This is a genomic window from Pseudoalteromonas lipolytica, assembly GCF_003515105.1.
Lineage (GTDB): Bacteria > Pseudomonadota > Gammaproteobacteria > Enterobacterales > Alteromonadaceae > Pseudoalteromonas > Pseudoalteromonas lipolytica.
Map to the genome: position 1 here is coordinate 2,919,286 of NZ_CP032090.1, position 115,343 is coordinate 3,034,628.

Annotated in this window: 109 protein-coding genes and 2 pseudogenes (1 of these 111 running past the window's edge); 50 read left to right on the forward strand and 61 right to left on the reverse strand. The window is 40.9% G+C overall.

Features of this window, described 5'->3' with window-relative positions; all coding sequences use genetic code 11:
• Window positions 1-60: 60 nt before the first annotated feature.
• From tolC to D0907_RS13115, 3 genes are all read left to right on the forward strand, one after another.
• Entirely contained in the window at window positions 61-1,401 is a 1,341-nt protein-coding gene (gene tolC / locus D0907_RS13105; protein ID WP_036966116.1) for an outer membrane channel protein TolC, read from the forward strand.
• Between the two features lie 107 nt (window positions 1,402-1,508).
• On the forward strand, window positions 1,509-2,435 hold the full coding sequence (gene lpxL, locus D0907_RS13110; RefSeq protein WP_118844604.1) for an LpxL/LpxP family Kdo(2)-lipid IV(A) lauroyl/palmitoleoyl acyltransferase: 927 nt from the start codon (window positions 1,509-1,511) through the stop codon (window positions 2,433-2,435).
• 59 nt (window positions 2,436-2,494) lie between these two features.
• A complete protein-coding gene (locus D0907_RS13115) occupies window positions 2,495-3,070 on the forward strand; it encodes a TcpQ domain-containing protein (protein ID WP_118844605.1) in 576 nt (191 codons plus the stop codon).
• Here the strand turns inward: D0907_RS13115 and glnE are convergent.
• Complete coding sequence (gene glnE, locus D0907_RS13120; RefSeq protein ID WP_118844606.1) at window positions 3,059-5,851, reverse strand: bifunctional [glutamate--ammonia ligase]-adenylyl-L-tyrosine phosphorylase/[glutamate--ammonia-ligase] adenylyltransferase; 2,793 nt, start codon at window positions 5,849-5,851, stop codon at window positions 3,059-3,061. The two genes, D0907_RS13115 and glnE, sit on opposite strands and share 12 nt — an antisense overlap.
• A 73-nt stretch (window positions 5,852-5,924) precedes the next feature.
• On the opposite strand from glnE, the gene D0907_RS13125 reads away from it, so the two are divergent.
• From D0907_RS13125 to ruvX, 6 genes are all read left to right on the forward strand, one after another.
• The gene (locus D0907_RS13125; protein WP_036966104.1) at window positions 5,925-6,818 is read left to right on the forward strand and encodes a DUF350 domain-containing protein; all 894 of its coding nucleotides are present in this window, start codon (window positions 5,925-5,927) and stop codon (window positions 6,816-6,818) included.
• A gap of 28 nt (window positions 6,819-6,846) precedes the next feature.
• Window positions 6,847-7,311: a hypothetical protein gene (locus D0907_RS13130; protein ID WP_036966101.1), complete on the forward strand. Its 465-nt coding sequence runs from the start codon at window positions 6,847-6,849 to the stop codon at window positions 7,309-7,311.
• Window positions 7,312-7,370: 59 nt separating this feature from the next.
• Window positions 7,371-8,105, forward strand: coding sequence for a 16S rRNA (uracil(1498)-N(3))-methyltransferase (gene rsmE / locus D0907_RS13135; RefSeq protein ID WP_036966098.1), 735 nt, complete (start codon window positions 7,371-7,373; stop codon window positions 8,103-8,105).
• A 69-nt stretch (window positions 8,106-8,174) separates the two neighbouring features.
• A complete protein-coding gene (gene gshB, locus D0907_RS13140; RefSeq protein ID WP_075594030.1) occupies window positions 8,175-9,128 on the forward strand; it encodes a glutathione synthase in 954 nt (317 codons plus the stop codon).
• A gap of 25 nt (window positions 9,129-9,153) precedes the next feature.
• Entirely contained in the window at window positions 9,154-9,711 is a 558-nt protein-coding gene (locus D0907_RS13145; protein ID WP_036966093.1) for a YqgE/AlgH family protein, read from the forward strand.
• 27 nt (window positions 9,712-9,738) lie between these two features.
• Entirely contained in the window at window positions 9,739-10,188 is a 450-nt protein-coding gene (gene ruvX / locus D0907_RS13150) for a Holliday junction resolvase RuvX (protein ID WP_075594029.1), read from the forward strand.
• Here ruvX and D0907_RS13155 read toward each other — a convergent pair.
• Genes D0907_RS13155 through D0907_RS13165 form a run of 3 tightly spaced genes read right to left on the reverse strand, consistent with a single transcriptional unit; the run spans window position 10,185 to window position 13,245 of the window.
• The gene (locus D0907_RS13155) at window positions 10,185-11,057 is read right to left on the reverse strand and encodes a hypothetical protein (RefSeq protein WP_065979692.1); all 873 of its coding nucleotides are present in this window, start codon (window positions 11,055-11,057) and stop codon (window positions 10,185-10,187) included. The genes ruvX and D0907_RS13155 overlap by 4 nt on opposite strands.
• Entirely contained in the window at window positions 11,057-12,190 is a 1,134-nt protein-coding gene (locus tag D0907_RS13160; protein ID WP_036966084.1) for a PilT/PilU family type 4a pilus ATPase, read from the reverse strand. The genes D0907_RS13155 and D0907_RS13160 overlap by 1 nt, the downstream gene beginning before the upstream one ends.
• A gap of 14 nt (window positions 12,191-12,204) precedes the next feature.
• Window positions 12,205-13,245 (reverse strand): type IV pilus twitching motility protein PilT, encoded by a 1,041-nt coding sequence (locus D0907_RS13165; RefSeq protein WP_036966081.1) that lies wholly within the window; start codon window positions 13,243-13,245, stop codon window positions 12,205-12,207.
• Window positions 13,246-13,247: 2 nt separating this feature from the next.
• Here D0907_RS13165 and D0907_RS13170 point away from each other — a divergent pair, with 2 nt between their 5' ends.
• The 9 genes from D0907_RS13170 (at window position 13,248) to D0907_RS13210 (ending at window position 21,518) form a co-directional block, all read left to right on the forward strand.
• Complete coding sequence (locus D0907_RS13170) at window positions 13,248-13,961, forward strand: YggS family pyridoxal phosphate-dependent enzyme (RefSeq protein ID WP_065979691.1); 714 nt, start codon at window positions 13,248-13,250, stop codon at window positions 13,959-13,961.
• Between the two features lie 17 nt (window positions 13,962-13,978).
• Window positions 13,979-14,800, forward strand: coding sequence for a pyrroline-5-carboxylate reductase (gene proC / locus D0907_RS13175; protein ID WP_036966075.1), 822 nt, complete (start codon window positions 13,979-13,981; stop codon window positions 14,798-14,800).
• A 24-nt stretch (window positions 14,801-14,824) separates the two neighbouring features.
• Window positions 14,825-15,358, forward strand: a complete 534-nt coding sequence (locus D0907_RS13180; RefSeq protein WP_036966072.1) for a YggT family protein — start codon at window positions 14,825-14,827, stop codon at window positions 15,356-15,358.
• Window positions 15,359-15,414: 56 nt separating this feature from the next.
• A complete protein-coding gene (locus D0907_RS13185; RefSeq protein ID WP_065979690.1) occupies window positions 15,415-15,855 on the forward strand; it encodes a DUF4426 domain-containing protein in 441 nt (146 codons plus the stop codon).
• 7 nt (window positions 15,856-15,862) lie between these two features.
• Window positions 15,863-16,462 carry an XTP/dITP diphosphatase gene (locus D0907_RS13190; RefSeq protein ID WP_065979689.1) on the forward strand — a complete coding sequence of 200 codons (600 nt, stop codon included), beginning with the start codon at window positions 15,863-15,865 and terminating at the stop codon, window positions 16,460-16,462.
• Window positions 16,459-17,595 carry a radical SAM family heme chaperone HemW gene (hemW, locus tag D0907_RS13195; protein WP_036966064.1) on the forward strand — a complete coding sequence of 379 codons (1,137 nt, stop codon included), beginning with the start codon at window positions 16,459-16,461 and terminating at the stop codon, window positions 17,593-17,595. The genes D0907_RS13190 and hemW overlap by 4 nt, the downstream gene beginning before the upstream one ends.
• A 43-nt stretch (window positions 17,596-17,638) precedes the next feature.
• A complete protein-coding gene (locus D0907_RS13200; protein ID WP_036966060.1) occupies window positions 17,639-19,474 on the forward strand; it encodes a DUF885 domain-containing protein in 1,836 nt (611 codons plus the stop codon).
• 99 nt (window positions 19,475-19,573) lie between these two features.
• Window positions 19,574-20,260: a hypothetical protein gene (locus D0907_RS13205; protein WP_036966057.1), complete on the forward strand. Its 687-nt coding sequence runs from the start codon at window positions 19,574-19,576 to the stop codon at window positions 20,258-20,260.
• A 1-nt stretch (window position 20,261) separates the two neighbouring features.
• Entirely contained in the window at window positions 20,262-21,518 is a 1,257-nt protein-coding gene (locus D0907_RS13210) for a lipopolysaccharide biosynthesis protein (protein ID WP_036966054.1), read from the forward strand.
• On the opposite strand, the gene D0907_RS13215 is transcribed toward D0907_RS13210, so the two are convergent.
• A complete protein-coding gene (locus D0907_RS13215) occupies window positions 21,507-22,223 on the reverse strand; it encodes an SIMPL domain-containing protein (protein ID WP_036966051.1) in 717 nt (238 codons plus the stop codon). The genes D0907_RS13210 and D0907_RS13215 overlap by 12 nt on opposite strands.
• A gap of 146 nt (window positions 22,224-22,369) precedes the next feature.
• Here D0907_RS13215 and D0907_RS13220 point away from each other — a divergent pair, with 146 nt between their 5' ends.
• Both D0907_RS13220 and D0907_RS13225 read left to right on the forward strand, forming a co-directional pair.
• Entirely contained in the window at window positions 22,370-25,039 is a 2,670-nt protein-coding gene (locus tag D0907_RS13220) for a bifunctional acetate--CoA ligase family protein/GNAT family N-acetyltransferase (protein ID WP_036966048.1), read from the forward strand.
• A gap of 15 nt (window positions 25,040-25,054) precedes the next feature.
• Window positions 25,055-26,002: an ion transporter gene (locus tag D0907_RS13225; RefSeq protein WP_036966045.1), complete on the forward strand. Its 948-nt coding sequence runs from the start codon at window positions 25,055-25,057 to the stop codon at window positions 26,000-26,002.
• 35 nt (window positions 26,003-26,037) lie between these two features.
• Here D0907_RS13225 and D0907_RS13230 read toward each other — a convergent pair whose 3' ends face one another.
• From D0907_RS13230 to D0907_RS13240, 3 genes are read right to left on the reverse strand one after another with little or no spacing between them, the layout of a single operon-like run.
• Window positions 26,038-30,543, reverse strand: coding sequence for an EAL domain-containing protein (locus D0907_RS13230; protein ID WP_118844607.1), 4,506 nt, complete (start codon window positions 30,541-30,543; stop codon window positions 26,038-26,040).
• A gap of 15 nt (window positions 30,544-30,558) precedes the next feature.
• A complete protein-coding gene (locus tag D0907_RS13235; protein WP_118844608.1) occupies window positions 30,559-30,984 on the reverse strand; it encodes a GNAT family N-acetyltransferase in 426 nt (141 codons plus the stop codon).
• Window positions 30,985-30,986: 2 nt separating this feature from the next.
• Window positions 30,987-31,187, reverse strand: coding sequence for a DUF3283 family protein (locus D0907_RS13240; protein ID WP_036966037.1), 201 nt, complete (start codon window positions 31,185-31,187; stop codon window positions 30,987-30,989).
• Window positions 31,188-31,321: 134 nt separating this feature from the next.
• Between D0907_RS13240 and D0907_RS13245 the strand changes: the two genes are divergently transcribed.
• Window positions 31,322-32,023: a type 2 periplasmic-binding domain-containing protein gene (locus D0907_RS13245; protein WP_231387282.1), complete on the forward strand. Its 702-nt coding sequence runs from the start codon at window positions 31,322-31,324 to the stop codon at window positions 32,021-32,023.
• Here the strand turns inward: D0907_RS13245 and D0907_RS13250 are convergent.
• The 4 genes from D0907_RS13250 to zntR all read right to left on the reverse strand — a co-directional run bounded on the left by D0907_RS13250 (window position 32,020) and on the right by zntR (window position 35,440).
• Complete coding sequence (locus D0907_RS13250) at window positions 32,020-32,265, reverse strand: DUF1289 domain-containing protein (RefSeq protein WP_036966031.1); 246 nt, start codon at window positions 32,263-32,265, stop codon at window positions 32,020-32,022. The genes D0907_RS13245 and D0907_RS13250 overlap by 4 nt on opposite strands.
• 162 nt (window positions 32,266-32,427) lie before the next feature.
• Window positions 32,428-33,558: a 1-acyl-sn-glycerol-3-phosphate acyltransferase gene (locus D0907_RS13255; RefSeq protein ID WP_074988933.1), complete on the reverse strand. Its 1,131-nt coding sequence runs from the start codon at window positions 33,556-33,558 to the stop codon at window positions 32,428-32,430.
• Window positions 33,559-33,711: 153 nt separating this feature from the next.
• Entirely contained in the window at window positions 33,712-35,043 is a 1,332-nt protein-coding gene (locus tag D0907_RS13260; protein WP_118844609.1) for an SO_0444 family Cu/Zn efflux transporter, read from the reverse strand.
• The gene (gene zntR / locus D0907_RS13265; RefSeq protein ID WP_083202809.1) at window positions 35,027-35,440 is read right to left on the reverse strand and encodes a Zn(2+)-responsive transcriptional regulator; all 414 of its coding nucleotides are present in this window, start codon (window positions 35,438-35,440) and stop codon (window positions 35,027-35,029) included. Before zntR ends, D0907_RS13260 begins: the two co-directional genes overlap by 17 nt.
• Window positions 35,441-35,532: 92 nt before the next feature.
• Here zntR and D0907_RS13270 point away from each other — a divergent pair, with 92 nt between their 5' ends.
• Both D0907_RS13270 and D0907_RS13275 read left to right on the forward strand, forming a co-directional pair.
• Window positions 35,533-36,477, forward strand: coding sequence for a D-2-hydroxyacid dehydrogenase (locus D0907_RS13270; protein WP_065979680.1), 945 nt, complete (start codon window positions 35,533-35,535; stop codon window positions 36,475-36,477).
• 160 nt (window positions 36,478-36,637) lie between these two features.
• Window positions 36,638-37,021, forward strand: a complete 384-nt coding sequence (locus tag D0907_RS13275) for a DUF3192 domain-containing protein (protein ID WP_036966020.1) — start codon at window positions 36,638-36,640, stop codon at window positions 37,019-37,021.
• Window positions 37,022-37,057: 36 nt separating this feature from the next.
• Here the strand turns inward: D0907_RS13275 and D0907_RS13280 are convergent, their stop codons facing one another.
• The 3 genes and pseudogenes from D0907_RS13280 to D0907_RS13290 all read right to left on the reverse strand — a co-directional run.
• Window positions 37,058-37,975 (reverse strand): GGDEF domain-containing response regulator, encoded by a 918-nt coding sequence (locus D0907_RS13280; RefSeq protein WP_036966017.1) that lies wholly within the window; start codon window positions 37,973-37,975, stop codon window positions 37,058-37,060.
• Complete coding sequence (locus D0907_RS13285) at window positions 37,944-41,384, reverse strand: PAS domain-containing hybrid sensor histidine kinase/response regulator (RefSeq protein ID WP_065979679.1); 3,441 nt, start codon at window positions 41,382-41,384, stop codon at window positions 37,944-37,946. Before D0907_RS13285 ends, D0907_RS13280 begins: the two co-directional genes overlap by 32 nt.
• A 62-nt stretch (window positions 41,385-41,446) precedes the next feature.
• A pseudogene (locus D0907_RS13290) lies at window positions 41,447-41,704 on the reverse strand (PhoH family protein); the annotation flags it as partial.
• Between the two features lie 85 nt (window positions 41,705-41,789).
• Here D0907_RS13290 and D0907_RS13295 point away from each other — a divergent pair.
• The 7 genes from D0907_RS13295 (at window position 41,790) to D0907_RS21165 (ending at window position 49,833) form a co-directional block, all read left to right on the forward strand.
• A complete protein-coding gene (locus tag D0907_RS13295; RefSeq protein ID WP_045979589.1) occupies window positions 41,790-43,280 on the forward strand; it encodes a site-specific integrase in 1,491 nt (496 codons plus the stop codon).
• Window positions 43,264-46,035: a hypothetical protein gene (locus tag D0907_RS13300; protein ID WP_062566146.1), complete on the forward strand. Its 2,772-nt coding sequence runs from the start codon at window positions 43,264-43,266 to the stop codon at window positions 46,033-46,035. Before D0907_RS13295 ends, D0907_RS13300 begins: the two co-directional genes overlap by 17 nt.
• On the forward strand, window positions 46,032-48,116 hold the full coding sequence (locus tag D0907_RS13305) for a site-specific integrase (protein ID WP_045979590.1): 2,085 nt from the start codon (window positions 46,032-46,034) through the stop codon (window positions 48,114-48,116). The genes D0907_RS13300 and D0907_RS13305 overlap by 4 nt, the downstream gene beginning before the upstream one ends.
• On the forward strand, window positions 48,113-48,577 hold the full coding sequence (locus tag D0907_RS13310) for a hypothetical protein (RefSeq protein WP_016708220.1): 465 nt from the start codon (window positions 48,113-48,115) through the stop codon (window positions 48,575-48,577). The genes D0907_RS13305 and D0907_RS13310 overlap by 4 nt, the downstream gene beginning before the upstream one ends.
• A gap of 222 nt (window positions 48,578-48,799) precedes the next feature.
• Window positions 48,800-49,177 (forward strand): MerR family transcriptional regulator, encoded by a 378-nt coding sequence (locus D0907_RS13315; protein ID WP_016708221.1) that lies wholly within the window; start codon window positions 48,800-48,802, stop codon window positions 49,175-49,177.
• Window positions 49,178-49,237: 60 nt separating this feature from the next.
• Window positions 49,238-49,627 carry an organomercurial transporter MerC gene (gene merC, locus D0907_RS13320; protein WP_016708222.1) on the forward strand — a complete coding sequence of 130 codons (390 nt, stop codon included), beginning with the start codon at window positions 49,238-49,240 and terminating at the stop codon, window positions 49,625-49,627.
• 53 nt (window positions 49,628-49,680) lie between these two features.
• A complete protein-coding gene (locus D0907_RS21165; RefSeq protein ID WP_478212422.1) occupies window positions 49,681-49,833 on the forward strand; it encodes a GDCCVxC domain-containing (seleno)protein in 153 nt (50 codons plus the stop codon).
• Window position 49,834: 1 nt separating this feature from the next.
• Here D0907_RS21165 and D0907_RS13330 read toward each other — a convergent pair.
• The 7 genes and pseudogenes from D0907_RS13330 to cadR form a co-directional block, all read right to left on the reverse strand.
• A pseudogene (locus tag D0907_RS13330) lies at window positions 49,835-50,396 on the reverse strand (manganese efflux pump MntP).
• A gap of 51 nt (window positions 50,397-50,447) precedes the next feature.
• On the reverse strand, window positions 50,448-51,179 hold the full coding sequence (gene qatD / locus D0907_RS13335; protein ID WP_062566148.1) for a Qat anti-phage system TatD family nuclease QatD: 732 nt from the start codon (window positions 51,177-51,179) through the stop codon (window positions 50,448-50,450).
• Window positions 51,176-52,510 (reverse strand): Qat anti-phage system QueC-like protein QatC, encoded by a 1,335-nt coding sequence (gene qatC, locus D0907_RS13340; RefSeq protein ID WP_063702034.1) that lies wholly within the window; start codon window positions 52,508-52,510, stop codon window positions 51,176-51,178. Before qatC ends, qatD begins: the two co-directional genes overlap by 4 nt.
• A complete protein-coding gene (locus D0907_RS13345) occupies window positions 52,503-53,390 on the reverse strand; it encodes a hypothetical protein (protein ID WP_016708226.1) in 888 nt (295 codons plus the stop codon). Before D0907_RS13345 ends, qatC begins: the two co-directional genes overlap by 8 nt.
• Before the next feature lies 1 nt (window position 53,391).
• Window positions 53,392-55,152: a KAP family P-loop NTPase fold protein gene (locus tag D0907_RS13350; protein WP_082079326.1), complete on the reverse strand. Its 1,761-nt coding sequence runs from the start codon at window positions 55,150-55,152 to the stop codon at window positions 53,392-53,394.
• Window positions 55,153-55,163: 11 nt separating this feature from the next.
• Window positions 55,164-55,739 carry a recombinase family protein gene (locus D0907_RS13355; protein ID WP_062566150.1) on the reverse strand — a complete coding sequence of 192 codons (576 nt, stop codon included), beginning with the start codon at window positions 55,737-55,739 and terminating at the stop codon, window positions 55,164-55,166.
• Window positions 55,740-55,870: 131 nt separating this feature from the next.
• Window positions 55,871-56,260: a Cd(II)/Pb(II)-responsive transcriptional regulator gene (gene cadR, locus D0907_RS13360; RefSeq protein WP_016708229.1), complete on the reverse strand. Its 390-nt coding sequence runs from the start codon at window positions 56,258-56,260 to the stop codon at window positions 55,871-55,873.
• Between the two features lie 82 nt (window positions 56,261-56,342).
• Here cadR and D0907_RS13365 point away from each other — a divergent pair, with 82 nt between their 5' ends.
• The 7 genes from D0907_RS13365 to D0907_RS13395 all read left to right on the forward strand — a co-directional run bounded on the left by D0907_RS13365 (window position 56,343) and on the right by D0907_RS13395 (window position 64,517).
• Window positions 56,343-56,996 (forward strand): cation efflux transmembrane domain-containing protein, encoded by a 654-nt coding sequence (locus D0907_RS13365; RefSeq protein ID WP_016708230.1) that lies wholly within the window; start codon window positions 56,343-56,345, stop codon window positions 56,994-56,996.
• Window positions 56,997-57,008: 12 nt separating this feature from the next.
• The gene (locus D0907_RS13370; protein WP_016708231.1) at window positions 57,009-57,737 is read left to right on the forward strand and encodes a transglutaminase-like domain-containing protein; all 729 of its coding nucleotides are present in this window, start codon (window positions 57,009-57,011) and stop codon (window positions 57,735-57,737) included.
• Window positions 57,730-58,629 (forward strand): cation diffusion facilitator family transporter, encoded by a 900-nt coding sequence (locus tag D0907_RS13375; RefSeq protein ID WP_016708232.1) that lies wholly within the window; start codon window positions 57,730-57,732, stop codon window positions 58,627-58,629. The genes D0907_RS13370 and D0907_RS13375 overlap by 8 nt, the downstream gene beginning before the upstream one ends.
• A gap of 75 nt (window positions 58,630-58,704) precedes the next feature.
• A complete protein-coding gene (locus D0907_RS13380) occupies window positions 58,705-59,037 on the forward strand; it encodes a hypothetical protein (protein ID WP_227006811.1) in 333 nt (110 codons plus the stop codon).
• Window positions 59,038-59,112: 75 nt separating this feature from the next.
• On the forward strand, window positions 59,113-60,435 hold the full coding sequence (locus D0907_RS13385; RefSeq protein ID WP_231387283.1) for a TolC family protein: 1,323 nt from the start codon (window positions 59,113-59,115) through the stop codon (window positions 60,433-60,435).
• Window positions 60,436-60,437: 2 nt separating this feature from the next.
• Complete coding sequence (locus D0907_RS13390) at window positions 60,438-61,352, forward strand: efflux RND transporter periplasmic adaptor subunit (protein ID WP_016708235.1); 915 nt, start codon at window positions 60,438-60,440, stop codon at window positions 61,350-61,352.
• Window positions 61,353-61,406: 54 nt separating this feature from the next.
• On the forward strand, window positions 61,407-64,517 hold the full coding sequence (locus D0907_RS13395; protein WP_016708236.1) for an efflux RND transporter permease subunit: 3,111 nt from the start codon (window positions 61,407-61,409) through the stop codon (window positions 64,515-64,517).
• A 91-nt stretch (window positions 64,518-64,608) separates the two neighbouring features.
• On the opposite strand, the gene D0907_RS13400 is transcribed toward D0907_RS13395, so the two are convergent.
• Both D0907_RS13400 and D0907_RS21270 read right to left on the reverse strand, forming a co-directional pair.
• Entirely contained in the window at window positions 64,609-64,800 is a 192-nt protein-coding gene (locus D0907_RS13400) for a cupredoxin domain-containing protein (protein ID WP_227006812.1), read from the reverse strand.
• Window positions 64,801-64,805: 5 nt separating this feature from the next.
• Entirely contained in the window at window positions 64,806-64,967 is a 162-nt protein-coding gene (locus D0907_RS21270; RefSeq protein ID WP_353956868.1) for a recombinase family protein, read from the reverse strand.
• 656 nt (window positions 64,968-65,623) lie between these two features.
• Here D0907_RS21270 and D0907_RS13405 point away from each other — a divergent pair.
• Both D0907_RS13405 and D0907_RS13410 read left to right on the forward strand, forming a co-directional pair.
• On the forward strand, window positions 65,624-66,145 hold the full coding sequence (locus D0907_RS13405; protein ID WP_008109672.1) for a DUF305 domain-containing protein: 522 nt from the start codon (window positions 65,624-65,626) through the stop codon (window positions 66,143-66,145).
• Between the two features lies 1 nt (window position 66,146).
• Window positions 66,147-66,878 carry a MauE/DoxX family redox-associated membrane protein gene (locus D0907_RS13410; RefSeq protein ID WP_016708238.1) on the forward strand — a complete coding sequence of 244 codons (732 nt, stop codon included), beginning with the start codon at window positions 66,147-66,149 and terminating at the stop codon, window positions 66,876-66,878.
• A gap of 216 nt (window positions 66,879-67,094) precedes the next feature.
• Here the strand turns inward: D0907_RS13410 and D0907_RS13415 are convergent, their stop codons facing one another.
• The 27 genes from D0907_RS13415 to D0907_RS13550 form a co-directional block, all read right to left on the reverse strand.
• Window positions 67,095-67,445 (reverse strand): hypothetical protein, encoded by a 351-nt coding sequence (locus D0907_RS13415; RefSeq protein WP_062566151.1) that lies wholly within the window; start codon window positions 67,443-67,445, stop codon window positions 67,095-67,097.
• A gap of 50 nt (window positions 67,446-67,495) precedes the next feature.
• Window positions 67,496-67,867, reverse strand: coding sequence for a hypothetical protein (locus D0907_RS13420; RefSeq protein WP_019677951.1), 372 nt, complete (start codon window positions 67,865-67,867; stop codon window positions 67,496-67,498).
• Between the two features lie 10 nt (window positions 67,868-67,877).
• Entirely contained in the window at window positions 67,878-68,300 is a 423-nt protein-coding gene (locus tag D0907_RS13425) for a hypothetical protein (RefSeq protein WP_062566152.1), read from the reverse strand.
• Entirely contained in the window at window positions 68,284-68,949 is a 666-nt protein-coding gene (locus tag D0907_RS13430) for a methyltransferase family protein (protein WP_016708241.1), read from the reverse strand. Before D0907_RS13430 ends, D0907_RS13425 begins: the two co-directional genes overlap by 17 nt.
• Window positions 68,942-69,277 (reverse strand): DUF2933 domain-containing protein, encoded by a 336-nt coding sequence (locus D0907_RS13435; RefSeq protein WP_016708242.1) that lies wholly within the window; start codon window positions 69,275-69,277, stop codon window positions 68,942-68,944. The genes D0907_RS13430 and D0907_RS13435 overlap by 8 nt, the downstream gene beginning before the upstream one ends.
• A gap of 9 nt (window positions 69,278-69,286) precedes the next feature.
• Window positions 69,287-69,640 carry a cupredoxin domain-containing protein gene (locus tag D0907_RS13440; protein ID WP_045979597.1) on the reverse strand — a complete coding sequence of 118 codons (354 nt, stop codon included), beginning with the start codon at window positions 69,638-69,640 and terminating at the stop codon, window positions 69,287-69,289.
• An 11-nt stretch (window positions 69,641-69,651) separates the two neighbouring features.
• On the reverse strand, window positions 69,652-71,895 hold the full coding sequence (locus D0907_RS13445) for a heavy metal translocating P-type ATPase (protein ID WP_045979598.1): 2,244 nt from the start codon (window positions 71,893-71,895) through the stop codon (window positions 69,652-69,654).
• Window positions 71,896-71,996: 101 nt separating this feature from the next.
• Window positions 71,997-72,410 carry a MerR family transcriptional regulator gene (locus D0907_RS13450; protein ID WP_045979599.1) on the reverse strand — a complete coding sequence of 138 codons (414 nt, stop codon included), beginning with the start codon at window positions 72,408-72,410 and terminating at the stop codon, window positions 71,997-71,999.
• A 297-nt stretch (window positions 72,411-72,707) separates the two neighbouring features.
• Window positions 72,708-73,130, reverse strand: a complete 423-nt coding sequence (locus D0907_RS13455) for a hypothetical protein (protein ID WP_045979600.1) — start codon at window positions 73,128-73,130, stop codon at window positions 72,708-72,710.
• Between the two features lie 609 nt (window positions 73,131-73,739).
• Entirely contained in the window at window positions 73,740-74,600 is an 861-nt protein-coding gene (locus D0907_RS13465) for a copper resistance protein B (RefSeq protein ID WP_045979601.1), read from the reverse strand.
• A complete protein-coding gene (locus tag D0907_RS13470; RefSeq protein ID WP_045979602.1) occupies window positions 74,597-76,420 on the reverse strand; it encodes a copper resistance system multicopper oxidase in 1,824 nt (607 codons plus the stop codon). The genes D0907_RS13465 and D0907_RS13470 overlap by 4 nt, the downstream gene beginning before the upstream one ends.
• Before the next feature lie 27 nt (window positions 76,421-76,447).
• Complete coding sequence (locus D0907_RS13475) at window positions 76,448-76,918, reverse strand: YybH family protein (protein WP_008467847.1); 471 nt, start codon at window positions 76,916-76,918, stop codon at window positions 76,448-76,450.
• 15 nt (window positions 76,919-76,933) lie between these two features.
• Window positions 76,934-77,821 (reverse strand): copper resistance D family protein, encoded by an 888-nt coding sequence (locus tag D0907_RS13480; RefSeq protein WP_045979603.1) that lies wholly within the window; start codon window positions 77,819-77,821, stop codon window positions 76,934-76,936.
• An 18-nt stretch (window positions 77,822-77,839) separates the two neighbouring features.
• Window positions 77,840-78,187, reverse strand: coding sequence for a copper resistance CopC family protein (locus D0907_RS13485; RefSeq protein ID WP_016708251.1), 348 nt, complete (start codon window positions 78,185-78,187; stop codon window positions 77,840-77,842).
• A gap of 24 nt (window positions 78,188-78,211) precedes the next feature.
• Complete coding sequence (locus D0907_RS13490) at window positions 78,212-80,044, reverse strand: 2Fe-2S iron-sulfur cluster-binding protein (RefSeq protein WP_045979604.1); 1,833 nt, start codon at window positions 80,042-80,044, stop codon at window positions 78,212-78,214.
• Complete coding sequence (locus D0907_RS13495; protein WP_235419340.1) at window positions 80,044-80,664, reverse strand: PepSY domain-containing protein; 621 nt, start codon at window positions 80,662-80,664, stop codon at window positions 80,044-80,046. Before D0907_RS13495 ends, D0907_RS13490 begins: the two co-directional genes overlap by 1 nt.
• Before the next feature lie 79 nt (window positions 80,665-80,743).
• Window positions 80,744-83,908, reverse strand: coding sequence for an efflux RND transporter permease subunit (locus D0907_RS13500; RefSeq protein WP_055022009.1), 3,165 nt, complete (start codon window positions 83,906-83,908; stop codon window positions 80,744-80,746).
• Between the two features lie 14 nt (window positions 83,909-83,922).
• The gene (locus D0907_RS13505) at window positions 83,923-85,680 is read right to left on the reverse strand and encodes an efflux RND transporter periplasmic adaptor subunit (RefSeq protein WP_055022008.1); all 1,758 of its coding nucleotides are present in this window, start codon (window positions 85,678-85,680) and stop codon (window positions 83,923-83,925) included.
• The gene (locus D0907_RS13510; RefSeq protein WP_062566153.1) at window positions 85,680-87,107 is read right to left on the reverse strand and encodes a TolC family protein; all 1,428 of its coding nucleotides are present in this window, start codon (window positions 87,105-87,107) and stop codon (window positions 85,680-85,682) included. Before D0907_RS13510 ends, D0907_RS13505 begins: the two co-directional genes overlap by 1 nt.
• Window positions 87,107-87,604 carry a DUF411 domain-containing protein gene (locus D0907_RS13515; RefSeq protein ID WP_016708256.1) on the reverse strand — a complete coding sequence of 166 codons (498 nt, stop codon included), beginning with the start codon at window positions 87,602-87,604 and terminating at the stop codon, window positions 87,107-87,109. Before D0907_RS13515 ends, D0907_RS13510 begins: the two co-directional genes overlap by 1 nt.
• 107 nt (window positions 87,605-87,711) lie before the next feature.
• On the reverse strand, window positions 87,712-88,071 hold the full coding sequence (locus D0907_RS13520) for a hypothetical protein (protein WP_062566154.1): 360 nt from the start codon (window positions 88,069-88,071) through the stop codon (window positions 87,712-87,714).
• A gap of 156 nt (window positions 88,072-88,227) precedes the next feature.
• Complete coding sequence (locus D0907_RS13525; protein WP_045979609.1) at window positions 88,228-88,575, reverse strand: hypothetical protein; 348 nt, start codon at window positions 88,573-88,575, stop codon at window positions 88,228-88,230.
• Between the two features lie 13 nt (window positions 88,576-88,588).
• Complete coding sequence (locus tag D0907_RS13530; RefSeq protein WP_045979610.1) at window positions 88,589-88,906, reverse strand: hypothetical protein; 318 nt, start codon at window positions 88,904-88,906, stop codon at window positions 88,589-88,591.
• On the reverse strand, window positions 88,903-89,940 hold the full coding sequence (locus tag D0907_RS13535) for a hypothetical protein (RefSeq protein WP_062566155.1): 1,038 nt from the start codon (window positions 89,938-89,940) through the stop codon (window positions 88,903-88,905). The genes D0907_RS13530 and D0907_RS13535 overlap by 4 nt, the downstream gene beginning before the upstream one ends.
• A 208-nt stretch (window positions 89,941-90,148) precedes the next feature.
• Complete coding sequence (locus D0907_RS13540; protein ID WP_062566156.1) at window positions 90,149-90,511, reverse strand: hypothetical protein; 363 nt, start codon at window positions 90,509-90,511, stop codon at window positions 90,149-90,151.
• Window positions 90,512-90,705: 194 nt separating this feature from the next.
• Window positions 90,706-92,088 (reverse strand): PhoH family protein, encoded by a 1,383-nt coding sequence (locus D0907_RS13545; protein ID WP_062566157.1) that lies wholly within the window; start codon window positions 92,086-92,088, stop codon window positions 90,706-90,708.
• Entirely contained in the window at window positions 92,088-93,452 is a 1,365-nt protein-coding gene (locus tag D0907_RS13550; protein ID WP_118844610.1) for a PhoH family protein, read from the reverse strand. Before D0907_RS13550 ends, D0907_RS13545 begins: the two co-directional genes overlap by 1 nt.
• Before the next feature lie 298 nt (window positions 93,453-93,750).
• Between D0907_RS13550 and rapA the strand changes: the two genes are divergently transcribed.
• Window positions 93,751-96,645, forward strand: a complete 2,895-nt coding sequence (gene rapA, locus D0907_RS13555; RefSeq protein ID WP_074988942.1) for an RNA polymerase-associated protein RapA — start codon at window positions 93,751-93,753, stop codon at window positions 96,643-96,645.
• A gap of 57 nt (window positions 96,646-96,702) precedes the next feature.
• On the opposite strand, the gene D0907_RS13560 is transcribed toward rapA, so the two are convergent.
• Window positions 96,703-96,933 (reverse strand): hypothetical protein, encoded by a 231-nt coding sequence (locus tag D0907_RS13560; protein WP_036966004.1) that lies wholly within the window; start codon window positions 96,931-96,933, stop codon window positions 96,703-96,705.
• A 133-nt stretch (window positions 96,934-97,066) separates the two neighbouring features.
• Here D0907_RS13560 and rluA point away from each other — a divergent pair, with 133 nt between their 5' ends.
• Window positions 97,067-97,720, forward strand: a complete 654-nt coding sequence (gene rluA / locus D0907_RS13565) for a bifunctional tRNA pseudouridine(32) synthase/23S rRNA pseudouridine(746) synthase RluA (RefSeq protein ID WP_074988943.1) — start codon at window positions 97,067-97,069, stop codon at window positions 97,718-97,720.
• A 59-nt stretch (window positions 97,721-97,779) separates the two neighbouring features.
• Window positions 97,780-98,703 carry a DUF3530 family protein gene (locus D0907_RS13570; RefSeq protein ID WP_118844611.1) on the forward strand — a complete coding sequence of 308 codons (924 nt, stop codon included), beginning with the start codon at window positions 97,780-97,782 and terminating at the stop codon, window positions 98,701-98,703.
• On the opposite strand, the gene djlA is transcribed toward D0907_RS13570, so the two are convergent.
• From djlA to D0907_RS13585, 3 genes are read right to left on the reverse strand one after another with little or no spacing between them, the layout of a single operon-like run.
• Window positions 98,686-99,546, reverse strand: a complete 861-nt coding sequence (gene djlA / locus D0907_RS13575; protein ID WP_118844612.1) for a co-chaperone DjlA — start codon at window positions 99,544-99,546, stop codon at window positions 98,686-98,688. The genes D0907_RS13570 and djlA overlap by 18 nt on opposite strands.
• A gap of 18 nt (window positions 99,547-99,564) precedes the next feature.
• Complete coding sequence (gene murU, locus D0907_RS13580; RefSeq protein WP_118844613.1) at window positions 99,565-100,224, reverse strand: N-acetylmuramate alpha-1-phosphate uridylyltransferase MurU; 660 nt, start codon at window positions 100,222-100,224, stop codon at window positions 99,565-99,567.
• Complete coding sequence (locus D0907_RS13585; RefSeq protein WP_036965989.1) at window positions 100,221-101,222, reverse strand: aminoglycoside phosphotransferase family protein; 1,002 nt, start codon at window positions 101,220-101,222, stop codon at window positions 100,221-100,223. Before D0907_RS13585 ends, murU begins: the two co-directional genes overlap by 4 nt.
• A gap of 103 nt (window positions 101,223-101,325) precedes the next feature.
• Between D0907_RS13585 and lptD the strand changes: the two genes are divergently transcribed.
• The 7 genes from lptD to D0907_RS13620 all read left to right on the forward strand — a co-directional run bounded on the left by lptD (window position 101,326) and on the right by D0907_RS13620 (window position 110,053).
• Window positions 101,326-103,572, forward strand: coding sequence for an LPS assembly protein LptD (gene lptD / locus D0907_RS13590; RefSeq protein ID WP_065979656.1), 2,247 nt, complete (start codon window positions 101,326-101,328; stop codon window positions 103,570-103,572).
• Window positions 103,573-103,608: 36 nt separating this feature from the next.
• Window positions 103,609-104,901: a peptidylprolyl isomerase SurA gene (gene surA, locus D0907_RS13595; protein ID WP_118844614.1), complete on the forward strand. Its 1,293-nt coding sequence runs from the start codon at window positions 103,609-103,611 to the stop codon at window positions 104,899-104,901.
• A gap of 5 nt (window positions 104,902-104,906) precedes the next feature.
• Complete coding sequence (pdxA, locus tag D0907_RS13600; protein WP_065979655.1) at window positions 104,907-105,896, forward strand: 4-hydroxythreonine-4-phosphate dehydrogenase PdxA; 990 nt, start codon at window positions 104,907-104,909, stop codon at window positions 105,894-105,896.
• Window positions 105,896-106,702, forward strand: coding sequence for a 16S rRNA (adenine(1518)-N(6)/adenine(1519)-N(6))-dimethyltransferase RsmA (gene rsmA, locus D0907_RS13605; protein WP_065979654.1), 807 nt, complete (start codon window positions 105,896-105,898; stop codon window positions 106,700-106,702). Before pdxA ends, rsmA begins: the two co-directional genes overlap by 1 nt.
• Window positions 106,686-107,075 carry a Co2+/Mg2+ efflux protein ApaG gene (gene apaG / locus D0907_RS13610; protein ID WP_036965974.1) on the forward strand — a complete coding sequence of 130 codons (390 nt, stop codon included), beginning with the start codon at window positions 106,686-106,688 and terminating at the stop codon, window positions 107,073-107,075. Before rsmA ends, apaG begins: the two co-directional genes overlap by 17 nt.
• Window positions 107,076-107,081: 6 nt before the next feature.
• Window positions 107,082-107,897 carry a symmetrical bis(5'-nucleosyl)-tetraphosphatase gene (locus D0907_RS13615; protein ID WP_036965970.1) on the forward strand — a complete coding sequence of 272 codons (816 nt, stop codon included), beginning with the start codon at window positions 107,082-107,084 and terminating at the stop codon, window positions 107,895-107,897.
• A 140-nt stretch (window positions 107,898-108,037) separates the two neighbouring features.
• Window positions 108,038-110,053, forward strand: coding sequence for a methyl-accepting chemotaxis protein (locus D0907_RS13620; RefSeq protein ID WP_036965967.1), 2,016 nt, complete (start codon window positions 108,038-108,040; stop codon window positions 110,051-110,053).
• Window positions 110,054-110,440: 387 nt separating this feature from the next.
• Here the strand turns inward: D0907_RS13620 and D0907_RS13625 are convergent, their stop codons facing one another.
• The 5 genes from D0907_RS13625 to rplU all read right to left on the reverse strand — a co-directional run bounded on the left by D0907_RS13625 (window position 110,441) and on the right by rplU (window position 113,358).
• The gene (locus D0907_RS13625) at window positions 110,441-110,821 is read right to left on the reverse strand and encodes a DUF3718 domain-containing protein (protein WP_036965965.1); all 381 of its coding nucleotides are present in this window, start codon (window positions 110,819-110,821) and stop codon (window positions 110,441-110,443) included.
• A 79-nt stretch (window positions 110,822-110,900) separates the two neighbouring features.
• Window positions 110,901-111,380, reverse strand: coding sequence for a type 3 dihydrofolate reductase (gene folA, locus D0907_RS13630; protein WP_036969051.1), 480 nt, complete (start codon window positions 111,378-111,380; stop codon window positions 110,901-110,903).
• Window positions 111,381-111,460: 80 nt separating this feature from the next.
• Window positions 111,461-112,615, reverse strand: a complete 1,155-nt coding sequence (gene cgtA, locus D0907_RS13635) for an Obg family GTPase CgtA (protein ID WP_036965963.1) — start codon at window positions 112,613-112,615, stop codon at window positions 111,461-111,463.
• 157 nt (window positions 112,616-112,772) lie between these two features.
• Window positions 112,773-113,030 carry a 50S ribosomal protein L27 gene (gene rpmA, locus D0907_RS13640; protein ID WP_036965960.1) on the reverse strand — a complete coding sequence of 86 codons (258 nt, stop codon included), beginning with the start codon at window positions 113,028-113,030 and terminating at the stop codon, window positions 112,773-112,775.
• A gap of 16 nt (window positions 113,031-113,046) precedes the next feature.
• Window positions 113,047-113,358: a 50S ribosomal protein L21 gene (rplU, locus tag D0907_RS13645; RefSeq protein ID WP_036965957.1), complete on the reverse strand. Its 312-nt coding sequence runs from the start codon at window positions 113,356-113,358 to the stop codon at window positions 113,047-113,049.
• 410 nt (window positions 113,359-113,768) lie between these two features.
• Between rplU and ispB the strand changes: the two genes are divergently transcribed.
• Window positions 113,769-114,740, forward strand: coding sequence for an octaprenyl diphosphate synthase (gene ispB, locus D0907_RS13650; protein ID WP_036965954.1), 972 nt, complete (start codon window positions 113,769-113,771; stop codon window positions 114,738-114,740).
• Window positions 114,741-114,838: 98 nt separating this feature from the next.
• On the opposite strand, the gene mdh is transcribed toward ispB, so the two are convergent.
• Window positions 114,839-115,343 carry the 3' portion of a malate dehydrogenase gene (gene mdh / locus D0907_RS13655; RefSeq protein WP_036965950.1) on the reverse strand. The gene runs 431 nt beyond the window's last position, so the window shows 505 of its 936 coding nt (coding positions 432-936); its start codon lies beyond the right edge, outside the window — the gene reads right to left on this strand; its stop codon occupies window positions 114,839-114,841.

The following is a 115,343-nucleotide window of genomic DNA, read 5'->3' on the forward strand; positions in this document are numbered from 1 at the left end:
ATTCATTAAAAAAGAGTACCATGGTGACAGTACGAAAATTGTCTAAGGACTGAACGAACAATGAAAAAAACACTACTCGCTGCGCTTATCGGTTTTTCAAGCGCATTGACTGCAACAGCAAGTTACGCTGAAGACCTACTTCAAGTTTACGAGATTGCAACAGCAAACGATCCTACCGTACTTAAAGCAAAAGCCCAAGCAGATGCGCAAGCTTATGAGAGCGATCGCGCGTTAAGTGCACTATTACCGCAAATTGGTCTTAGCCTTGGCTATGAATCAACAGATTCAACCTTATACGAAGGCACTGATGCGACAGGTTATGCTGAGTTTAGTCGCGATACAGATGTATTCAGCCGTGGCATCAGCTTAAGCCAAACATTATTTGATTTAGGTGCTTGGAATACCCTAGGTATTGCTGATAAACAGGCTTTACAAGCATCTGCACAATACGACTTTGCAAAACAAGATCTTATCGTGCGTGTGGCAGAAGGCTATTTCAATGTATTGAGCGCGATCGATAACTTAGAGTTTGTGCAAGCTGAGAAACGTGCCATTGAGCGCCAACTTCAACAAACAAAAGAGCGCTATGCAGTGGGTTTAACCGCGATAACTGACGTTCATGAAGCTCAAGCTCAGTTTGATAACTCAGTCGCAAAAGAAATTGTTGCTAAGAACAGCGTCGAAACAGCGCGTGAGCAACTTCGTGAAATCACGGGTAAATATCATGCTAAATTAGACATGTTGAACACGGACACTTTTTCAACGGTTGCACCTAGTAAACAGTCAACTGATTACATAAAAATCGCTGAAGAGAAAAACTTAAATCTGCAAGTGTCAAAAGTGACTGTCGATATTGCAAAAGATCAAATCGACTTAGCAAAAGCAGGGCACTACCCTAAGCTGACACTCAACGCATCGTACAGTGACGGCCTAGAAGATTTAAATAAAAACTCACATGAACCACGCACAGATACGGCCAGAGTGGGCGTTAATTTCAGTGTACCAATTTACTCTGGTGGAGCAACCGTAGCTGCGACAGATCAAGCGCGTGCATTCTACGTTGCAGCAAGCGAAGATTTAGAAGCAAGTTTACGTGCAGTTACACGTTCTGTTATTACGTCTTATAACCAAGTGGTTTCAGATATCGCTACATACAAAGCACTTCAACAAGCGGTTGTGTCAGCCGAAAGTGCATTAAAAGCGACTGAAGCAGGTTTTGAAGTTGGTACACGTACCATTGTTGACGTACTGATCAGCACGCAAAATCTTTATAACGCGAAAAGTAACCTTGCCAACGTACGTTACCGTTATGTTGTTTCTACATTACGCTTGAAGCAAGCTGCGGGTACATTAACAGGTGAAGACCTCGTCGCGATTAATCAAGGATTAAAAGAAATCTAAGTATTTCTTATCATTCTTGACAATTCTATAAGCCAGCTATTGCTGGCTTTTTGTATTTTTAAACACTTACAGTTAAACTAGCTTTTTTATTTTTAGAGATAATTTTTGTGGTTAGTTCATCTCCCTTTAAAACGTCTTTTTTAGGCCCTCGTTATTGGCTTACTTGGGTTGGCGTGTTTTTTCTGTATTTAATTTCTTGGTTACCACATAAATTCCAATTATTTCTCGGCAAACTCATCGGCCGTTTAGTGCATCGCTTTATGAAGCGCCGCCGCCATATTGCAGAAGTAAATATTCGGTTATGTTTTCCTAATATGCCTGAACACGAGCAACGTGAGTTAGTACTAAAAAACATGGAAAACACCGGCATAGCCATGATGGAAACAGGCATGGCTTGGTGGTGGCCAGAGTGGCGAATTAAAAAAGTGTTTGGTTCAGTAACAGGACTTGAACACTTTGAAAAAGCGCAGCAATCGGGTAAAGGAGTTTTGTTACTGGTTCCACATTTTTTGCATTTAGAAATGGCCAGTCGAATCATGGGAATAAAGCACCAAGGCATAGGCTTTTATCGCCCACACAATAACCCATTGATGGAATACTTCACCACCAACGGTCGGTTGCGTTCTAACGAATACCTAATTGGCAAACGCGATGTAAAAGGCTTACTACAAGCGCTTAAAAACAAAAAAGTATGCTATTACTTACCTGATCAAGATTATGGCCGTAACCGTTGTGAGTTTGCGCCCTTTTATGCTGTTCAAGATGCAGCAACCACCACAGGAACATTACTTTTTTCAAGCAGTAAATATTGTGAAACGGTGAGCTTGACCAGTCGCAGAGATGAGCAAGGGCGTTATCATTTAACGGTACTGCCGGCTCTTGAAAATTTTCCATCTGGCGATAACCTGACAGATGTGACGCGTGTTAACCAACGTATGGAACAGGCAATCGACTTAGCGCCCGAACAATACATGTGGTTACACCGCCGTTTTAAAACACGCCCTGATGAGAATGCCCCTTCTTATTATAAGTAGAGTGACAATTTTTAATTTGTATGGTTTTATTAAACGAGTAAACAACAAGAGAATTAGAAATGTGGTTTTGGGTTAAGCATTTATCATTAGCTGTAATTTTAATTGCTGCTGCGATTTATTTTTTATTTGGCAGCGGGCCAGTTCTTGATATCAAGGATACTCAGAATGCTGCAGCACAGGGACTATCCCGTTTTTACGCTGCCCTTAGAAATCAAGTGAACAGTAAAGACAACGAGCGTGATAAATACGTGCTCAAGTTGCCCGCACCTGAAACAAGCCTTGATATGGCGTTGTCTGAACGAGAAAAAGTCGTTGAGCCCTCTTCACCTAACTGGACGGGTGATGTGCAACCGCGTCGCTTTGAAAACGGCACAACCCTCAAGGATGTGTTGTCCGATTACGCACGTAACGAAGACATTGTGTTGTATTGGTATTTAAGCAAAGATTACGTTGTTAAAGATCACTTTCGTGTTGATAGTAATTTTGTCTCTGCCCTGTACCAAGTAGGCAGGGCAATTAACGACGACTTTGAAAACGAGGTGTATACATTTTTCTGCTTTAAGCAAAGAGCAGCGGTGATCACTGAACTGCCCTCTGCTTATGTACGTGAAAACTGCCGTCGTTTAAAAAGCTAATACTTGCTGCCACACCTGCTTTACAAGTGCTATGTGCTGAGTTAGCTCAGCACGAGGGGCACAACGGCCTTGCTGATTCAAACTCATCATATGATAACGCGAGCGATACTCAATGTATGCAGCGACTAAATCGCGCTGCATGTGTTCTGAAATACACCCAAAACGAGCGGCATCAGCCAAAATGCGCACATTATCAGACCAACATGTCAACGCACGGTGCTGATGCGCATTTTTGAGCACAACATATTGAGTGATAAATTCGATATCGGTTATACCGCCTTGGTCTTGCTTTAAATCAAATAACTCTTCGGTCCCCTTGGCAAGATGGGCACGCATTTTTTCGCGCATTTCAACCACGTCTTTTTGTAATTTGTCTGCTTCACGCGCTTGGCACAATACATCTTGACGAATTTCTGCAAAACGTTCACTCAACGATGCCTGACCGTAGATCATACGCGAGCGTACAAGGGCTTGATGCTCCCATGTCCAGGCCTGCGTTTGCTGGTAGTGGTAGTAGCTTTCAAGATTAATTGCGAGTAACCCCGACGCCCCTTCAGGGCGCAGACGCGTATCCAGTTCATACAATATGCCTGATGCTGTACGAGTATTAAATAAGTGCATTAATCGCTGAGCGAGTTTTAAATAAAATTGACGCGAATCAATCGACTTGTCGCCATCGGTGTAGCTGCTGCCATCGTGGTTGTGAACAAACACTAAATCGAGATCAGAGTCGTAGCCCACTTCAAATCCCCCCGTTTTTCCATAAGCAATAACTGCAAATCCTTTTTCTTGCTCCGAGGTATTTGTTGGTCGGCCAAAACGCTCAACACAAGCATGCCATGCAATATTAACCGCTTGCTCTACAATCGCTTCTGCAAGCGCAGTTAAGTGATCGCTTACTTTCATGACATCAAGAACACCTGTGGCATCGGCCGCGGCAATCCGCAATTGATGAGTTTGCTTAAACTGGCGTAAAGCTTCCATTTGCAACTCAAGATCGCCATGCTCAATGCGTAGAAAATACTGCCTAATTTCATCTTTGTAAGCAGATAACGGCGTTGGTTTGTAAAGCACCTGGGGATCAATTAATTCATCAAGCAAAATTGGATAACGAGAAATATGTTCGCCAATCCATTTACTATGACAACACAGTGCAACCAATTGATTAAGTGCACCTGGGTTTTCATATAAAAGCTCTAGGTAAGCCGTTCGCGAGATAATTTTATTCAGCACTTGGCAAATCATGGTAAAGGCATCGCTACTCGCTTTCGTTACCGTAAGTTGCTTAAGCAACAGTGGCATGAGTTTATCGAGAATATCACGACCACGGGTGCCTATTTTGGCTTTTGTTAAGCGTGCTTTAAAATCATCAAGCGCAGTCTGCCAATCTAGATTAGGCTCGCACATCAAACTGACGTCGGTCATTTCCCATGCACTGATAAATTCACTTTCACATGGGTCTGCACTGTCACTTTCAAAGCCTATCACCTGCTCAAACTCACCGTGCACGTCGGCCATTATTTTATTAATAGCCACAAGACAGCTATCAAAATCGGGCTGCTTAAGTAAGTAGCATAAACGCTGCTGATTTTGCGCGTCATCTGGCAATGTTTGTGTTTGTTTGTCTGCGAAAATTTGTAAGTACTGTTCAATACGACGAAGCGCTAAGTAATTATGCCTTAGTAAATCAGCTTCTTTTTTCTCAATCACTTGATTATTAACAAGCTCTTGCAAAGCTAATAAGAGCGACTGAGTTTGCAAGTTAGCTTCGCGCCCGCCGCGAACCATTTGCAGTGCTTGCACCACAAATTCCACCTCACGAATTCCGCCTGCGCCAAGTTTTATGTTATTAGTTAAACGTTTTCGGCGTACTTCTTGTGCGATCATTTGTTTCATTTTTCGTAAAGATTCAATCACCGAAAAATCGATATAACGTCGGTATACGAAGGGCCTTAGTAGCTCATAAAACTCTTTCCAGTAACCATTTTCAGCGCCAATTAAACGCCCTTTAAGCATGGCGTAACGCTCCCATTCACGCCCTTGTTCTTGGTAATAATCTTCAAGTGCTTGAAAGCTCATGACCAGAGGGCCACTTTCGCCAAATGGGCGCAGACGCATATCAACACGAAAAACTTGGCCATTAACGGTGGTTTGATTTAGCGCCATAATAAGCTTTTGGGCAACCTTTGTGTAAAAGACCTGTGCTTCGACAGAGCGACGTCCACCTTGGGTTGCGACATCTCGCGGGTATGAAAAAATCAAGTCAATATCAGACGAATAATTAAGCTCTTTGCCCCCTAATTTCCCCATGCCAAGTACCATCATAGGAATGGCCTCTCCAGCACTGTTCAGCGGTGTGCCACTCACGTTTGCTACTTGTGCAAATGCCCACTGATTGGCACTGTCGATAAGTTGATCTGAAAGCTCGGAGATATAAGCAATGCTGTCATCAATGGGGTTTTGGCAACATAAGTCTAAATAGGCGACTTTTAGCCAATATTTTTCTCGGTATACACGCAGTTTTGCCATTGCCGCCGCATCATCAAGCGTTGAGAGTTCATTGCTATTGAGGGGCGGTTCTGTGGTGCGATTAGCAAGTTCATTGGTATCTAACAACCACGCTTTTAATGTTGGTTGCGATTGTAAGCAGCTCCAGGCAAAGTCACTTAAAGACAATAAGTTAACAATACTTGGTTCAACATCTTGGCCTGGATACAAATCAGCAAAGCGTGTCTGACCTAGCTGCTGAAGCGCTTCTGGAAGCGGGTGTAAATTACTCATTAAATACTCTCTTTTAACTTACCTGTAACCGTACTAGAATGATTATCAAAGAATCTTTTTAGCAGGGATCTGCATGCAATATTTATCACTATCTAACACTAGTTTACTTGCGATTGCCATTAGTTTCGCTGTAATTTGCATCACCATCGTGCTCCTACGCATCCTAACGCAAATCAAAGCAAAACAAGCGCTTAAGGAAGAACTAGCCCAGCATGATAACTTTGCAATGGGGATCAGCTTTGCCAGTGAAATCTTAGTAGTGATCGCGACTATCGCGTACATTTTTGATGAAATTAGTTTAAGTGCAGCCCAGTCTAACCCACTCAAGGTGGTTATTTTAATCGCGTTATTATTTGCCTTTATTAAAGTCGGCCACTTAATTCATCGCAAATGGATTCTACATCGCTTTAACGAAGAGGCCGCCATTCTCAAGCAAAACGTGTGTGCCGCGCTTGTTGACTCCGGTATGTTAATCGCAAACTGTATTATCAGTTTAGGACTTTACAACTGGTGCCATACTCAAGGATACAGTAGTTTATTAATCGCAACGGTCAGCTTTTTTGTATTACAAGGGATGTTTGCGCTGGACAGTAAAATTCGTGAATACCGCTTTGCTAAAGCAAATCAAGGTGCCTCATTACAAAGTAACTTTAATCTAGAAAACACCTCTATTGGTATTCGCTATGCGGGTAAGTCTATTGGCCTTGCATTGGCGGGTTACGCTGGTCTTGCCAGTGCTTCATTTATTAGTGGTAAGATGGTTGAAAACTTATTTACTTTAGTGTCTCACTGTGGTGCGATGTGGGTATTGTTATATGTGCTAAGCTACATAATTAAATATATTTCACTACCCAATATAGATACATCATTAGAAGTGGATCACCAAGATAACATAGGTATTGCATGCATAGAGTTTGCCGTTTTCGGCGCGATAGGCTATTTACTAATTAGTATGTTTTCAATTTGATACGGAAGTACGTACATCGTGAGGCACCATGCCATTTAAAGTAAACAATTACTTACTTGTTGATGTAGACAGTGACTTTAGTCGCGCATTTACGCAACATTACTTTGCCAACGCACAAGGGTCTACCCTTGTAGTAGCAGGTGCGAATAGCCGTCATATGGTCAAACTGATGTTTGAACAACTCATCAAAGATTATTGCTACTGTGATTTTAGTAATGAAATAAGTGTCTCTGAGCTTGCCAGCTATTTACATGAACACCATAACATTCAAGGTGTTTTAATTAATCAAACCGATTACCAATTAGCAGACGACGCGCAAAAATTTATTTATAACTCACTGCATAAAGTACGCTTTTTAGTAAACCAAGACGAGCAAGGCTTTGATTTCATTCCCTGCCCTGATCCCGCACATATTAACCACCTATCTTGCCAAACAGATATTGCCGAAACACGCGCTGAAATCCTCACTTTAAGCGAAGATTTAAATAAATAATTGCACCTAAGCCGCTGCTTACTTACCATATCGCTAAATTATTTTATAAGTGACAGCCCATGCGAGTTCCTCATATTTATCAACCTTCTGTTATCACATTAGATAACCCCGTCACCCTTGATGAAGATGCTGCTGGCCATATTGGTCGCGTACTTCGTATGAAAGTCGGTGAGCAGGTGTCAATATTTAATGGTGAAGGTGGCGAATACCTCAGTGAAATCATTGAAGTAAGTAAAAAGAACGTCGTTGTACAACCACTCGAGTTTATTGATCATGACGTAGAGTCTCCACTTAAAATCCACCTAGGTCAGGGGGTTTCACGAGGTGACAAAATGGACTTTACTATTCAAAAATCAGTGGAGCTGGGGATCACTGAAATCACTCCTATTTTTAGTCAACGATGTGGTGTCAAACTCAGCGGTGAACGTTTAGCTAAAAAACACCAACAATGGCAAAAAATAGCCATCGCAGCTGCTGAGCAGTCTGGACGAAATTTTGTCCCTGTGGTGCACCCTCCAATTGATATCAAAGAGTGGTTAGAACAAAGCAGCGATGCCATAAAGTTAACCTTGCACCCACGTGCAGAGCACAGCATTAAGACCATTCAAGTTCCTTCGTCAGGCGTGCGGTTCTTAGTGGGCCCTGAAGGAGGATTTACCGATGAAGAGCTTGAGATTGCGAAACAACAAGCGTTCGTTGATATTCGTTTAGGCCCACGTGTACTGCGCACCGAAACCGCGGCATTAACGGTACTGAGTGCATTGCAATTACAGTTTGGTGATTTAGCGAATTGAAAATCGTAAAAACACCCATATATCAAGATCACTAACCACAGTATGGCAATACCATTGAAAGGCAAAAACATGGCAATTAAGTTAGGCATAATCTCTGATCCTATTAGTGGCTTTAATATTAAAAAAGACACTGGCTTCGCAATGATGATAGAAGCACAAAAACGCGGTTACGAACTTTACTACATGGAAATGGACGACCTGTCACTGCGCCAAGGTCAAGGCTATGCCACAGCAGCAAAAGCCCGTGTATTTGATGATGTAAATCATTGGTATGAGCTTGAAGAAAAAGCCTCCATTGCCCTTGCTGATTTAGACGTAATTTTAATGCGTAAAGATCCTCCTTTCGATACCGAATATATTTACGCAACTTATATTTTAGAGCGTGCAGAACAAGCAGGCACTTTGGTTATCAACAAACCACAGAGTTTACGTGATGCCAATGAAAAACTGTTCACCGCTTGGTTTAGTGAGCACACTCCAGATACGCTCGTAACACGAAGCCAAGCCGATATTCGTGCATTTTTAGCTGAGCATAAAGACATTATCTTAAAGCCATTGGACGGTATGGGGGGAGCGTCAATTTTCCGCGTTAAAGAAGATGACGCGAATATTGGTGTTATTTGCGAAACGTTGACTGAACATGGTAGCCGTTTTGCCATGGCACAAAACTATATTCCAGAAATAAAACAAGGCGATAAACGCGTATTAGTCGTTGATGGTGAAGTCATGCCATACTGCCTTGCTCGCATTCCTCAAAATGGCGAAACGCGCGGCAATCTTGCGGCTGGCGGGCGTGGCGAAGCACGTCCTATTAGTGATTCAGACCGTAAAATTGCTGAAGCTGTCGCACCGACACTAAAAGCGAAAGGGCTTATTTTTGTTGGTTTAGATATTATTGGCGACCGCCTAACAGAAATCAATGTGACGGCACCAACCTGTGTCAAAGAAATTGAAGCCGCTTACGACATTTCAATTACTGGTCACTTATTTGATGCCATTGAGAGAAAACTGAGCCATACTTAATTAAACCTAACAAAAGGGGCGACCTATGCAGTCATTAGAGAACCATTTCTTAATCGCGATGCCAAGCATGCAAGACCCTTTTTTCAAGCGTGCTGTTACTTATATTTGTGAGCATAATCAAGATGGTGCGATGGGCTTGGTGATTAACCAGCCTATCAATATCACGGTGGGTGAGTTACTCGATAAAATCGAGATTGATAACGACAAGACGCAACAAGCCGCAGGCCGCGCAGTGTTCGCCGGCGGCCCCGTGAAAACGGATCGCGGCTTTGTACTGCACTCGCCTAAGCCGGGCTACACGGCGAGTCAAAAGCTCAGTAGTGATATTATGATCACCACCTCAAAAGATGTGCTCGCAACTCTCACCACAGCGCAAGCACCCGAGCAGTTTATTATCACCTTAGGTTATGCCGGGTGGGATCAAGGACAACTTGAACAAGAACTACTTGAAAATGCGTGGCTAATCATTAAAGCTGACCCTGAGATTATTTTTAATACCCCCGTAGAAAAACGCTGGGAAAAAGCGGTTTCTATGCTGGGTTTTGATGTCAGTCAACTAAGCTCTGAAGCCGGTCACGCTTAACCTAAACGCACTAATTAAACGGCAACTATGACAAAACGCACTTTTAAGCCCATCGGTGAACGCACTGTAATGGGCTTTGACTTTGGTACCAAAAGCATTGGTATCGCCATAGGTCAAGAGTTAACAGGGACAGCCTCTAGCTTACAAGCAGTGAAAGCAAAAGACGGCATCCCAGACTGGCAACTTATTAAAAAACAGGTCGATGAGTGGCAACCTGATTTGATGGTTGTTGGCTTGCCACTCAATATGGATGGCACCACGCAAGATGTCACATTCAAAGCCAAAAAGTTTGCAAACCGACTACACAATCACTTTGCGATTCCGGTTGAAACCCAGGATGAAAGACTCACCACGGCAGATGCCAAAGCGCGCTTATTTGAACAAGGCGGTTACAAAAATCTAGGTAAGGGTAACGTGGATAATATGTCTGCGGTGATTATTCTTGAAAGTTTCTTTGAACAGTTTTATGGCGACTAAGGTTGTTTATTAATAACCGTATAGTGTGTTAAATCAGGAATAAAGCCTGCCTCGCGGTAGGCTTTTTCTATTGCACCCGCCTCGCGTAATTGCTGCAAGCCTTTTTGCAAAGCCGTATACGCTGCTTTGCCATCGGGGTGTTTCTTCGAAATAATAAAATGACGACTATCATTTAGCTGCAGTAGCACATCAGGCACCGCGACAAGGTTAATATCTTCCAGAATATAGCGATTATTTAAACTTGGCATTAAGGGCATCATCACAAAATCAACCCATTGCATTGATACCATTCGGACTTGGCTCAGCCACTCATCTTCGCGCAGTAATTCTTTTAGCGGTAACGCAGACAGTGTCTGCCAATCGGTTTGCCAGCGTGGTGTAGAAACCGCCGTTAACTGAGAAAAGTCAGACAGCTGGTTTATCTTAAATACTTTTTCATTACGAGGCGAAGTATATACCCCCGCAAAATACTCCCCTTCGCGGATCACCGGGGCTGACACATACACATCCCGTGTCAACTTATTTGCATCGAGTGACCACACACTGTCAAAACTAATAAGCAACTTACCATTTTCTAACAGTTTGGTGTTTCGGTAATTGATATTGCCTTTGTGATATCGAAAAGGCTTGGTAAATCCCCCCAATATCAAAGCTTGCTGGGCAATGATCATATCAACCACATCACGACGAATATACGCGCCGCTAAAGTCTTTTACTTCAATAGGCTCTCGCCCTTTTAAAAACCGGCTGTAATCATCAAACACATCATCGCGAATAAATATAACCACTTCATTTGCATCAATACTGTGCGCGGGCAGCGCACAACTCAACAGCAATAACACAGCGATTAAATTTATTCGCAACAACATCAGTCCTCACTCTTACCATCAAGGCCATCAATGGTGACGCCCTGTAAGAATCCAGCGCCCTTTTGTTCATTATTTTGCAGCTTAATCATCAAGCGTAAGTCGTTTGGTGAATCAGCATGATGCAAGGCATCGGCATAATTGATGCGATGTTGCTTGTAAAGTTCGAACAAAGCTTGGTCGAAGGTCTGCATTCCCATTTCTTTCGATTTTGCCATGGTCTCTTTTATTGAGCCAATATCGCCGCGCTTAATAAGCTCCGCAACCATAGGAGAATTAAGTAAAATTTCAATGGCAGCAACGCGCCCTTCCCCATCAGAGGTCGGCACTAATTGCTGCGCGACGATGGCACGTAAGTTAAGTGCTAAGTCATACTTAAGCTTATCGTGCTTTTCTTTTGGCACTAAATGCATGATACGGTCAATGGCTTGGTTAGCATTATTAGCATGCAGTGTTGCCACACATAAATGCCCTGTTTCAGCAAAGCTTAATGCGTACTCCATGGTTTCTTGCGAGCGAATCTCACCAATCAAAATGACATCTGGCGCCTGACGCAGTGAGCTTTTCAACGCCGATTCGAAACTCTCGGTATCAAGGCCCACTTCACGTTGAGTAATGATACTTTTACGATGTTCATGGACAAATTCAATCGGGTCTTCAATAGTTAAAATGTGCCCGCGCTGGTTTCGATTACGATAACCTAGCAGTGCCGCAAGCGAGGTTGACTTACCCGTTCCCGTGCCACCTACAAACAGAACTAAACCCCGTTTCGCCATGATCACATCGGTAAGAATAGAGGGTAAGCCTAAATCAGTAACATCAGGGATGGTGGTCACGATTCGACGAATAACCATGCCAGCCCGATCGCGCTGCCAAAATGCCGAAACACGGAAACGGCCTTCATCGTTAGCAATCGCAAAGTTACACTCTTTGGTGTCGTGAAACTCTTTGCGCTGCTTCTCGTTCATCGCTGACTCAACCATAGCAAGTGCGCTTTCATCAGAAAGTTTCTCGTCACTTAACGGGATGAGTTCACCATTAATTTTCGCACTTACTGGCAGCTCACTTGAAACAAATAAGTCAGAGCCGTTTTTAGTAATCATCACTTTTAAGTAATGATTTAAAGGTAAAGACATGTCAACTTTCTCCGTTAGCCACCAAATTGGGTTTTATCTTGCGCCTTCGCGCGCGCATCCGCGTTTGTAACAATCCCATAGTTCACTAGATTTGCTAAACATTGATCCATGGTTTGCATACCATGAGATGCTCCCGTTTGAATCGATGAGTACATCTGCGCAATTTTATCTTCACGGATCAGGTTTCGTATTGCAGGCACACCAATCATGATTTCATGTGCAGCCACTCGCCCGCCCCCTACTTTTTTAAGCAGTGTTTGCGAGATAACAGCCCGTAATGATTCAGACAACATTGAGCGCACCATGTCTTTTTCTTCACCTGGGAAAACGTCAATAATACGGTCGATTGTTTTTGGTGCCGAGGTCGTATGCAAAGTGCCAAAAACCAAGTGACCCGTTTCGGCCGCGGTCATAGCAAGACGGATAGTTTCTAAGTCACGTAGCTCACCAACCAAGATAACATCTGGGTCTTCACGCAACGCACTGCGCAGCGCATTCGAGAAACTGTGAGTATCACGGTGCACTTCACGTTGGTTAATCAGACTCAGTTTGTTATCGTGAACAAATTCGATAGGATCTTCAATCGTGAGAATATGATGATGCTTAGTTTGATTAATGTAATCAACCATTGCCGCTAAGGTAGTTGATTTACCCGAACCCGTAGGCCCAGTAACCAACACTAAACCACGCGGGTTATCGGAAATGGTTTTAAAAATATCTGGCGCACCTAAATCATCAAGCGTTAATACTTCGCTGGGGATAGTACGGAATACCGCCGCAGGACCACGGTTTGAATTAAATGCATTAACACGAAAACGCGCAAGATTAGGGACTTCAAATGAAAAATCCACTTCTAGGTTTTGTTCATAGTCCTTACGCTGATTATCGTTCATAATATCGTAAACCAGACTATTTACATCTTTTTGTTCTAATGCTGGAATATTTATACGACGCACATCGCCATCAACGCGTATCATAGGTGACACACCCGATGATAAGTGTAAATCCGAGGCTTTGTGTTGCACACTAAAGGCCAATAATTCGGTAATATCCATTTATGACTCCACAACCAACTGATAATTATATGGTTACAATAGCAGAACGACTCAAATCCGCCTACGCAAGAATTGCCCTAGCTGCAAAAAATAATCAACGCGATGAACACGCTATTAGCTTGTTAGCAGTTTCAAAGACTAAACCAGTCGAAGATATTGTGGCTGCCTACCAGCACGGCCAACGCCAATTTGGTGAGTCTTACGTGCAAGAAGCCGTGACAAAAGTCACTGAACTTGCCCACTTAACAGACATAGTTTGGCACTTTATTGGCCCCATTCAGTCCAATAAAAGCGCCCAAGTGGCCACACATTTTGACTGGGTACAAAGTGTCGACCGTACAAAAATAGCCAAACGTCTTAGCGAGCAAAGACCAAAAGACAAAACACCACTGAACGTATTAATCCAAGTTAATATCAGTTTAGAAGAGGCTAAGTCAGGCTGCCACCCTGATGAGCTAATGTCACTGGCAGAATTTATTAGTGGCTGCGATAATTTATGTTTGCGTGGCGTGATGGCTATCCCAGCCAAAACCGACGATGCACAGCAACAATTACAATATTTTGAGCAATTAAGCGCTTGCTTTGATAAACTAAAGGCCCAATATCCCCAAGTAGACACCTTGTCGATGGGTATGAGTAACGATGTTGAAGCAGCAATTGCAGCTGGTTCAACCATGGTACGCATTGGCACGGATATATTTGGCCAACGAAATTAAAAGGTGATAACAGACATATGTCAGATAAAAAAATCGCATTTATAGGCACGGGTAACATGAGCTACGCCATTATTGGCGGCATGGTAAAGAACGGTTTTGCAGCAAAAAACATCATTGCAACCAATCGCAACCAAGAGAAATTAGCTAAGGTTGCTGCTGATTTCGGGGTGCAAACCACCGCGGATAACAACGCGGCACTTCGTGATGCAGATGTGATTGTATTGTCTGTTAAACCACAAATGATGGGCGATTTATGCCAATCATTCCAAGATTCAGGCGTTGATTTTAGCGACAAGCTATTTATCTCTGTCGCGGCAGGTTTAACCGTAAATCGTTTACGTGAAATGCTGGGCCAAAAGGTAAAAATGGTTCGTTGTATGCCAAATACACCATCATTACTTGGTCGTGGCGTGTCGGGTCTATTTGGCGCTGACGAAACCGCAGAAGAGCATGAGTTTGTACAGCAAGTATTTGAATGTACAGGTATTGTTGTCTGGGTCGAGCAAGAGTCGCAAATAAACGATATCATCGCCGTTACCGGCTCTTCGCCCGCTTACTTTTTCTTATTTATGGAAGCCATCGAAGAAAAGGCAAAAGCACTTGGCTTTAGTGATGAAGATGCACGCCGCTTAGTACAACAAACGGCGCTAGGTGCAGCTGAAATGGCGCTTTCTCAGCAAGACATTAGTATTTCACAGCTGCGTGCAAACGTCACATCAAAAGGCGGTACAACTCACGCAGCCGTTGAGCACCTGAAAGCACAAGGCCTTGTTGGTACCGTTGCCGATGCAATGGATGCCTGTATTGCCCGCGCAGAAGAAATGGAAAAAGAACTTTAAGCTTACTTTGTTGAAGGTAAAACTATGCAAGCCATGCAATTCCTCGTTGAGATTATTTTTGATCTCTTTTTAATGGTGGTCCTTTTACGCTTTTGGTTACAAGCGGCAAAAGCTGACTTTTATAATCCAATTAGCCAGTTTGTGGTAAAAGCTACATCGTTTGCAGTAAACCCATTACGTAAAATCATTCCAGGGTTGGGTGGCTTTGACATCGCGTCGTTAGTCCTTGCGTATTTAGTCGCAGTGGCAAAGCTTAGTGCCGTCTTTTTACTGTTTTATGGTGGTTGGGCTGCCGCGCCTGTCTTTGTGACTGCGTTAATCACGGTAATAAAAGAAGGGTTAAACTTACTATTTTGGGTGTTAATTATTCGTGCTTTATTAAGCTGGGTAAGCCAAGGCTACAACCCTATTGAAGCGGTTTTCCACCAGCTAACTGAACCTATGTTACGCCCTATTCGTAAAGTTATACCACCACTGGGTGGTTTAGACTTGTCAATTTTAGTACTGATCATTGCCTTGCAGTTCTTACAATTTTTATTAATTGATTTGATTGGCTAAACATTGAGTATCTAATTTAGAGGCCGTAAGGCCTCTTTTATTAAGTGAGAAATACCATGAAACAGATTATTCTTTTTACCTTACTTGCCCTCAGTTTATTCACAACAGCAGCGAAGGCTGAACAACAAGCCGGCGCACAATATAAAATACTTGGTCCATTTGAAGTACATTACATCGCTTTTCCTTCAACCTTTATACAACCCGACATTGCCAAAAACTACGATTTAGTGCGCAGCCCAAGCAAAGGAATTATTAATATTTCGGTGCTAAAAAACAGCGATAAAACGGCGCAAACTGCCACACTAACAGGCACGGCACGTAACCTACTCGGCAATAGTAAACAACTTGAATTTAAAGAAGTTGTTGAAGGCGATGCGATTTATTACCTTGCACAAATCGACTACAGCAATGAAGAAATTTACCGTTTTAATATCGAGATTAATAAAAACGGCAAAGTACAAACACTGACATTTCAGCAAAAATTTTACGTAGATTAATGCCCCTATGAACAACACTTTAGTTTTAGCCACGGGTAACCCTGGCAAAGTAAAAGAGCTGGCGAGCATGCTTAGCCCGCTTAACATTAATGTGGTTCCGCAAAGCGATTTTCAGGTTCCTGACGTGCCAGAAACAGGCACTACATTTGTTGAAAATGCGATAATAAAAGCGCGTCATGCAGCAAAGATTACTGGGCTGCCTGCAATTGCAGATGATTCTGGCCTCGAAGTCGATGGCTTACATGGCGCACCAGGTGTTTATTCTGCACGTTTTGCTGGCGAAAATGCCAGTGACCAAGACAACATTGATAAACTTTTAAGCGAGCTGGCTGATAACCCTGTACGTAGCGCTCGTTTTTGGTGTGTTCTGGTTTTAATGCGCCATGCTGATGACCCGACACCGCTTATTTGCAGTGCGAGCTGGGAAGGTGAAATCACGCACAGCCAAGATGGCCAAGGCGGTTTTGGTTATGACCCCATCTTTTATGTGCCTTCAGAACAATGCACCAGCGCACAGCTGACAAAAGAGCAAAAAAATGCCCTGAGCCACCGCGGCCAAGCACTTAAGCAACTACTTGCGCAATTGCAGCAAAAAGGCGGCCTGTGAGTTTACCCCCGTTAAGTTTATATGTGCACGTACCGTGGTGCGTGCAAAAGTGTCCGTACTGCGACTTTAACAGCCATGGTCAAAAAGGTACGATCCCCGAGAAAGAGTATGTTCAACACCTAATTGATGACTTAAAAGCGGATTTACATTTAGTACAAGGGCGTAAAATCCACAGTATTTTTATAGGTGGCGGCACGCCAAGTTTACTCACAGGTGAGGCATACACCCGCTTACTTGGCGAGGTCGATAGATTAATTGGCCTGAGTGAAAACTGCGAAATCACTTTAGAGGCCAACCCAGGCACTGTAGAAACAGGCCGCTTTAAAGAGTACGTCGCGGCTGGCATAAACCGAATTTCGATTGGTGTGCAAAGCATGCAGAACGACAAGCTGAAAGCCCTCGGTCGTATACATGGCGCGGATGAAGCAAGCTATGCAGCAAAACAAGCACACCAAGCTGGGCTCAACAGTTTTAATTTAGATTTAATGCATGGTTTACCAGGGCAATCTCTTGAAGATGCACTTAGTGACCTTGAAAAAATCATCGCATTAAATCCCCCGCATATTTCGTGGTATCAATTAACAATTGAACCTAATACTCAGTTTGCCTCAAAACCCCCCACGTTACCGCACGACGATATATTGTGGGATATTCAAGAACAGGGACAAGCACTCCTTGCAGATGCAGGTTATCAGCAATACGAGATTTCTGGCTATGCGAAACCCGGCTACCAATGTCAACATAACTTAAATTATTGGCGATTTGGCGATTATCTCGGTATTGGCTGTGGGGCCCATGGTAAGGTGACTGACGCAAATACGAAGATCATCACGCGTACAGTAAAAGTAAAACATCCGCGTGGTTATATGGATCTCGCAAAGCCTTATTTGTACGAACAATGGCAGGTTGCTGACGATGATTTAGCGTTTGAATTTTTTATGAATCGTTTTCGTTTAGTTGAGCCTTGCCCAAAAGGTGATTTATCTTTGCTTACAAATTTGTCACTGCAAAGCCAAGAACAAGCCTTGAACGAAGCAATTAAAAAAGGCTTACTAACAGATAATAAAAACAATTGGCAAGTCAGTGCAAAAGGCCAGCGCTTTTTAAATGACCTGCTAGAATTGTTCGTTTAAGAATTCTATTAATAATTAAATTTCTAACAAGAAAGGAACGATAATGCGTAAACTGACCTTCATCGCTGCAGCGGTAAGTGTTGCATTACTTGGCGGTTGCCAACAAATGCAAGAACAACCAACCCCAGCGCCCACTGTACAAACCCAACCTGTACAAAGTGAAATCGATAAAGCGAATGCGTTTTTTGAAGACACGTTTAACCGTGATGTAATGAAAAGCCCTGTTTATCAAACATACATGGGTATCAAAAAAGATTACGATAAATGGGATGATGGTAGCGAAGAACGCGTTCTTGCAGACTTTGAGCAAACCAAAGCTGATCTTGTCGCTTTAAAAGCAATTAACCGCGAACTATTAGATGACGCGACAAAAGTAAGCTACGACCTAAAAAAACAAGCACTTGAAAATGAAATTGCAGATTTTAAATGGCGTCATTACAACTACCCTGTAAATCAAATGTTTGGTGTTCATTCGATGATCCCTGCATTTTTAATTAACCAACATCAAATTGCTGATGTCTCAGATGCGAAAGCGTATATCTCTCGCTTAAACGGCGTAACGATGGTTATTGATCAGCTAATTAAAGACCTCGACGTGCGTGCTGATAAAGGTATCATCGCACCTAAATTTGTATTCCCACATGTCATTGATTCAAGCAAGAACATTCTACATGGTGCACCATTTGATACAGGTGAAGACTCAACTCTTTTAGCTGACTTTAAACGTAAAGTTGCCGCATTAGAGATTAGTGAAAGCGAAAAATCAGCGCTTATCAACGATGCAGAAAAAGCACTAAAAGCGGCTGTTAAGCCTTCTTACACGAAGCTAATTAACTATTTAGCGCAGTTAGAAAAACGCGCTGACGAGCGTGATGGTGCGTGGAAATTCCCAGATGGTGAAACGTTCTACAACAATGCCCTTGCACGCACAACAACAACCGATTTAACAGCAAAAGAAATCCACTCAATTGGTTTAGCTGAGGTTGCACGTATTCACGACGAAATGCGCGCGATTAAAGAAAAAGTAGGCTTTGACGGTGACTTAAAAGCATTCATGCAATTCATGAAAACTGATAAGCAGTTCTACTACCCAAATACAGCTGAAGGTAAACAGCGCTACCTTGATGAAGCGACAGCCCTCATTGATAACATGAAATCTCGCTTAGATGAGCTTTTCATTGTTAAACCAAAAGCCGATTTAAAAGTAAAAGCTGTTGAAGCATTCCGCGAAAAAGCAGCAGGTAAAGCGTTCTATCAACAACCTGCGCCAGACGGCTCTCGCCCAGGTATTTACTACGCAAACCTTTACGATATGGAAGCAATGCCAACTTACCAAATGGAAGCACTTGCTTATCACGAAGGTATTCCGGGCCACCACATGCAAATCGCCATCGCACAAGAACTTGAAGGCGTGCCTAAGTTCCGTAAGTTTGGTGGTTACACTGCGTATGTTGAAGGCTGGGGCTTATACTCTGAGCTAGTACCAAAAGAAATGGGCTTATATGAAGACCCATATTCAGACTTCGGTCGCCTTGCAATGGAATTATGGCGTGCGTGTCGCTTAGTTGTTGATACCGGTATCCATGCGATGAAATGGACACGCCAACAGGGTATTGACTATTACGTTAATAACACACCAAACGCAACGTCTGATGGCGTTAAAATGGTTGAGCGTCACATTGTAATGCCGTCTCAAGCAACCGCTTACAAAGTGGGTATGTTAAAGATATTAGAGCTGCGTGAAGCTGCAAAAGAACAGCTGGGTGATAAATTCGATATTCGTGAGTTCCACGATGTTGTACTTAAAAATGGTGCAGTACCATTAAATGTACTTGAGAAATTTGTTGACCAGTGGGTTGCAAAAAAACAAGCTGCTTAAACTAAATAGACTTTAAAAAGGCCGCTCAGCGGCCTTTTTTATTTATTTAAACAAGTCGTTGAGCTATAAATGTATAAATAATAAAAAACGAGTATTTTCATGCAAAGCGCTATTGATCAATTGAACAGCCGACTTCAGCATCATCAATTAAAAGAACTGCTTAGCGATTACCAACGTTTATCGGGGGTTTTGCAGGCAGCGCAATTACAACACCTCTATCAACTAGCGTGCAGTAGTGAAGTAAAATACCTGTTTTTACAAAATGTTGCAGCGCACTTACTTGAGGCAAGCCCTTTGCCTCGCGAAGCGGTGAGCTTTATCGATGATATTGATAAGCTTAGCTTTTTCACGCCCGGTCTGAAATTTCAAAACGCGTTTAGTATCACCGATCAGCAAGGCAATACCCTGTTACATCACCTTTTTAGTCAATGTAGAGCAGATGCGCTACCATTTAACTACCTGCGCTCACTCATGCTCTTTGAAAGTAACGAAAGTTTAGCTGATGCTCTAACAACCCTAAACCATGATCAGTTAACGCCAATTGGCTGCTTTATCGCGTGTAATAAAAATACCCAGATGCTGGCAAAGCATGAGTTTTCAGCTCTGCTGGCCATGATGGAAGTTGACCAACGCCACAGTCCTTCCGCCGTAAATGCATTAATCTCTCAACTAAAAGCGTTTTACGCGCCGCATTTGCCAACAAATGCAGACTGTAAAGTTTTGCTGTGTGCAGCCTATTTACAAGTATCAACGAGTCAATTAATCACGGCACTTAAACAGTCGTAATATGAACAAAGATGTCGTCAAAGGCTTTTTGTCTTTAAGTAGTTTTACGGCCCTTAACCATGGCAGCCGTATCATTCTTACCTTGTGCTTGGCACGGTTACTTACCACTGATGAATTTGGTACTTTTGCTGCTTTATTAGCGCTGTGTGAAATTCTTCTACTGCCAGCCAGCATGGGTTTTTCCTCATCATTAATGCGCATTAGCTACCCGCTATACACACACCAACAACATGACTTATTACGTGGTTTAAGGCATGTTTATTTAGCAGCGTCGGCTATTTTTGGGGTGCTTTTTGTGGCCTCTATCGTTATTAGCTTTCAAGCAATTTCACCGCATCAAAGTGCCAAAGAACACGTTATTTATTTACTGCTACTAGTCCCGATTGGTGCCATTATGCAAAGTCAGTCTGCTTTTTTAGTGGCTTTAAATAAACCTAAAATCGGCCTTATCACCCAGCAATGCATTTTTGAACTGCTCAGCGCACTTTTATGTCTTTTGCTTTATTTTAGCTATGGCGAATTATCACTAGTCAGTATTTGTGTGTTGTTGTTTTGCAGTATGCTCTGCGTAGTGTGTTATCAATACTGGCTCATCAAAGGCATAATTGAACCACGTATCGCACGCTATCAAACGAAACAGTGGTGTAAAGATTCCTTAATCATGTTAGCAAGCGGTGCTGGCACAGTGCTGGTTGCCAAGCTCGATGTACTTCTTGTTCATCATTGGTTTGGCGCGCAGGGCGTAAGTGTGTTTTTTCCTGCGGTTGTGATTGCAGGCTTGCTGACTATTTTAGGCAATGCCGCCAACCAGTATTTAAAACCGATATTAATGGCCGAAAACGATAATTCAAAAGCCGTTAGTGAGTTAATGAGTGTACTGTGGCGATTTAATTTTGGCGCAATCATTATCCTAGCACTATTAGCAAAGCCACTGCTGAGCCTGTATGGCGAAACACAATTACAACAAGGTTTTTGGGTGCTTATGCTCATGTTACTCGGGCAACTTTTTCTGCCTGCACGCATACTCGCAAGCAGTCTTATAAAATTAAAAGGCAATCCGCTGATTAATTTATACGTATTATTAGCGGCGACCAGCGTGACAATTTTAATGGCATTCATTTTAAAAGATCAGTGGGGTTTGCTGGGAGTTGCTATCGCATTTAGTGGCGGGTTTATATTAGGTGCTCTGAGTCGCATGGTGATTGTGTGCACTCACATGCGACTGCCTCTTGCTGTTGTATTTGGCTTAGTCAGATAAATAATATTCAATACTGGTCACCACGCGTACTTTTTTAAGTTGTGGTGTGTTTGAATCTCTATCATTAATCGAAAACTGGCCTTGATGCGCCGTTTTTATCTTGCCCAATTTAGACTGTGAGTCTTTGGCAAATTTCATGGCGACTTCACGTGCTTTCTCGGTCGCTTCTTGGACCATTTTTGGTTTAATTTCGTTTAAACCATTAAACAAATATTGAATGCGTGTTTCGTAATTATCTTGTACCACGGCAATGCCCTGCTTGGCTAATTGACTAACTTGGCCCAAAGCATGCTGAACTTTTTCAATATCGCTAGAATATACAATCACATTTGAGCGAGCAATGTAGCGAAATTGCTGATTTTCTCCCCCATACTCTCGGGCTTGTTTATCAATAATTGATTGGCTGCCATTGCTAATTTCTTCGTCATTAAAGCCGTGTAATTTTAAAAATGCCACCACCGCATCATTTTTATTCTCAATGCGTGCAACAAGCTTCTCTAGGTTATTATCGGCATCTGAAAATTGTAATGGCCAAATTACGGTGTCTGCAGCCACTTCCATTTCAGCAAGCCCTTTAACATTGACGGTGCGCTCCATTGCTTTGACATCAAGTGCCGCACTTTTCAATATAAAGCCAAGTCCCAGTAAACCTATTGCCAATGCCACAGCAGCAATAACAATATTAAATGGCTGTGCTTTACTCATGCCTTTCTCCTTGATATAGGTCACTGTTTTCGACTCGAAAAGTCACAGTAAACAGGTTATCTTATATGTATAAAAGGGTTATCTTATGTATATAAACTTAACAGACCCTGAAATGTTTACAACAATGCGCAAGCAAAGGACACAGCATGAGCGTTAAACGCATTAGCCAATTCTTTAATCCAACGTCAGTCGCTGTTATTGGCGCCTCTAATTCCCCTAACCGAGCCGGTTTTGTGGTAATGCGTAACCTTTTGCAAGGGGGCTTTAAAGGTCCAATCATGCCCGTGAGTCTAAATCACACGGCGGTGCATGGTGTACTTGCCTACCCGAGTATTGCCGAGTTACCAAAAATACCAGACCTTGCTGTTATTTGTACTAACAAAAATACCTTAATAAATATTATTAATGAGCTGGGTGAAATAGGCTGTAAACACGCGGTGGTGATTGCTGCGGGGCTTAACCCTGAGCAAAAGCTGGCTCTAAAAGAAGCCGCTTTAACGGCAAATGTATCTTTACTTGGGCCTAATTGCCTTGGCTTATTAATTCCGCATATTGGCTTAAATGCAAGCTTTTCGCACACAATTGCAAGCCCAGGTAAGCTCGCTTTTGTTTCGCAATCAGCCGCGGTGTGTTCAACCATACTTGATTGGGCTAAAAACAAAGAAATTGGCTTTTCGTATTTTGTCTCTGTTGGTGACTGTCTGGATATTGACTTTGATGAGCTCCTCGACTTCTTAGGCCGTGATGCTAAAACCAAAGCCATTCTTTTATATATTGATAACATTGAAGATATTCGCAATTTTATTTCAGCAGCCCGTGCAGCAGCATTCAGCAAACCTGTTATAGCCATAAAAACAGGTAAAACTAGCGCAGGGGCACTGGCCGCCGAAATACACACCGGTGGAACACAAAGTTCAGATGCTGTGTATGATGCACTCTTTCAACGTGCGGGGATGCTTCGCGTTAACGATTTGCGGGAGCTATTTGCAGCCACACAAACGCTGGCAATGCACCCAAAACTTCTAAAAGTTGAGCAACTCACTATTCTCACCAATGGCGGTGGGCCTGGTGTGATGGCCGTTGATACCTTATTACAAAGTTCAGGTAAGTTAGCAGAGCTTAGCGATGAAACACGCGCAGCGCTTAATAAAGTTATTCCACAATCAGAGATGACCTCAAACCCAGTGGATATTTTTGGCGATTCAGCACCAAAACGTTATCAACAAGCTCTAGAGATATTGCTGCAAGCAAAAGAAGTTAAAAATCTTTTGATTATTCATACTCCTTCGGCCCTTGCCCCTAGCGAAGATTACGCTGAAATTATTGTTGAAACACTGCAAAAAATTCCCAAAATGGCACGCCCTTATGTGATGACCAATTTTATGGGAGAAGATGCTGCTTACGCTGCGCGTCGAGTGTGTGCCAATAATGCGATTCCCACGTACCGCACTCCTGAGGGCGCGGTGGGGGCATTTATGCACTTAGTAAGTTATCGTCGAAATCAAAAACATTTAACACAGACACCCGAATCAAATACAGATGATGCGAAAATAAATAAAGAAGCTGCCAAGGCGTTGGTCAATGAGTTTCTGCTCGATGAGCAAAGCTACTTATCAACACATCAGGCAAGCCAAATTTTAACCCACTATGGTATTGACTGTATTCAAACCGAAGTTGCTTACACGCCTACAGAGGCAAAAGAACAAGCCATTGAGCTTGGTTTTCCAGTGGCGTTAAAACTAATTAGCCCCAGTATTCCGTCTAAATCAGAAGTAGGCGGTGTGGTACTTAACTTAAACGATGCACACGAAGTAGAGCAAACCGCCTTTGCGATGCTGCTTAGAATTAAAAACACCTATCCTGATGCGCATATAGAAGGATTTTCACTGCAAAAAATGGCCCCCCGTGCCGGCGCAAATGAACTGCGTATCGCCATTAAAACAGAGCCAAACTTTGGCCCTGTTATTTTACTTGGCGAAGCAGGCACAGGCCTTGAGTTTGGGCAAGCGGCGGTCGCGCTCCCTCCTCTTAATATGAATCTTGCGAAATATTTAATTGCAGCAGCCCACGACAAAGGCGTGTTAAAAGACCGCGTATTACCGGAAAAAGTCGATAAATACCGTTTATGTGCCCTACTCACTCGTATCTCACAATTGGTAATAGACCAGCCTGATATTACCAGCGTAGAGCTCAACCCTATCCTTGCTAGCAACGGGCAATTTTTAGTTCTTGATGCCACAATAAGCTTAAGCCGCTACAAAGCAAAAGCAAACCGCAAGCGCTTGTGTATACGCCCTTATCCCATTGAGTTGGTCAAAGAAGTAACTTTAAAAAACAATACTCAAGCTCAACTTAGACCAATAAAACCCGAAGATGAACAGGCGCACCTTGAGTTTGATCAATCGTTAACAAAAGAAGATCGCTACAAACGCTTTTTTGGCGAACTGCCACAGTTTAATCACGACCAACTGGCAAAAATGACACAAATTGATTACGACCGTGAAATGGCGTTCATTGTTAGCCAAGAGCAAAATGGCTCTGCATGCACGCTAGGCGTGTCTCGCGTATTAATGGATCCTGATAAACAAGAAGCCGAATTTGCAATTGTGGTACGCTCTGACTGTCAAGGTTTAGGGCTTGGCACTATACTCATGAATGCCGCTATTGAACATTGCAAAAGCCAAGGGGTTAAACGCATTGCCGGAATAACATTACCCGAAAACACCGGCATGATCGAACTTGCGCGTAAACTGGGCTTTAAAATTACCCGCGACTTTGAAGAAGGCAGCATCAATATGCTGTTAAATTTAACTTAAAAACGGATTAGAACGTTGCATCGCTTAAGAACTTATACCGCCCGTGTTTTTGAAGGAAACGGCAAGTACCGACGCCTAGGACGAGCACTCGATGTGTTCTTAATGTCACTTATCATGATCAATGTGGTGGCCATTGTTTTAGAGTCTGTAAGTCACCTCGCTAAACAGTATAAGCATGAGTTTTTAATGCTCGAGCTTATTTCTGTCGGTATTTTTACGCTCGAATACATTTTGCGCCTTTGGTCATGTGTCGATAAAAGTGCCCATAAAGAGAGCCCGCTAACCAACTCAAAAATTCGTATTAAATACTTTTTTTCTCCCTTAGCACTCATCGACCTTATTGCCATTTTACCGACCTTGCTAATGGTTTTCGTCAGTGTTGATTTGCGCTTTTTGCGGGTACTACGTTTAATGCGTATCTTTAAACTCACCCGCTATTCTCGAGCTATGCAGCTGTTGTTACAGTCATTTCGCGATGAAAGTAGCTCTTTGCTTGCCGCTTTTTTCATTATGGCGGTTGTGCTGATCATTGCATCATGCGGAATTTATTTAATTGAGCACGATGTGCAACCCGACAAGTTTGGCTCTATTCCATCGGCTATGTGGTGGGCCATGGTCACTCTGACGACTGTAGGTTATGGGGATGTGGTGCCTGTTACTCCGCTTGGACGATTATTTGGGGGTGCCATTACCTTAGTCAGTATGGGAATGGTGGCAATTCCTACCGGTTTATTAGCATCCAGCTTTTCTGAGCAACTTCGTAAGCGCCGTTTGTTGTTTACTGATGCGGTGCATGAAGCAATGGAAGATGGTCATTTATCAGCGATTCAAGAAGAACACCTTGAGAACCTGCGTTACAAGCTCGGTTTAAGTAAGCAAGAAGCAAACAAGGCGATTCATAACGAACTTAAAAATCGTCACAGTAATCTTTATTGCCGTCACTGCGGTAAACGCCAAGATTAACAGTAAAACAGATAAAGCCCGCGGCTTTATCTGTTTTAGTCATCAAATTCTGCATGCCACTGCGCATTTAACAAGGGGCTTACTTCATCCCCCGGAACAGCTTTACTAAACAAATAACCTTGTAAGTATTCACAACCACGAGCGTGTAAGAAGCGAAGCTGGGTGGTATTTTCAACCCCTTCAGCAACACACTCCTTGCCTAGGCTTTTCGCCAATGTGAGTGTTGAATTAATAATAGCTTCGTCATCTTTATCAACCCCGATATCGTGCACAAAGCTTTTATCTATTTTTAAAACATCAACCGGGAACCGTTTTAAATACGTTAGAGAAGCGTAGCCCGTGCCAAAGTCATCCATATAAATTTTACAGCCTAATGCTTTTAATTTATTCATGCTTAATTGGGCTTTCTCTGAATCTCGCATCATCACTGATTCAGTAATTTCGAATACAACAGCACTGGCGGGTACATGGCTGAGTGTTAAAGCTTGATGAATATTTTCGACTAAATGAGTACTTTCAAAATCAAATGCCGATAAGTTAATAGAGATATATAAATCGGGGTGCGACACGCGCCATTGTCGTAACTCGATTAATGCACGCGATAAAGTTTGCAGCATAATTTTGGTGATAAGCCCTGAGCTTTCAGCAGCATTGGCAAAGTCTTCAGGCTGATAATCGTCATTACTAGGCCAGCGTAATAACACCTCTAACCCTACAACTTGACGTGTTTTTGAACTAACAATGGGTTGATAGTAATTACAAAATTCATGCTCTTGATACGCTTTGCTTAATTGTGACTCTAAATGCAGAGTCCGCTGCACTTGTAAATTCATCTCTTGCTTATAGAACTGATAACGTCCCTCCACAGACCGCTTAGCATGGTAGAGGGCAACATTCGCCGCTTTTAACAGCGCTTTTGTATCGAGGGCGTCGTCGGGATACACAGCAACCCCAACACTTAAGTTCACTTTTACCGCTTGTTGATTAAGCTCAATATGGCTTTCAACACAATCCATAACTTTCGCGCATAGCGATAATAGCTCATCGACCTGTTTGAGATCTTCAGCGAGGATCACAAACTCATCACCTTCAAACCTTGCCAAACTATCTTGCGGGCGCAGCACTTGTTTCAATCGCTTTGCAACTCGCTTGATAAGCTCATCAGACTCTTCGTGACCCAATGAATCATTAAAGTATTTAAATCGCTTAATATTTACATTTAACAAGGCTGCTTTCGTTTGATGGTAATCAGCTTGCTCGATAGCATGGCTTACACGGTCACTGAATAATGTTTTGTTCGGCAATCCGGTGAGCGTGTCGTAATTGGCTAATAAGTGCAGTTCATTCTCAGCCAGCTTTTGCGCGCTGATATCAGTGACAATAATCACATAACTGTCGAGTTGACGATTACTCCCCGCAACAGCACTTATTTTAATGAGCACTTGACGCTTTTCGCCGTTGGCAACTTCAACAACATCTTCTGCTGAAAAGTGTTCACCTGATTGCAGTTTTTGCATTACTCGTAAATAGTGAATACGTGCCGGAATAGACAACCCGAGAGTTAAAGAACGACTCGAACGCGGATCAGCAGGAAAGCCAAAGGCACTTTGGAACGACTGATTAGTAGCACGAATACGCAAGTTTTTATCCATAATAAACACCCAGTCTCGGGTTTGTTCAAACGCCGCACCAAATAAACGGGCGTTTTCTTCAAATACCAGTTCTCGGGTCATATTCGTGTAGGTGCCAGCCACTTTCTCAGGCGTGTTGTCTTGCCATTCAACCACCTTGCCGAAATCTTTATACCAACGCCATTGACCATCGGCGTGTCGTAAACGATACGTGCAGTTAAAATAGCCTTTTTGAGTAGATAAAAACTCCAGCCACTCTAAGCGAAAGGTTTGTTTATCATGTGGGTGAATCTTTGCCAAATAGTCATCTAGATTAACACTGTCACTGTCATAGCCCAGTTCATTTTTCAGCCTAGGCTGATAAATAATCGGGCTTTGCGACGACCAATCCCAAACACCAGAATGACTTCCCTCTAATGCAAGTTTTAGTCGCGCCTCACTTTCTTTACTTTCTTTGTGTGCGGCAAGCAAAATTTGCTGCATACGATTACGTCTAAAGAGCCAAGCAGCTACAAGTAGCGCCGCTAATATAAGGTAAAGCAAAATAAAATGTGGCGCACGCCATGGTGGGTATTTTACTTCGATGTTTAATGTTGCCGGCGGGGTTAAATCTCCCGTTAAGGGGTCTTTTGCCCACACTTTAAGGTGGTACTTGCCTGCACTTAATTTTGGAAAAAGAACACGGTTATTATTTCGCGTGTAGGTTTTTTGCCCATCGCCAAGTTGATACTCATAAATAACACGCTCTTGGTAATTGAACGCCATGGCTGAGAAAGCAACCTCGAGACCGATGTCATCATGCTCAAGTACCACACTGTCTATTGGCTGTTTAAGCTCAGCAGGTAAGTCACGAGACATTAAATCCAAGTTGGTGATATTAACGTGATCAATCAAAGCTTGCTGATAGTGGTTATCCATCGGGTAAAAATAGGTAAAGCCTTTAAGGGTGCCATAAACAATTTGCCCAGACTTTAATTTGGTAAATGCGCCACTATTAAACTCGGTAGAAAAAAGCCCCTCTGAACCAGTAAACTGTTGAAAGTGCATATTATCGGGGTTGAGTCGCCACAGCCCTTTATGACTACTCATCCAAATCATTCCGGCTTCATCAAGCACCATATCGTACAATAAAGTGCCTAGCTTATTTTTTTCAAGATCAATGGTGTAGATATGCTCGTACGTTGTGGCATCTAGACCAATCAAGCCAAAATTCGATAACGATAACCACAAGACATTATTGTTATCAATAATGTAAGACATCACATTCACAGCAACATTTTCATGCTGCTCAGGCACCGTATAAATGGTGGTCAGTTCATAACTGTGAGGATCAACCTGATATAAGATCCCCGCATTATAAAATAACGGTGCATCGGGCTTGCTTGATAAGGCCGGCAAGAACCCATAGGCTAAGAAAGGTTCAAATTCATCAAATTTACCGCCTAAACGTGTCACCTCTTGGCTATCAATATTGTAAACAAACATACCGAAATCGGGGTGAACGTAATACAAATCGCCCGACGGCATTAATAGAACCCCATGCACCCAATCGTTAATGAGTTCTTGCTGCTTAGGGTCTGCCGTTTTAACGGGAGTTACTTCACCCGTCTTTGGATTAAAGCTAAAAATTCCCCGATTCGTGTGCAACCAAAGTTGCGCTTTATAAGGCATTATTTGGTAAACAGTGAATTCGGTCGTGATTAAATCTATTTGGTAGTCTTTTAAAAAGACTTCGCTTTCATACGTGTCTAAGTCAACAGCCGTTAGACCATTGTGGGTAGCAAGCCACAGCCTGCCCTGAAACTCTGCAATACCCCAAATTGAATGATGCGATAAGCCGTCACCCTTAATCGAATTGGCCACCACATTTACAAAGTTATAATTATCATACGAGAGATAAAAAGCGCCATCGTTCTTGGTGGCTAACCACATGCCTCCGGAGCGATCTTTTACGATATCAATGATACTTGTATCAGCAAGGGTGTAACCGTTGTCTTTTAAGCGTGTACTTTTAACCAAGTCGCCGGTTGCCCGGGTAAAGTTAAATAAGCCTTTATCGGTTCCCAAGGTAATCGTTGAATTTTGTGGAATAATTTCCCAAATATTTAAGTCGCTAATTAGGGTCTTATTTTTAAACTGAACCTCAGGCGTATTAAACATCTCTGGTAAGTTGCTAATATCGACTTCGTATAAACCCCGAACAGCCCCGACCAACAAAGTATGCTCATCTATTACGGCAAACGACTTCACATAGTTTTGATACATGTGTGTTGGCGCTTGGCTTAGATGCTCAAGCTTTCTTACGTGGCCCGATGCGATTTCATAAACAAACGCCCCATTACTCGTGCCCATAAATATGTAACCTTGATAAGGATACAACTCACGAATAACGCTGCTTTTTACACGATCGGGTATTTCAAAAATAGACGTGACTTGCTTCGTTTCTAAGTCGAGTTTTGCAAAATCCCAGCCTCGGCCTAGCCAGAGCGTTTTGTCATCAACCGCAACCATACTAAACACAGATTCTATAAAAATTTGCTCTTCGGTTGTGGGCTTTGCAATAAATTGTTGGTAGCTGTCGGTACTCGGATCATAACGGAATAGCCCTGCTTGCAAAGATGCTATCCAAATATAACCTTGGGGGTCTTGATAAATGCGGTCAATGATGGCGTCTTCAAGCTCTCCATTAGGGCCTTTGATATGCACAACCTCATAGCCATCATAACGATTTAAACCGCCCTCAGTGGATAACCATAAATAGCCACTGTTATCGATAAGCATCGTATTGACATAACTTTGCGACAACCCTTCGCTGGTTGACAAGCGTTTCACTTGCGCAAAACTGGAATGACTAAACAAACCACAGATCACAATAATGAGCAGAGCTGATAAAGAAAAGAACTTAGTCATTGACGTTCCAAATTACTAACTTGGCGCGGTGTCACACGTAAAGTGCATCGCGACGATATTACGATGCGCATATACCTCAAACAACGATTGCAAAGAATTGGGTAATGTTAATGTATAGTTAAACCCATTTACTAGATAGAAATCAATCAGATTTTCATAGGCAAAGGTAAAAACTGTCCCTTTTTGTTCAGCAATAAGCGTGGTGAGTAACTGTGAGGCTACTTTTTTACCTCGCCATACAGCATCAACATACAGAGTTGATAAAAATAAAAAGCCCGCTTTATTTTGAACCCGACATGCCGCAACGATATCCAAACCATGGTACGCCACCCACACTTGATCAGCTTTAGTGGCACGCCCCCGCGCATTGTGTTTATCGTAAAACTTATTTACCAACGGGGTTTTGATTGCGTCAAGCAAACAAAATTTCAGCTCCGTCATGATTAACTCATTAAGGATAAGTAATGCTCAAACTGTTGTTTTAAAAAGGCTTGCTCTGACATAGGACGATTATTAATTGCTGTATACACCCCTTCGCGGGTATTTTTTCCACGTTTAATCTGGTAGGCCCAAAAAGAGGCTTCGTAGTCTAATTGAATTTGATATTTTTGCTCTCGAGGCAATTTACATAAATTAAAGCTCATACTTTCTCAGCAACAGTGTATTGATTTATGAAGTATAACAAAGTTGCTTCAAATTAATCGCCTATTTTAAACCTTGATTTTGGAAACACATAACAGTAAATTAACGCCGAATACATGCTCGCAAGGAACGCACGTTGCCAAAATTTCTGATACCTAGTTTGACCATTATTCTGCTGTTTTTTTGCTTTCCTAGCAGCGCAAATTCTCATATTTTAATTTTTAATCGCCCAGCCGACACACCGCAAGCACGTTATGTGATTGACTTATTGAGTACCGCTTATAAAGAGATAGGTTATGAGCTTCACGTTATTGATTTTAATCATCAAGGTTCGTTAGCAGCTGCAAACCAAGGTGTGCTTGATGGACAGTTAGGGCGTATTGATTTTGTTACCCGCGATTATCCAAATTTATTAAAGGTCGACTTTCCCCTGTTCGAATTTAACCTTGTGTTATTAAAAAACTGCAAGCAATGCAATTATCGTGATATTAAGTCACTCGCTATTCAGTCAAGTTATCCCGCAGCACAGAGCTACATAGAAGAAAATCCCATTAAAGGTGATGTGATAAAGGTAAGAAACGTCACGGCTCAATTGAATTTATTGACTCAAAAACGCGTTGAAGGCACCATTTTATTAGACTTTTTACTCTCTACAAAACACCCTGACTTTAACCAAGCGGCTTTTAATAAAGAGATTTTAATGTCGATGCAAAGCTTTCACTTTGTGCATAAACGCCACGCAGCACTTATTCCGCAACTGACAAATATTCTTAAAAAGCTTGAAGCCGATGGCACGGTGCGCACACTAAAAACGAAATACAATCTCACCGAGTTTTAAAAATCAAATCCGCCTTGTTCAGGTGTCGGTTGGTTATTTTCTGCCAACTGTTTTTTCTGTAAATAACGCTTATAACGCTGCTGACATAAGCTGATTACTTTGCGTTTTTCAGCATTACTCAGCTGATTCCAGTAAAACCGTTCATCGCGACTGCGATAACAGCCTTTACAATAGCCCCGATTATTAACCTGACAAATCCCTTTGCAAGGGCTTGGGATCTCAAATATTTCAATTTGTTGCATCACAATTGCCAGTTAATTAATCATCTTAGAAGTATAGCCCGAAAATTAATCATAAAAAAAGCCACTTCAAAAAGTGGCTCATTTAACGAATCAAAACATTGCTTAAAAAAGTAATTAGCACATTGATTTAAATGCGAACGCATTCTATCAACTTTAGATTATTTAATCTGATTCGCTCGTAGAAAGTTCTGCTTTGCGATGAAAAGGTTTCGCGTACATTGCTAAAACCAGTGGCTTTAACTCTTCAGGTACTTTAGCTAAACGCGCATTAAACGCTTCAGCATCTTTTTTATCAATCACGGCCTGCTTACACCCCCCCGCAATATAGTTACCTGGGTGTAAGAAAAACGAATCAACAATTTGCTGGTCAATCGTTTTTGCAAGCTCTTCTGGTGACTCGCAGCCAGATTCAATTGGCTCACCAAACGCTAAATGTACATGCCCTTTTGCTGTGCTAAAGCCCTCAACAATGCTGGCAATGTCTTCACCTTGTTGCTTTACATATTGGCCGTGATGCTGTTTGTGATAAAGCTCTTTCGCTTTCGCAATCGCACACGGTTCATATTGATACGAGATAGAGACTGGCACTATTTTTAATTCGCGAACGTAATCAGCAAATTCTTTTTTCTGTTTACGACCTTGTAGCTGCAACATTTTAAGCAGTGCAGGATCCGTTTGATCAAAACCATCTTTTGCACGCCCTTCTTTTTGTGCAATCCAAATTGAATGGCCCTCTGACAATGAATCATAAATATAGGCTGAGAGTTGTGATAACGCTTTGAGCATTTCTTTGGGTGCTTTTGCTGAACGTTTCACTATAAAGCTTTTATTTAAGCGCATTAACTCAGTGATATACGGAATTTGCAGCAAATTATCACCAATGGCGATGCGCACTGTCGGCATGTTGTGTTTAAACAAACCCCAGTTAACTAACGCAGGATCCAAGACAATATCGCGGTGATTTGAAATGAACAAATACGCTTGTTTTGGATCCAGTTTATCAAGACCCGAAAATGTCACTTCAGATGTGGTACGGGTGATCAGTTTATTTAAATAGCTGGCCACCTCTTGTTGAACTTGCTCAACAGATTGCGTATTTCCCCACTTTTTTCTTAATTGCTGGCGCACTAATGGGCGAGTTATAAATGGAAAATAAGATAAAAAGCGCGGCAGATTATACTTGGCGATAACATCCACAAAGGCATTATCAGCAATTAATCGGGCGACTGAATCAGCGACTTCGTCATCATTGTAAGGTCTAATATCGGCGTATTTATCCACACATTCACTCATAAAAACTGCTTAAGTTAAAAAACGGCACGCATGGCGTACCGTTTAAATAGTTGGCGGATTATAACTCAGGCAATTTTAAATGCGAACCGAGACGCGATAGTTAACCTAAATATTTCCTTATACTGATAAAATTTTTATTTTTACAACAATTAATTAGGCAATGCTCTTACCAGTATCAACGAACTTTTTTAATGCCATTTTAAACACTAATCTCAGCATTAAAATAGCCAAAATGATACCCGAAGAAAGGCTTAACCAATGCGGTAGAACCTCGTGTTCAGTGCCCATCATGGGAGCCACTACAAAGCCAAATTCATCCACTAAGTAATCCGTTAAAAAGCCAAACAGTAAAGCCATTCCGATTACCCCAGTTAAATAAGCAAACACCGCGCGTTTACCTAACTCCTTTCCCACCACTCCCAAGGTGGCGATATTCGTCGCAGGACCTGCAAGCATAAACACCAATACCGCACCAGGGGATACGCCACTTAACAGTAACCCTGCTGCTATCGGGGTCGAGGCAGTCGCACAAATGTACATTGGTATACTAATCAGTATCACCACCAGCATCGCAAAAATACCGCTTCCCCATTGACTTAAATAAGACTCAGGAACATACGTTTGCACTAGCGCCGCGAAAAAGAGACCAATCACCAGCCACACCATGGTGTCTTCTAACAGTTTATTGCAGCTAAAACGAATAGCGCGTTTAAATTTAGCAACACGGCTCTCTATCGAAAGACTGGGCTTTTCGCTTTTACAGCAACGGTCTGCTTTTATCGATGCAGAATCTTCAGTGCTAAAGCCGCTCGGCTCTTTTTTAATTTCAGCCGAAGCATTACTGCTGCAACAGCTCGACTCTTTTTTAACTTCAGCTGCGATATTACTGCTGCAACAGCTCGGCTCTTTTTTAACTTCAGCCGAAGTATTACTGCTGCAACAGCTCGACTCTTTTTTAACTTCAGCCGAAGTATTGCTGCTGCAACAGCTCGGCTCTTTTTTAACTTCAGCTGCGGTATTACTGCTGCAACAGCCTGCACTATTATCATCTGCAGTGGCGGCTTGATGCTTATGCTGTGAATGAATTTCATGGTCTTTCCCAACCAAGACACCCGCAGCTATCGCGCTGCACACCGCTGCGATTGGGCGTATAATGGCCATAAATGGTCCCAATAAAACATACGAGACTGACACTGAATCAACGCCTGTTTCGGGTGTTGAAACTAAAAATGCCGTCGTCGCACTTTTCGATGCTCCCGCTCTTCTAAGCCCTATTGCTGCTGGAATAACACCACACGAACACAATGGCATAGGCGCACCAATAAAAGCAGCCTTAATGGTTGTCCAAAGCCCCTCTTTTCCTAAGTGACGATTGAGAAAATTGGCCGGTAAATACACATTTAATAAACCAGCAATCAATAAACCTAACATTAGCCATGGGGCAGATAATAAGAATAACTGCCAAAAATTATTGAGTAAGTCCATCAATATCCTCCAGTGTCGTCAGTATCGAGCAGTTCTCAGCGGGCTCTTCACCACCACAACATTTATCTGCTAATAATGAAAGAGAGTCATAAAAACGCGTGAGTTCAGCAATGCGTGCGGCCACTAAATCACGTTTTTGTAATGTCATTGCTTTAACCTCATGGCATGAATGCTGATTTTTATGAAACTTAATTTGCAATAACTCTTTTATTTCAGACAGACTAAAACCAACGTTTTTTGCCCGCAAAATGAACGACATTTGCTTGTAATCTGCATCAGAGTAAAACCGATATCCCACCTCAGAACGCGAACTTGGCGTTAACAAACCATGTTTTTCGTAGTACCTTAACGTATCTGTTGAGACGCCTAATTGACGGGCAAACTCACCTATTTTCATCACTGTCTCCATTGTGAAGCGTTTATTTATTATGCTCACTATAAACCTTGGAGTACACCCTAAGGTCAAGCAAAAATTAATAAGGAAAGTATATGAATATCGTCGTCCTTGATGCCGCCACATTAGCAGACACTTCGTTAGATGAGCTGGCACAATTAGGTTCACTCACTTGCTATAACCTAACTAATCAGCACGAATTAATTGAACGCTGCCAAGACGCTGATGTAGTAGTAACGAATAAAGTAGTTATAAATCAACAAGCAATGGCGCAGTTACCTCAATTAAAATTAATTTGCGTTGCTGCAACAGGCACCAATAATATTGATTTACCAGCAGCAAAAGCCCATAACATCGCCGTGACCAATGTGGCCGGATATTCAACACCTTCAGTGGTTCAACACACGTTTACATTGATCACCAATCTGCTTGGTAACACACACAAGTACATTCGTGATTGCCAGCAAGGTTTATGGCAGCAGAGTCCGATGTTTTGTCGCTTAGATTACAGCTTTAATGAAATAGCGGGGAAAACCTTAGCAATTATTGGCTACGGCTCGTTGGGCAAAGCGGTTGCTGAAGTTGCAACCGCATTTGGTGCCCATGTAATTATCAGTGAACGTAAAGGACATACACCGCGTGAAGGTCGCGTTAGTTTTGAGCAAGCATTAAAAACGGCTGATATAATCAGTGTTCACTGCCCGTTAACAGAAGAAACTCGCGATCAAATTGCGGCTCATGAGCTGAACATGATGAAACCCTCTGCCATCCTTATTAATACTGCCCGTGGAGGGATTATTAATGAGGCTGATTTAGCATCTGCGCTTGCTAATAATGTGATTGCTGGCGCGGGTGTTGATGTACTCAGTAAAGAACCCGCCGAGGCAGATAACCCACTTGCCCGATACACTGGCGACAATTTATTACTTACGCCGCACATTGCCTGGGCAAGTAAAGAGTCTATTATTCGCTTAGTGAAAGAAATCGCGTTAAATATCAAAGCATTTAACCAAGGAAATGAGCGCAATAGGTTGGTCTAAATTGCAATTTTTTGGTCAATTGAGCGAAATGGTTTGCAAAAAAGCTCCTAGCCAATTGACCAATTAAAAGCTAATCACTTGATTTAATTTACTTTTTAAAATGTGGCAAGCTGATTGCTAATTAAGAGCAACGTAAACATTAAATTCTAGGGATAAAAAAATGAAAAAAGCACTTTTAATTGCAGCGCTTACTGCACCATTTTTAACTGGCTGTGTCATTGCAGTATCTGATGGTGAAGCTGAAACACATTGGGCAGGTGATTCATCGACGAGCTGGCAAAAGCAGCACAAAAATAACCGCGAAATCATTTCGACTCTTGCGCTTGATACTAACTACCAAGTGGTACTTAATAAACTTCACACCCCTAACTTCACTGAATTACTAAAACAAGGTGACGATGTTTACCAAGTATTGTTTTATGCAACTCATAGCATTCACTCTGATGGTAAAATGACAAAAGATGAGTGCACACCACTAGTATTTAAAAACGATAAGCTAATTGGCGTTGGTGATACCATTTATAAATCACTGAGCAATGGCTAATTAGCCAAAAATGGCAGAGTAGGCCTTGCCTACTCTTTACCCACTCACATTCACTAATCTCGACACAACTTGGTCACGTCCGCCATCTTTAGCCTGATATAACCCTAAGTCAGCTTCTTCAAGCAGCGTTTGTTCAGCGTATACTTGCCCTGTTTCTGTGGTCGCAATGCCGATACTAATTGTCACATGATCCGAATTTAACGAAGCGGTATGGGGAATACCTAAATTACTCACTGCATGTCGTAATTTATTAGCAAATGCGATTGCTTGTGTTGCCGTTGTATTAGGCAAAACAGCCGCAAACTCTTCCCCCCCATAGCGCGCCACAAAGTCACTGCCTCGCTCGCAGGCCCCAACAAGCGCATGAGCAATTCGTTTTAAACAATCATCACCCGCTCGATGGCCATAGCAATCATTAAACCGTTTAAAATGATCCACATCCATGAGTAATACAGACAAAGGGGTTTGATCGCGACGACAGCGACGCCATTCTCGGGCAAGATTTTCATCTAGATAACGTCTATTAGGAATTTCAGTCAGGCCATCGATTGACGCTAGCATTTCGAGCAAGTCATTTTTTTGTTTGATTAATAACTGATTACGCACACGCGCACGAACAATCGCAGCACTAAAGGGTTTAGTTATATAATCCATCGCCCCCAACTCGAGGCCTTTTGCTTCGTCGTCATGGCTCGAATTAGCAGAAATAAAAATAACAGGCAGCATATTTGTGACGGTATTTTCTTTTATTTTGCTCAGTACCTCATACCCATCAATACCGGGCATAACAATATCCAGAATCAGTAAATCAACGGACTGTGTTTTTAAAAACGTCAGTGCCTTTTCACCACTTTCAACACAAAAAACATCATAATCTTGCTGTAATGTTTTTTCTAATACCAAACGGTTCAACGGATCGTCATCAACAATCAGTACCTTGGCTCTTTTTAGCATCTGTAGATCCTTGTTCGATGATAAATGCAATGACTTGTTTAATCTGCCACTGCAACTCATCGTTTAATAACTCAGGGAGTTCGCCTTGTGCTTTAAGCTTAGCCTCACATTGCTGAGCGCAGGCTGACAAACGTTTAAAGCCTAGATTACCGGCCGACCCTTTCACATTATGGACAACTCTGATCAACTCATCGGTGGTCTTTAATGTTGAAATTTGTAATAGCTGTTGTGCTGCCATGGTCGCAAACTTTGACAGCATAGTTAATACTAATTCTGTATTATTTGAAAACTGAGTGAGAACAAACGTACGGTCAAAAAAAGCCTGTTTCTGTACTTCAAGTTCACTCATCGCCAAAAACAGTGTACTGGCAACAATGGGTTTAGTGAGGTGTTTATTCATGCCCGCCGCAACGGATTGCTCTATGTCAGCCGCTTCGCTGTGTGCTGTTAATGCATAAATCGGCATTTGCTCTTTCGTGAATGACTGGCGAATTATACGCGTAGCTTGGCAGCCATCCATCTGGGGCATTTGAATATCCATAAAGATCAGGTCAGGTCTGAGACAATTAGCAAGCTCAATGCCCTTTTCACCACTGTCTGCACACACAACGGTGATATCGGCTTGCTCTAAAATACTTTTAATAATGCTTAGATTAAGTGGGTTATCATCTACGGCTAACACTAATAGACCCGATAAATCGGCACTTGAAGGGAGGGATACAACCGCCTTTTTCGCCGGTTCGCTGGTTTTATCTAGCTGTAAGCAGAAACTAAATTCACTGCCTTTGCCTCGTTGACTTGCTAGTTTTATTTCGCCACCCATTAACGCCACTTCGTACTTTACAATTGCAAGCCCAAGCCCAACGCCTTGATGTGAACGCGTTAGTGACTCATCACCTTGTGTAAAGGCATCAAATAAGCGACTTTGATCCGCATCGCTAATCCCAATACCGGTGTCTTTTACAGCAAAGCAAATTAGTTGTTGTTCAGAGGTTTGTTCGACTAAGTTTAAACTTAATTTAACGCTTCCTTGCTCTGTGAATTTAGCGGCATTAGTCAGTAAATTACCTAACACCTGTTGTAAACAGATTTGATCGCCCCTTAGGTTAGAATTGATCTTTTCATCGCACTCAACGCTGAATTCCAACCCCTTCGTTTTACACAGTGGCGCGACGATTCCTTCGCAATAATTAATTAAATCAGACAGGCTAAAGGGGGCTTTAGTTAATTTAACTTGCGAACTTTCGGCTCGGGCAAAATCGAGCATACGGTTTAATAAAGACAATAAGCTGTTGGCTGCTGACTTCGCTTGCTCAGCATGTGTGCGCTGCTCCAACGACAAGCCTTGCAACGCAATCACATCTATTAGCCCCAGTACGGCATTAAGTGGGGTGCGTATCTCATGACTTAAATTGGCAATAAAGCGGCTTTTAGCTAATGTGGCACGCTCGGCGTCATTTTTAGCTTGTATTAAGTCAGTGATATCTTGGACATGGACAACAAAGTAATCTGGATTTTTTTCACCATTCCATACCAATGAAACACTAATTTGTAGCCAACATTTTTGTTCTTGCTGGGGCAAACTAAAGTGATACACTTTTTTCTTTTCGCTGAGCAATTCAAGTAAGGTACCTTTTAACGTGTCTAGTGATTGCTCGCCAAACAAATCATCCAACCTATATTGGCTGCTCAAGGTATCACTGCGTTCTAGTGAAAATATTTTACGCGCCGCTTTATTCATTTGCAGTACGCGGTAATCAAGAGACAGTAATATAACCCCATTAGCAGCGTACTCCATTGCACTGCGTAATTTGGCTTCAGAGCTTTGTAATGCGTTTAATGCCGCGTGCTGCTCAGTAATATCACGGCCTATCGCCATAGTTCCCAATAATTGTTGATGCTCGTTATAAAAAGGCGCAATACTCAAATGATAGGTTTTATCATTGGTTACTAAACGTTTTTGATACACTTGGCGGTCTTGTAATACTTGTCGCTCAAGTTCACTTAGCTCGCCGTTATCGTCACTGATATCACATAACTGCTGGCCAACGAGTTTTTCTTGCGGTAAACCGATATAACTCTCATACGCCTTGTTACAGCCTAAAAATGAACCATCAATATTTTTAAAATAAATAAGATCTGGCACATTATTAAGCATGGTGTTCAGTAAGGCTAAATGACGTTCTTTGGCATCAATACTGCGGCGCAATTGTTTTGATTTAACTTGCACTTGTGAATCAAGCGCTTTGTTCGCCTCTTGCAATGATTGAACAAGCTCTTCATTACGGGTAAAAACCCGCTTAACTCGGCTAAACCAAGGTTGCCAATCAGCAGGAATACGATAATTTACCAGTGTATGTTGGCCTTCATCATGTTTTTCTAGGTAATTCATCAAGTGAGTCATTGGCTTTACAAATATGCGCTGACTCAACCAAAATACCGCGCTGAACATCATGACTAAAAAAACACTTAAGAACACAAATTCTATAAACATGTCGTAGCGGACAGGCCCACTGAGTGCTTTTTGAGATTCAAAGTAACGGGTATAAATTGGTAAATCAGACGATGGTTGCACTAAGTGACTGTGACTTTTTGTGTTTTTGTTTATCTCACTTTCGGGCCAATAATCATCTGCATTAATCGCTGTTTTTAATATTTTACTTGAGCTGGCTATTACTTGGTTATCTTGATTAATGAAAATATACTCGCCGTTACTCGGGGCAATTTTCATTAACCACTTAGAGATTGCCTCTAAGTCATAAATTAAAATGATGTAGTCGTCGCTTTGTAACGCTCGTCTTTTTCCTATTGCAAAGTACGCGTGGCCATTAACAGTAATTACAGCACTTGAGGCCAGCGCTTTATCATTTAAACGTGACGGTCGAAATTTATTATCCAACACACTCGTCAGCAATTCACTTTCAGCTGTTGAACGGCGCTTTATATAAACAAAACCCTGTTCGTTAACATAGGCAACACCTTGCAACGATTGAATCAATGCCAGCGTTGTGTTGAACGAGGGCCCTAATGCAAGCACTTGACGCCACTGAGTAAGAGCAAAGGCAGTGGATGCAAATTTACCTTGCCCCACAATTTCACCCACTCCTCCCTTTATGGGTTGATAATAGTAGTGATCAAACTGATTTACATTGCGGGCCCAGTTGGGGTCAAAGTCATATGATAATGGCTGCTCATACAACTTAAACATCGTATCAATCAATCCATCAGCCGCATGCATTGCATGACCAAGCTGAGCAGAGATATTATTAAAACTACTTTGTCGGCTTTCTTGTGAGCGTTCTAGCTTTAAATTATATAAGTGTAAACACAGAATAAACGCCACCAGCAATGGCACAATAAGCGCCACGGCCAGAGAACGATAATAATGCTTTAGTGGTAAAAAATTCACTCGATTTTAAGTACCTTGCCTCGGTAACACCTAGATTAACGAGGCAAAGATTCACTGGCAAGTTATAAATTTTCTTCAGCGAAGCTTGCCAAGCGACTACGAACAACACCATTCAAGTTAACGGTTGCACTTCCTTCAAAATTTTTAAATCGTTCAACAATATAGGTTAAACCTGAGGTAACAGGGGTTAAATAGTTACTATCGATTTGCGCTAAGTTTCCTGAGCAAATTAACTTCGTGCCCTCACCACAGCGGGTGATTATGGTCTTCAATTGAGAGGCGGTTAAATTTTGACTTTCATCTAATATCACCCCCGAATTGATATAATACTATCATACCCTTAATAAACTTGAACAAAAAAGTTTTTACACACATACTCTAGCTAAGAATCAAAGGTGAACGAAAATGATACTTCGAAATACAACAAAAACTAAAATAATTAAAGCATCAGTCAACTTTGGAAAAGGAATGTCTTTTCACCTCGATAAATCAGGGCAACCTATTAAGACTGAAAAAGGCATCAGAACTCACTCATATAGGCACGATAAAATAGAACCTAATTTTCCAGTGCTATATCACCCGACTCGCTTCACCGAATGCCAAGAAATGAACTTATTTTTAATGCACCGCTTTGAAGGTCATTTCAGTCTCAAAAAGAATCAAATAGACAATGAGGCTTTTAGTGACGCTTATCATGCCAGCCAACCGGGAAAGCCATTAGATGTTAAGTCTGTTTGCAGTATAGCTAAGCACTTAAAAGCTTTCTTAGATTGGTTGGATAAAGATGATGCATCCTATTTTGAAGTAATAACTGCACCACTTTCAAAACAATCTGTAGATGATGATATTTCTAGGTTACCTGTGTGGAGATATCACAAACATTTATGTGAAAGAGTCGAAACCAAAGATAAGTCTAAACGCATAAGCTTTAACAGCGCTCAAGAACGAATTAGAGCTGTTAAAGCATTCTATATATGGAGCCATAAGCGCGGGGCTATAGATAGCCTCCCCTTCTCACTTGAATACAAACAGGTACGTATTAAATCGAAAGCTAAATCAAGTGTAAGTTCATTGTTTCAATTACCTACTAGCAACACACGTTCTGGAGGCTTATGGAAGTGGGTTAGTAATTTGAGCATTCCAAATACATTGAAACAAAAGGAAGACTCACCCGAAAAAGATCTACAACCATATTCTCCAAAAGAACTTAAACAGTTGCTGGAGACGGATACGGCTCAAAAAGAGACTTATAAGCTTTATTTGCAATGTGCTTTGCTAGGTGGACTTCGTTCTTTTGAGATTTCAGCCATCGACCAGAAAGACCTTTTTGATCCTGATGAAAAAGAAAACGAGAAACGTATTCCAAAATTGAACATTGTACGAAAAGGACATAAGCCAGTGAGATTAACAATAGCGCGAGTTCTAATGAAGCTTTTGTACAATCACACTTTGACAATTCAAAATATGAAGCGACGTACCAAACATGAGACTAATCATGGTATGGACAATAGTGAACATCCGCTTCCTTTGTTTATGAATAGTTCAGGATCGCGGATAAGCGAAGATACACCGGGGAATACTATTTCCATAGTTAGAAAAGAACAAAGGAAGCAGGGATTAGAAATACTATTACGCACATTCCATGACTTACGCGCTACCTTTGCTACTTATGTCGCTAAATACCTAATTGACAAAGGTGAATCGGAGAGTTCCATCAGACAGACACTAATGACCTTGATGAGTCACGAAAGTTTTAAAACAACCAAACGTTACATCGACTTTGCCAAAAGTGTAGCAGTGGATGCATACGGAGCAATGTCAGAGTGGGTGAAAGATATCTACGGTGATGTTGACGAATTACTGATGCGTGAGGCTGAAGATGCAGCAGCAAGTTAAAACGCGGAAGTCCAATCGTATTCCTGCTAGATTTAAACCTCATTCAATTGTTCTAGCCAAACAGTTAGACGTTTTATTTAACAGGGCATATGACAAAGAAAACAATATTAGCGCAGATGACGACACTGCTATTTCAATGAGTCGCTTGCGGAATGCTTGTGTCAGTTTACAACACACTCTTCCTCTAGCCCTTAATAAGGTTAGTACAGATACTGCGACATCAATTCAAACTTCGGGATTAAATGCTCTATCAGACTTTGAAATTTGGCAAGAACTGGAATACTTTTGCATTAATGAAATAAATGATGTCAAGCTACCTAGTTATGCTACTCGTATAGAAGAAGCCTTAGAAAACTTAGCTAAGTTTCATTTTTATGATAACGCTATCAACGCTCCTTTTAGGCTAGTAAATGGGGCTACTTCAATCGACATAACTAAATTATTCGAACTTGAATTCCATCAAGTAAAAGAGATTCGTAAATTACTAAATAAATATCTGGACTATCTCGTCCTTCCAGAATTAAGCCTCAAAGATTCTTCTATTGGGGACAATATCCTCAAAACTGCGACAGCTATTATAAATCTTTGTCTACATGATACTTTTAAGAATACTGAACGCGTCAAACTGCCATTATTGGCAACATTACAGGATAGGGAATTCGTTTCATCATTTATATGCAATCACAACTTCCGTACTTTTTTAAAATTTATACTACCCGATGTGTGGGGTAAAGCTAGAGTCAATCAATTTAAAACTGAAGCCGAAGTAATAGGGTATGCACAAAGCATATCATCCAAATTTGGCAATGAAGTTGATGCTTTTTTGAAAAATCAGATAGCAAGCGCTTCGGAAGCTAATACAACAAGAGTTAGATCCTCAACTTTATCATTTCCAAGGTGGTTGAATAGTGCTGGTAGCGTAGCATCACCAATAATTAAGCTGCTTAGTGAGCGTGGAATTCAAGGGTTTGCAGAAAATGGCCTTCAGGGATTTAAATACCTTTATAAGCATTACCAAGAAGAAACTCAAAATAACCAGCAGTTTTTACTGCTACTAAACGCTGCATTGGACCTTTACCACTTTGTTACGGGTGAAAAAATCGCAAAGGAAAGTTTATTACCCTACTCATTGGGCTATTACCTTAAAGAAAGTGACACTACCGAATGGCAGAAGCATGAGTGGGTATATGACAATGCCTATAAATTTTATCAAAACCTAGTCGAATACCATAAAGTTTTTACAAAGCGAATTGATGGCGAGAGCATAGGTATCGTCACTCTCAAAGGTTACATAGGTAGTATGGCTAGAGCATTGAAAGAAAATGCATCATCATTAACAGATGAACAAATGAAGCTTATTGCCAGTCATGGGGTTCATGCTTTTGTTGAAAATAACTGTGAGATACTAAAGGCTATAAGAGAGGCAATTCAACTAAAATCAAAACAAGGCGATTTGTCGGTTTTTGTTGGTAATCAATATCAGAGCGCTATCGACAAATTACTATCGTTTTATGGTCTAGATACTATTAAAAGCTTTCCGGTCAACACCGAATTAACTGCACAACATCAAGAGCAACTATCTCAGAATCAAGATAAACTCTACTCATATAGAGAAGTAGTAGAATTAGCATATTACATAGAAAAAGGGCTTTCTGAGACCTTACTCACAATTAAAGACAAAGTTACACTTTATGCAGCAAAAGTCATATTGAAAACTGGTTGGAATTCAACTCCTACGCTAGAGCTTGATACTGACGACTTATTTTTCTTTAACACGCCATTACATTCAAGTAAAACTCCTGCTCTTCGTTTATTTAAACGCCGAGCTAATTATCAAACTCAATGGCATAAATTTGAAATTAAAGCCGAAGATCTAGAAAAAGAAGGCGTCTTATACGGCGACGTTGTCGAACCAGTAATATTTGATATTAAGGCTGCGACTAGACTTACGTCTATTTACCGCCCTTCTATTGAGAACCTATCAAAAAGAATTTTTGTTTTTCCCAAAGTAAATAGTATTGGAGAAGTAAAGATTCAATTATTAACAGCATCACGTTTCAAGACCACTATAGATAGGATATTGACTGAGCTTGGGTGTGATATCGTATTTAATTCGCAAAAGATCAGAAAATCAGGGCTTAACTACATTTACCGAAAAGTTGCCAAAGAATTTAAGTGGTATCAAAAAGCTGGCAAGCACTCTTATGAAACGTTCTTGCGTCATTATTTAATGCAAGATAACAAAGATGTTGCAATGACAATCAACAGAGCGACAAAAACAATGGCAGACTATTTTGTTCGCGATGTTACCGACAAAGTAATCATTTTGCAGACTCCACCAGAAGACGGTAAAAAAGTCCCGAATGGCACATGCATTAACTCAAAAGATAAATCCGCAGTAGTGGCATTCGAATCTCAAAACAGGAAATTATTAGACCAGCGAGATACAAACGAGCATGCATGTGCCGACTTTAACGCATGCTTGTGGTGTCCGTTCTATCGCTGTGTTGCTGACGCATTGCATGTTTGGAAACTTTTGTCATACCGGGATTTTGTTGTTGCTGATATGGAAAACTCAGCCGCAACATTTGACTCTGTAACAGAGCAACTGGAAAACATAGAGCAGTTGAAAAATAGAGTTAACGAAATATTAACTGATATTGCCAAGCTTAATGCTCAAGCTGTGATTGATGGAAAAGAATTATTGAGAACAGAGGGTATTCATCCTCATTGGAAAAACACAGGTTTGCTATGACCAAAGAGATAACTAAAACAAAACTACTTGATATCGCTGTTGTAAAAACACATACAGGTCAAATCACTATAAAACCTTTGGTTCAGGTGTTAGAAGATTTTAAAGTTGATGATACTAGCGCTTTTAATTCGATTGCTTTGTGGGAAAACAGAGCATTGAATATTGCTAAACATGGCACTATTCACTTTGGCGATGACACTTGGATAAGCTATGAAGAAACGCAAAGAAATGTGAATTTTAAAGGTGTTGATGAATTAGCATATCAAATTCGAATTTATTCACTAATTAAACTCACACATGGTGATGTTGTAGGCGGTAAACCTCTAAAAATCTCTACACTTCAAAATGATGTAACGTATCTAAATTTAATTGCAGCCTTCTTAAGACAAAGAGGTTATCACTCATTTCATGAGTTGGAGTTCAAATCTGACTTAGTTATTAGGAATCTCATAAAAGACTATTTATATGAAGTCGGGAAAATAGCTATTTACAGACAATCACACTCATTTACTAAACTATTTGACGTGCAACGAAGCTTTCGTCTTTTTGGCCCTAAGGTGTGTAGTGTTTTTATTAATGTGCTTAACCAACTAAACGAGTTACACCATCCGAGACCAGTCACTTATTCGCACCCTGTCATTCCTACTAAAGTAATGAAAAAAATTCTGAAGTTTGCAGAAAAAATAGTTGAAAACTCTAAGGATAAGATAGAACGATGGCTAGAATTAAATGCACGCTTAATAGATAGTTTACATGAAGGCTCCATTGAACCACCGCCCAAAATGAATACAGGTGAGCTAATAGCAAAACATGTAAGAAACTTACCCAATGAAGAGGAATTCATTCAATTATCCGAAGAATTAGAAGATTTAAAATTAGCCACATACATTAATATCTTGGCCTATACAGGTATGAGATATAACGAAGTACTTACATGCAAGGTTGGCTGTGCCAATTACAAAGATGATATTTATTACATTACGGCAATTATGACCAAAACCGACAACAGTAAGGTTGAGATGGAATGGTTTTCAAACGCTGAAGTACATGAGTGTGTTGGTATTTACGAAAAATATGTGATCGGTATGCAAGAAAGGGCAAAAGCTGTACTTTCTTCATGCAGAGCCAATATAACAAGTAGTCAAGCACACAATTTGAAAGAAGGGTTAGAAAGAAACCGTCTTTTCGGGGTTTCACATAGTAGCTGTAGTGTTAGTTTTAGCGATGCTGGGCGATTCACAAAATTTGAGGTTAAAAACAGTGAAAACATTGAGCTTTTTGACTTAACTCTAGACGATGATGATATAGCAGAGCTTGAACGCCTTGAATCTAACTACAAAGAAGTTAGAGGAGAGAATAGAGGTGTCCCATACGAAGAAGGCGATACGTTTAGATTAACCGCTCACATGTTTCGACATACGTTGGCCTACTTTGTCATTGCCAATAAATTAGGTGAGCTTGATGATATTAGATATCAATTTAAACATTTAACTAGCCTAATGACGTTTGTTTATACTCGAAGAGCATTTTTGGCCTCAACAACTTTAATTAAAACTACTGAAGAGTTTAATGAGATTTTAATTGACCGTGTTGCAGAAGAGTTAATAGATGAAGCCGAGTCACAATCACTTAAAGGTGGTGCTGGTGAGCAAATTAATAAAACATCTAAAGATCTGATAATAGGTATTACTGATAGTCAAAGTAAAGATTCGACTGTGATTAAGCAGATCCATTTCAGTTCAATTGAAGAACTGAAAAAATTTCTCGTCAAAAATATTAAAAACATACGTGGCTTACCTACGGGGTACTGCACTGCGGGAGAAGCTTGCAAGATAAAAGGAGCAGGAATCCCTAGTGGCTGTGTGTATTGTGGTAGTAAAATCATTACCAAACGCCACAAGGTCAATTGGCAAATAATAAAAAAAGAAGCAACGCAGAAACTAGAGGCATATGCGGCATTAACCAAAGAAGAGCAAGAAGATTACGAGCTATTTGCTATTCACTGGAAAAATAATATAGCAGCAGCTGACTATGTATTAGATGAAGGCAAAGCGCATACAAACCAAGGAGAACAAGCATGAGTAGCGCATACGATGATATAAAACGTGCTTTTGAAGAGATGAAATCTGATGGCAGCAAGATAACCAAAAATGCAGTAGCAACGAGAGCTAAAAGAAATATTGCAAATCTATCTAAAGAAGAAGAAAAATGGGTAAAGTTACGAGAAAATATTGAAAAAGCTCAATTAACTTGGGAAGAAAAAAATAAAGATAATTTAATAAAACAACTCAGAACAAAGGTAGCCGAACTAAAAAGCAAGCTTGCTAAAGAAAAGCAAAAAAACGAGATTGACCCTAAGGAAATCGATAAGGATTTTGAAAAGCTACTGGTGCGATTACAAGAAATGTACGCTGAAATAGATAAGCTCAAACTGATTAATGCTGATTTAAAAAATCAACTTCAGCACTCAGGGCAACATACAGAAATAAGAGTGGATACGTCTACTGGTGAAATTATTGAATTAGTTTCAACGAAACAATAGATTAGATGTAGTAGCTCATATCTCATCTTACAGTTTTGTTGATTAGGTTTAGACTTCACCTGACAGGCAGCAAGAGCGAACAAGAGACGGTCAGAGTGATCTGGATATGTGAACTTAATTCTACAAAGCGGACGCTTAGCGACCCCGTTCATGCAATAAAATTGAGTTTAGGCAATCCGCATTAATTGTATAATGATGTCTCTGCTTCTAAAGAGTATGTTTATGAGAACCATTGGAAAACTGGCAAAAGATTTAGATATCAATGTTGAAACGATCCGCTTTTATGAGCGCCAAGGTTTAATAGAGCAGCCTCCAAAACCCGAATCAGGTTATCGAAAGTATGACGAGACACACGCTAATCAACTCAAATTTATTCTGAAAGCTAAAGCATTAGGGTTTACGCTGAAAGAAATTGAATCACTGATGTCACTAAGTAGCAGTTGCGCTGATATAGAATCGATGGGATTGCAAAAACTTAATCTCATCCGTAATAAAATTGCTGATTTACAGCGGTTAGAGAAAGTAATTCAAGATATGACAGATTCTTGCAAGGCCAATCAAGACCCTCAATCCTGCCCGGTAATAAATTCACTTAAATAGCTATTGACCCCGTACTTATGTACGGAGTTTATACTACCTTAAAAATTGAGGTAGATAGTTATGATCAATAAAATTCTAGATAAAGTAGGTTCTGGTGGCGTTTGGCTAGCCGCCCTTAGTTGCACAGCATGTTTTCCTGCGCTCGGCTCATTGGCATCTGCGCTTGGGTTAGGTTTTCTTTCACATTTTGAAGGGATAGCGGTGAACACCTTATTGCCATTATTTGCTTCACTAGCGTTGTTAGTTAATTTCTATAATTGGTATCAACATCGAGAGTCATTAAGAGGCATTTTAAGTGTCATTGGCCCAATTGCAGTATTGCTGACCCTTTATCCTTTATGGCAATACGACTGGAGCACTTACTTATTTTACTTTGGGATCATTTGGATGGTCGTAATGTCTATTTTAGATATTGTTAAGCCCATTAAGGAACCAGTATGCAAGGTATAGAATTAAAATCTAAGATAACTTGCCCTGAATGTGGATTTAGCAAAGTTGAAACCATGCCTACAAACGCTTGCCAATGGTATTACGAATGCGAAAGCTGTAAAGCACTACTTAAACCGTTCAAAGGTGATTGTTGCGTTTACTGCTCTTATGGAACAGTTAAGTGTCCTCCTATTCAAGAAGGCAATGCATGTTGCTCAGGTAAGTAGCCTAGTATTCGGTGGTTCTGTGCCAACCAAGTAATATCTTAAATGCGATTGCGATTAACACTAAACCACCAAATAGTTCAGCTTTAGACTCCAGCCATACGCCACTTCTTTCGCCGATATTCACACCAATCTAGCTAAAGGCAAACGTCGTGACGCCTATTATCAAGCAAGCTACGGCTATGTCTACCTCAAGCAATGTGATTGCATAACCTGCCGCCATTGCATCAATACTGGCGGCAATAGCAAGAACAAATAGCACACGATGAGTAACATTAGCAATATCTTCTTCAATTCCTTCAGATTGGGACTCATAAATCATTTTTGCCACCGATAAATAATAGCAAAATAAAAGCTATCCAAGGTGCATAATCTTCAATCCAAGATGATCATCCTTTACCGCTGTAATAGCCTAAAAGAGGTATAAAGCCTTGGAAAAATCCAAAATAAGCAACGGCTTTAATAAAGAGTTTTTCAGCATTTGCTACTTCTTTAGAACCTAAGCCTATGGATACTGCAAACACGTCCATACTGAGTGCTATAGCTAATACAAATACTTCAAACAAATCGATTAAACCTGAATAAAATTGTTATAAGATTACGTGACGTATAATTAGTTACTTGACTGATGTTAAACACCTAAGGTTTGCTGACAGTTGCTCAATTATCGAAGCCTTATTTTTACACCAAATTTCAGCCAGATATTCAGTAACAGTGCCAACACTTGAAGGAAACAGAATATTCCCCGCCACTTTGGCGAAAGGGCCATCAGTTTCGAGTAAAATCCTATCTTGAGGTATCCACGATATTACTTTTTTAGCTCTGGCTGAAGTAAGCATGGCTGGCCCAATAGAAAAGAAACAGCCTAGCTCGACGGCTTCTAGAACTTGCTTCTTAGTACCTAAAAACCAATGAAGAATAGAAGTACCAGCATCGGGGTATAACTTAAGTTGTTCAAGTACTTCACCTGTCGCATTAAGACTATGGATAGTTAATATTTTGTTATCAAAGCCTTCACATTTTTTCAAAATATGCGTAAAAACCTCTAATTGATCATCAAAGTAATCAGCATAACCTTTTGAGCCATCCAGCCCAATTTCTCCAATATATCTAGTTCTATCAACTAGCTTATCGAATAGAGGTAGTTCATTTTTCCTTAAATGAGCAAGTTGAGGGTGCAGACCCAAAGCCGTTTTACAGTGTTTTATGTCACTTGTTAACTGGACAGTACCTTCAAAAGCTGACGGCACCGTAGTTACTGATAGCACGTAATAATTACTGCTTTTTATGTCGTTCAATACCTCTTGATAATCTGGATATAAATCAACATGGCAATGAAGATCCATCATGATGATTTATCCGCTTGGAGAAATAATTCAACCTCTGCCAATCCTCGCTTAATAGTTGATTCTAATTTTTCTCGTATATCTTTTTCTTGTGGTATTGGTCCTGACTTTCGAAGCCAAGAACGATAGTTATCTGATTGTTTCAATCTAATAATGGCAGTTTGAACCGCTTGGAGATCATCGCGAGTATCTTTTTCTTTAATAAGACCTCTCAACCGCTTTGTCTTGTATGGCGCATCTTGTGTAAAACCAGCATGAAAAACTGACGCTCTTCGAATAAGGCAAGGTACACAATGCCCACACTGTTTATGCTCTCTGTGCCAATGACTACAAGAAACACTCAGAGGAACTGCTTTTCTAATTGCGTCTTGATCAACACATTCCGCTAACATTTCACCTTTAGTTTTGAATTGATAGGGGTTTACAAATTTGACATGAAACCCAGTGTCTCTAAGCAAAGATTCAAGCCTGCTTAGAAAATTAGGATGAGTAGTTCTAGTACTATGGCTACCAATCCGTCTTCTGGTAAGCGGTGGATTTATAGAAATATAGCCATTCTCAGGGACGACAATAGTTTCAATACTGCTATCGCAATTAGCATTTCTTAAGGCTGATATACCAAGTACCGCCATAGCTAGGAAGTTGAAGCTTCTTCCCCTCATGCTAATGTCAGTTTTACCTTCTAACTGCTTGATAATATGAGGAGACATTGAATAGGACAATTCGCCGAATGGCGGGGACAATAATTGCTTAATATCTTCCTGTTTTGCGCCATCACCACGATAAGCGTGACTAACCAAAAGCGGTTTTAAGGCTGACTCTCCGTTTAAAATGTCAATTGCACCAACTGCGCTATCAAGACCTCCTGAAAAAAGGCAGACTGAGTTGAGTCCAATTAATGATTTTGCTTTTGCTTTCGCTTGCTCACTTGTTTTAGGAGTCGGCATCGGCATAGTTGTTTTTTCAAAAGTAAACTGCCATTGATCGCCCGTTAGAAAGTTGAGCAAAGAACTTAGTTCAGGCTCAACAGTATTCCACATATCCTCATCGGTAACAGGAACATGCAAGTGCATTTTTCTAGCCCATGCATTTTCTGCATTATCCCTCAATTCAAATGTATCAGCGGCGGTAACGGCGGTTGCAATTGTTATCAGATCTATTGCATCAGCATCTACATGCAATCCTAAATCACGAACTGTTTGTAGTAGTTGTTTTGACACTAAGCTGTGCTTAGTGATGTCATTTTGATGCGTGTGAAACATTTGGACAGGATGACAGTCTTCAGAAAAATCAGGCAAGTTAGCTGGGTCATGGTTAAAATAAAAATTAGTCATCAAAACTCTCCCATTCATCCACTGTCATTGCAATTGCATCAGCTTGAATTTTAGTAATATTTTCCTTGCTAATAGTACTAGGGTTGCCATTAGTTACTTTGTCTAACTGCTCTTGTGTGATCACTTTTATTAATTCCCTTAATTCTACTTCCATTTGATGATGCTTACTTGCAGGCTCAACATGAAACCAAGCTCTGCCCATGCCTTCAACCACATCCTGAAAAATAAGATCTGTTAAATAACAGCCTATGGCTTCTTGAATAACTTCGTCAGTAAAACTGTTTGGGTCAAATTCTTCTGTATCGGGTAATGCTTCCTCTAGTGCGTAATCCAACGCAACTCTTACAGCATCCGAATCGGCATTATCAGGTGCCAAATGACTAGCAATTTTGTCAATTGCTTGGTCAGTCGATAACCCAGTTAGATCACCTAATGATAAGCTTTGATTATTAACCGTTACGGTGTCGCCACGCATGACACCAAGCAATCCAGAACCAGCCGTTATACCGCTTGCTAGTCTCCGGCTTGTGCTTTTACCTCCGCCAGAGCCTTTTCTAGAGTAACTTTTTAATGAACGCCTTAGATCTGAGGTTGAGCCACCTGTTTGTGCATATTTACCAAATGCTCTTCTGGCGCTGGCAAACCTATTTGGAGGTGGCGTTGCTGTTGGCGAACCACCGATTTCTTGTTGAACCTTGTCATTGTCAATATCGTTGGTATGGTCATTCTGATCATCAGATTGATTGTTATCAGAACCAGTTTGATCATCCCCATCAGTACCTGATGCAGGCTCTATTGTGACGGGATCTCCTTGCTCTGCCCAAGATGGAATTAGCGGACTCTTGTTATTCGGTCCTGTAGACGATGCGGACGTACCCATATTACTTAATTCCCTCTAGTTCTTTTAAGATTGGATTGAGCCACCTTTGACGAGGCAAGCTTTTTAAGAATGTAAGAAGACTTAAGCAACATTTATCATCCTGCTTGGCAAGTAACACGGCTCCATAGATGCCTGTTGGTTTTTCGGTCCAATCACCAATCAACTTAAAGTTTTCAATCAAACCATCCATGACTGACATGTACTCTTCCTTCGGAGTTGTGGTAATCGCAGTAGAGTTAACGCCACTGACCCTTACCTTTTGCTTCATTAATTCTTCTACAAGTTTTTGAGCAGCTCCCGACATTACCGCATTAACAGCACCCATTGGAATGCTTTCTCGGCTAAGGTATGCCGCTGGGGTCAAATCCATCTCAGTAAACATTGGAGGTAATTTTGACCATTTATCAATAAAAGCTAGGTCGAGTTTCCACTCTTCAGGTAACTTTATTTCATCAAATTCAACTTCTGAATTTTCGAGATCCGCTAAAACTTTTGGATATCCGTTTTCCTTATCAATTAATTCATAAAGCTTGTTAGTAGCCTGAGTGCCTAAGCACCTCTCAAAAATTACCAGCTTAGTGATAGTTTTCTCGTCAAGCTGCATTCCTCGACGGTGAGCCGTTTTCTTTCTCATCTTAACTTGATTGAGTAATCGCTTAACTATGCGAGGGTTACCGTTAATGTTTGTGGATTCAGCTAATAGTGGAGCTAACTGTTCAGCAACTACAAATTTGCTTCTGAGTCCTGAATGCTTTTCGATATCGTGATCCTGAAGAAGCTCATCAACGGTAATTTGTGGTTGTTTCCAAGAAAGCCTTAATGATTCTTCAAGGGCACATCTTATCGCTTCTAACTGAGCATCTGTCACTCCGTGGTCTTGAGCGGTGAGCATCATTAAATATGCCCTTATCTCAAGAACACCGGGCCTTGGTACATGCACAGGAATTTGAATAAGCTTGTCTAAATAATCAGTTTGATGTCGTTGAGATGCACCTTTGTGATATTCAGGTACTGCCAAACGGATCATGTCTTCATCGGCGGCAATGACAAATGCGGTATTTGGTAAAAATAGAAATAATCTGATCGCCTCAAGTGTTGAAATGGCATTAAATGGAGAGCAGCGATCTAAATTATCGACATAGACAATAAGTGGCTTATCAAACTCCTTTAACAGATCAGAATATGCTTTTCGGAATTCTTTAATTTCTTTAGGAGGTGAGAATGATTTCTTATCTTTGATCAAACCTTTGTTTTTCTTCGCAACATCCTTAGCGCCATCGACAGCACCTTTTACATCATCAACATCAAGTTCACCATCGTCACCACCACTGAATAGTCCCATGATCTTCTGTATACCACCCATAGTCGGTATACCAGCTAATGCTGCACCACCATCCATTAGCAGTCCCATCAGTCTGATCTTATCTATTCGTCCAGCAAACTCTATTGCTTTTGCACTTAGATTTTTATCGTCTGCTGCTTTTTTTACTAAAGTAGATGCAATTGTTTCTAATAGCGCTGCTTTAGCGTCATCGTATCCTTGGAAAGTCCATGCATCGAAATGCACTTGTATATATTCTTGTTCATCAGTTTCCAAAGATGCTTTGGTAAGTTCAAGAATCGTGGATTTTCCAGCGCCCCAATCACCAAAGACACCTATACTAATAGGCATTAATTCCTTTTCAGTGATAAGATCTTTAATCGACTCAGCCGTTTCATTAAAGTTTAAGAAGTCAATTTTTGACTCTTTATCAGACCACATAACATCTCCTTTTATTTATTATTTTTTTGTTCCATTCTTTCAATAGTTCGATGAACCGTCGGGCGGCTAACAGAATATTTCTTCGCTAATGCAGAGATCGATTCACCATTTAATTTATCTTTATATAATTCTTTCGCTTGTTTGTCTGATAAAGCAGGCAACCTACCCATATGTTTGCCTTTAGCCTTCGCTTCTTCGCGACCTTCTGCGGTTCTGGCTTTTATAAGATCCCGCTCAAGTTGAGCGAATACTCCACATAGGTTGATCATGGCGGTGGCAAACGGATTATCATTTTTAGTATTGAGAGAGCCGTCGATAATATTTAAACAAGCCCCCTTTTTGTGGATACTTTCAATAGCCTCAAGAATAGACTTTAATGATCGGCCTAGCCGATCAAGGCGAGTAACAATTACCTCATCACCCTCCCTGATAAAATCGATGAGTTCCTTTAGCTTTTCTTCATTTCTAATGGAAGCACCTGACTGTTTTCCTTGAAATATTTTTTCACAGCCATGAGCGTCCAACTTGGACAGTTGAATATTTAAATCTTGCTCTTTAGTTGAGACTCTTGCAAAACCAACTTTCATATGTACGAAACCTGTAACTTTCGTACATCTTAACAATCAAGTGAACGAAAGTACATTAAATAAATTTCGTACATGAACGTAATAAAATATAGTTATTCGTACACAACACGGATAGAAAATGAATGACAATTCTAACTATCAAGTGACTTAATTATTCCACACGCTTCAATGGTGTTTTCAGTTGTACACAAACTTGCCATTTGTTGAAGCTCAGCTTTTAGTGCTTTGAGTTCTCTCATTCGATTGTTAACTAAGGCCAATTGTTGAGCAATGAGCTTATTAACACTTGCACAGCTTTCTTCTGGCTTATTTTTCAGTTCCATAAGGCGTTTAACATCTGTTAGAGGGATATCCAAACTTCGGCAATGCTTTATAAACTCTAATTCTTTTAAAGCCCGTTCACCGTATAACCTGTAATTCCCTTCAGTACGTTCAGGAGTTGAAAGCAACCCTTCTTTCTCGTAATACCGAATTGTTTGTATCGAACACCCTGTCGTTTTTGAAAGTTCACCTATCTTCATAAAACTTTAGTCCTAAATCTTGACTCTATAGTCACTATAGACTTTATAGTTAAGTTATCAAGCAAATAACTAAGGCCGTGCAATGAGTGGTTGTGGTTGCGAAGTCGAACTAAAAGATGCGAAACAAAAACATGTGCTGTATTGGTTGCTAGGTATTAATGCGGTTATGTTCTGCGTTGAGATTACTGTGGGCCTATATGCAAACTCAACGGCTTTGATAGCAGATTCAATGGATATGCTGGCTGACGCAATTGTCTATGGTATTGCTCTATATGCCGTGAGCCGATCTTTAAAGCATAAAGCCAATGCAGCCCTTATCAGCGGTTACTTTCAGCTGACACTCGGAATACTGGTAATCTTTGACATAGTAAGAAGACTCGGAGAAGGTGAGCCTCACTCTTGGTTCATGATCGGCTTTGGTTTTGTAGCATTAATAGCAAACGTCATTTGTTTAGTTTTAATCAGAATGCAAAGCAATGGTGAAGTCCATATGCGTGCAAGCTGGATATTTTCAGCCAACGATGTGATCGCAAACTTGGGGGTCATTGCTGCTGGTGTTTTAGTGATGCTACTTGATTCTCGCTGGCCTGACATTGTGATTGGTAGTGTGATTGCAACCCTAATTTTAAGAGGGGCTTACCTGATTATTACTGATGCGAAGAAAGAGCTGAGCAACGCAGAGTTAACAAGCGAAAACAATAGCTGTAGTGGAAGTAAATCAAAATCATGTTCTTAAAGGAGATGGATAATGAGTGCTAATTATTTAGAGAAAACACAAATATTAGACTTAGATGATCACAGCATCCAATCTCTAATAGCAGATCGGAATTGGAATACAATGGATGAATACAACACAATAGGAGCTGCTTACACCTTTGTTAAAGATGAGATTCAGTTTGGTTACAACCGCAGCGATGATATATCTGCGAGTGAAGTTTTAGCGGATGGCTATGGACAGTGCAATACCAAGGGAAACTTGTTAATGGCTCTATTCCGAGCGCTTGGTATTCAGTGCCGATTTCATGGTTTCACGATTGACCAACAGCTTCAGAAAGGCGCTATTCCTTCTTATGTATTTTGGCTTGCCCCAAAATCCATTATCCATAGCTGGGTAGAAGTGCTCTATGAAGGTAAGTGGATCAATTTAGAAGGCTTCATTCTCGACGAAGCTTACCTAAGTTCAATTCAATCCAAATTCAGTCAAGCTAAAGATAATTTTTGTGGTTATGGAATAGCTACTACCTGCATAAGTAACCCAGAGACGAACTGGGTTGGTAAAGATACTTATATTCAAAAAGAAGGCATACACGACGACTTTGGCTTTTATGACTCACCCGATGAATTCTATGCTGAGCAGGGAACCAATCTAACGGGTATTAAACGTTGGGCGTACCAAAACTTTATCCGTCATATCATTAATTGGAATGTACAAAGGCTTAGAAGAAAAAATGTAACCGCCGAGGCTCAACATGCATAACCACTCTCACGGTCATGATCACCCTCACAATGATGAGGACGCTTCGAGACGCATTGGCTGGGCTTTTTTTCTAAACCTCACGTTTACCATCATCGAATTTATCGGAGGTTGGTTAACCAATAGTACGGCAATCATGGCAGATGCTATCCATGATTTAGGAGATAGCATCTCCATAGGCACCGCATGGGGATTAAATAAGCTCAGTAACAAGCCTGCCTCTAGCCAGTTTTCATATGGTTACAAGCGCTTTTCATTGCTTGGCGCATTGATTAACGGTTTGGTATTAACTGTTGGTTCTGTTTTTATACTAATTGAGGCCATACCAAGATTAGCTAACCCCGAAATGCCTCAAGTCGAAGGAATGCTTTTATTAGCTATTTTTGGCATGGTGGTAAACGGTTACGCTGCCTATAAGCTAAGTCATGGAAAGACCTTAAATGAACGAGTTTTAAACTGGCACTTGCTTGAAGACGTTTTAGGTTGGATAGCTATATTTATTGTATCAATCGTATTGATGTTTGTTGAATGGCCCATACTCGATCCTATTTTATCAATTGGGTTTACCCTTTTTATTTTATTTAATGTTGTAAGAACACTGAAAACGACACTTATGCTCTTCTTGCAAGCGACACCAGATATTGATCTTATTGAAAATATTAAATCGAAAATAGTTTCTAAAGCCATTGTGGGTGAAGTACATCACTTACACATCTGGTCACTTGATGGTGAACACAACGTTTTAACCGCCCATATTGTTTTAAACACTGAAATATCTAACGAAGAGCTGAAATCGTACAAGCTAGAGTTGCGACAGGAGCTTAAAGAGTTTGATTTTGCTCATACAACAATTGAAATAGAGTTCATAGACGAGCAATGTCGTGACGCAAGCTAAACGATAGTGTTAACATTGGCATAACTAAGAGATAGTTGAAACGAAATGAATATTAAACAATTCCCTGCATACATCATGATAGTGCTGATATTACTTCAGTCATTTTCTGCTGTGGCAAAAGTTGCTGATGTTCATATTGTTGATTCCGAGCATATAAAAACCGAGCATGTTCATGCTTTAGATGACCACATTTCTTCTGAAAAATTAATACAATCATCAGCAGATAATGACCAACACAACCCCGCTGATTGTCATCATTGCGGACACTGCAATGGCTCGCATGTACAGTTTGCTACGCATGTTTACATCAGTAGAGACATTGATTTCAAATCAAGTCAGGTATTTGATTATTTAAAAGTAGTCATTGAAGCTCCCCCTTCCAGATTACTTCGACCTCCCAAAAGTTAGTCCTTTTATTTAATTGGCGCGTTAGGCGGTGAAGCCAACGCTCGTTTCATAAAATAAACAGGACAAAATATGAATATGTCTTATTTTAAGGCCCCCGTACTTGCTTGGAAGAAAGTAAAACGGTTGCTTCTGTTGTCGTTTTTAGTGACAACTAATAATGTATTTGCAAATGACTTAACTGTTGATTCAGTTTCATTGTCAGAGGCAATACAACGAACACTTGCAAACAACCCACAGCTAACAGCTTTTAAATACAAACAAAAGCGTTTAGACGGCGAGTTAGCTACCGCAGGGTTAAAACCTGAATATAACGTCAGCGCTGAATTGGAAAACTTTGCAGGTACAGGTGATGTATCTGGATTCAGCGACGCTGAACTTACCTTATCAATATCTTCCGTGGTGGAATTGGGAGATAAGGTAAATAGCAGAAAGCTTTATGTTAATGCCCAACAGCAAGCAATAGCTGTTGAAAAAAGAATACAAACACTCGATATTTTGGGTGAAGTAGCAGCTCGCTATATCGATGTTTTGACGTTACAGCAAATCATGCTCGTCAATGAAAATGCAGAAAAGCTAGCACGAGAAACCTATCAAACTGTCTCCAAAAAAGTTCGTGTTGGTTCGGCACCGTCATCAGAGCAAAAACGAGCTGATGCAGCTTTAGCAACAGCTCGACTAAAGACGCTAACCATTTCCAAGCAGTTAGAGGCCAGTGTTCGTAAGTTAGCTATTATGTGGGGAGAACAATCACCGCAATTCTCTCGTGTATCAGGCGATTTATTTGCACTTCCCAAAACAATATCACTCGAATACATCATGGCTCAACTTTCTCAAAGTCCTCATATATTAGCTTATGCAGAGCAATCGAGAATTCAGCAAGCTCAATTACAATCAATCAACGCACAAAGCCACGCTAATATAACGTGGAGCGCAGGTGTGAAAAGACTTGAAGGTAGCAATGAGACTGCGTTGGTTGCAGGAATTAGCGTCCCTCTGTTTACGAGTGATAGAAATAGAGGCAGCTATCAATCTCAAAAAGCAAAACTCGATGAAGTTGAGCAGCAACGGAAAGCCAGTGAGCGAGCAATTTACAGCCAATTAGCGACATTTTATGCGGCTCAGGAAGAGGCTCGCCTTACGGTTGAAACCTTACAAACCAGTATTATTCCGCCTCAAGAAAGTGCTTTGTCATTAGTGCAAAAAGCCTATTCGGACGGGCGCTTTAGTTATTTAGAGCTAGTTTCAGTTCAAAAAGAGCTTATTGAGATGCAATATGCGCTTATTTTTGCCGCAAGTGAGGTTCACAAACAAAGCGCCTCCATTGAGTCCTTATCAGGCATTCCATTAATTTCTTCCGGCAATACAGAAAGCCAACTTTCAAGCTTTATTGAGAATTAATCATGAAAAAGAAAAATATATTAAATTCACCAATCAGCCTTTTCAAATTAATGCTTGTTGCTGTAATTGGTTTCACCTCCATCACGACCTCAGCCAGTGAAGAACACAAAGATGAAATAGTCTCTATGTCTGTTGAGATGGCTAAACAAAACAGCATTGAAACAGTAGCAGCAACTAGCGGTGTTATTCATAACGAAGAAGTTGTATATGGAAAAATCGTTGCCGATCCTGCCTCACTTGCGCACGTTAACGCTAGATTCGATGGTGTTATTAAGGAAGTAAAAGTCAATCTCGGCGAAGAGGTCAAAAAAGGTGAAACGTTGGTAGTGATTGAATCCAATGAGAGCTTAAATCAATATTCGATAAAAGCACCAATGTCTGGGCGTATAGTCGCTAGGCAAGCCAATATTGGCGAGCTTACAAATGGTGAAAACTTGCTGACAATAGCCAATTTTGACGTGGTTTGGGCACAACTATCAGTGTTTCCTACTCAGCTAAGTAAGGTTAACGCTAACCAGCAGGTGCTAATTCATAGCACTGAATTTAATCAAAGTGCGCAAATTAGCTATTTAACACCATCACTAAACGACAAGCCATACTCATTGGCATTTGTAAAATTGGATAACAAAACCAACAAGTGGCCGCTTGGCACTGTAATTAAAGGTGCGGTTACGACCAGTCAACACTCTGCTCCAGTTGTTGTGCCAAAAGGAGCCATTCAAGAGTTTGAAGGCAAAGATGTTGTTTTTATTAAAGAAGGCAATGAATACCACCCTAGCGCCGTAAAAACTGGCGCTTCAGACGCTATCAATATTGCTATCATCGACGGTTTGAACGTCGGCGAAAGTGTGGTTGTAAAGAACAGTTATCTGCTAGTTGCTGATCTAAAAAAATCGGAGGCTGGACATGAACACTAATCTCCGACCTTTTTGTCCTCTACATATTGGCTTCAGTATTATCGAGGTGAAAATATGATCGCTTGGATACTAGAATTATCTATCCGTAGACGTGGTACTATGTTGCTTATGGCCTTGTTTATCATCGCTTTAGGAATATGGAACTATCAGAAGCTACCTATTGACGCTGTGCCAGATATAACCAATGTACAGGTACAAATAAACACGCAGGCTCAAGGTTATTCACCTTTGGAAACAGAGCAACGGATTACGTTTATCGTCGAAACGGGCTTGGCAGGTTTACCTAAGCTGGATTATACCCGTTCACTTTCTCGATATGGCCTGTCGCAAGTGACTGTTGTGTTTGAAGAAGGCACAGATTTGTATTTTGCCAGAAACCTAATCAATGAGCGACTTAGCGCAATTAAGGAGCAACTACCGTTTGGCATTGAACCAGAAATGGGACCAATTGCTACGGGCCTCGGTGAAATATACATGTACAGTATAACTGCCGACGAAAGTGCAAAGCAGAATAATGGCTTACCCTATGATGCGATGGCGTTAAGGGAGATCCATGACTGGGTAGTGAAACCACAACTTGCATTGGTTAAAGGGATTACGGAAATCAATGCAATTGGTGGCTATAAAAAGCAATACCATATCAATCCCGATCCGTTAAGGATGTTGCACTTCGGTATTACCAGTGAAGCACTATCAAATGCAATAATGCGAAATAATGCAAATCAAGGGGCTGGATTCATCGAAAGAAGCGGACAGCAAATTCTTGTTCGTTCACAAGCTCAGTTGCAATCTATTCAAGACATCCAAAACGTCATTATAAAAAGCGACGACGGCACACTTGTAAAAGTTAAAGATGTCGCCGAAGTTGCGATAGGAAAAGAGCTAAGGACAGGAGCTGCATCACTGGAAGGCAAGGAAAGTGTGATTGGCACCGCAATGATGCTGGTAGGAGAAAATTCACGCTCGGTGGCATTGGCTGTTGGTGACAAGCTTAGTGAAATCCAAAACAGTTTACCTCAAGGCGTGTCCATAGTTCCCTTATATGACAGGACAACTCTGGTTGATAAAGCAATTAGCACCGTACAGAAAAATCTTATTGAAGGTGCATTACTGGTTATCTTCGTATTGTTCCTATTACTGGGTAACATACGCGCCGCTTTGATTACCGCCGCAGTAATTCCTTTGGCAATGTTGGCAACAATCACGGGCATGGTTCAAAGCAAAGTCTCTGCGAATTTAATGAGTCTGGGAGCCTTAGATTTTGGATTGATTGTCGATGGCGCGGTAATAATCGTTGAGAACTGCATTAGGCGGTTAGCAGAAAGCCAAAAACGAAATAGTTCTGTCATTTCCCTGAAAGAACGCCTAGACATTGTTTATTCTGCTACCAATGAGGTTATACGACCTAGTGTTTTTGGCGTATTGATCATAACGATTGTCTATTTACCTTTGTTTACCTTATCGGGTGTCGAGGGCAAAATGTTTCATCCGATGGCCGCAACGGTGATAATCGCTCTATTGTCTGCAATGGTATTTACCTTCACGCTAGTCCCCGCTGCGGTTGCTTTATTCTTGAAAGGCAAAATCAGCGAAAAAGAAAGTCCAGTAATTGTCGGCGCTAAGTCAGTTTATAGTCCTGTTTTGAAGTGGGCTTTAAAACTACGTTGGCTAGTTGTTTGCGGCGCTGCTTTACTTGTGACATTTAGCATATTACTTGGTAGTAAATTAGGATCTGAATTTGTTCCTCAACTTAATGAAGGTGACATTGCACTGCACGCGATGCGTATTCCGGGCACGGGTATTGACCAAGCTGTAGAAATGCAGAAGGTACTTGAACAACAAATTATGAAATATGATGAAGTTGTTACGGTGTTTTCAAAAACGGGCACAGCAGAAGTTGCGACAGACGCGATGCCGCCAAATGTGACTGATACTTTTCTGATATTAAAGCCGAGAGAGCAATGGCCCGACCCTAATTTAACGAAAGAGGATTTTGTTGAAAGGCTGGAAAAAGATCTCAGCTCTATTCCCGGCAATAATTATGAGTTTACTCAACCAATTCAGATGCGATTTAACGAATTAATTAGCGGAGTAAGAGCTGATTTAGGGATTAAGCTCTACGGTGATGATCTATCCCAACTTGTCATTTCTGCACAAGAAGTTTTGGCTACACTCAATACAATTTCAGGTGTTGCTGATGCGCGGCTCGAACAAGTTGATGACGTGCCTATCTTTACCGTTAACCCCAAGCCTGAAGCATTAGCGCTATACGGGTTGGATGCAAGCGACTTACAGTCTTGGTTAAAAACAGTCGTGTCAGGTGAAGGCGCAGGGTTAATATTCGAAGGTGATCGTCGATTTGAAATTGTAGTTAGATATCCTGAGCTGTTGAGAGCCAACCTTGATCAGCTAGGTAATTTGCCAATCGCGACAGAAAGTGGTGAGTTTGTACCTGTAAGCGAAGTTGCAGAGTTAAATTATACGACAGTTCCAAGTCAAATAAGCCGAGAAAATGGTAAGCGACGAATTGTAATTACAGCAAATGTTAGAAACCGAGATCTAGGCTCATTCGTACAAGAGGCACAGCAAAAAATTCAACAAAATGTTGAATTGCCTGCTGGTTATTGGCTTGAGTACGGCGGAACATTTGAGCAACTTGAGAGTGCAACGCAAAGATTATCCATCGTAGTACCTGCCACATTGTTTGTAATTTTGACACTGCTTGTCATAGCATTTAGTTCAATAAAAGATGCCCTGATCATATTTAGTGGTGTGCCTTTAGCACTTACAGGCGGCGTATTGGCTTTGTGGTTAAGAGACATGCCTCTTTCAATTTCTGCTGCTGTTGGATTTATCGCTCTTTCAGGGATAGCTGTATTAAATGGACTGGTGATGCTGTCATTCATTAAACAGCGATTACTTGAAACAGGAGAGCTAATAAACTCAATTATCGAAGGTGCAACTATCAGGCTTCGCCCTGTATTAATGACCGCTTTGGTTGCTAGCTTAGGTTTCATTCCTATGGCATTAAACGTCGGAACTGGGGCTGAAGTTCAGAGGCCATTAGCAACGGTGGTAATTGGAGGGATTATTTCCTCTACTTTACTTACTTTAGTTGTTTTGCCTGTTCTATATAGAATTGTTTACAGTAAATACAAATCTTAACTTTAATTTAGAGGCTTCTCGTAATGTTTTCGAGAAGCCTTTTGTTAAGTTACTTTTGCTCGTTCAGGTGTGTAAAAAGACCTATTTAAAACTAAATTACTTTTAAGACGCCGCGATACATTTGTATCTGACAATGAAACTCATGCTCTCCCTGTGACAAGTTTAATAAGGTAATTTGAGTAATTTCATTTAACTTAAGCTGTTCGCTTATATCCAATGAAGGAATAAGCATTATTTCAGCGCAGGGGGATTGCTCTTTATGACCGTTATGAACGCACGTCATTATTGCTAATTGCGCAGATTATGAATGAAACTGGTAAACGGATTATCATTTTTTGTACTGACAGAACCATTAATAATCTTTGAACAATCGCCCCGTTTGTGAGTACTTTCAATGTCCTCAAGAATAGACTTTAATGATCGGCCTAGCCGATCAAGGCGAGTAACTATTACCTCATCACCCTACCTGATGAAATCGATTAGCTTCTTTAACTTTTTTCATTTCTAACCGAAGTACCAGACACATTGCCTTATAATATTTTTTTACAACCATAATAGCCCAACTGAACAGTTGAGCATTCAAATCTTGTTCTCTAGTAGATACTCTTGCAAAACCACTTTCATGTGTAGGAAACTTTTAGCTTTCGGACATGAACGAGATAAAAGATCAATATTCGTTCATTTAAAAAGTGAAATAAATGACAACTCTAACTATCAAGATTAATTCTTCCACATGCTTTAACTGTGTCTTCACTTGTACACGAGCTTACATTTGTTGAAGCTCAGCTTGTAGTACTTTGAGTTCCCACATTAGATTGTTAACTAAAGCCAATTCCGCCTGTGTCTATCACAAGTTCAAAACTCAAACTCTAAATATAAGCTGATTTGATCTCCTTCAAAGAAGATTTTTTGCCCATAAACTCTTACACCGAAATGTGTAGATTAGTACTGATTCACAATAATTGCGCTGAAATTGAGTCAATCGTATTACAAATACTCTTATTGATACTGGCTCATTACTTGCAATTTTTCGAGAACATGACCACATGTAGAGAATAATAGGCTAACAGTGGGAAATATTTACACTATCAATGTAAGGATTACTTATGAAATACTCAAGATTTGCTGCAATGATCATCACCTCAACCATTGCTATGTTTGTCATGATGTATCTCAACACTTACGCAGTATCACATATATGGTTTAGTGAAACGCGTATCTATATGGCGTTGTATATGGGAGCAGGTATGGCAATGATCATGCTGGCCTTTATGCTTGGCATGTACAGTAACAAGAAGCTCAACATGGCTATTTTTCTATTGGCGACAATACTGTTCGCCATATGTCTTTATCTTGTTCGCTCTCAAAGCACAATTTCTGACACTGCCTACATGAAAGCGATGATTCCTCATCACTCCATTGCTATTCTTACTAGTGAGCATTCAACTTTGGAGGATGTACGCGTGCGTGAATTGGCAAATGGTATTATTAAAGCCCAACGAAAAGAAATAAAAGAAATGGAATGGCTGATTAAGGATATTTCTGAAAATGGAAAGGTCAGCTCACAAGCTCAGGCTGAGCAACGACCGCTCCCAAAGTTTGAAGGCACACTGAACAAAGGAGACTAAGATGACTAAGACAGCTACCCTGTACAGAATGGTCACTGACGAACATATCTGCCCCTATGGTTTAAGGTCGAAAGATTTGCTGGAGAGGCAAGGGTATGATGTAGAAGATCATAAGCTCACGTCAAGACAACAAGCTGATGACTTCAAAGATAAGCATGATGTCAAAACTACGCCACAAACCTTTATTGAAGGAAAGCGTGTCGGAGGATACGATGACTTAAGAGAGTATTTTGGTAAAGATGAAGCAGGTCAAACTGGCACAACCTACACGCCAGTTGTAGCCATTTTCTCGATAGCTGCACTTCTTGCTGTCGCATCTCAACATTTTGCTTCCGGCTCATTTATCTCCATCAGAACACTGATGCTATTTATAGCTTTTTCAATGACGCTCTTAGCGGTGCAAAAACTGAAAGACCTATACAGTTTCACAAATTCGTTTATTACTTATGATTTACTAGCGATGAGATGGATAAGATATGGTTATATTTATCCCTTCATTGAAGCATATGCAGGTATTGGTATGGTTGCCCAACTACAGCCTCTCGCAGTGGCACCATTTTCATTGTTTATCGGCACAGTTGGAGCAATTTCAGTTTTCAAAGCCGTTTACATTGACAAACGCCAGTTAAAGTGTGCCTGTGTAGGCGGCGATAGTAGTGTGCCACTTGGATTTGTATCGCTATCTGAAAACTTATTTATGATCGCGGGAGCATTGATTATGCTGCTGATGTAAAGGTATAGCTCTATTCGGCGGCTCCTTAACTGTTAAGATTAGACCTAGGATGCCAGCCCACACCTTTCTAATCCATATGTAACATTTTTTCTGTCGTACTGGCATCAAGATAACCAGAACTGAGCAAACAATCTCAAAGGTTGTACAAAATAACACTAAAGCTTTTTCATTAAGTTTTATTGTTATGCTCTTGTGGTGGCTTTCGCCACCACTTTATTAGTTTTCAAGTTCCACCATATCTTTCGCTGCAATGTCACCAGACACTAGCTTTACAGTTGCGAAATGATCATTCACAATTTTAGTAATTTGTACCGTTCCTACCTTTTCGATAGTGTAGGGATCGTCACCTTCACTCAATACTATTCTTTCATGGAATCTAATAACACTGTATTTTTGCCCAACCTCTGCGCCATGCTTAGCACCAATACAGATTAGAGTTCGATTATCAGAACTTTCTACTACCTGACCTCTCATCATGTATTTATGATAAAAAGTGGTATTAGAACAACCCACTAAATATAAACCGAATGTAAGCAATAAAAGAGCTTTTATATAGGGTGTTTTCATCACTGTTACCTCATTTGACTAACTAATTATCTATACACTTTTTTATGAATTCATTTGTTTTTCCGGCCAGCCCCCGAAGGTGCTTGATGACAACTCCAAGGCTTATGAACAGAGTTATCTTTGATGTTCTGATCAACAAATTTATAGTAACTTTCTTTAGTATGTGTCCACCAATCATCATGAACATCTGCGCCATACTTACGGATTACCTCCTCAATCCCATCAAGGCTTACGTTTGCGGCATCATAGGCAAGGTGTATTTCACCTTCTTTGATGTTGTAACTAACTTCATCTATACCAAAAAGCTGATCTATTTCTTTTACTAACTCGTCACAGCTTTCTTCTGTGACATTGCTAAGCTTTAGATTTCGAACAACTAAATTTTGCTCTCTAACGCCAACTCTATGATCTAAATCGCTCATAATTTTTCTCCTAATGTTTGTGTGAATGCTGTTGATTGCTATCTTTCATTTCTTCCATTTTCCGGTTCATCTGCGGCATCATGTTCTCCATCATTTCTAAATGATGTTCAGTCATCTTGATTTGTTGATGCATTGGCATTTCTTCCATATTTTTGTGCATGGATTGCATCATCTTCATCATTGAACGGTGATGTTCAACCATCATCTGCTGTTGCTTGTCAGGATCTTTTTCAGTTTTAATGGCATGGACTTCCTTTTTCATTTCCATCATTTTTTTATGCATTTCTCCCATGTTCTCATGTGGTATTGTCATGCCTTGATGCATATCAGCTTTGTTCGCACCTTCATGTTTATGCTCATTGTTTTGGGCAAATGAGCTAGTGGTTATCAGTAGTGAACTAATAAATAAAATTGATTTAGTTAACGTTTTCATGATTTTTACCTTCTACACTTTTATTAAAACTTGGGATCCAACTTGGTGTCGATTCCATATACCTGTGGTACTCCGAACCAAATTCAGCAATCGCCTGTGCTTCTTCGCGTTTCGCTAGCTTGACGTAAACAACGACTAAGATCGGAAACATCGCAAGTGTTGGGATTGTCGGCCACTGCAATAAAAAGCCGAACATGATTAGAATGAAAGCTACATACTGTGGGTGGCGACATCTTGCATACCATCCAGTTGTAGCCAATTGATGATGTTTTTGCGCGTGATGCAATACATTCCATGCTGAAGACAACATAAAGAAACCTGCAACAATAAACACCATACTCACTATATGAAATGGGTCCCAATGGGCATCACCTTGAAATCCAAAGAAAGTATGTAATAAATGCCCATTTTCATGCGCAAAGAAATTTACTTCTGGATAGGTCTCCGTCAGCCACCCCGACAGAAAATAGATAGTTAAAGGAAAGCCATACATTTCAGTAAATAGGGCAACAATAAAGGCAGAGAACGCGCTTAGACTTCTCCAATCAGTTGATGTTTTTGGTTTGACAAAACTAAAGGCAAAAAAGATAAAAATTGCTGAGTTCAGTATCACCATTGACCATAAGCCATAATCATATGTTTCATTCATCACTGCTCTCCTTTTTATGTGATTCCTTACGTGCCTTTTCTAAGCCTTGTATGTAGCCATCGCGATAGGCTGCATTTTTATCCGTGAGTTCTTGAAAGCTCTCTTCCTTTTTTTCATCAGGCGCATGTGAATGATCGTGACCATGTTTACCATGACTGCCATGCATAAATACGTGCATCAAGGGGCATAGCAATAAAATCAAGTAGGGAAGAAATTGCAGCGTATGTTGACCATGCTCAAGCACTAAGAAGTAGGTCACTGCGGCAATAAGTGCCAGTGCAGCCCAGCCTGTAGGTGTTGACCAAAAATTAGGGTGTTGATTTTTCATATTGCCCTCCTAAACGACTTTTAAGACACCGCGATACATTTGCATCTGACAGTGAAACTCATGCTCTCCCGGTGACAAGTTTAATAAGGTAATTTGAGTAATTTCATTTAACTTAAGCTGTTCGCTTATATCCAATGAAGGAATAAGCATTGTTTCAGCGCAGGGGGATTGATCTTTGCGTATAAACTTCAAGGTAACAGGTTGGCTAGCAGACACCTGAATTGAGGATGGGGAATACACGCCATCCCTCACTTCAATGAGTACTTCATTACCTTGAACGATTGTTTTATTGGGTTTATATAGCCAAAACCACCAAACAATCAGCGCGATTAACATTAAGCCTAATAAGTTAATTAACATCATCGCTCTTCTCCTTAATGCTCTTTTGCTTTAAAAAAGCGAAGTCGATTTGCATTTGACACCACAGTCAATGACGAAAACGCCATTGCAGCACCTGCAATTACAGGGCTAAGCAGAATGCCAAAGAAGGGATATAGAACCCCCGCAGCAAAAGGAATCCCAGCTACGTTATAGACAAACGCGCCAAACAAGTTTTGTTTGATATTTCGTAAAGTAGCTTTGCTTACCGCTATGGCATCGGCAAGGCCATGAAGTGAACCACGCATTAGGGTAATGTCAGCACTTTCGATAGCTACATCAGTCCCTGTGCCTATGGCGAAGCCAACATCGGCTAACGCTAGCGCAGGAGCATCGTTGATGCCATCTCCTGTCATACCAACAATTTCGCCACTGCCTTGTAGCTCTTTCACCTTGTTGGCTTTATCTTCTGGCAGCACCTCAGCAAGAAATTCGCTAATACCTGCTTTTTTGGCAACAGCGGCAGCGGTTTCCTTGTTATCACCTGTTAACATGATGACGCGTATACCATTAGCCTGAAGCCGTTTGATAGCAGAGATTGAGTCTGACTTAATGGGATCTGCGACAGCAATGATTGCGGCAAGTTCACCATCTACAGCAAAGTACATAGGTGTTTTGGCTTCTTTGGCTAAAGACTGGGCTTTTCCAACAAAGCCTGTGAGGTCTATGCCTTTTAACTTCATTAGTTTATCGTTACCAAAAAGCAGGACTTTATTGTTACAGTTTGCTTCTACACCAAAACCCGTAATAGCATTAAACGATTCAATTTTTAGTAACTCAATATCCTTATCTAAAGCACTTTCAACAATCGCTTGCGCTAAAGGGTGCTCTGAGCCGCTTTCTAAACTTGCTGCAAGCTGTAGTACGTCTTTTTCGTCAGTAGCTTTTGCTAAAACAATATCGGTTACCTTAGGTGCCCCTTCAGTAATAGTGCCCGTTTTATCTAAAATCATGGCAGTGATTTTAGAGGCGGTTTGCAGTGCCTCACCGTTGCGAATAAGTACTCCGGCTTCTGCTGCTTTTCCTACTCCCACCATGACAGACATAGGCGTTGCCAAGCCTAAAGCACACGGGCAGGCAATAATAAGCACAGTAGTTGCTGATACGATAGCAAAAGCAATTGCTGGCTCAGGGCCAAAGTTAAGCCATGCTAACGCACTTAACACCGAGATGATCATGACTACAGGAACGAAATAGGCGGAAATAACATCGGCCAAGCGGCCAATCGGCGGTTTTGAATTTTGCGCTCGTTTCACCATATTGATGATCTGTGCAAGCGCCGTGTCTTTACCAACGCGTGTCGCTCTAAATAAAATCATGCCTGATTTGTTCAAAGTACCAGCGACAACCTCATCTTCTTCGGCTTTTTCAACAGGCATAGGTTCGCCTGTCAGCATGGACTCATCAATAGAGGTGTGTCCTTCCAATACAACGCCATCTACGGGAATTTTTTCACCCGGCTTTACTTTCACAACATCATGAAGCAAAACCTGTTCGATACCTATCTGAACCTCTTTATTATCACGAACTACAGTTGCCGTTTTGGCCTGCAAGCCGATAAGACGTTTAATGGCCTCAGAGGTTTTACCTCTGGCTTTTATTTCTAATGCTAGACCTAAATCAATTAAGCCAATGATCATGGCGGTAGCTTCAAAATAGACATGTCGTGCCATCAATGGAACGGCGTCAGGTGCAAACACAACAACCATTGAGTACACCCAAGCTGTACCTGTTCCCAAAGCTATTAGTGTGTCCATATTAGCGGAGTGGTTTTTAAAGCTTTTCCAAGCGCCAACATAAAAATGCTTACCTGAAAAATACATAACACCAAAAGTTAAAATACCGACAACCAGCCAAGACATGCGTTCAAGGTTTGTTTCAACTGTCATTTCTCCAACTACAATGCTGTAGATCATCAAAGGAACGCCGAGTGAAAGGGCAATAAACGTATCGCGCATTAGCTTTTTGTAATATGCCCAATCCGCCGCCTCTTTCTCGTCAAGCGCATCTGTTGCTGAGCTATCATCAATTGGCTTCGCGTTATACCCCACTGACTCAACAGCTTTGATCAATTCTTCTGTCTTAGCTGTCCCAGAAACTGTTACAGTCCTATCAGCAAAATTCATTTCTGCACTGACGACTCCATGAGTTGCCTTTAACGCCCCTTCAATTTTGCCTACACAGCTAGCACACCCAGCGCCTTCAATGATGAGCTGTTGGCTTTGTGATGTTTTTTCCAACGTATTCTCCTTACTTTTACACGAAGAGGATTGAGTTTTTGCCTGACAGCAACAGCCTGATTCGGTTTCTATATTTGTATTAGTAGTTACCATTTTTCCTCCTATGCCTTTTTAATTTGTTCAAAGTTTTCGATGAGATGACAAACCATGTTTGCAGTCGGCGCTTTGTCTTCCATTTCTTCCCATTGAGAAAGCGCTGAAGACATTTTCCCTCGAAGTGCCAACATTGCTTGAAACTGTTTTTCTGTTTCTTCAAGCCGCTCTTTGATGAGGCTTCTGACTAATGGGCACGCACTTGTACCATCTTCAGATTCATTAAGAATTTGCTTGATATCAGCAACGGAAAAACCAAGATTTCTGGCACTTAAAATGAACTTAAGTCTCGATACTTCTTTATTCGAGTATGACTTGTAGCCGTTCACTGACTTAGCAGGTTTTAACAGTCCCAATCGCGTGTAATAGCGCACCGTATCAGCAGTCGTTCCAAGGCTTTTTGACAGTTCTGCTACTTTCATATTTACTCCTTAGTTTTTCACCTAAGTTTGTACTCTCACCTACAGCTTAGACCTGTGTCTAAGACACAGGTCAAGTACTAATTCTAGTGAATAAGCTAAAAAATAATTTTTTGGTAAAAGAGAAATCTCGGCCAAAATCGACAGCATTAAGTACTGTAAATGGCAATAGTTTGAGAATTTTCATAGTGCCTTCAAAATATCGTACTAATCGTTCAAAACAATTGATTATTTAAATCAATGAATAAGTCATTCTATTTTTGATGGGAGTGGCGAAAAAAAGACGCACTGATCCCGTGATTAGCCAATAATTGGTGGACGATAAAGTAAGAGATGGATACCAGATTTTGGTAGAGGTGTACGCTGTAGAAATAGCTCAGAGTAAATATTGCAAATACCTTCCTCTTGCGCTTGCACAAGATAGGGATTTAAATGAAAGCTTGAACAAAATCCCCCCTCACAACAAACACAATCACTAGCTTTACATTTTTCACAGACTTCATCACCATGACGGTGTTTAGAGTCTTGCGAGTTTACAGTGTGATAGTGACTATTGTCATTCATTGATTGATGGTGAATATTTTTGCTTCGTTGCATAATATGCGTGTCGGAAGATCCATTTTGATGTTCTTCACAATTCATTGGCTTAGCTGTAGCAAAACTATGCTGCGTAAGCAACACAGTTATTATCACTATTTTAAACCACCTGAAAAGTCCAAACATTATCATTCCTTCTTTAGCTCCTACAATATTAGCCACTTTATAAAAATAATTTTATGATCTTGATCAACCTTTGAACTAAAACCTAAACTTTTTACTTTTTTAAACAGCTTAAACTTAACAAGTATAAAAGGGGTGTCTGATTTATACTCATGAGATTGAAGCCAAGCATGAGCACCATAAAAAAAATAAAAACCCTACGCTCATAACTAGGTATTGAGTAAGGGATCATTTTTCCAATTGTTCAGCTTTAAGCGCAGTACTTTGCAACAATCGGTTCTATCCCGAGCACACCCAATTCCCGTTCATCAAAAGTGATAAAATAGTCTATTGTACGTCTTTCAATGGCGATGTTTTTTGGCTTGACTCTTTAACCTTTACCATTCGCCAACTTTACTTCTTAGCTGATATTCCACCTTGATAGGTATACACCAGACTGGCACAGACTGAAAACAAGAAGTAGCTTACTATTACTGCTCTTAGTTCTTTCCAAAAAAACTATTAGCTAGGCCTTTCCTAACATAACTAAAATGGTTTAAATCCCAAAAAACAAAAGCTACCATCAATATAGTTGCGGTAGCTCTCATCAAGTCAATATAGTATTTCTTCACATCAGAGCCAGAACTTGATACCTGCAACAAAAGCAGTATCACGAGTACTTTGCCCATTTAACTTCGCAAATTCGGCTGTATTACCAAATTTATTTGTCCACTCAACGCCAACATAGGGAGCAAACTGGCGGGTAAACTCATAACGAACCCGAAAACCAATAGCACTGCTAGATAAGCCACTACCAAGGTTATTTTGGACGTCATCCTTACCGTAAAGCGTCAACTCTGCTCGTGGTTGAACAATTAACTTTTGAGTAAGTAATAGCTCATACTCAGCTTCGATCGAAAATGCACTATTACCTTGCTCTCCTAAATACGCAGTCATATCAATTTCAAACCAGTAAGGGGCTAGACCTTGTAAACCAAAAGCTAGCCATTTGCGGTTTTCACCTTCGTTATTGTAATCAAGTCGAATACCGACTTGTGTATCCCAATAAGCAGATATTGCGTGGCCCCATAGAAAATCTGTTTGGTTCTCCTCTAAATTACCTTCGCTAAAATCTCCCTCAGTTTTGATGACTAATCTATCAAAAGTAGTGCCATACCATGCCTGAAAGTCAAAAACACCTGCGTTTGTTTGCTCATTATATTCAAGACGATCCCCTAGTAGCGCGTAAAATGAATGCTCATCTGCCAAAGTCAGTCGTTTGTCGCTATTGAGTGCATAAGGACCTTCAGTCAATGTTGTACCTGCGGCATAAGCATGAGGGTCTCTAGCATCTTTAGGTGCATCTCCACCTTGTGCTTGCATTTTAGAATCACCCATCTCAGTCATCTCATCTTTTGCAGATACAGATACACTTATAAGGGGCAAACCTATTAATAATAGTTTTAACGTATTGGTTAGTATTAATTTTCTCATGATACAACTACCTCTCTAAACATACCTGCATCCATGTGGAATAATAAATGGCAATGCCATGCCCAGCGACCTACGTCATGAGGTGTTGTTAAAAAACTAATTCTTTGCGCTGGTTGTACAGGGATAGTATGGCGACGAACCTGTACATCACCTTTTTCATTCTCCAAATCGCTCCACATACCATGCAGGTGCATTGGATGTGTCATCATTGTATCGTTTTGTAAAATAACTCTTAAACGTTGATTATGCTTCATGTGAACTGGCGTGCTTTTTCCAAATTCCAAGCCATCAAATGACCAGCTATAACGCTCCATGTTTCCAGTTAAATGTAATTCAATTTCAGCCTCAGGCTCTTGCTGGCTTGTAATTCCCTCAAGAGAATGTAAATCTGCAAGTGTTAAAACACGGCGTCCATTTTTACGTAAACCTATACCGGGATCATCAAGGTTTGTTCTAGGCATATCAACACGCATATCAACAGAAGCTCCATACTCTGTTTTTGCATGACGCACTTTAGTGCTAGCAACAGCTAATGGGTTTTTAGTCATTCCATGTTTACTATGATCCATTGCCATCGCTCCATGACCCATTGCACTATGATCCATTTTATTAGAATTCATGCCCGACATACCTGCCGTATCAGCCATTGTAGAATGCACACTATCATGGGTCATATTGCCCATCATATCTGTCATCGTTAACCACTCAACGGGGTCTAAAGAAGGTACTGGTGCATCAACGTTAGGTGCCATTGATAAAGTACCTTTAGCATAACCTGAGCGATCCATGCTTTGTGCAAAAATCGTATATGCGTCATTTTTTGGCTCGACAAGTACATCATAAGTTTCACCGGGACCAAATCTAAATTCATCTACTGTCACAGGTTCAACATTTTGTCCATCAGCTTGTACAACTGTTAACTTCAGCTCAGGTATTCTTACATCAAAAAACGTATTGCTAGAACCGTTAATAAATCTAAGCCTAACCTTTTCGCCAGCTTTAAACATTCCACGCCAATTTGTCAAAGGCGCACAACCATTCATTAAAAAAGTCATTGCAGATGCTGATAAGTCTGCAAGATCTGTAGGGTTCATTCTCATTTTATTCCACATTTCCCGGCGTTGTAGCGCATTTGAAACGCTGCTATTTGAAATGTCATCAAAAAACTCTGGAACAGTAGGTTGATTAAAGTTAAATACATCGCTCTGTACTTTTAACTTGCGAAACAAATCCATTGGGTCATCATCAGTCCAATCAGACAATTGGATGACATGCTCATTGTCAGCACTAATAATATCCTTTTCTCTTGGCTCAATAATTAATGCGCCGTACATACCTGTCATTTCTTGAAAACCACTGTGTGAGTGATACCAATATGTGCCGCTTTGTTGCAGCTTAAATTTATAAACAAAGGTTTCACCCGGCATTATACCTTTAAAGCTAATACCCGGTACGCCATCCATTTGATACGGAAGAATGATCCCATGCCAATGAATTGAACTCGGCACTGATAATTTATTCGTTACCCTGATAGTAACGTCATCACCTTCTCTGAGGCGCAAGGTAGGAGCTGGTATTGAGCCATTGATTGTTGTAGCCATTCTTACAACACCTGTGAAGTTTACTGGTGACTCATCTATCACCAGATCTATGACTTCCCCACTTAGTTCGGGCGCAGTACCTGTTGAAGTTCCAGCAAGCAAAGATGAAGCTGCATGAAGAACACTTGGAAAAGCAGCTAATACACCGCCAGCAGCTAATCCTTGTACAAAGCGTCTACGTGGCGTAGAAACTTGATGTAATGGATTGTTATTTCTCATTTTACTCTCCGTTGTTTGAACAATAAATTAATGTGACCAATGAATGTGCTTAATCTTCCATTCACCATTTTGTTTTTCCAGCACCATCGTTTCCATGCCTTGATAATCGCGTTCAACACCTTTATGAGTACCTGTAGTTTGACTGCGCGACGCAGAGATAGCGGTATTTCCAAGTATCGTCACTTGATGTTCAAGTGTGTCGCTCTTCATCGCTGCTAAATACTTCATATCCGACAACATATGATGATGAGCATATTCATCAGCGCTCCTTTCAACGCGGCCTCCCTCGAAAATGGTGACATCATCCGCTAACTGCGCTCTAGCCTGTTTTTGATTGCCAGTTTCAAGTGCTTGATGAAATGCCAAAACAACTTTTGCGGCTGGGGTATCTATACCTTTAAACAAACCTTTGTCTTTGTTCTTATCACCATGAGCGTTTGCTGCGAAACTAAACGTCATTAATAAAACGAGTAATATATTTATTGTTTTCATTTTCATTCTCTCTTTTAGGTTTTAATTTGCAGGGCCAACAACACTAGTAAGCCCAGCCGTTACAGATAAAATGGCAAAAGCTACTACCATTTCTATCGAGATAGATTTAGATAAAGCCTCTCTGCCTTGACTATTTTTAAGTTGTGGAACGAGTATTAGTTTATGTTTAGCAGCAAGTGCCAAAATAGACACTACAAGGGCCAATTTAAACAACAGTGTTTGTCCGTAACTTGAGCTTATTAGTGCATCAAGACTTCCGACCAATTGAATCACGAGCCAGAGGCCTGCTACCAACAATAGGCTCAATGTAAAACTTGCTTGTTTGCCAAAGCTTTCCATCAGCAAATGAAGTTCTGCATAACTTAGCTGATGGCAAGCCTGTTTTAGTGGCAATAACGCCCCAAACCACCATGCCATAACGAGCACATGCAAAATAAGCAAGCCTTTTTCAATTGTGCCTAACTCAGAAATATGACCCAGTAACGTGAATGAGTATGCAAGGATTAATAAACTCAACATTAAAGCGCTTTGTTTTAAGTACGAGTTCACAGCGAGTTTGAACCTTAAAGCTAAAGCGATTATTGCGGTAACTAGCCCAAGCGCTCGAAGCAAAGCTCCAGTGCCGACAGAGGAGTCCCACATAATAGCCAATATATCAGCGTCTATCGCCCCCTGAATTCCCTCTTCTGCCATTGCACCAGTACTGGCAAAGAACCAAGTAATATTAGCGATCAAAGCCATAACTATATAAGTTCTTGTCCACGTTAAATTCGCTATTACAGCATTACTATGAGATTCATTATGCTCAAAAATTTGTCTGAAAAATGTATAGCCGGCAATACAGGCAAAGCCGACGTAAAATACAATTTTTGACAGTACAATGACTGTATTCCAGATATACATTTCCATATCAATCACACAGCCTTACTAATGAACCATAAAGCCGAAGCTATCTTTCATTTTATGTCCATCTTTACCTAAATAGGTCACATCAACGATATAGTTTGTTGGAGCTAATTTAGGTAGTTCCCATGAAAACTCTCTGGAAGCTTCTTTTGATGGTTTAAAGTCAAATTTAATATTTTCACCTTTTTTATTTTTCAACGTAACTTTAACTACACGTACCTCTTTGCTAAATCCCAATGTCAATTTTTCTGGAGTATTCATTAGCATTGCATTATCAGCAGGCACGCTTTTTTCAAGATGCACATGTGCAAATACTGCACTACTAAAAACAACACTGATTATGGTTAAAAGTTTAATTAATGTTTTCATATATACCTCTATTTATTTAATGGATTAACGACTAAATTTATCTTTGAAAATTTGATTACTTGGAATCCCAGCATCTGTAATTATTTTTTCCACTTCACTCATCATTGCTTCTGGACCGCACAAGTAAAACTCAGCCAAATGCAGTTCTGCTTTTTGGTTCATATACGGCAGAAGTACTTTTTGAACATAGCCTGAGTGCCCTTGCCATTCTTCTGAAGGATTAGAAAGAGTAGGAATATAAGAGAAGTTTTTATGCTTCTCACTCAGTGACTTCAATTCATTATGGTATAGCAAGTCATCTTCAGTTCGCGCACCATAGATAAGAGTCAAACCACTTTTATCTTTATGCTTTTTCAACTGTTCAAAAATAATAGACCTCAGTGGTGCAAGTCCTGAACCCGCACCTATAAACACGCGACTAACTTTTTTATTTGAAGTGGCATAAAAATCAGAAAAAGGGCCTCTTGCAGTTATCGTTTCACCTACTTGGAGTGAACCTAAATAACTTGAACCTATTCCTGCTTTAAAACCATTCTTTGCGGTCTGCCAACGGATATTAAACATTAACTCATCAGACTCCTCGTCAAAGTTAACTAATGAGTAGTGGCGAGTTACACCGTTATGAGAAAATTTTCCATGATAGTAGCTATCCCAGTATTTTTCATAGCACTCTGGCATATCATCTGGACGTAAGCTATTCATCCCTGCTGGCACATCAAATTGCATATATGCACCAGCTTTAAATGCCAACTGTTTGCCTGATTTCAGCTTAAATTTCACTTCCTTGATAAAAGGAGTAATGAAATTAGTCGCAACCACAACTAGCTCATGATTTTCAATATTGCGATCAGTATTAACTTCAATCGAACTAATTTCAGAGAACCTATGCTGACATCCAAGCCGATAACCTTCCTTAAGTTGCTCCTGAGATAAATGTTCCTGTTCAGATAGTGTGATAGGTAATTTAGTTGAACTTAAGAACACGCATTTGCCACAAGTACCGCCACCACCGCAACCTGAAGGAAGGTATACATGTGAACTAGCTAGCCCTTCTAATACAGTTGAGCGACCAACTGCTGAGATGTCAGTAATAGTATTTTCATTGGAAAACGTCACTGCCACTTTTTGCCTGTTAGTGCCCCAACCTAGCTTCAGTAAACCACTTCTATACTGTTGTATCAGCCAAGTAACACCAGTAATTGAAAGGAATAGCGTTGCAAAAGCAAATGCAATGATCAACCAATGGTTAAATCCTCCAGAATTGCCATAGTCCATAAAGTGAAGCTTCATCATCAGATCTTTCAATCTGAAATCATCATTGGCATGGCGAAGTACTTGACCTGTAATACTATCTAAATAAATAGTTGTATTGTTCTCATCCTCAACGGCAACTTGCCACATAGGATTTTGCTGCCTTACGTGATCAGAAAACGGAGGTTGAGATAACACTGGAGTAGTTAACTTACCCTGTCCTGAGTAGGAGTTTTTTGCCAAAGTTAGTACTTGTTCTTCAGACAAATTAAATGGCTTTCCTGTTACAGCATCAAATAGCTTTGAGTGGCGCTCTTGATAGCTATGCTGCCCCTTATCGAACACAAAATGATAGTAAGGCTGATGTAAAACCCATATAAGGTTTACTTCCTGCGGAGCATTACTAGTAATGTCTTTAATAGGGAATAGGTCAAAGCCTGTAATGCTACCTTCATGATGAGAATGAACTCTAAGTTCATTACCACTGGCTTTACTGTGATCCATCAAATTGAAGTAAAGGCCCGTTCCCAACCAAATAAGCAGTTGTAAACCAACAAATAAAGAAAGCCACTTGTGTATCGTTGTATTTAACTTAAATAGTCGCATCAAATGACTCTCTTTTTATTTGGGGAAAGCACTCGGTAATAAGTCAATACTGCGCCAGTAATTGCTCCCATTAGACCTAGAGTTGCGACCAAGAACAAAAACCAGTTTGATACGTTTTCTCCATCATAGTAATCCATAATGTGGAACCGCCACATCCAATCAAACAATCGCCAGTAATCATGACGCTTGGCAACAAGTGATCCTGTTTGTTGACTTATATAAAATGTCGGTGTGGAGAATTGCTCAAACGTCACTCTCCAAACAGGTAAATGCCTTGGGGACAACTCAGCAGGCAAGTTTGTCGCTGACTTAATCAACCTTATGCTGTCGATTTGATGATTCAGCGCATAATGGTATTGTGCGATTTCTTTAGCCTTGGTTTCATCTACAAGGGCCTGAACAGCTCCAGTTTTAGCATCTATTGCTACTTTTCCATTTTCTCCATTAATAAAAGAATACAAAGGACGGCCCATACTTTGAGTAAGTGTAACTTGGCTAGCTTTAGGATAATCCGCAGCTAGCTTTACAATGGAGTAATCCATACTTGCTAAATCTATTTTGGCTTCCTCACTCTTAGCCAAGGTTTCGCCGTGTATATAGTGAATATCCATAGTCACCATATACACGCCTGTAATAGACCAGAAGAGGAATTGTATTCCGACAAATGCCATTAGCCATTTGTGATATTTTCTAGCCGTGCTAAGCATTATTCTCAGGCTCCACGTTAGAAAGCTCTTTGTTAAAGGCATTTACTTCAGGCTTTTTAATGATTGAGTAAATTGCAGGGAGTACAATAAGCGTGAGCAGCACAGCACTTGTCATTCCGCCTACCATAGGAGCAGCAATGCGGCTCATGACCTCAGAACCTGTACCAGTACCATATAAAATAGGCATTAAACCTATAATGATTGTAGCTACCGTCATCATTACTGGACGAACTCGTAAGCCAGCACCGTGCAATAATGCATCTTGATATGCATCATCTGAGATGAGTTCTGCTCGCTCCACCGCTTTTTCCTTAAGCTCAGCAAGTGCTTGATTAAGATAAACCAGCATTATCACGCCAATCTCAACCGCAACACCAGCTAGAGCGATAAAGCCCACACCAACAGCTACTGAGAAATTAAACCCTTCTAGATACATCAACCATAACCCACCGATCATTGCCATCGGCAAGGTAACGATAATGATAGCCACTTCACTAAACGCTCTGAAATTCAGGTAAAGCAGAATAACAATAATGGCGAGTGTTAAAGGCAATACATAGGTGAGCTTTTCTTTCGCTCTTTCCATATATTCGTATTGTCCAGCCCAAGTAATTGAATAGCCTGCTGGTAATGTCAGGTTATTTGCTAAGTGTTCTTTAGCATTTTCAACATAAGTACCTACATCAACGCTATCAATATCAATGAAAGTCCAACCATTGATTCTGGCATTCTCACTTTTAATACCCGGTGGGCCATTCTCTACTCGAATATCAGCAACATCACCTAGTGCAATGCGTTGACCACTTGGTGTTACAACAGGTAATCGTGCTAGCTGCTCAGGAGAATCTCGATAATCTTGCGGATAGCGCAGATTAACAGGGTAACGCTCTTGACCTTCTATCGTTTGTGTCACATTCATACCGCCAATCGCAGTAGAAACTACTTGTTGGACATCTTCGATATTTAACCCAAAGCGACTTGATTTATCTCGTGAAATATCAACCTTGATATATCGTCCACCTGCAACTCGTTCAGAGTAAACTGACGCTGTGCCTGTCACTTCTGGCAAGAGTTGTTCTATTTGTTGGCCGATATCCTGAATTACATCAAGTTCTGGTCCGGCGACTTTAATACCGACAGGCGTTTTTATACCTGTAGCTAACATGTCAATGCGGGTCTTGATTGGCATGACCCAAGCATTGGTTAAGCCCGGAAATTTAACCAACTTATCAAACTCAGCTTTTAACGACTCAGTTGTCACGCCTTCTCGCCACTCCTCCCGTGGCTTCAATTGAATAAAGGTTTCAATCATGGTTAGAGGCGCAGGGTCAGTTGCGGTTTCAGCTCGTCCTACTTTACCGAATACATTTTCAACTTCTGGCACAGTGCGAATAAGCTTGTCCGTTTGCTGCAATAACTCTCTTGCTTTACCGATTGAAATGCCGGGATATGTAGTAGGCATATACATAAGGTCGCCTTCATCCAATGGCGGAATGAATTCACTACCAATTTTATCGACAGGCCAAAAACCAACGATAGTCACTAATACTGCTGCGACTATTGTCAATTTTGGAAACTTCATGACTTGCTTTAAAACAGGCATGTAGATAGCAATCAATAATCGATTTAATGGGTTTTTCTTTTCAGAGACGACTTTGCCTCGAATAAAGTAGCCCATCAAAACAGGCACCAATGTTATTGCCAAGCCTGCTGATGCAGCCATTGCATAGGTTTTTGTATAGGCGAGCGGTGAAAACATTCTTCCTTCTTGCGCTTCTAAGATAAACACAGGTAAGAATGAGACAGTTATGATCAGCAAGCTAAAAAATAATGCAGGGCCTACCTCACTCGCAGCCTTAGCTACAATTTGCCAACGGTTTTCATCTGTTAGTGGTGTTTTCTCCATATGTTTATGCATATTTTCAATCATCACTATTGCACCATCAGTCATCGCACCAATAGCAATAGCGATACCGCCTAAAGACATAATATTGGCATTGATGCCTTGCATATACATGATGATGAATGACACCAATATACCTAATGGTAGAGTAACAACTGCCACAATTGATGAGCGAAGATGAAATAGGAAAGCAACACAGACAATAGCCACGACCGCAAGCTCCTCTAGCAACTTGCTCCAAAGGTTATCAACAGCACGATCTATTAACTTCGATCTGTCATAGACAGGGACAACCTCCACCCCCTCTGGTAAAGAAGATTTGAGCGACTCAAGCTTTTCTTTTACCCCATTTATGGTTTGTTGAGCGTTTTCACCAAAGCGCATAACGACAACACCACCAACAACTTCGCCTTCGCCATTAAGTTCTGCGATACCACGGCGCATTTGAGGACCAAGGTTAACGTTGGCAACATCACCAATACGCAACGGCGTGCCTTGTTCGTTAATACCAAGTGGAATTTTCTCTATATCACTAACTGATTGAATATACCCCGTTGCGGTAACCATATATTCAGCTTCAGCCATTTCCACAACGGATGCGCCAGTTTCTTTGTTCCCTTTTTGTAAGGCTATTTGTATTAAACTTAGAGGAATATCGTAAGCTCTCAATTTGTCAGGATCTACTTGCACTTGATACTGCTTAACCATACCACCAACGGCGGCAACTTCGGACACGCCCGGAACAGTTTGTAGTTCATACTTTAAGAACCAGTCTTGAATGCTTCTTAATTGGCTTAGATCATGGTTTCCAGACTTATCTGTTAAAGCGTAAATGTATACCCAACCCACACCTGTTGCATCAGGTCCTAATTGAGGTTTTGCCGAATCAGGCAGGCTTGATGCTACTTGGCTTAAGTATTCAAGTACTCGGCTTCTAGCCCAATACAAATCAGTATCATCATCAAAAATAATGTAGACGTAGGAATCACCAAAGAATGAGTAACCACGAACAGTTTGCGCCCCCGGCACTGATAGCATCGCTGTAGTAAGTGGAAATGTCACTTGATCCTGCACAACTTGTGGTGCCTGTCCCGGATAACTCGTCTTAATTATCACCTGCACATCAGAAAGATCTGGGAGTGCATCTACTGGCGTTTTTTGTAATGAATACAAACCACCAAACGCGATAATTAAGGTAATCAACAAAACAAAGAAACGATTGCCGATAGACCATCTAATAATTGATTCAATCATTATTTTTCTCCCACTTAATGATTAGAATGATCAACAGCAGCTTTATTTTCCTTGCCGTGTTGTTCATCTGATTCAAGAGAGATTTCAGTGATAACTAAGTCATCCCTAACCTCAAAAGTGAAAGTGACATTATCACCAACATTGAAATCAACTATTTCTATATTGTCCGCGACGATAAAATCCATCGTCGCAGCAGGTCTATCCCACTTCTCTATTGGGCCTCGGCTAATATTTAGAATCCGTGTATCAATATCAATCGCATTAATTAAACCTGATACTGTTGCTGATGATACTTCTTCACTCATATCAGCAGGCTCACTCATGATATGAATTCCAGTAACTTCATATCCACCCTCTTCGGTTTTGCTCACTTCAAAGTGCAAAGATTGACCAGACTTCAGTGAATCAATATCTACCTTTTCACCTACATCGAAGTCCATTGTCATTTCAGGCCAATCCCAAGCCTCAGCAGGACCATGAGTAATATTAACCATACGATGTCCCGCCATGACGCTGTTGATTTCGCCTTCCATCCAAACAGAGCTAGGCACTTCGTCATGAGTCATTCGTTTAAAATCAGAGTTTTTACTTGATTCAGAATCAATCAAGAATTGAGCAGATGTCACCACAACATCATCTTCATTAAGACCCTCTAAGATTTCGATACTATCGATATCAACCCGGCCAATTGTCACTTCGATAGACTTAAATTGCCCATCCCCCAAGGCAAGTACAACTCTGTCTTGTTTACCTGTGCGAATGACGGCTTCTTTAGGTACGAGTATCGTGCTATCAGCTTGATTAGCGTGAATAGAGACTTGTGCAAACATGTTTGGTTTTAATTGATAGTCTGGGTTGTCAAACTTCAGTCTCACTCTGAGTGTGCGTGTTTTACTATTCAATGTTGGATAAACATAATCAACGACACCAGCCCAGTCCTCTCCGGGTAAATAATCCAGTGTCATTGATACAGGCAGTCCTTCTTTAATTAAGGCTGCGTCACGTTCAAACACTTCTGCTTCAACCCAAACTTGATCTAGTTGACCAATGCTTAATAAAGTGTTTCCCGGCTTGACATAAAAGCCTTCTCTAATCTTCAAACCGTCAACAACACCTGCTTGTGGTGAATAAAAGGTGATGGTTTGCTGAACTTTTCTAGTCTTTTCTAGCTTTTGAATGAAATCTGCTGAAAGCTGTAACGCTTTAAGGCGATCTTTCGCCGCCGAAATTAAGGAACTATTGTCGCGCTTTAAAGCTATTAAAAGTTCTTCTTGCGCGTTAACTAACTGAGGAGAATACAGTGTATATAGAGGCTGCCCTTTCTCTACAGGGTTACCTGCCGCTTTGACATAGAGTTTTTCAATCCAACCATCAACACGTGGGTGGATATGAATTAGCTTATCTTCATCATATTGAACGTAACCAACCGTTGATATTTCAGTATGCATATTTTTCAGCTCAACAGGTGCAGTGCGAACCCCTAGGTTATTCACTACATGAGGCGCAATTTTTACTGCTCCGGGACCAAAATCATCACCAGATGATTCTTCCTCATACACAGGAATTAAATCCATCCCCATAGGCGACTTACCGGGCTTGTCCCGGCGGTAATTAGAATCCATCGGTGCAACCCAATACAGAGGCTTTTTCTCTGCTGATGTTGTTTCATCTGTATTACTGTTTGACCCTGCACCTTGATATAAGCTCAATACTCCTGCGCCTAGCGCAGCACCAATGATGATGGCAATAATTGTTTTAGTATTCGTTGACATTATTTTTCTCCAAATTGCTGATTGGATAAGTGCTGATTAGTTTTGTGTGAAGTTTGCATCGACTTATGTTCAGCATTTGAGTTAGATTGAGAACGTGCAAAGAAATAGTTGATACGAGCAACTGTTTTAAGTGCGTCAACATCAATTCTTAAGGCTGATATTCTGGCATTTAATTCTGCGATTCTTGCTCGAACAACTTCGGCAAAATCGCCATCATCATTTGTGTAAGCTGTCAATGACGCTTCTGCTTGGTCATGAGTTTGTTTAAGGAGTTGTTCTTGATAGATAGATTGCCTATCAGATAAACGCTTAAGCTGTCTAAGCTCCTTTTCCACCATACTGATCATTTGCTTTGTCAGTAATAGTTTCTCGGTTTTAATAGTCTCTGAATCTGCAATAGAAGCTGCAACTTGCTTATCTTGTCTGTTCTCGGTGAACAAGGGTAAATCAAACGTTACTCCAACAGAAAATAAATCAGCTCGGCTATCACCAGAGGGCATATTGTCCCGATAGGCATAACTAGCATTAACACCCCATTGCGGTTCATATTGCTGTTTAGCTAACTCAACTGCTTTTTCTGAAGCTTTGCGTTTTATATCAATTGCAAGTATGGCTGGGTGATTCGAAAGCTCCTGAGCCAATAGATTTCTTGAGTAATTAGATGCTTTTAGGACTGTTGAATTGTTCAAATGAATTGTAGGCAACTTTTTAGAAACCCTAAACTCTAATGGTTGCGTATCAAAGTTGAATGATTCATTCAAGCCAGCAGCATCGTAGATATGAAGCCACTCATTAAGGCGAGCGATTGTTGTTTCTAGTTTCTGCTTTTGCGAAGTTAATCGGTCATCTAACTGCACGATTTCCAATTGAGCACGAATAACATCTTGTTGTCTGGTTTTACCAACAACATTTGAGTAGCTAGCTTTAGTAACTTCCGCCATCTGCTCAAAGAGCGCCCAATCCGCTTCAATCAATTTAATGGTTTGTTGGGCTAAGTAAGCATCTAACCATAACTGTGATACTTGGCTTATCAGTTTAGCCTTACGATCCTCTCGTAGCAGTGGAAATTTCGTTGACTCAATTTTTAATTGCTCTTGTTTAATCTTTAAACTATCACCTCTAGGAAACATTTGAGAAACACCAACCTTTAGTTGAGTCATTCCTTCCTGATCTAAGTCCCAAGTATCTGTTGGTAAATTCATTATCCCTAGTGATACTTTGGGGTCAGGCAAAGTACCTGAAGCGATACTTCTATTTTCAACCGCGCTTTGTTTTAACCGACTCCCATGAAGCCAAGGATCATTTTGCTGAGCCAAGGTGATAGCTTGTTCAAGTGACACTACTTTCTCAGCTTGAGCTGAGAATACAGACAAGCCGAGAATTAGCGAAGTTGAAAGTAGAGTAAGGCTTGAAACATTTAATCTCATTAGAATTGCTCCTCATAAGCCTTAACTTCTGCATATACTTTACTCGTTCCATCTTTAAATAAAATTAATACGTTATATGACATAAAGCGGTCGCCGACTTCCATACCCGGAGAGCCAACAGGCATTGCTGGGACAGATAATCCAATCGCATTGGGGTGCTCTTCTGACAAGAACTGCTGAATAAACTTAGCCGGTACATGACCTTCAAAGGCAAACCCATTTCTACTCACTGCCGTGTGGCATGAACGGTAATTAGGTTTGATACCATACTTAGTTTTGATGTTGCCGATGTTTCGGAAATCTTTGGAATGCGCAACGATCCCTTTGTCTTCAATATGAGTTATCCATTTTTTACAACACCCACAAGTTGGGGTTTTATAAACGATTAACTCCAAAGGTGTTACGTCGTTATTGTGTGCATGCTTATGTTCATTAGCGTTTGCAAACGCAGGTGAAAGCAGCATTACAACTGCTATTTTTAAATACTTATTGATCATTTTTGCCCCCAGACGTCGCTGGAAAATAGCTATAGCGCTACGACGCTATATTGACTAACAGAAAAATTAATTACATGTGTGCGAAATTTGGACGCACTAATCCTGTATTAGGCAAAAATTGGTGGACGATAAAGGGAAGTGGAAATTGAATGAGGTTGTTTAGATTGCATAGCAGCTACAGATTCACTCAATATTTGAATATCTGTCGAGTCAACACTGGAATTTAGGACTGTCGTAGATGAGCAAGCATTTGCAGGACAAATACATTCAACGTCACAACAATCTTCTGATTGACCATTACTGCTTTTATTCATATCACCATGATCCATGTTCATGTTCATGTTCATGTGTGATTCATGAGAACCTGATGGCATTTCGCAAGGCATAGCAGAATACGCAAATGCTTGCCCTACAAAGGCAAACAGCATAAGCGTTATCACTAAGACTTTTGAAAATGCTTTAGACATAAAATTCTCATAAAAATATACATGTCTATGCTAATACAAATTTTCGAATAAGTAAATTGATGTCATGTAAACATTTATGAATATTTGACTAACGTCAACTTTTTCAAAGAGGTAAGTGACAAATAATAATCTCATCAGACTTCTTATCTTCGTTATTCAATGGCTTTTATTTTGAGACTTAAGTTGCTCTCTCATTTCTAAAACTCGATCTACCGAATAAGCTCCCGCCCTCATAACAACCAGTTCAACAAACGAAATATCAATTAACTTATGGTCAGCATCAATCACATAACAACTCTCACTATGTGTGTATATTTCTAACTTATCCTCATCAGCAGATTTGCTAACAATCTTTGAAGTTACCATTTGCTCAAATGGCCGAAATCTGAATGTTTCATCGTCAATAACAACCCCTGACAAAAACTCCCCAAGAAATGATTTTTCAAAGTCTTTATAGTCATAGACCGAGAGTATGTAAGCATCCTTTAAATATGTTTTGTCCATTTGTTACTCCCTACTAATAGCCAGCAGGGAGCATTTCTCGCAACTCTAATAGCTCATTTGGAGAGTACATACACTCATGCATTAAATTGAACTCAAATACATCTACATCAAACTTTTGGGGTTCTGCATCTAAGATATAAAAGTCAGCACCAAAAGTTCTATATTCAAGACCGTTTACTTCCATGACTTTCGTGGAAAACAAAGCCTCACCTTTTTTACCGTTCTTACTATCCTCAGCAAAAGTAGCGTAAAGCACCTGTTCAACCTTATCTTCTAAGTCAGATTTAATTGAGATAAGTGTTGCGTTAGTTAGTTTTACTCTTGGTCTCATGCTTTTGCTTCCTTCTTATCTTCTAGGCAAAACGGGCGGAAAAAACTAAGGTACTTAACTCCATTAACTTTTAGTAAATTGTTGTCAGCATCAAAATGTGACAGAACGCTAGACTGATACAACGAAATATATTTTTCATAATCGATGGTGTTAAAAAAATTGGTATCGACACGTCGTGCATGGAAAACAAGAGCTTGCTGATCGATACGAACAATGAACTTTTGATCACCATCTAGATTTTTAACCTGTAGACATAAATCAGGTTTGTGCCAATCAGATACAAAGGAAGGAATCAGTGGGAAGCCATATACCAAATAGCGCATACCTTCGATTTTGAAGGTTGTTGGATTGAACTGAGCCTTATTTAATTTGCCGCTACGGAATAATTCAAGTGTCAACACCAGCCAGTGCTCATGCTTAGAAAATGTATTTCCTTCAGAAATACAGCCTTCGAACTCACTATCATGGTTTACATGATTGATGTACATGTATTGTTTAATGTCATTCAAGGAAAGCTTTTCAACCGGAAACTTTGAAGCTATGAGCCTGAAATAACAACCATGAACTTTTAAATCTGCATATTGAACTATCAACGGATCATCAAAAGCATCGAAATATGGTCGCCACTCCAGCCTAAAGTCAGCACCAGTGTTTACAATAAACTTGGCATCTTCTGGCAACCCTAATACTTGGTATATCACTGAAACTAACTCTAATGTTTCGATATCTACCAGCATCAGGCTTTCAATACGGTTTGCCATTGACTCAATTTCTTTATGAAGCGATTCAATAATTTCTTGATCATCGTATTCATTGATCATTAAGTATTTCAGGGAATCGTGCTTTAGAATTGAATCCAGTTTTTTCTGTTCAAATGCTTCAGTGAGGCTATTATGGGTATCAGAAAAATGAGGGCAGTTATAAACACCTCTAGCCCACAGGCCTTGGGCGTAAAGATCAGGAAACTCTAATAACTCAGCAAACTCTTTTGCTTGTTTATTGAGTTTATTCTTTAATTGATAAAGTGAGATCATTTAGTTCTCCAAACAACTTTCTAATAAACAATGGCCTACCAACACATTGCTTTATTTATTGTTCAAATAACCAAATTTTTACGGATGCTCCGCTTCACTGTTCACGTTTTTCAAGGCGAAAAACATGTGTAGGCGTAGGCTGTCCGTTCAGCCTTCTTATTATAATATCGCCAAAAAACAAAATGACAACTTACGTATTTGTACAACTTTAGGTAGATATTTTGAGTTTGAACTCTGAAAAGCTAAGCCCAAACAAGGATACGACCATCTCTTCATTTATATTGGAGCCGGGAAATTTTTTTTCAAAATTTCCAATAATGCTATCTAGGTGGCTAGCTAATATTTTTACTAAAAATATTTCCGAGTTTGGTGAGAGTGCAGACAGTGCTATCATTGGGTTGTCAAAGGATTCAGCTTTTATTTTTACTAGTAAATCGCTGTAACTGTCACAGCCATATAGACAAATAGCTGCCCCTTCTTGGGCTTGTCCAAGGGGAATAGTTAATAATTTAGATAATCGTTTTGCCTGCCTTTTTATATTTACTAGCAGGTCTTCTTTTTTAAAAGACATCAATACACCAAAAAACGGCAACGCTAGGCCACGCACCTATGTCACTCAGTTTTTATGTGAATATTTAATCTTTTAGTTCAGAGTAAATCCATTTCGTCCTGTTTTCGTGGGAACGGGCTTCTCTGAAAAGCCACTGCAAAAAGCAGTGGCCATTGTCGCAATATTATAAGGAAATGTGAATGGTAGTTTGATGCCTACATATTCTTTTCAGTGAATTCAGCCAAGCTACTACGCTCTACTTCATCAAAAATCAGCACTGATCCTTTTTCATAATGACGAAACACATTAACAGCCGCACTTGCACCAGAAGAAGCAGGTGTTACAAACTTATCGTCAATCTGGGCTAGGTTGCCCAATACGATTGTCCGACAATTTTTCCCACCACGGCTTAACATGCCCTTGATTTGCGCTCTAGTCATGTTTTGAGCTTCATCAATGATTAAAACAGCATCGTCTATTGAACGGCCACGAAAATAAGCCATGCTAGTAAATTCTATATTGGCTTTTTCAATCACATGCTCGACTGTAGCGTAGACATTTCCTTCATGATTATCATCCGAGTGCATCGAAATTAATGCGTCAGTAATACCTGCCAGAAGAGGCATTGATTTTTCAGTTAAATCCCCCGGTAAGAATCCCGGATCGTCGTCCATAAAGTCTCTGGAGCGCACCACAACGATTTTTTTGTACTTTTTCAACTCCAATACTTGATGCAGCGCCGAAGCAACTGCCAAAAAAGTTTTTCCGGAGCCAGCAGGACCAAGGATGATATTTAAATCATAGTAAGGGTCTGTTAATTGGCTTAAAGCTACCGACTGACGCTGATTTTTAGGCAAAATGCCCCATACTTTTTCTTGTTTACGAGGCAATAGCTTTGTGAATACCTCAGTATCTGTTACTTCTGAAATTCGCCCAATGTGTCCAGCTTCATCGTACCAATACATGTTTGGCTGAACTTCATCATTAAATAGACTTATTGGGAAAGTATAAACTTCTCCTGAAACCTTGAAGTCTTTGTCTGATTTAATTCGATCAAAAAGATCTCCTTTAAAGGCTTGTACCCCTGTGTATAAAAGATCAATATCTGATATTTGATTATCTACGGCAACGTCTTCTGCCATGACCCCTACGGTTCGAGCTTTCAAGCGCATATTAATGTCACGGCTAACAATTATTACGTCTTTATTGAGTTCTTTTTGAAGATATAAAGCATAATTAATTATTCTGTTATCAGCATCACTTCCTATCCCGTGCTTTAACTCCTTAGCCAGATCCAATTGAGTGTCAATTCCAATGAAAAGCTTTCCTCTCTGGGCTGTTTCGGTAGATGGTAAAGGAATACCTATTTCCATTTCCTCGGCTGTATGTCCATTTATAATGTCTTCAAGCATTCTAATGCACATACGGGCATCGGCACTTACCGATTTATTAGTTCTTTCTTTCAGGTTATCAAGCTCTTCAAGGACAGTTAGACAGATGTAAATATCATCTTTGTAGCTAAAAATAGATTTTGGATCATGTACTAATGCAGATGTGTCTAGTACACGAGGATTTCGATTATCAATAGAGCTTTTCATTACGCAGCCTCCCAAAAGATTGAATCGTTGCTAGGCTTTGTGTTGTACTTTTCTTGTAAATTACAAATTTTGAGTAAAGGTTTATTGTTGAGAGACTGCTCAGAGTAGCTAAGGTAATCAATTTTTTTGGAAATTCTTTTTACTTTTTCTACAGGCCAATAAAAACAAGGGGGTAAAAACTTTAAAATATCCCCAATTCGGGGTTGTAAAATCACCACGGCATTTTGAATACTTCTTCCTCGCATAAAGTTAACCGACTTAAACTGCATGTTGGCTTTTTCCATAATGTAGTTGCGACTAGATACCGGGTTTTCATCGCCTTTGTGTAACACTTCGAGGGTATCGGTTATGGCAGCAAGCCAAGGGGCCATTTTCTCTTCTTCGGTACCAGGTAAAAAGCCTATTGATTCAGCTATTTCGGGGGTATTTCGGGTTACGATAACTTTATCGTAAATGCCTTTTTCAATAATCATTTCAAGTGCGCTGGCAAGGGCAAGTAGAGTTTTACCACAGCCTGCAGGGCCGGTTAAAATAACCAGTTCAATAGTTGGGTCTAGTAAAGCATCAAGCGCCATGCCTTGGTACACATTTTTTGGCTTAACGCCCCACGCAGTTTGGTTCATTAGACGTTCGACACTAATGTCTTTTAAAGTAATGGTTTTATCGTCGTAGCTTTTTACTCGTGCCGCAAAATGGTCGCTGCTATCAAGTATATACTCGTTATAAAACACATCACTTATGGTACTCTTTGCTATATGATGGTAAGTGTCGCGTCCTTGTTGCTCAGTTTCACACTCACCGACATGTTGCCAAAAATCACCTTCTATTTTTTTGTAGCCGCTGGTTAATAGCGCAATATCATCAATTAATTGGTCTGTGCGATAGTCTTCAACAAACTTCAGCCCTGCTCCTTTCGCTTTAAGGCGCATGTTGATGTCTTTGGTAACTAGCACAACTTTGCTATCACTGTGCTGTTTTTGTAAATGTACCGCGCAGTTAATTATGCGGTGATCATTTTCGTTGCCTGGTAACCCTGAAATGCTATCGGCAAATAAATGGTCATTGACAATAATTAAACGACCGCGAGACTCTGTTTTCGCCTTTTTATTACTTGGCAACGCGACACCTTGCAACATTTGCTCTGGTGAGGCGTCTTTGAGTATTTCATCCAAACCACGAATTGCAACACGGGCATCACGGCTAACATCATGTTTTCTATCCTTTATATGATCGAGCTCTTCTAATACGGTCATCGGGACAACAACATCGTGTTCTTGAAAAGATAAATAAGCGAGGGGTTCGTGGAGTAAGACATTGGTATCGAGCACATACATTTTACTATCAAGGTTCGAAGCTTTTTCCATAGCACTTTCCTTACGTTTTATGATTTTTATGCTATACCCAATTAACTAAACAAGCAGCGATTAAAGCGGTTATTTATTTGTTAGGTATATACTCAGTTTAGTCTATTTGCAGCAAAAGTCCTTTTTATGACAGCCAAAATTACAATTATTTAAGTGGTTAAAATACATACAAAACTTACCTGTAATATTGACTTAAAAAGGTTGACTAAATTTAATTGTGTGCGGCGAGTTTACTGCCTTGAAGTAGCCTGATGTTACAGGTAACATAGCCGCCTTTTTCTTCATAGACGAGACATACATGAATTTTTCCTTAGGTCAGCGTTGGATCAGTGATACTGAGTCAGATTTAGGATTAGGCACCGTAGTTGCCCTTGAAGGCCGTCAGGTCAGCATTTTATTTCCAGCCAGTGGTGAAAACAGAGTTTATTCTTTAACAGAAGCACCTGTTACTCGTGTCGCATTTAATCCAGGCGATGTTATTCGCAGCGTTGAAGAGTGGGAACTTGAAGTAGAGTCAGTTGAAGAACAAGGTGAGCTTTTATGCTACCACGGTACACGTGTTGATAACGGTGAAAAAGTTCAGTTAAAAGAGACCTTTTTAGATCACTTTATTAAATTTAATAAACCGCAAGACCGCTTATTTGCAGGCCAAGTAGACCGTTTTGATCGTTACACCCTTCGCTATCAAACTTGGCAGCACCAGTTCGAGCGTCAGCAATCACCTTTAAAAGGCTTAATTGGTCAACGTGCCAACCTAATACCTCACCAGCTTTATATTGCACAAGAAGTGGGTAAACGTTTCGCGCCGCGTGTTTTATTGTCAGATGAAGTGGGCCTTGGTAAAACCATTGAAGCGGGGATGATTTTACATCAACAAATCATTAGTGGCCGAGCTAGCCGCGTATTAATTGTGGTGCCTGAAAACCTGCAACACCAATGGCTCGTTGAGATGCTTCGTCGCTTTAATTTACGTTTCTCTATTTTTGATGAGGAACGTTGTGATGAAGCATTCGCAGACTCACCGAATGTATTCGAAACAGAACAGTTAGTACTTACTAGCCTTGAATTTTTAAGCAAGAAAAAACGCTGGTTTGAACAAGCAACATTAGCCGATTGGGATTTACTCGTGGTTGATGAAGCGCACCATTTGAGTATTACAAATGGTAAACCAAGCACAGAATATCAACGCATGGCTGAACTTAGCCAAGATATTCCAGGCCTTATTTTACTGACAGCAACACCCGATCAATTAGGCCACCGCAGCCACTTTGCGCGTTTGCAATTACTCGACCCTGATCGTTTTTATGATTACGATGCTTTTGTTGAAGAAGAAAGTAACTACAAAGATGTCGCAGAAGCTGCCAATCAACTACTCAGTGAGCAACGCTTAGATGACACGGCTCGCGAGACATTAAAAGCCTTATTAAAAGAAACCGATATCACTGAGGTGCTTGCTAAAGCTGAGCAAGGTGATGAAACCGCGCGTAATGAAATTTTATCAATGCTACTGGACCGCCATGGTACCGGCCGTATTTTGTTCAGAAATAGCCGCAGCGGTATTGATGGTTACCCAAGCCGTAAACTCCACGCTTACCCAATGGCGATGCCAAAGCAATATAAAACCGCAATGTCGGTCTTAGGGAATATAGGCGGCATTCAAAGTGCTGAGCTAAGTGCTCTGCGCGCGTTATTCCCAGAAAAAATATTTCAAGAATTTGAAGGTGAAAACGCCAGTTGGGGCGCCTTCGACCCACGTGTTGACTGGTTAATTGAAACATTAAAAACACTAAAACACGAAAAAGTCCTGCTAATTTGTGCTAAAGCTGAAACAGCGATTAGCCTTGAACAAATTTTACGAGAGCGCGAAGCCATTAAAGCATCTGTGTTCCATGAAGGTATGTCGATTGTTGAGCGTGACCGTGCTGCGGCATTTTTTGCTGATGAATACGACAGCGCACAAATCCTTCTGTGTTCAGAGATTGGTTCAGAAGGCCGTAACTTCCAGTTCTCACATCATTTAGTGCTCTTTGATTTACCTTTGAACCCTGATTTGTTAGAGCAACGTATTGGTCGCCTTGACCGCATTGGTCAAACGCAAGATGTAAACATTCATGTGCCTTACTTTGAAAATACAGCACAAGAAGTCTTGCTACGCTGGTATAACGAAGGCCTAGATGCGTTTGAAACAACATCAACCACAGGGCAAATGTTGTATAAAGAATTCGGTGAAGAGCTGCTTGAATTCATTGGTACACATAATTGTGATGAAGAAGAGCTAGACCCACTACTAGAACAAGTTGCTAGCCAAAATGCAAAACTGCGCAAACAAATGGAAAGTGGTCGTGACCGTTTATTAGAGCTGCACTCAAGTGGTCAAGGCCGTGCTGAAAGCTTAGTCGCTGATATCGAAGAGCTAGATGACCAGTTTACATTGCCAAGTTACATGATCAATGTGTTCGACACTTTTGGTGTAAGCCAAGAAGATAAAGGTGAAAATACCATTATCTTAAAACCAACCGAGCATATGTTGAATCCCTCTTTCCCTTGCTTAAAAGATGACGGTATTACCGTGACCTTTGACCGTGCAACTGCACTATCGCAAGAAGATGCGCATTTTATCAGCTGGGATCACCCGATGGTGCAAGGCAGTTTAGACATGATTTGCGATGATGACTTTGGTACAGCATCGGTTGCCCTGCTGAAAAACAAAAAACTCCCTGCGGGTACATTTTTTGTTGAGCTTATCTTCATTGCAGAAGCCATGGCACCGAAGTCATTACAGGTAGGTCGTTTCTTACCGCCGACTCCTATTCGAGTTTTACTTGATAAAAGCAGCAATAACTTAGCCGATAATGTTGCCTTTGATGCCTTTAACCAACAGCTTTCTGCGGTTGGTCGTCAAACGGCAAGCAAGTTAGCCAGTGCGCTACAAAGTGCCATTCACCCAATGATCACCAGCGCTCAGGGGTTAGCCCAAACAAAACTCGACGCATTGCGTGTTGAGTCATTAGAAAAAATGCATACCGCATTAGGTGAAGAGCAAGCCCGTTTAACCGCGCTTAAACAAATTAATCCGAATATTCGTGATGAAGAGCTTAGCTTCTTTGATAAACAACGCAGTGACCTGACGACCTATATTGAAAAAGCCCAAGTTAAATTAGATGCGATTCGTTTGATTGTTGTGTCGCACTAGAGCGAGTGACGTAAAACGTATAAATAAGCAACGCGATGTCATCCCACATCGCGTTTTTTATATTAAAAACGCAGCGAGGCTTATCACCAACGCGACGGCGGCTAATTTGCAAAAGAGAGCGGCTAAGCCTTTATTTTTCTTAATGACATCTTCTGTGTAAGCTTTTTTTAAATACACAGCTTGTAAGTCAGTAAGGTCTTTGCAGTGCCAACACTCAGGCTCGCGGTCGTTAACGTGTAATCCGCATCGTGTGCAAGGCTTACTGCGAATACGGCCCAAAAAAAACATTCAATGACTCCTGTTTTGCAAATACGCTAAGTAAGCAACTGTATATCGGATAACAATTCAAAACCACTCCTAGCATTGTGTAAGCATTGATACTCCTTTAAAATAACGCCCTTGCATATCATCGAGGCTGGCTGTGTTACTCAATTATAATCCCCCAATGACGCCCTATTTGAGCATTGTTTATCAAGATGATGATTTACTGATCGTCAATAAACCAAGTGGTTTACTTACGGTGCCGGGTAAGGACCCAAAACATGCCGATTGCCTTATTGCACGCGTTAACCGCGTATTTCCTAACGCTAAAATTGTTCATCGCTTAGATATGGCAACCTCAGGGATTATTTGTTTAGCGATGCATAAAGAAGCACATCGCAATCTAAGTATTCAGTTTCAAGATAGAAAAACCGCCAAACGCTATGTTGCGCGTGTATTTGGAAAGCTTGAACAGCAAACAGGTTCCGTCGATTTACCGCTTATTTGTGATTGGCCGAACCGCCCTAAACAAATGGTTGATCACGACAAAGGCAAGCCTTCATTAACACACTTTAAAGTACTTGAGCATGAAGCTCAGGCAACGCGCGTTGAGCTGACCCCAATTACAGGGCGCTCTCACCAACTACGTGTGCACATGCTGTCTTTAGGCCACCCAATTTTAGGGGATAGACTGTATGCCCACTCAGAAGCGTTAGCGCTGGCTCCTCGTTTGCAACTGCATGCAGAAATGCTGAGTTTAACTCACCCTGCCAGTGATGAAAAAATGGTGTTTGAAGCTGCTCCAGAATTTTAAACTAAATATTTACGCCGACTTGCCGATACATACCTAGACCTTAATTAAGTGATATCGGCATGACTTTATCCCCTTTACATACGTTACTTTTCGCAGCCAGTTTTGCGCTAGTTAGCACAGTGAATGGGGCTGATTTTATTAAACCCACCCCTTGGTCAAGTTTGGTCACTAACGATATTCAACGTTTTTTACCCAGCGATGAAGTACGTCCCCTGCTTGCCGGTGAAGATGAGTTTATAAGCCTATATCGTCAATCTATGGCGCCAACACAACGTGGCATCGTGTTAATTATTCCAGACTGGCAAGACGTGCCTACCAATAATGCGGGGATCAACTTTTTACGTAAGCAATTAAATGATATTGGCTATGCGACACTCGCTATGACAATGCCTGATATTGACTGGCACCCTGCCGATATGGCGATGCCAGAGCCCACTGATAACTCTGAAACTGAGTCAACAACGCAAAATAATCAGCAAGCTGACTCAGCTCCACCAGCCCAAACACAACAAGCGCCTCATTTTGTCTCAGCTAAGCCAAACATAAGTGAAGCGATACTTGATGATTACAAACTAAAGTTAATTGCTAGATTCAATGCTTTGTATAACAGCGCGATGGATGAAGGTGGCAACATTATAGTACTGGCACAGGGTGCCAGTGCTGGGCTACTTATTGAGCACTATGCAAGCTTTCCCAATAACGAGTTGAATGCCTTTATTAGTTTAGGAAGCTACCTTCCAAACAGTATTCGAAACCAGCATCTCAATGCCACGTTGTCGACCATTAGCTCACCACTATTAGATATTTTCTACAGTGAAGGTAACCCAGACACACTTCAAAGCGTCAACGATAGAAAACGCTGGGTTAGGCGCAACGCTAAATATGATTATCGACAACGAGAATTGTTCGGAACCCCCACAGAACCTGAGCAACACGAGCGGTTGCTCAAAGAAGTCGACGGTTTTTTACGCCGCCTTCTTTAAATATTCATAAGCGGCTTGAATATCTTGGCTTTTCTTCACCGCGACTTCCATCATGTGCTTAGGTAGCCCTTGCGATACCAGCTTATCAGGGTGATGCTGTGCCATAAGCTTGCGATAAGCTACTTTAATATCACGCGCAGACGCATCCTTACTTAAGCCAAGTAACGCAAGTGCCTGAGCACGGTTCATGCTATTATTTGGCGGGACTCGATGACCCTGTTGCTCATTATGAGTACTGTGTTGTTGGTTTTGTTGCTCATAAAAGCGCTGTTGCTGCTGACGAAATGCAAATTCAGCTTGGTAACGTTTTAGTAAGAATGAAAATTGTGTGCGCGAAATTCCTAACTGTTTACTCACCTCGTGCAATAATTGTTTTTCTTGTTCTGCGAGATGACCATCAGAGAATGCCATTTGAATTTGAATTTCTAGAAACAATTGCAGCAAGTCATGACGACGGGCAAAACGTTCTTTAAAATCATGAACCGTTTCTTTTAGTGAAAAATCGGCTTCTTTACCGCTTCGAAATGCATCTTGTGCTTCACGGCGCTCATCACCCGACAAGCCCATTTCATTCATAAAGACACTCGCAGCTTTAATGTGCGTTTCACTGACTCGACCATTTGATTTGGCAATATGACCCATAACCGCAAAGCAGCTTGAAAAAAACAGCGCTTGACGTTCATTAATATCATCACCTTTAAACAGGCCGGAGAAACCGCCCGCTTTATCAAAGTCTTGTTTTAAGCTGCGATCAAACATGTGACCAAGGTACAACCCCAGCAAAGCGCCAACAAACCGGCCAAACATAAAGCCAAAACAGAATCCCAGTACTTTTCCCCACATAATGATAAACCCTCGTTGTTATTTTACAGCTAAGCGCTGGTTTAGTTCGTCGAGTCTGGCTGGTGTGCCTATGTCGTCCCACTGACCAAGGTACAGCTCAGTGGATACTTGATACTCTGCCAGCTTCTCACGCAGGATAGGCCCTAGTGCAAGCACACCCGGTGTTAGGCCTTTAAAAAAGTCAGCATGAAAACGGCTGATACCTGAAAACGTGTACTTTTGACTATCGGGACCTAAATGGCGTAACGCAAAATCACCGTCAGGATTGTGGGCCGGGTTTTCAACCAAAACAAGGTGCGCTTCGCCGGGTTCTAAATGCAGTTGTGTGAGTGACGTCATATCGTAATCAGTAAATACATCCCCGTTAATCACCATAAAGTGCTCGCCAAGCAAAGGCAAAGCGTGAAGTATGCCACCGGCTGTTTCAAGCCCACCTTCGCACTCTTGGCTGTACTGTATGGTGACACCAAACGCTTCGCCATTGCCAAAATACTGCTTTATTTTATCTCCTTGCCACGCAAGGTTTATGACAATATCAACAATGCCTGCTTGGCGTAAGTTAATAATGTGGTGTGCTAATAATGGTTTACCTGCCACTTTTAACATCGGTTTAGGCAGCGTACTAGTCAACGGCATCATGCGTTTTCCACGGCCTGCCGCTAAAATCATTGCTTTCATTTAATCTCTTTGTCTAACCGCTTTTTAGTCTGCACAATGATAGTGTGTTCAATCCACTCACTGAGTGCACTTAACTCTGGGTAATCTTTACTTACATTACTAATATACTGAAGCGTTGGCAGCACATTATTTAAATAGCCAGATTTTCCATCGCGTAATTTTAAACGACAAAAAATACCGGCCGCTTTCAAGTGACGCTGTATTCCTGTTAAATCAAACCACCGTTTGAACACCTCAAACGTAATACCGTGAATTAACTGCTGCTTGGTAAATTCGTCATAGGCAAAATGCAGTAAATAGTCGAGTTCATGTTCAGGAAGTTGAAAGTAGCAATCTCGAAGTAACGACACTAAGTCATAACACACTGGCCCTTGCACTGCATCTTGGTAGTCAATAATCGCCCACTGCTGTCCTGTACGCATAATATTTCTACTATGAAAATCACGGTGTACGGTCACTATAGGTTGCGCCAGCGCATTATTGACCAGCAGTTGACAGGCATCTTGCCACATCTGTGTTTGCTCATCCGACAACGAACAATCAATAAACGCATCGACAAGCCATTCGCTAAAAATGCTCAATTCAAATTGCAAAAAGTCATCATCAAACACTTTCATATATTGAGCAGGCGGTGTTTGCGCCCATTGTGCACTGAGCTTTATGAGATGCTTATAATGTAGCGTGCGGTCTTCATCGCCAAGTAAGTCAGCTAAATGTGTATTGCCTAAATCACTCAGTAAAAAGAAGCCTTGCTTTTCATCAGCCTGAAGAATTTTTGGTAATTTAAAACCATGTTTAGAGAACACTTTGTTTAGTTCAATATAGGGCGTGTTATCTAATTTATCAGGATCAGAATCCATCACAATGAAGCTTTGTTCTGCGGTATTAATACGAAAATACCGACGAAAACTCGCATCGCCAGTGATGGCTGCTAATTGATATTCATCCTCCTTAAAATGAGGATTTAAAAACTGCTGTAAACTTTTATAACGATTCATTTAGTAAGATATCTATTTTTCACTAAGTCAATTACTGTATTTGCCATTGTTTTCCTTTATTATGTCTAGCTTATATCCAACCAAAGAGCATTAAGGTCATTAAATGAGCAAAACCTGGGGCATAATGATGCTAAGCGTACTTAGCGCACCATCGTTCGCCGAAACTGAACTGGCACACAACTTTTGTGGCACTTCAATGCAAACCAGAGCTTGGCAACCGCTCCCTGGCCTTGAACTTAATATGATCGATATCAAATCCGATGATATTGAACTATTGGGTACCCAAAGCGCAGAATTTACCGGTAATGTAGATATTAACACCCTAACGATGAATTTGTCCGCACAAAGTGCACTGATTGACAAACAACGTGGTCTACTTAATGCAACCGGCCCTATCGTTTATCGCGATAAAGTTAGCCAAATTAATAGCTCTGGGCTCAACGCAGATTTAAATAACTCTGAATTAAGCCTACTTGGCGCTGACTATAAGCTCACCGACCAACTCGGTCATGGTGGCGCAGAAAAACTGACAGTCAATGAGTCTGGCCTAAACCTTATGAACGCAAGCTTTACTACCTGTCCGGGCGAAACACCGGTATGGGCAATTGAAGCAGATGAAATTGATTTATCGAGTGAAGATGGCTGGGGTGAAACTCACAATACCGTATTACGCGTATTCGATACGCCCGTGTTGTATATCCCTTATTTCACTTTTCCATTAGATGACCGCCGTAAGTCAGGGTTATTAACACCTAATTTCTCAAGCTCTGGTCGCTACGGTCTTGAAACTATCACGCCGTATTATTGGAATATAGCGCCAAATTACGACGCAACAATTACGCCACGCTATATGTCTAAGCGTGGCTTACAAATGATTGGTGAGTTTCGTTATTTAACAGAACAAAATAACGGTTTAATCGCTGTAGAGTACCTTGATAAAGACGACGAAGAGCCAAGTGTTGACTCGCGCTATTTATTTCACTGGCAACAGCAAAGTTATTTTGGTGAGAACTGGCGCGGCAACATTGATATTACCAATGTGAGCGATGATAACTACTTAACCGATTTAAACTCGAATTATGCCACTCGCACAGATACCCAGTTATATCGTACAGGCTCACTAACGCATTTAGGTGATACGTGGCGTACCGACATCAAACTTCAAAGCTTTGAAGTGCTCGGTGATCACCGTGAATCTTATGCAGCATTACCACAAATTAGTTTTTCACAAACTAACCCATACGACTTTTATGGTGTCGATTTAACACTCGACGGTGAACTTAGCTACTTTACCAATAACAATGCAGTGATTGATGAAGCAAGCCGCCTTCACATTGAACCAAAAGCCAGTTTGGGGTATCAAGAGTATGCGTGGTCTTTTTTATCTGAAGTAAGCCTATTACACACCACTTATAATCAACACGGTGATCTAACGGGCACTGACTTTGAAGAAAAAGTCACACGTACACTGCCAAAAGTACGTTTATACAGCCAACTAAACTTTGAACGTGAAACCGCTTTTTTCTTCAAAGAAGGCATTCAAACGTTAGAACCTCAAATTCAGTATTTGTATACACCCAATAAAGACCAGTCGAATATTGGCCTTTACGATACCACCAAGTTACAAGATGACTTTTTTGGTTTGTTTAGAGATCGTCGCTTTTCGAGCATCGACCGCATAGCAACCGCAAATCAATTTACTTTAGGTGCAACAACGCGCTTATTTAGCAGCGACAATGAAGAAGTGTTTAATTTCAGTGCTGGGCAAATCTTTTATTTAAGCGATGATGCCAAACCGACTTCGCAAGGGATTCAGTCTGATACAAACTACAATGCCTTGTTTGCCGCGCAAACCATGTTACATTGGCACCGTCGCTGGTATTTATCTGGGGGGATTCAATATGACACCGATGGTAAAGAAATAATCCAGTCAAATATCACTTTAGATTATAAAGGTGACGATAAACAGCTCGTACAATTGAACCATCGCTATGCAAATGATGTCTCAGGCAATACAATCGAGCAAGTTGGTCTATTTACCAGCATTCCGCTAACACATGATTGGCAGTTTGTTGGCAGCTATCACCGCGATTTAGAAAGTGGTCGTAGCATTGAGGTTTTCAGCGGCCTGCAGTATGAATCGTGCTGCTGGGCGTTTCAAATCACTGGCCGTCGTCAAATCGAAACCGATTTGAATCAAGCGATTGGCCAAGAGCAAGCCACTTTTGATACCAGTATTGGCTTCAATATCGTGTTAAAAGGACTTGGTAGTAAAAGCCGTTATGATGCACAAAAATTATTACAACAAGGTATTTTTGGCTATCGTAGACCGTATTTTCTTAATAACTAGTACCGCAGTACTATTAGCAAGAGTATTAGAAAAAGTATGAATTTAAAAAAATTATTTGCATCAGCATTATTAACAGTTGGCTTATGCCAAAGCGTTTTCGCAAAACCTGTCGAAATAGACAAAGTCGTCGGCATCGTTAACCAAGGTGTTATCTTACAAAGCGAAGTCGACACAATTATTAATCGCGTAAAAGCACAAGCAGCCGAGCAAGGCCAAGAGCTCCCATCGGATGATACGTTGCGCATTCAAGCGATTGAACGACTTGTAAGCCAAACTCTTATGATGCAACTTGCAGAGCGTATGGGCCTTGAGATTTCGGATTCACAGCTTGACCAAACGCTAGAAAACATGGCTCGCGAGCAAGGTGGCACGATTGCTGATTTGCGTCGCACGATTGAAGCGGCTGGTGAAAGTTTTCCCGCTTACCGCGAAGAAATACGTAAAGAGATCACCACCCAGCAAGTTACACGTGCTAACGTCGATCGCCGTATTTACATCAGCCCACAAGAAATTGATAACCTTTTAAAAATAATGGAAACACAAGGTAAAAATGCCGAAGAGTACAATATCGGCCACATCTTGATTGATATTCCAAGTGATGCAACACCCGATGAAATTGCCAGCGCTAAAACACGTGCTGACAAAGTCATTGAATTTTTAAAAGAAGGTAGAGAGTTCAAGCGCATTGCAATTTCATCATCAAGTGGCTCAAAAGCGCTTGAAGGTGGTCAGTTAGGCTGGATGGGTATTAATGAAATGCCTTCACTCTTTGCAGAGGCTGTAAAAGGTCAGAAAAAAGACGATATCGTTGGTCCACTTCGCTCAGGCGCAGGTTTCCACATTATTAAAGTACAAGATGTACGTGGTCGCCAAGTGGTTGAAACCACAGAAGTTCGCTCTCGTCACATCCTTATTAAACCGTCTATCATTTTAAGCGAAGAAAAAGCGCGCGAGATGCTTAAAGGCTTTGCGAAAGACTTGCGTGAAGGTAACGCCGACTTTGCTGAACTTGCAAAAGAGTACTCTGAAGATCCAGGTTCTGCGCTAAAAGGCGGCGAATACGATTGGACAGACCCAAGCACCTATGTGCCTGAGTTCAAAAACACCTTGTTGTCACTTGATAAAAACGAGATCAGTGAGCCATTCAGAACGCAATTTGGCTGGCATATTGTGCAGTTGCTTGATAAACGTGTCGCAGATAAGACTGAACTTGCTAAACGTAACCGTGCGCATCAACTGCTGTTTAATCGTAAGTTTAAAGAAGAAAGCTTCAACTGGCAGCAAGAAATGCGTGAGCAAGCTCATGTTGATATCTTCCCTGTAGAATAATCATTATGACAATAAGAGTAGCAATCACCCCAGGTGAACCCGCAGGTATAGGCCCTGATTTATTAATTAAGTTAGCGCAACACGCGTGGGATGCCCAACTTGTCGTAATTGCTGATGGTGCGTTATTAAAACAACGCGCCAAACAGCTTGGTTTAAACATCGACCTGATCAAATTTGATGAAGACCAAGCTCCAGCAATTGCACCGGCAGGCAGTGTCTATTTGCATCAGGTTGACCTAGCTGAAGAAGTTGAAGTGGGTGTCTTAAATGATGCAAACGGTCAATATGTCTTAGATACGCTTCGTATCGCCAGTGAAAAAAATATGGATGGCACCTTTGCGGCAGTAGTCACAGGCCCTGTGCACAAAGGCATTATCAACAAAGCGGGTATTTCGTTTAGCGGTCATACCGAGTACTTTGCGCAGCAATCTAATACAGCAGATGTAGTGATGCTGCTTGCAACCGAGGGATTACGTGTTGCCCTTGTCACTACACATATTCCATTAGCTTATGTGTCACGTGCTATCACCGTTGAGCGCCTAAGCAAAGTGGCAACGATTTTAAACCACGATCTACAGACTAAATTTGGTATCGAAAAACCACGTATTTTAGTGTGTGGTTTAAACCCACATGCTGGTGAAGATGGTCATTTAGGCCGCGAAGAAATAGATACGATAGCCCCCACCCTCGAATTATTAAATAATCAGGGTATGAATTTAATTGGTCCGCTGCCCGCTGATACATTATTTCAAGATAAATACCTGTCACAGGCTGACGCCGTGCTTGCTATGTATCACGATCAGGGATTACCTGTGCTAAAATACAAAGGTTTCGGCAACTCGGTGAACATCACCCTTGGCTTGCCATTTATTCGCACATCAGTGGATCACGGTACGGCGCTTGATTTAGCCGGCACAGGGACCGCCGATGTGGGTAGTTTTGAATTAGCGATCCGCGAAGCAATTAAGCTCGCCCATGAAAAAGCACAAAATTAATGACTGATAAAGTACATTTAGGACACCGCGCCAGAAAGCGTTTTGGCCAAAACTTTTTAAATGATGACATGATCATCGATAAAATTGTGACGGCTATCGATCCTAAACCCGAAGACAATTTAGTAGAAATCGGCCCAGGTCTTGGTGCTATCACCGAACCCGTTGCAGACTTAAGTGGCCATCTAACTGTTGTTGAGCTAGATAAAGACTTAGCAGAGCGTTTAGTAAGCCATCCTTTTTTAGGGCCAAAACTAACAGTGCATCAAGGTGATGCAATGAAGTTTGATTTTAGCACCCTGATTAAAGAAGACGAAAAACTAAAGATTTTTGGTAACTTGCCATACAATGTTTCGACTCCTCTGCTGTTTCATTTATTTGAATTTGCTGACAACGTTGAGCATATGCACTTTATGCTTCAAAAAGAGGTTGTTAAGCGCATGGTAGCAAGCCCTGGTAGCAAAGCTTTTGGCCGCTTAACTGTCATGACACAGTATTACTGCCATGCAATGCCAGTGATTGATGTGCCCCCAGAGTGCTTTAAACCTGCACCTAAAGTTGATTCAGCGGTCATTCGTTTGATCCCTAAGAAGCCTGAGCAACGTACAGCTAAATGTACCAAGCTTTTAAACACTGTATGCTTAGAAGCGTTTAACCAACGTCGTAAAACACTGCGCAACAGTTTATCAAACCTTCTGACTGCTGAAGAGCTTACAGGCATTGGTATTGATATTACACTTCGTGCAGAAAGTCTGTCTTTACAACAATTTATTGATATAGCTAATTGGATTTATGACAACAAGCAGTAATTTAGGTTCGCCAATTAAGGTCTCTGTTGAGACCTTCTACGTTGAAGGTCAATCGGAGCCTGAACAAGATAAATACGTTTTTGCTTACTCTATCACGATTAAAAATCATAGTTTGTGCAGTGCTAAGCTATTAAGTCGCTACTGGTTAATTACCGATGCCAATGGCAAGGAAGTCGAAGTTCAAGGCGAAGGTGTCGTTGGTGAAACCCCCACTATTGCCCCAGGTGAAAGTTATAAATACACCAGCGGCGCAGTGCTCGACACCCCTGTAGGGACAATGCAAGGTTATTACACCATGCGTAACGAATTCGGCACTGAATTTGAAGCCCCGATTGACGTGTTTCGTCTAGCACGCCCTAACATACTGCATTAAGTATCGATGGCTGACTACGCGATAGGGGATTTGCAAGGGTGCTACAGTGAATTTGACGCACTACTCAAGCGCGTTAATTTTAATCCTAGCAAAGACCACCTATACCTAGTTGGTGATATAGTTGCTCGAGGCCCAGATTCCCTTGGGTGCCTTGAGCGACTCTATGCAATGCAAGGCAGTGTCAGCATTACGCTTGGCAATCATGACCTGCACATGATCGCGTGTTATCATTTAAATAAACCACACAACCCAAAAGATAAGCTCAGTGCTGTTTTTAGCAGCTCTAAACTCACTGACTATATTCAATTTTTACAGCAACAACCACTTGCTCTATGGCTTGAAAAGTATGACATGTTCATAAGTCATGCCGGTTTAAACCCCAATTGGTCGATTAAGAAAGCATTGAAACGCGCTCGCTTTGCAAAGAATTGCTATCAAGGTGCTGATGCTCGACATTTTTTTAGCCATATGTACGATACTCATCCGCCTAAATGGCAGTCAACACTCAGTAATGAAGCTAAGTTTCGCTACATTGTAAATTACTTCACACGCATGCGTTTTGTAGACAAAGAGGCCCATTTAGACCTCACAAACAAAACCAGTACCAGTGCAAATAGCTCAACAATACCGTGGTTTGAACACCCGAATATAACGCAATTAACGCAGCAGATTGTTTTTGGTCACTGGGCGGCAATTGAAGGAAAAACCCAACGAGCAAATATACATGGCCTTGATACAGGCTGTGTGTGGGGAGGAGAAATGACTCTCATGGAACTCAGTAAAAAAGAGCGTTTTGTCGAAAGTTCTCACTCTTTTATCTAAATTAACTGAAAAATAACTGAACATCTGTTAGATTTATATCAATTAAAGTAAATTTAAATAAAAGCCAATTTAATTTAAATACTTAACTTATCAGCAACCCTGCCGATAAATACTGATTAGTACTATTAGTGGAATTACATATGAACTTGACCGTTAGACAGCGTATTTGGGGCGGCTTTATTGTCATTACCCTACTCTTGCTATTTATTGGTGGTAACTCATTGATCAGAATTACCAATATTGATCAATCTACACAGCGAGTTAATCAGCTGTCACTCCCTGCTCTCGATAAAAGCTATGAGCTACAGGTCGAATTCATCTTAATGAGTAAATCCGCACAAGCGAGCTTTTACACAGCATCACAAGATGAGCTAGCAGCGACACGTAGCAGCTTTAATGAACAGAAAAAACGTTATGATAATTCTTATCAAGATTTACAAAACGTGGTTAGTGATGACCCAAAACTAAAACAAAGTAGTCAACAAGTAGAACAAACCTATAAACGTTTTGCTAAATCGGTTGATAACCTGTTTAAAGATAAAAAAACGCAGCTTGAACTTAACAAAACTCTCAGTACTCAACTTGAAAGTATTGAGCTTAGCGCTGAAGATGCAAACTCTGTGGTACTCGATATTATTGATATTGATGGCTTAGAAGAGAATCACTCACGTGCTTATCAAGCGGCAAATAACTTAGAAAATCATTTTCAATCATTAGTGACTAACAGCACTGATATGCTCACAGTGAAAACACTGAATACGCTAGAAATCATTAAAAAAGAGCAAATATATTACCTTGAAGAAATTGAGCGCAGCTTAAGCTTAATTCGCCCCGCTGTTATTGAGTCGAATGCAAGCCTATACAATGATTTAAACGGCTACTTTGAAACACTTGCCAACAATGTAAAAGGTTCAAATAGTTTATCGGCCAACAAAAAACGTTTAATTGATGCCATTGCTCAAACTGAAGCGGAGCTTGCTAATGCCGAAAACTCGACAACAGAAGCATTAACACAACTGCGTGAACTCGTTGATCATGCCACAGTGCTTGCCTTTGATTTACAGCAAGACGTCAGTGGTAACGTAACAACGGCTACGCTTTGGACTTGGGTCGCTATGATTATTGCAACGCTCATTGCAATCGTTGTTGCAGCCATGACTGTAAACCGTATCACTAAGCCACTTTCTGAAGTAAACCGTATTCTAGATATCGTTGCCAGTGGTGATATGACACAACGTTTAGATGACACTGCAAAAGATGAATTTGGTGAGCTTTCACGTAGCTGTAATACATTAATAGAAAGCTTACGTACGCTAATCCAAGGTATTATTTCTCGTTCTACGCAACTTGCCGCTGCGTCTGAGGAAACATCGGCGATTACCGAAGAGTCAAGCCAAGCCATTCGTAACCAGCAAGCACAAGTAGAACAAGCAGCAACGGCGACGACAGAAATGAGCAGTACCTCTCAAGCGGTTAGCAGCAGTGCTCAACAAGCGCTGAGTGAAATTAAAAACGCAGATAAAGAAGCCGAGCGTGTTAAAGGTATCTCATCGCAAAACAAAGCGACGATTGAACAGCTTGCTCGTGAAGTCGATGACGCGTCTCAAGTCATTAATAAGCTGCATAAAGACAGTGCATCAATTGGCGGTATCTTAGATGTGATACGTGGCATTGCAGAGCAAACAAACCTTCTTGCACTTAATGCCGCTATTGAGGCAGCACGCGCAGGTGAACAAGGCCGTGGCTTTGCTGTTGTAGCAGACGAAGTACGCTCTCTTGCGAGCAAAACTCAAGAGTCTACACAGGAAATCCAAGCCATGATTGAATCACTGCAAATTGGTGCTGAAGCCGCTGTTGCCGCAATGTCTAAAGGTAAGCAACAAGCTGAATCATGTGTTGAGCAATCAGACCAAGCCAACACTGCACTTGACTCAATCACCGCAGCCGTTGCCCAAGCACATAACGTAAGTGAAGAAATATCGACAGCTGCGCACGAACAACAACAAGTCTCGCAAGAGATCAGCGAGCGCTTAGAGTCAATCGTTGCTATTGCAGAGCAAACAGCTGAAGGGGCTAACCAGACGAACATCTCAAGCTCAGAAGTCGCTAAATTAGCTGAAGAATTACGACTGTCGGTAGATGCCTTTAAAGTTTAAATAGCCTTCGCTATACCTAAATAGAAAAACCGTGTTTAGCATTGCAAACACGGTTTTTTTATTCCCCCTTCAGCTCATTCAATGATCCCCATTCATAGCACTGCGCTTAATTAAGAGGTCTATTTTGAGGCAATAAAACCGTGTTGATAACAAGACAAAAATTTCGTTATTTAGTTGTGCTCGGCAATTGCTCCTGCATTACTCTCCCTCCGGCATCCATGCAGTCGTAAATCAGACATTTTTAACGCAGCTAGCGACTGGTGTAATCACTCAAAATGAGTAAGAATTATTGCAGATAGGTATTAGTATGATTTTGAATTGGTATTATTCACAGACATAAAAAAACCGCAACGAGTGCGGTTTTTATAAATCTGTTTGGCTTTACTATTAAAGACCTGCGCGCTCTTTAATAGCAGCAACAACTGGCGAGCCACCAAAGCCATTGGCTTCAGCCCATGCGATGTCTGCACCGTCTTCAAATGAAGAAGATGGTAAACGCTTAACAATATACTCACCCGTATCGTTTGCACCACTCACAATTGCATGACGAAGCATATTGTTGTCATTGCACTTAAAAGCGTCGATGATATTACGGATCTTTACGCGTGAACTTTTTAGTTTATCACGTAAACGATTCTTATCATCTGCAGCAATGTACTCACAAAGTGAAAGCGCCAACTGTTGATCGTCGGCTTTAACAGGTGCTGTGTACGCAACTGAAGCCGTAACAACTGCTGCGGCTAATAACATATTTGGTAACTTCATCATATTTTGCCCTTATGTAATACTTTTAGCTTACCAAGCTTGACTATTATTGTACCAATCAAACCATTTTATCGCAATATTGTTAAGGTTTTTTATACAAAGTAACAAAAGTATACGGGTGTGGATTATTGTTATCTGGCAGTTTCTCTTCCTGCTCGACAACTGTCCAGTTAGCAACACTTTCGTAATCTGGGAACTGCGTATCTCCCTCTACATCAAGATCAATGAAGGTTAAATAAAGTCGCTCTGCGTGAGGAAGAAACTGCTGATAAATATTTCCTCCACCGATGATCATCACTTCATCTGCCTCTTTTACTAGGGCTAGCGCCGCATCTGGAGACGTTACAACCTCAATCCCTTCCGCTTTATAATCAGCATTACGGCTAATAATTATGTTTTGACGCCCTGGTAATGGTCGACCTATAGACTCAAAGGTTTTACGTCCCATAATCACAGGTTTAGCCATAGTAACCTGTTTAAAGTGCTGTAAGTCGGCAGGCAAATGCCAAGGCATTTGATTGTCTTGACCAATAATACGATTATTTGCCATTGCAGCAATCATTGAAATTTTCACACTACACCTTTAATACTTTTTTCTTATTAATAAAAAAGGAGCGCGAGGCTCCTTTTCCGTTTTAAACTTTAACGTTGGTAGATAACTTCAACATCGTAGTCATCATCGTCCCAATCATCCCAATCGTCGTCGTCATCTTTCGACGTTGCTTTTTGATGGTATGTATCCCATTTAAATTCAACTTCTTCTTTCTCTTCTTCAGCGAATTTTTCTTTCGGCATACTATCAAGCAACGCCATGATATCGTGGCAAAGTGCTTGGGTATTTTGCTTGTTTGCGGCAGAAATTCGGTAAACATTGGTTTCTTCACCCAGCTCTTCAGCTATTTGTTGGCAAAGTGCTTCAGCTTCGTCTTCTGGCAGCAAATCTATTTTATTAAACACTAACCAACGCGGCTTATCAGCAAGTTTAGGGCTGTACTGATGAAGCTCATTAACAATCGCAAACGCATTGTCCACTGGGTTAGTGCCATCGACAGGCATAATATCGATGATATGTAACAGCACACGACAACGCTCTAAGTGTTTTAAGAAGCGAATACCAAGACCCGCTCCATCAGAGGCACCTTCGATTAATCCTGGAATATCGGCTATGACAAATGACTTATTAGCATCAGGACGCACAACCCCTAAATTAGGAATAAGCGTTGTAAATGGGTAGTCAGCAACTTTAGGTTTAGCCGCAGATACGCTGCGAATAAATGTTGATTTACCAGCATTAGGTAACCCCAGTAAGCCTACATCAGCAAGTAACATCAGTTCTAAACGTAAATTTCTTACTTCGCCAGGCGTACCTAATGTTTTTTGGCGCGGAGCACGGTTCGTACTTGATTTAAAGCGTGCATTCCCCAAGCCATGGAAGCCCCCTTTTGCAACAACCAGTTTCTGGCCATGCATCGTTAAATCACCTAATGACTCTTCAGTGTCAACATCTGTAATACGGGTTCCAACAGGCACTTTAAGGACTAAATCATTGCCCTTCTTACCGGTCATATTGCGACCGTGACCATTGGTGCCACGCTCTGCTTTATGAAAACGCTCAAACTGATAATCAATTAAGGTATTTAAGTTTTCATCGGCCTGTAGATAGACACTGCCACCATCGCCGCCATCGCCGCCATCAGGACCGCCATCCGGCACATATTTTTCACGTCGGAAAGATACGACACCGCTGCCGCCATCACCCGCGTCACAACGAATTTCCACTTCATCTACAAACTTCATGATTACTCACTTTAAGATTGGCTTGTTAATAACTGTATTATACACCTAATTATATAGCTAAGCATCTTCGTACAGTGCCGAAGATGCTTAGCTATATAATCGAGTGCCTTAAAACAAAAAACCCCGCAAAGGCGGGGTTTTTCAAATATCGAGATGATTACTCAGCTACGATATTTACGTATTTACGGTTTAAAGGACCTTTCTGTTCGAATTGAACTTTACCATCTGCTTTTGCGAAGATAGTGTGGTCTTTACCGATACCTACGTTTGCACCAGCGTGGAACTTAGTACCACGTTGACGAACAATGATGCTACCCGCTAGAACTGATTCGCCACCAAAACGCTTAACACCTAGGCGTTTGCTTTCTGAATCGCGACCGTTACGAGTACTACCAGCTGCTTTTTTATGTGCCATTTCTAAGTACCTCTAATTAAGCGCTAATGCCAGTGATTTTAACTTCAGTGAACCATTGACGATGGCCCATTTGCTTACGAGAATGCTTACGACGTCTAAATTTAACAATCTTCACTTTCTCACCGCGACCGTGTGAAACAACCTCAGCTGTCACTTTACCACCGTTTACGAACGGTACACCGATCTCGATTTTCTCACCATCAGCAACTAAAAGTACTGAATCAAATTCAACTGCTGCACCAGTTTCAACGTCTAATTTCTCAAGACGAATTGTTTGACCTTCAGTCACACGGTGCTGTTTACCACCACTTTGGAAAACCGCGTACATAATTAACTCCGTCTGTGCGCCCTCAAATCGACGCAACTAAAATATTCTTCAATAGGGCGCGAAGTTTACGCTAATGCGCAAAAACTAGCAAGCCTCTTTTTAGATAAAATGAATAAAAAATAGCTGCATTAAGGGCAATTCAATATTTTCCCTTATTTTATCCTAAAAACACCGCTTGCCAAGCGGTTTTTGCGATCTTGTGACAATTAAATGACCGAGGCAAATATAGCTAATAAATCAGTCTAGAATGTTCACTTATTAAACAAGCAGATAAAATTAAGTCGCTATAATTGAGCCGAAAACAGAAACTTTAACGTGTTTTTTTATTGAATCATCACAAAATATCGAGCAAGCGCAATTTTTGATGTACAATCAGCCTCGTATACCCATAAAAATTGGCTCGGAGATCAATGGATATAAAAGCTATCCAGGCGTTAATCGAAAATGAAATGGATGACGTCAATCAACTTATACATGCCCAAATGCGCTCAGATGTCGCGTTGGTTAATCAACTTGGTTTATACATAGTTAACAGTGGTGGCAAGCGTGTTCGCCCCATGTTGGCTATTTTAGCAGCTAAAGCTTTAGGCTATGAGGGTAAAGATCACATTACCCTAGCAACCATCATTGAGTTTATTCACACAGCAACTTTGCTGCATGATGACGTGGTTGATGAGTCTAATTTGCGTCGAGGTACACCTACCGCAAACGCAGAGTTTGGCAATGCAGCCAGTGTGCTCGTGGGTGATTTTATTTACACTCGCTCATTCCAGCTTATGGTTGGGCTTGGCAAAATGCCGATCATGCAAATTTTAGCTGATGCGACCAATGTCATTGCTGAAGGTGAAGTGTTGCAGCTTATGAACTGTAATGACCCTAACACCACCGAACAAAGCTATATGCAGGTTATTTACAGCAAAACCGCCAAGCTTTTCGAAGCCGCAACGGGTCTTGCCGCTATCATTACCGAGCAAGACGAAAAAGTCCTCGACGCATTAAACCTATACGGCATGCATTTAGGGACTGCTTTTCAACTAGTAGATGATGTACTTGATTACAATGCTGATGCACAGCAACTTGGCAAAAACATTGGTGATGACTTAGCTGAAGGTAAACCTACTTTACCGCTTATTTACGCGATACAAAAAGGCACACCAGCGCAAGTAAAACTAGTTCGTGAAGCCATTGAACTAGGCAATGGTATGGATCACTTAGACAGCATTCTAGCGACGCTCGCTGATACCAAAGCCCTTGAGTTTACAATGCAAAAAGCAGAGCAAGAAGCTGATAAAGCCATTGCATGCATTGCTTTTTTACCCGACACGCCATACAAACAAGCATTAGAAAGCTTAGCGCGGATTGCGGTCGCCCGCGATCACTAAGCGAAACTTTATTCGAGCCATTAAAAAAGCCTGCAATTGCAGGCTTTTTTGTTTTAAGCGCTTCAACATGCATGTGAAGCGCTTAGCATCAATCGAGATTAACCGTTGATGAAATCAACACCTTCTTGGATGTCTTTGTTAAGTGTCGCTAGCATGTCGTTCTTAGCTTGCTCTTCGAATGCACTTAACTCACCGTAAGAAAGAATTTCTTCAACACCGTTCTTACCTAAACGTACTGGGTGTGCGAAGTAAGCAGCATCACCATTTTCAACAGCAACGTATGCGTAATCTACCACGTCTTCACCTTGTAAGCCTTTCACTAAAGACATACAAAAACGAGCCGCTGCTGCACCCATTGAAAGTGTTGCTGAACCGCCACCAGCTTTAGCATTAACAACTTCAGTACCTGCATTTTGGATACGTGGAGTAAGTGCTGCAACTTCTTCATCAGTGAAAGTAACGCCTTCAACTTGTGAAAGAAGTGGCAGAATGGTTGTACCAGAGTGACCACCAATAACAGGGACTTTAACGTCAGTTGCGCTTAAGCCTTTAAGCTCAGCTACAAACGCTTCAGAACGGATCACGTCAAGAGTCGTAATACCG

What these genes read in the sequence shown, in the direction of transcription:
- tolC (WP_036966116.1), top strand. Translation starts at nt 61, where the DNA reads ATGAAAAAAACACTACTCGCTGCGCTTATCGGTTTTTCAAGCGCATTG.
- D0907_RS13115 (WP_118844605.1), top strand. Translation starts at nt 2,495, where the DNA reads ATGTGGTTTTGGGTTAAGCATTTATCATTAGCTGTAATTTTAATTGCT.
- glnE (WP_118844606.1), bottom strand. Translation starts at nt 5,851, where the DNA reads ATGAGTAATTTACACCCGCTTCCAGAAGCGCTTCAGCAGCTAGGTCAG.
- D0907_RS13125 (WP_036966104.1), top strand. Translation starts at nt 5,925, where the DNA reads ATGCAATATTTATCACTATCTAACACTAGTTTACTTGCGATTGCCATT.
- D0907_RS13130 (WP_036966101.1), top strand. Translation starts at nt 6,847, where the DNA reads ATGCCATTTAAAGTAAACAATTACTTACTTGTTGATGTAGACAGTGAC.
- rsmE (WP_036966098.1), top strand. Translation starts at nt 7,371, where the DNA reads ATGCGAGTTCCTCATATTTATCAACCTTCTGTTATCACATTAGATAAC.
- gshB (WP_075594030.1), top strand. Translation starts at nt 8,175, where the DNA reads ATGGCAATTAAGTTAGGCATAATCTCTGATCCTATTAGTGGCTTTAAT.
- D0907_RS13145 (WP_036966093.1), top strand. Translation starts at nt 9,154, where the DNA reads ATGCAGTCATTAGAGAACCATTTCTTAATCGCGATGCCAAGCATGCAA.
- ruvX (WP_075594029.1), top strand. Translation starts at nt 9,739, where the DNA reads ATGACAAAACGCACTTTTAAGCCCATCGGTGAACGCACTGTAATGGGC.
- D0907_RS13155 (WP_065979692.1), bottom strand. Translation starts at nt 11,057, where the DNA reads ATGTTGTTGCGAATAAATTTAATCGCTGTGTTATTGCTGTTGAGTTGT.
- D0907_RS13160 (WP_036966084.1), bottom strand. Translation starts at nt 12,190, where the DNA reads ATGTCTTTACCTTTAAATCATTACTTAAAAGTGATGATTACTAAAAAC.
- D0907_RS13165 (WP_036966081.1), bottom strand. Translation starts at nt 13,245, where the DNA reads ATGGATATTACCGAATTATTGGCCTTTAGTGTGCAACACAAAGCCTCG.
- D0907_RS13170 (WP_065979691.1), top strand. Translation starts at nt 13,248, where the DNA reads ATGACTCCACAACCAACTGATAATTATATGGTTACAATAGCAGAACGA.
- proC (WP_036966075.1), top strand. Translation starts at nt 13,979, where the DNA reads ATGTCAGATAAAAAAATCGCATTTATAGGCACGGGTAACATGAGCTAC.
- D0907_RS13180 (WP_036966072.1), top strand. Translation starts at nt 14,825, where the DNA reads ATGCAAGCCATGCAATTCCTCGTTGAGATTATTTTTGATCTCTTTTTA.
- D0907_RS13185 (WP_065979690.1), top strand. Translation starts at nt 15,415, where the DNA reads ATGAAACAGATTATTCTTTTTACCTTACTTGCCCTCAGTTTATTCACA.
- D0907_RS13190 (WP_065979689.1), top strand. Translation starts at nt 15,863, where the DNA reads ATGAACAACACTTTAGTTTTAGCCACGGGTAACCCTGGCAAAGTAAAA.
- D0907_RS13200 (WP_036966060.1), top strand. Translation starts at nt 17,639, where the DNA reads ATGCGTAAACTGACCTTCATCGCTGCAGCGGTAAGTGTTGCATTACTT.
- D0907_RS13205 (WP_036966057.1), top strand. Translation starts at nt 19,574, where the DNA reads ATGCAAAGCGCTATTGATCAATTGAACAGCCGACTTCAGCATCATCAA.
- D0907_RS13210 (WP_036966054.1), top strand. Translation starts at nt 20,262, where the DNA reads ATGAACAAAGATGTCGTCAAAGGCTTTTTGTCTTTAAGTAGTTTTACG.
- D0907_RS13215 (WP_036966051.1), bottom strand. Translation starts at nt 22,223, where the DNA reads ATGAGTAAAGCACAGCCATTTAATATTGTTATTGCTGCTGTGGCATTG.
- D0907_RS13220 (WP_036966048.1), top strand. Translation starts at nt 22,370, where the DNA reads ATGAGCGTTAAACGCATTAGCCAATTCTTTAATCCAACGTCAGTCGCT.
- D0907_RS13230 (WP_118844607.1), bottom strand. Translation starts at nt 30,543, where the DNA reads ATGACTAAGTTCTTTTCTTTATCAGCTCTGCTCATTATTGTGATCTGT.
- D0907_RS13235 (WP_118844608.1), bottom strand. Translation starts at nt 30,984, where the DNA reads ATGACGGAGCTGAAATTTTGTTTGCTTGACGCAATCAAAACCCCGTTG.
- D0907_RS13240 (WP_036966037.1), bottom strand. Translation starts at nt 31,187, where the DNA reads ATGAGCTTTAATTTATGTAAATTGCCTCGAGAGCAAAAATATCAAATT.
- D0907_RS13250 (WP_036966031.1), bottom strand. Translation starts at nt 32,265, where the DNA reads ATGCAACAAATTGAAATATTTGAGATCCCAAGCCCTTGCAAAGGGATT.
- D0907_RS13255 (WP_074988933.1), bottom strand. Translation starts at nt 33,558, where the DNA reads ATGAGTGAATGTGTGGATAAATACGCCGATATTAGACCTTACAATGAT.
- D0907_RS13260 (WP_118844609.1), bottom strand. Translation starts at nt 35,043, where the DNA reads ATGGACTTACTCAATAATTTTTGGCAGTTATTCTTATTATCTGCCCCA.
- zntR (WP_083202809.1), bottom strand. Translation starts at nt 35,440, where the DNA reads ATGAAAATAGGTGAGTTTGCCCGTCAATTAGGCGTCTCAACAGATACG.
- D0907_RS13270 (WP_065979680.1), top strand. Translation starts at nt 35,533, where the DNA reads ATGAATATCGTCGTCCTTGATGCCGCCACATTAGCAGACACTTCGTTA.
- D0907_RS13275 (WP_036966020.1), top strand. Translation starts at nt 36,638, where the DNA reads ATGAAAAAAGCACTTTTAATTGCAGCGCTTACTGCACCATTTTTAACT.
- D0907_RS13280 (WP_036966017.1), bottom strand. Translation starts at nt 37,975, where the DNA reads ATGCTAAAAAGAGCCAAGGTACTGATTGTTGATGACGATCCGTTGAAC.
- D0907_RS13295 (WP_045979589.1), top strand. Translation starts at nt 41,790, where the DNA reads ATGATACTTCGAAATACAACAAAAACTAAAATAATTAAAGCATCAGTC.
- D0907_RS13300 (WP_062566146.1), top strand. Translation starts at nt 43,264, where the DNA reads ATGCAGCAGCAAGTTAAAACGCGGAAGTCCAATCGTATTCCTGCTAGA.
- D0907_RS13305 (WP_045979590.1), top strand. Translation starts at nt 46,032, where the DNA reads ATGACCAAAGAGATAACTAAAACAAAACTACTTGATATCGCTGTTGTA.
- D0907_RS13310 (WP_016708220.1), top strand. Translation starts at nt 48,113, where the DNA reads ATGAGTAGCGCATACGATGATATAAAACGTGCTTTTGAAGAGATGAAA.
- D0907_RS13315 (WP_016708221.1), top strand. Translation starts at nt 48,800, where the DNA reads ATGAGAACCATTGGAAAACTGGCAAAAGATTTAGATATCAATGTTGAA.
- merC (WP_016708222.1), top strand. Translation starts at nt 49,238, where the DNA reads ATGATCAATAAAATTCTAGATAAAGTAGGTTCTGGTGGCGTTTGGCTA.
- D0907_RS21165 (WP_478212422.1), top strand. Translation starts at nt 49,681, where the DNA reads ATGCCTACAAACGCTTGCCAATGGTATTACGAATGCGAAAGCTGTAAA.
- qatD (WP_062566148.1), bottom strand. Translation starts at nt 51,179, where the DNA reads ATGATGGATCTTCATTGCCATGTTGATTTATATCCAGATTATCAAGAG.
- qatC (WP_063702034.1), bottom strand. Translation starts at nt 52,510, where the DNA reads ATGACTAATTTTTATTTTAACCATGACCCAGCTAACTTGCCTGATTTT.
- D0907_RS13345 (WP_016708226.1), bottom strand. Translation starts at nt 53,390, where the DNA reads ATGGGTACGTCCGCATCGTCTACAGGACCGAATAACAAGAGTCCGCTA.
- D0907_RS13350 (WP_082079326.1), bottom strand. Translation starts at nt 55,152, where the DNA reads ATGTGGTCTGATAAAGAGTCAAAAATTGACTTCTTAAACTTTAATGAA.
- D0907_RS13355 (WP_062566150.1), bottom strand. Translation starts at nt 55,739, where the DNA reads ATGAAAGTTGGTTTTGCAAGAGTCTCAACTAAAGAGCAAGATTTAAAT.
- cadR (WP_016708229.1), bottom strand. Translation starts at nt 56,260, where the DNA reads ATGAAGATAGGTGAACTTTCAAAAACGACAGGGTGTTCGATACAAACA.
- D0907_RS13365 (WP_016708230.1), top strand. Translation starts at nt 56,343, where the DNA reads ATGAGTGGTTGTGGTTGCGAAGTCGAACTAAAAGATGCGAAACAAAAA.
- D0907_RS13370 (WP_016708231.1), top strand. Translation starts at nt 57,009, where the DNA reads ATGAGTGCTAATTATTTAGAGAAAACACAAATATTAGACTTAGATGAT.
- D0907_RS13375 (WP_016708232.1), top strand. Translation starts at nt 57,730, where the DNA reads ATGCATAACCACTCTCACGGTCATGATCACCCTCACAATGATGAGGAC.
- D0907_RS13380 (WP_227006811.1), top strand. Translation starts at nt 58,705, where the DNA reads ATGATAGTGCTGATATTACTTCAGTCATTTTCTGCTGTGGCAAAAGTT.
- D0907_RS13385 (WP_231387283.1), top strand. Translation starts at nt 59,113, where the DNA reads ATGTCTTATTTTAAGGCCCCCGTACTTGCTTGGAAGAAAGTAAAACGG.
- D0907_RS13390 (WP_016708235.1), top strand. Translation starts at nt 60,438, where the DNA reads ATGAAAAAGAAAAATATATTAAATTCACCAATCAGCCTTTTCAAATTA.
- D0907_RS13395 (WP_016708236.1), top strand. Translation starts at nt 61,407, where the DNA reads ATGATCGCTTGGATACTAGAATTATCTATCCGTAGACGTGGTACTATG.
- D0907_RS13400 (WP_227006812.1), bottom strand. Translation starts at nt 64,800, where the DNA reads ATGACGTGCGTTCATAACGGTCATAAAGAGCAATCCCCCTGCGCTGAA.
- D0907_RS13405 (WP_008109672.1), top strand. Translation starts at nt 65,624, where the DNA reads ATGAAATACTCAAGATTTGCTGCAATGATCATCACCTCAACCATTGCT.
- D0907_RS13410 (WP_016708238.1), top strand. Translation starts at nt 66,147, where the DNA reads ATGACTAAGACAGCTACCCTGTACAGAATGGTCACTGACGAACATATC.
- D0907_RS13415 (WP_062566151.1), bottom strand. Translation starts at nt 67,445, where the DNA reads ATGAAAACACCCTATATAAAAGCTCTTTTATTGCTTACATTCGGTTTA.
- D0907_RS13420 (WP_019677951.1), bottom strand. Translation starts at nt 67,867, where the DNA reads ATGAGCGATTTAGATCATAGAGTTGGCGTTAGAGAGCAAAATTTAGTT.
- D0907_RS13425 (WP_062566152.1), bottom strand. Translation starts at nt 68,300, where the DNA reads ATGAAAACGTTAACTAAATCAATTTTATTTATTAGTTCACTACTGATA.
- D0907_RS13430 (WP_016708241.1), bottom strand. Translation starts at nt 68,949, where the DNA reads ATGAATGAAACATATGATTATGGCTTATGGTCAATGGTGATACTGAAC.
- D0907_RS13435 (WP_016708242.1), bottom strand. Translation starts at nt 69,277, where the DNA reads ATGAAAAATCAACACCCTAATTTTTGGTCAACACCTACAGGCTGGGCT.
- D0907_RS13440 (WP_045979597.1), bottom strand. Translation starts at nt 69,640, where the DNA reads ATGATGTTAATTAACTTATTAGGCTTAATGTTAATCGCGCTGATTGTT.
- D0907_RS13450 (WP_045979599.1), bottom strand. Translation starts at nt 72,410, where the DNA reads ATGAAAGTAGCAGAACTGTCAAAAAGCCTTGGAACGACTGCTGATACG.
- D0907_RS13455 (WP_045979600.1), bottom strand. Translation starts at nt 73,130, where the DNA reads ATGTTTGGACTTTTCAGGTGGTTTAAAATAGTGATAATAACTGTGTTG.
- D0907_RS13465 (WP_045979601.1), bottom strand. Translation starts at nt 74,600, where the DNA reads ATGAGAAAATTAATACTAACCAATACGTTAAAACTATTATTAATAGGT.
- D0907_RS13470 (WP_045979602.1), bottom strand. Translation starts at nt 76,420, where the DNA reads ATGAGAAATAACAATCCATTACATCAAGTTTCTACGCCACGTAGACGC.
- D0907_RS13475 (WP_008467847.1), bottom strand. Translation starts at nt 76,918, where the DNA reads ATGAAAATGAAAACAATAAATATATTACTCGTTTTATTAATGACGTTT.
- D0907_RS13480 (WP_045979603.1), bottom strand. Translation starts at nt 77,821, where the DNA reads ATGGAAATGTATATCTGGAATACAGTCATTGTACTGTCAAAAATTGTA.
- D0907_RS13485 (WP_016708251.1), bottom strand. Translation starts at nt 78,187, where the DNA reads ATGAAAACATTAATTAAACTTTTAACCATAATCAGTGTTGTTTTTAGT.
- D0907_RS13490 (WP_045979604.1), bottom strand. Translation starts at nt 80,044, where the DNA reads ATGCGACTATTTAAGTTAAATACAACGATACACAAGTGGCTTTCTTTA.
- D0907_RS13495 (WP_235419340.1), bottom strand. Translation starts at nt 80,664, where the DNA reads ATGGTGACTATGGATATTCACTATATACACGGCGAAACCTTGGCTAAG.
- D0907_RS13500 (WP_055022009.1), bottom strand. Translation starts at nt 83,908, where the DNA reads ATGATTGAATCAATTATTAGATGGTCTATCGGCAATCGTTTCTTTGTT.
- D0907_RS13505 (WP_055022008.1), bottom strand. Translation starts at nt 85,680, where the DNA reads ATGTCAACGAATACTAAAACAATTATTGCCATCATCATTGGTGCTGCG.
- D0907_RS13510 (WP_062566153.1), bottom strand. Translation starts at nt 87,107, where the DNA reads ATGAGATTAAATGTTTCAAGCCTTACTCTACTTTCAACTTCGCTAATT.
- D0907_RS13515 (WP_016708256.1), bottom strand. Translation starts at nt 87,604, where the DNA reads ATGATCAATAAGTATTTAAAAATAGCAGTTGTAATGCTGCTTTCACCT.
- D0907_RS13520 (WP_062566154.1), bottom strand. Translation starts at nt 88,071, where the DNA reads ATGTCTAAAGCATTTTCAAAAGTCTTAGTGATAACGCTTATGCTGTTT.
- D0907_RS13525 (WP_045979609.1), bottom strand. Translation starts at nt 88,575, where the DNA reads ATGGACAAAACATATTTAAAGGATGCTTACATACTCTCGGTCTATGAC.
- D0907_RS13530 (WP_045979610.1), bottom strand. Translation starts at nt 88,906, where the DNA reads ATGAGACCAAGAGTAAAACTAACTAACGCAACACTTATCTCAATTAAA.
- D0907_RS13535 (WP_062566155.1), bottom strand. Translation starts at nt 89,940, where the DNA reads ATGATCTCACTTTATCAATTAAAGAATAAACTCAATAAACAAGCAAAA.
- D0907_RS13540 (WP_062566156.1), bottom strand. Translation starts at nt 90,511, where the DNA reads ATGTCTTTTAAAAAAGAAGACCTGCTAGTAAATATAAAAAGGCAGGCA.
- D0907_RS13545 (WP_062566157.1), bottom strand. Translation starts at nt 92,088, where the DNA reads ATGAAAAGCTCTATTGATAATCGAAATCCTCGTGTACTAGACACATCT.
- D0907_RS13550 (WP_118844610.1), bottom strand. Translation starts at nt 93,452, where the DNA reads ATGGAAAAAGCTTCGAACCTTGATAGTAAAATGTATGTGCTCGATACC.
- rapA (WP_074988942.1), top strand. Translation starts at nt 93,751, where the DNA reads ATGAATTTTTCCTTAGGTCAGCGTTGGATCAGTGATACTGAGTCAGAT.
- D0907_RS13560 (WP_036966004.1), bottom strand. Translation starts at nt 96,933, where the DNA reads ATGTTTTTTTTGGGCCGTATTCGCAGTAAGCCTTGCACACGATGCGGA.
- D0907_RS13570 (WP_118844611.1), top strand. Translation starts at nt 97,780, where the DNA reads ATGACTTTATCCCCTTTACATACGTTACTTTTCGCAGCCAGTTTTGCG.
- djlA (WP_118844612.1), bottom strand. Translation starts at nt 99,546, where the DNA reads ATGTGGGGAAAAGTACTGGGATTCTGTTTTGGCTTTATGTTTGGCCGG.
- murU (WP_118844613.1), bottom strand. Translation starts at nt 100,224, where the DNA reads ATGAAAGCAATGATTTTAGCGGCAGGCCGTGGAAAACGCATGATGCCG.
- D0907_RS13585 (WP_036965989.1), bottom strand. Translation starts at nt 101,222, where the DNA reads ATGAATCGTTATAAAAGTTTACAGCAGTTTTTAAATCCTCATTTTAAG.
- lptD (WP_065979656.1), top strand. Translation starts at nt 101,326, where the DNA reads ATGAGCAAAACCTGGGGCATAATGATGCTAAGCGTACTTAGCGCACCA.
- surA (WP_118844614.1), top strand. Translation starts at nt 103,609, where the DNA reads ATGAATTTAAAAAAATTATTTGCATCAGCATTATTAACAGTTGGCTTA.
- pdxA (WP_065979655.1), top strand. Translation starts at nt 104,907, where the DNA reads ATGACAATAAGAGTAGCAATCACCCCAGGTGAACCCGCAGGTATAGGC.
- rsmA (WP_065979654.1), top strand. Translation starts at nt 105,896, where the DNA reads ATGACTGATAAAGTACATTTAGGACACCGCGCCAGAAAGCGTTTTGGC.
- apaG (WP_036965974.1), top strand. Translation starts at nt 106,686, where the DNA reads ATGACAACAAGCAGTAATTTAGGTTCGCCAATTAAGGTCTCTGTTGAG.
- D0907_RS13615 (WP_036965970.1), top strand. Translation starts at nt 107,082, where the DNA reads ATGGCTGACTACGCGATAGGGGATTTGCAAGGGTGCTACAGTGAATTT.
- D0907_RS13620 (WP_036965967.1), top strand. Translation starts at nt 108,038, where the DNA reads ATGAACTTGACCGTTAGACAGCGTATTTGGGGCGGCTTTATTGTCATT.
- D0907_RS13625 (WP_036965965.1), bottom strand. Translation starts at nt 110,821, where the DNA reads ATGATGAAGTTACCAAATATGTTATTAGCCGCAGCAGTTGTTACGGCT.
- folA (WP_036969051.1), bottom strand. Translation starts at nt 111,380, where the DNA reads ATGATTGCTGCAATGGCAAATAATCGTATTATTGGTCAAGACAATCAA.
- cgtA (WP_036965963.1), bottom strand. Translation starts at nt 112,615, where the DNA reads ATGAAGTTTGTAGATGAAGTGGAAATTCGTTGTGACGCGGGTGATGGC.
- rpmA (WP_036965960.1), bottom strand. Translation starts at nt 113,030, where the DNA reads ATGGCACATAAAAAAGCAGCTGGTAGTACTCGTAACGGTCGCGATTCA.
- rplU (WP_036965957.1), bottom strand. Translation starts at nt 113,358, where the DNA reads ATGTACGCGGTTTTCCAAAGTGGTGGTAAACAGCACCGTGTGACTGAA.
- ispB (WP_036965954.1), top strand. Translation starts at nt 113,769, where the DNA reads ATGGATATAAAAGCTATCCAGGCGTTAATCGAAAATGAAATGGATGAC.